The organism is Streptomyces odontomachicola (assembly GCF_039605595.1).
Taxonomy (GTDB): Bacteria; Actinomycetota; Actinomycetes; order Streptomycetales; family Streptomycetaceae; genus Streptomyces.
Window position 1 is genome coordinate 1 of sequence record NZ_JBCFOK010000026.1, and the last position, 93,512, is coordinate 93,512.

Sequence of the window (93,512 nt, forward strand, 5' to 3'; positions counted from 1 at the left end):
GCGGAAGAAACGAACGCAGCGGGGCGCGGGCGGGACCGGGGGAACGTGTCCCGCCCGCGCCATTCGCGCGAACCCTGAGGTACGGGGGGAACCTCGGGTCTCTCGCGCAGCCGATGACCAGTCGGCTCACTTTCAACTGCGTCGCTGTCCCCGAAAGTGTCACACCGTGCGGTGTGTGCTGCGTCACGCGGCGCGGGCCGGTGCCTGGCCGTGCGTCATCCGCGAGGTGGCTGGGGGTGCACTCGCGGGTCAACCGCCCGCGGGGCCACCGGTGTTGGAGCCACCGGAGTCGGAACCGCCTGGGCTGGAGCCGCCCGAGGTGGAACCGCCGGTGTGGGAGCCATCTGCGGTGGGGCCGCCCGTGCTGGAGCCACCTGTGGTGGAGCCGCCGTCCGTCGCGGGGCGGTCCTGGGATCCGGCGTCGGTCTGGCGGTCCGCTCCGCCAGCGGTCCCGCCGCCGGCTCCGCCGGAGTCGCCGGTCCCGCCGTTGCCTGTGCCGCCCGCTGCGCCCGCGTCGCCGCCGCCGTTGCGGTCCGGGCCGCCGTGCTGCGGGCCGCCATGCTGCCGGCCGTCGCCGCCCGGGCGGGAGCCGCGCTCGCCGCCCCCGGAGTGCGCGCCGGAGCCGTCCGGCGGACGGTGTGCTGCGCCGCGCCCGTCCGTGCCGCCGTTGCCGCCTCCGCCGTGACCCGGACCCGGACTCGCGTTGCCGCCGTGGCCGCCGGGCCCTCGCCCGCCGCCGTGATTGCCGTCGTGATGGCCGCCGTGGCCGGGCCCCGGGCCACCGCCGTGGCCTCCCGGGCGCTCAGGCGAATGGTTTCCTCCCGCCCTGCGCCCGCCGTTCCCCTGGCCGTTGCCGTCGCCGCGCTCGCCGCCGCCCGGCTCCGCGCCGGGGCGGTGGCCGCCGCCGTGGTGCGGAGGGGCGCCGCCGCCTCCGCCGTGTCCGGGACCACCGCCGCCACCGTTCCCGTGGCCGCCGCCGTGCCCGTGTCCCCCGCCGTGTCCTCCGCCATGGCCCGGGCCGAGACCCGAACCGCCCCCTGGGCCGCTCCCCCCGTCGCCCGAGCCGCCCGAACTGCCGCCGCCGGAGCCGCCGTTGCCCCCGCCCCGGCCGCCCTGACCGCCGTGGCCCGAGCCGCCGTGGTCCGAACCGCCCTGGCCGCGCGAGTCGGCGCCGCCCACCCCGACGCCCGTGGTGACGGACGGCAGCGAGACGCCGTGGCCGTGCCCGTGTCCGCCGCCGTTGCCGCCGCCGTGCCCCGGTCTGCCGTGCCCGTGCTGGTGCTCGGCGCAGAACTTCGGCACCTCGGAGGGCCCGCCCGCCGCGCGCTCCAGCTTCCTGCGGTCGGCGCCGGAGAGCTCCTCGTCGTCGTACGCGGAGCAGAGCTGGCGCACCAGCGCCGCCTTCTTGCGGTCGCCGCCCCAACCCTTGTGCTTGCCCTTGTCGCGGCCCTTGCCCTTGTCCTTGCCGTGGTCGCCGTACGTGCCGCCGTCGCCCGGCGAGGGGCTCCTGCCCTGGGTGCCCGCGTCGCCGTGCGGGTGGTCGGGCAGCGTGCTCGCGCCGCCCTGCGCCTGCTCCTCGTCGTCGGCGCCGCCCGCGCCGGAGGGGCTGGCAACCGGGGAGGCGCTGCTCGCCGGCGTGCCCCCGCCGCCGAAGGGCGTGGGCAGTACGCCGGTGCTCGCCGCCACCGCGACGCCGCCCAGCGCGCAGCCGGCCACCGCGATCGCGAAGCCCGCCTTGAAGGGCCGCGCCAACTGGCCCGAGCCGCGGCTGCGCCGCCCCGCCTTTCCTGCCTCCGGTGAGCCCGCGCCCCGGGCGCCCGCGGCGCCGAGCCCGACCGAACCGCTGCGCAGCACACCCGCGTAAGCGGAACGGAAGGCGTCGACGGCGGCGTCCTCGCCCGGCAGCGGGCCCTGCCCTGCCGCCAGCGCCGGGGCCTCCGCGAGCTCGCGCAGCGCCGCCTCGAGACCCGCCACGCCGTCATCGCCGGTGCCCGCGCCCGCGCTCGCGGCCGCCCGCACGCTCCCGGCAGCGGATTCGGCGGCGGACTCCGCGGGGGCTTCCTGCTCCGCGCCGCTACGGGCGTTCCCGTTTCCCCGGCCGTCCCCGGGGCCCTCCCCCGGGCCGCCGTTCCCGTTCCCGCCGTCGGTGGCGCCGCCGTGCGCGTCGACCGGCAAGCCGCGCAGCAAGCGCTCCGCAGCGTCTCCGTCAAGCCACTTGTACCGGTCGTCCGCCATCACGTTTCCCTCAGCGTTCGCGTGGCTTTGCGCGTCACACCACGCGCCGTCTCCCCCTGCTGCGGCGGTCCGCCGCCCCTCTGCGGATCCCCGTCCCCGGGCAGCTCCCCGGGGTTCTCCCCCGGGCCCTCCTCCGGGTCAGCGCCCGGCTCCGCGTCCGGGTCGTGTGGAGTCTCCTCCAGCAGCTCCGCCAGCTTGCGCAGTCCGCGGTGCGCGGCGGTGCGCACCGCTCCGGACCGCTTGCCGAGCACCTGGGCCGCGCCCTTCGCGTCGAGGCCGACGACCACCCGCAGCACCACGGCCTCCGCCTGATCCTGGGGCAGTTGCGCTATCAGCCGCATCGCGCGGCCCGTGCCGAGCGCCTCCAGCGCCGACTCCGCGGTGTCCGAGGCGTCCGGCAGCGCGGTGAGTTCGCTCTCGTCGCCGCCGACGGCGGGCCTGCGGCCGCGCATCCGTATGTGGTCCAGCGCGCGGTTGCGCGCGATCCGCGCCGCCCAGCCGCGGAACCTGTCCGCGTCCCCCTTGAACTTCGCCAGGTCGCGGGCTATCTGGAGCCACGCCTCCGAGGCCACGTCCTCCGCGTCCGGGTCGGCCACCAGCGTGCGGACGTAGCCGAGCAGACGCGGATGCACCGCGCGGTACACCTCACGAAAGGCGGACTCGTCGCCCTCCTGAGCCGCGCGCACGGCGGAGGTCAGTTCCGCGTCGTCCCGCTGCACGCCCGTGTCTCTCTCCGCGATCTCGCGATGGCTCTGGTCCCGCGTCCGCCCCACCGGCGCCGACGCGATGCAGAACGCTAAGGCCAAGCCCGCTGGTCCGTCCATGCCGGACCGTCCCGTAACAGTTTGCCGACAAGGGGCGCTGAGGAGAGTACGGGCCGACGCGCCCGTACTCGACGACGGCCGGGGTCTCTCCTGTGGGGGGTGGCGACCCCGGCCGTCTTCGCTTCACCGGCCCGCTTCCGGGCCCGATTTCACTCCGGATTCACTCCAGCCTGTCGGCCAGCTTCTCGAACTCCGGCCAGGACTGCCCGGGCTTCTCCGGATCCCAGAGCTTCTGCGCGGTCGCCGCGAGCGGCATCCTGATGCCCTCGGCCACCTGCTTCTGGCTCTGCGCGTCGGGAATGTCACCCCACACCGCGAACCGCCCGCCCGGCACCTTGTCGGGCCCGGACAGCGACTTCGGCACCGCCTCGCTGCCGCGCAGCACGGCCGGGGTCCACTCCTTGTAGATCCGCTCGCCGGTCGGGTACGTGAAGTCGTTGGGCTGGCCCAGTACGTAGTACAGGTACTCGTCGTTGAGGTTGACGGTCTTCCAGCCCTCCTTCAGGTACTCCTGGGGCTGCCGGGCGCCGATCTCCTTGCCGGTCCAGTACGCGACCTCGCGGCCCTTCTGGGGCTTGGCGCGGCCCTGCCGGTGCATGCCGTCGTTCCACACCTGCGGGGTCTTGCCGAGCTTGCGCACGGTCTCCGCGCGGTCGTTGATCCAGTCCGTCGCCAGGTCCTGCACCTTGCCGCCGCTGCCGTACTTCTTCCTGGCGGCCGCGGTCAGCTCCGGATAGCTGGCCTCGGGGTTCTGCTTGGTCAGCGCCTGGTACTCGTCGCCGCCCAGGTGCCAGTACGTGGCGGGGAAGAGGTCCGCGTACTCCTTGAGCAGATCGTCGACGATCTTCCCGGCCTTCGGCTTGGTGATGTCCACCGCGCCGCGGGTCGGTGCGCCGTTCCTGTCGCGGAGCTGGAGGTCGGGGTGCTGCTTGATCACCGCGCCCAGGTGGCCAGGGGAGTCGAACTCGGGGATCACCGAGATGTGCCGGGACTCCGCGAGCTTCACGATCCGCCGGATCTGCTCCTTGGAGAGGTTCGGCTTCGAGACCACCTCGGGGTGGCTGTCGCTCTGGATGCGGAACGCCTGGTCGTCGGTGAGGTGGAGCTGGAGCTGGTTGAGCTTCCGCTCGCCCATCTCCTTCACCCGGTCCTCGATCCAGTCCGCGCTGAAGTGCTTGCGCGCCACGTCCAGCGAGAAGCCGCGCTGCGGACGGTCCGGCTCGTCCCGCACGGTGCCCTCGGCGATCCGGCCGCGGTCCGCGATGCCCTGCTCGAGGGTGCGTGTGCCGTAGAACACACCCGCGCCGCCGCCCTTGATCGTCACCTCTCCCTTGCGGGTGGTGAGTTCGTACTCCTCGCGGCCGAGGCCCTTGCCCTGGTCCAGCGACACATCGCCGGGCCGCGCCTTCGCCGTGCGCTCGAAGGGGATCTTCAACTCCTTCGCGAGGAGCCGCCCTTCGTCCTCCAGCGACGCCTTTCCGGCGACCACGCGGCTGTGCTCCGAGGGCTTCCAGCCGGTGCCGCGCACCGGCTGCCAGTCCCGCACGGAGGGGATCGCGCGCGGCGCGGGCCCCTTCTCCGCCGGGCCCGCCGGAGGCGGCGCCGGAACGGACTCCTGCTGCCTGTCGTCATTACGGCCGTCGCCCGAGCCCGCGTCCGAGGAGCCGCCTGCGCAGCCGGTCAGCGCGAACGTGCCCGCCGCCACGGCCCCCGCTCCGAGGACCGCGGTCGAAACGACAAGCGGTTTTGGCCAGTTACGTCCCATACGAATACGGTATTGCCCCTTTCCGGCATCTCTCCGTCAGCTATGCGACTACGGAGCGCTCCCATCCGGGTGAAATTCGCGCATTCGTCGGATCGTTGAGCGCATCGGTAGCTACGGTGACGCCAACTTCTCAGCTCGGCTGTAGCCAAGCTCACAAGCTTCCTGAATCTGCACAATCTCCTCCGGCCCGATGCGGCACGGAGCACCCGCACCGGAAAGGACCCGCCCCCGCAGCCATGCCTTCGTCCACCGACCGAACCTGGCCCCGCGGCACCGGCGGCGACGGCGGAGTGACATCGGACACACGGGGCGGCGAATTCGCGGGGATCGAGGGGTTCAACGCCGCACCCCCGGCGCAGGCCGAGGAGGCGCTCGGGCGCTGCTGCGGCAGCCGCCGCTGGGCCGCGCGGCTCACCGCGCACCGCCCCTACCCGGACCTGGACGCGCTGCTGGCAGCGGCCGACGAGGCGAGCTACGACCTGACGGCCGAGGACCTGGGCGAGGCGCTGGCCGAGGAGTCGGCCCAGCATCCGCTCTCCGACCAGCCGGGGCTGCTGGCGGCGCACACCGCGCTGCGGGCCGCGCACGCCGCGTACGAGAGCAGGTTCGGGCACGCCTTCGTCATCTGCCTGGACGGGTGGTCCCGCGACGAGCGGCTCGACCAGGTGCTGGCCGGCATCCGCGGACGGCTGGGCAACGACCCGGAGCGGGAGCGCGAGGCGACGGCCGAGGAGCTGCGCAGGCTGGCGCGCGGACGGCTGACCCGGCTCGTCGGGCCCGACTGAGCCCCCGGGGAGCGGGGTCGTCCGGCCCGCATCGCGCGGGCACACGGGGCCTCACCGCCCTTCGCCGGGCGTGACCCGCGTTGCTCCGGGCACCCGCGCCGGATGCCCCATCCGTGCCTGATTGATCACACCCGTGCACCCGCCAACGGGGTTCCGACACGGCGTCGCTACGATGACCCAGGCCGGTGGACCGTACCCGGCCGGGCCCGACCGACATCGCTGCACTGCCTGTGAGAGGTGAGCGGCTGGCCCCGACATCCGCTCCCGGAGAGGTAATTTCCGTGCCGGCTGGAACGCTGTACCGCGGCCGGGAAGGAATGTGGTCCTGGGTGGCTCACCGAGTCACCGGCGTCCTCATCTTCTTCTTCCTGTTCGTGCACGTCCTCGACACCGCGCTCGTGCGCGTCTCGCCAGAGGCGTACGACGACACCGTCGCTATCTACAAGACGCCACTCGTCAACCTGATGGAGTACGGCCTGGTGGCCGCCATCCTGTTCCACGCGCTGAACGGCCTGCGGGTCATCGCCGTGGACTTCTGGTCGAAGGGCGCGAAGTACCAGAAGCAGATGCTGTGGACGGTGATGGGCGTCTGGATCGTGCTGATGATCGGTGCCTTCTACCCCGTCCTCCAGCACACGCTGCGTTCGCTGTTCGGGAGCTGATGAAAGATGTCGACCGAGACCGCCAAGGACGCCGGCGCGACCGAGCCCGCCGAGGACGCGCGCCTGTACGACGTCGAGAACCCGGCTCCCTACATCGAGCCCCCGCGCAAGCGCACCGCCAAGACCCCGAAGTCGACGCGGACCAACTTCGAGATGTACGGCTGGCTGTTCATGCGCCTGTCCGGCATCGTGCTCGTGGTGCTGGTCCTCGGCCACCTGCTGATCCAGCTCGTGCTGGACGGCGGCGTGAGCAAGATCGGCTTCGCCTTCGTGGCCGGACGCTGGGCCTCGCCGTTCTGGCAGGTCTGGGACCTGCTGATGCTGTGGCTGGCGATGCTGCACGGCGCGAACGGCCTGCGCACGGTCATCAACGACTACGCGGAGCGGGACAACACCCGCTTCTGGCTGAAGATGCTGCTCTACACCGCCACGGTGTTCACCGTCCTGCTGGGCACGCTGGTGATCTTCACCTTCGACCCGAACATCCGCTGACGTACCGGGGCTGAGGGCTGAGGTTTCCCATGAACAACGCGAAGATCCACAAGTACGACACCGTCATCGTCGGCGCGGGCGGCGCCGGCATGCGCGCCGCCATCGAGTCGACGAAGCGCAGCCGCACCGCCGTGCTGACGAAGCTCTACCCCACCCGCTCGCACACGGGCGCTGCGCAGGGCGGCATGGCCGCGGCGCTCGCCAATGTCGAGGAGGACAACTGGGAGTGGCACACCTTCGACACGATCAAGGGCGGCGACTACCTGGTCGACCAGGACGCCGCCGAGATCCTGGCGAAGGAGGCCATCGACTCCGTCCTCGACCTGGAGCGGATGGGTCTGCCGTTCAACCGGACCCCGAACGGCACCATCGACCAGCGCAGGTTCGGCGGTCACAGCCGCAACCACGGTGAGGCCCCCGTCCGCCGCAGCTGCTACGCGGCGGACCGCACGGGCCACATGATCCTTCAGACGCTGTACCAGAACTGCGTGAAGGAGGGCGTGGAGTTCTACAACGAGTTCTACGTCCTGGACCTGCTGCTCAACACCGACGAGGACGGCACCCGCAGGACCGCGGGCGTCGTCGCGTACGAGCTGGCCACCGGCGACATCCACGTCTTCCACGCGAAGTCCGTGGTGTTCGCCTCGGGCGGCAACGGCAAGTTCTTCAAGGTCACGTCGAACGCGCACACCCTGACCGGCGACGGCCAGGCCGCGGCGTTCCGGCGCGGGCTGCCGCTGGAGGACATGGAGTTCTTCCAGTTCCACCCGACGGGCATCTGGAAGATGGGCATCCTGCTCACCGAGGGTGCGCGCGGTGAGGGCGGCATCCTGCGCAACAAGGACGGCGAGCGCTTCATGGAGAAGTACGCGCCCGTCATGAAGGACCTGGCGAGCCGCGACGTCGTCTCCCGCGCGATCTACACCGAGATCCGCGAGGGCCGCGGCTGCGGCGCGGACAAGGACCACGTCTACCTGGACCTGACGCACCTGCCGCCGGAGCAGCTCGACGCCAAGCTGCCGGACATCACCGAGTTCGCGCGCACGTACCTGGGCATCGAGCCCTACACCGACCCGGTGCCGATCCAGCCGACCGCGCACTACGCGATGGGCGGCATGCCGACCAACGTGCAGGGCGAGGTGCTGGCGGACAACACCACCGTCATCCCGGGCCTGTACGCGGCGGGCGAGGTGGCCTGCGTGTCCGTGCACGGCGCCAACCGCCTGGGCACCAACTCGCTGCTGGACATCAACGTGTTCGGCAAGCGCGCCGGTGTGGCGGCCGCCGAGTACGCGTCCACCGCCGACTTCGTCGAGCTGCCGGAGGACCCCACCAAGTTCGTGGACGACGAGGTGGAGAACCTCCGCGACGCGACCGGCAACGAGAAGGTCACCGACATCCGCCGTGCGCTCCAGGAGTGCATGGACAAGAACGTCATGGTCTTCCGTACCGAGCAGACGCTGAAGGAGGCCGTCGAGGAGATCGGCGAGCTCCGCAAGCGCTACCGGAACATCAGCGTCCAGGACAAGGGCAGGCGCTTCAACACCGACCTGCTGGAGGCCCTGGAGCTGGGCAACCTGCTCGACCTCGCCGAGGTCACCGCCACCTCGGCGCTGGCACGCAAGGAGTCGCGCGGCGGCCACTACCGCGAGGACTTCCCGAACCGCGACGACGTCAACTTCATGCGGCACACCATGGCGTACCGCGAGGTGGGCGACGACGGCACCGAGTCGATCCGGCTGGACTACAAGCCGGTCGTGCAGACCCGCTACCAGCCGATGGAGCGTAAGTACTGATGAGCACCGCAGTGATGGACAAGGAAGCAGTCGACGCCGAGCCTTCCGTCCCGCACCTGATCACCGTCACCTTCCGGATCCGCCGCTACAACTCCGAGGTCTCCTCCGAGCCGTGGTGGGAGGACTTCACGCTGGAGATGGACCCGAAGGACCGGGTGCTGGACGCGCTCCACAAGATCAAGTGGGAGCAGGACGGTTCGCTGACCTTCCGGCGCTCCTGCGCGCACGGCATCTGCGGCTCGGACGCGATGCGGATCAACGGCCGCAACCGGCTGGCGTGCAAGACCCTGCTGAAGGACATCGGCCCGGAGAAGCCGATCACCGTCGAGGCCATCAAGGGCCTCACCGTCCTCAAGGACATGGTGGTCGACATGGAGCCGTTCTTCCAGGCGTACCGGGACGTCATGCCGTTCCTGGTCACCTCCGGGAACGAGCCGACCCGCGAGCGGTACCAGTCGGACGAGGACCGCGCCCGCTTCGACGACACCACCAAGTGCATCCTGTGCGCCGCGTGCACGTCCTCGTGCCCGGTGTTCTGGAACGACGGCCAGTACTTCGGCCCGGCGGCGATCGTCAACGCGCACCGCTTCATCTTCGACTCGCGCGACGAGGCCGGTGAGCAGCGCCTGGAGATCCTCAACGACCGTGACGGCGTGTGGCGTTGCCGCACGACCTTCAACTGCACGGACGCCTGCCCGCGCGGCATCGAGGTCACCAAGGCGATCCAGGAGGTCAAGAAGGCGCTGATCACGCGGCGCTTCTGATCCTCGGTCCCGAGGAAGCCTCCGGCGGATGAGCCGGTACGAGGCCCCGTCACCCCTCGTGGGTGGCGGGGCCTCGTCGTTGCCTGGGCGGGGTCACATCTGGTTGCTGACCAGCGTCAGCAGGCACAGGTGCAGGAACATCGCGCCGCCCGCGGCGAGGCGGGTCGTGTTCGCGGCGCGGCTCGGGTGCTCGCGCTTGGGCCACAGGGCGCAGCGCAGGCCCGCCCAGAACCCGTACAGCGAGGCGGCCAGCGGCAGTAGCTGCAGAACGTAGGCGATGGGCCCTCCGATGCCCGAGAGGGCCGCCACCAGCACGACGCCGACCGCGAACATGCCGTACGAGAGGTAGAGGCCGCGCCAGTGCTCGGGAAGCGTCGGCAGCTTCGTCCGCTTCGGCGCGGGCGAGCCCGTCGGGGCGATCCCGGGACCGGCCCCGAAGGCGGCCTGCTGCTGCGGTACGGGCGCGGGCGGCGGCCCCGTCGGCGCCGGGTACTGCCCCGCCGGCGCCCCGGGCTGCCCCGTCGGCGGCACGGGCGAGGCGTACGCCGGATGCGCGGCGGGCGGCGGCGCGGGGGACGACTGCGGCACCGGCGACTGCGGCATGGACGGCTGCGGCCCGGACGGCTGGGACTGCGGTACGGGGGACGAGCGCGGTACCGAGGAGCGCGGCACCTGCTGCATGCGCATCGTGTCGGAGTCCGCGGCCTGCGGCGGCGCGGCGAACGCGCCCTCCCCGCGCTCCCGCAGCCGGTCCACCTCCGCGCGCATCGCCGCGGCGTCGGGGAAGCGCTCGTCGGGGTCCTTCGCCAGCGCGCGGGCGATCAGCGCGTCCAGCGCGGGATGCACCCGGGCTCCGGTCCGGGCCAGCGAGGGCGGGGCCATGGTGACGTGCTTGTAGCCGATCTGGAAGACCGAGTCGCCGTCGAACGGCGGGGCCCCGGTGAGCAGTTCGTAGAGCATCGCGCCGACCGAATACAGGTCGCTGCGGCCGTCCAGCGCGCCGCGCCCCTCGAACTGCTCGGGCGACATGTAGTGCGGGGTGCCCACGGCCTGCCCCGTCTGGGTGAGCCGGTTCTCCGCCGCGGCGTCGTACAGGGCGCGCGCGATCCCGAAGTCGGTGACCTTCACGCCGCTGTTGTCGACCATCACGTTGGCCGGCTTGATGTCCCGGTGCACCATGCCGCGCGCGTGGCTGGCGTGCAGCGCGTCGAGGACCTCGGAGGTGCAGGCCAGCGCGGCCTCGGGGCGCAGCGGACCCTGCCGGAGCCAGTGGTCGAGGGTCTGCCCGTAGAGCCGCTCCATCACGATGTAGGGCACCGGCTCCTCGCCGACGTCGTGCACGGCGACGACGTGCGGGTGCTGGAAGGCCGCCGCTGCCTCGGCCTCGCGGCGGAAGCGGGTGCGGTGCGCGGCGTGCGCGACCAGCTCGGTGCTCATCATCTTGACCGCGACGGTCCGCTTCAGTGCGGTGTCGTACGCCTCGTACACCGCGGCCATGCCGCCCTCGCCGATCAACTCCCCTACGGTGTAGCGGCCCTGGGCAAGATCCATGTTCGAAGTCTAACCACGGAGTCCTCTCCTCCCCATGGCCTCCCGGGCGTCCCGGGCGGACACTCCCGGTGTGGCAGGGGCCCCGGAAGGCGCCGGACGCCGCGGCGAGCTCGATGCGCTGCGGATCCTCGTGGTGGCCGGTCTCGTGCTCTTCCACTCCTCGCTGGTGTTCGACGCCGAGAACGACTTCTACGTCAAGAACGCGGAGACCACCACGGTCACAGGGATCACCGCGGGCTTCGGCGTGGTCTGGGCGATGCCCCTGCTGTTCCTGGTGGGAGGGCTCGGCGCGTGGTACTCGCTGCGCCGGCGCGGCACGGCGGGCTTCGTGCGGGAGCGGCTGCTGCGGCTGGGCGTTCCGCTGGTGTTCGCCACGTGTGTGCTGTGCCCGCTGCCGCAGTGGCTGCGGGAGCGCTCGCACCACTCCTCGTACGACGTGAGCTACTGGCACTTCCTGCCGCGCTTCTTCGACGTGCACTGGGCCTGGGGCGACTTCCCGTTCGTGCTGGACGGGCCGTACTTCGAGACCGGTCATCTGTGGTTCGTGGTCGTGCTGCTGGAGTTGTGCCTGCTGCTGGCGCTGCTCGCGCGGTGGCTGCCGGACGGGCACACGCTGCGCCGGGTGCCGCGCGCCGCGATGGCGCTGCCGATGCTGCCGCTCGCCGCGGTGTGCGCGCTGCTGGGCCTGGACACGGCCTACGGGGGCTGGGACAGGTCGGCGTACGCGCTGTTCTTCGCCGCCGGCTATGTGCTGGCCGGCAGTCCGGCGCTGCGGGCCGCGATGCGGCGGGACCGGTGGCCGGCGCTGGTCCTCGGGCTCTGCATGTTCGGCGCGAGCGCGCCCGGGTTCTCCCTCGCGCACGACCCGCTCACCTCGATGGAGGGGGTCGCGGTGGTGGCACGCGCGCTGTTCGGGGCGACGGGCTGGTGCGCGCTGGTGGCGCTGCTCGGCTTCCTGGACAGGCCGCGGCGCGCGGGTGCGGTGGACGGGGGCACGGCGCGCGAGGACGTCGGCCCGCACGGGAGCCCGCGCGAGGAGCACCCCTGGCGCCGGAGGTTCACCGCGTACACGGGCCCCGCCGTACTGCCGATGTACGTGCTGCACCAGCCGATCGTGGTGGCCGTGGCGTACGGGGTGGTGGGCTGGAGCGCACCGATTCCGGTCAAGTACGCGGTGATCGTGGTCTGTTCGCTCGCGGGCACGTGGGCCGCCTATGACGTGCTGGTGCGCCGGACGCGGATCACCCGCTTCCTGTTCGGCATGCGGCGGGTGCCGCGGGATGCGGGTGCGGCACCGGCTCAATGAGGGTCACGGGTTCACTCAACGAGGCGTCAACTTCTGTTCGGATGCGGTGGTTCCGGGGCACGCTTGCCTCTGCGTACGACGCACCGCTCATCTGCCACCGACCGTTCGCAAGAGCCGCACCGAGCAGAAATCGAGCAGAAGGAGTACCGCGTGAGATCTTCGAACCGCACGGCCCGGCGGGCCGCAGGCGCCGTCATATCCGCCCTTTCCGTCGCCTCGCTGGCCGCCGTCGGCCCGCTCGCCTCGCCCGCCGCTGCCTCCGGCGCGCAGACCGGGGACAGCACGACGCAGAGCAGCCCGAGCGCCGACCAGCGCGGGAACGCGGCGGACTTCTGGACGGCGGAGCGGATGCGCTCGGCGAAGCCCCTGGACCTGGCCGAGCTGGGCAGGAAGGCGGGCGACACGGTACGCAAGGCGGTTCCCGGCGGGGACAGCCTGGAGATCCCGCCGGTGGGCGGCGGCAGCGGCACGAAGTCCTTCCCGCAGAAGGGCGGCCCGTGGACGGGCGGCGGTGAGGTCACCAAGACCACGGGGCGGATCTTCTTCACCTACCAGGGCCGCCAGGCGTCCTGTTCAGGCGACGCCGTGACCAGCGGAAACAAGAGCACCGTCGTCACCGCGGGCCACTGCGTGAAGCTCGAGGGCAAGTGGCACACCAACTGGACGTTCGTGCCCGGGTACCACGACGGCCAGGCCCCGTACGGGAAGTGGAGCGCGAGCAAGACGCTGACCACCCCGCAGTGGGAGAAGAGCGAGGACATCAACTACGACGTCGGCGCGGCCGTCGTCTCGCCGCTGGACGGCAAGAAGCTCACCGACGTCGTCGGCGGCCAGGGCCTCTCCTTCAACTCCGGCTACCGGCAGGACATGTACGCCTTCGGCTACCCGGCGGCCTCCCCGTACGACGGCTCGAAGCTGATCTACTGCTCAGGCCGCACCTTCAAGGACTTCCTCCAGTCCAAGGACCACGGCATGTCCTGCAACATGACCGGCGGCTCCAGCGGCGGCCCCTGGTTCACCAAGTTCGACGAGAAGACCGGCAAGGGTCTGCAGTCCTCGGTGAACAGCTTCGGCTACACCTTCCTGCCCAACGTGATGTTCGGCCCGTACTTCGGCGAGGACGCCAAGGCGCTGTACGAGAAGGCGTCGGCGAGCTGAGGTCCCTCCGGCGCTCCGCCCGGCCGCTCCGTGCGGCCGGGCGGGTGCGCGTAAGGTGCGCCGGGTGAGTGCGAGGAGTGGAAGGCGCGGAGCACACGCGCGCGGAGTACGCAGCGTACGGGCGGGAGCGGCCGGTGCGCTGGCGCTGGCCCTCGCGCTGGGCGCGGCGGGCTGCGGCGCGGAGCAGGCGGGCCAGGGCGGCTCCGGCGGACAGGGCGGCCGGCACGAGAACGGCGCAGCGCTGGAGGCGTCACCGGCGACGGCCCCCGCCGACGCCCCCGTCCGGCTCACCGTGCGGGGCGCCGCCGCGAAGGAGCCGATCACCGTGCGCTCCCGCGCCGAGGACCGCGCGGGCCACTCCTGGGGCGCCGAGCGGCGGTTCACGACCGACGGGGACGGCGGTGTGGAGCTCGGGAACCGCGGCATGCAGCTCCTCTCCGACATGGAGCCGCTGTCCGGGCCCGACACCAGGAAGAAGGGCTCGGGCGACGCCTTCTCCTTCCACACCCGCACGCCGGACGAGCAGCGCTCGTACGAGGTGCGGCTGACGGCGTACGAGGGCGGGAAGCGGGTCGCGCACACCGAGCTGAACCGGCAGTGGCTGCCGAACGGCGCGCGGCACCGGAAGCTGACGATGCGCGCCGACGGCGTGGACGGCGAGCTGTACGCGCCGTACAAGGGCGCGCCGCGCAAGGCCCCGGTGCTGGTGTTCGGCGGTTCGGAGGGCGGGAACGCGGGCGAGTTCGCCGCGGCGGTGCTGGCCTCGCACGGCCATCCGGCGCTCTCCGTCTGCTACTTCCGCTGCGGCAGGGGCTCGGACCGGCCGAACGCGATCGACATGATCGACCTGGACTACTTCACGCGGGCCGCGAAGCTGCTGGGCGAGGACCCGGCGGCCGACCCGCGGCGCATGGCGGTGATGGGCAACTCGCGGGGCAGCGAGGCGGCCCAACTGCTCGGGCAGCGGCGTCCCGGGGTGTTCCGCGACGTGATCGCGTACGCGCCGTCCTCGAAGGTCATCGGCCCCTACCCGACGGGCCGGGCCGCCTGGGCCGACCACGGGAAGCCGGTGCCGACGGGCCCGATCAAGCTGGACAGGGTAACGGGGAAGGTCCTGGCCATCGCCGGCGGCAACGACAAGATGTGGGACTCGGCGGGCTCCGCGAAGGCCATCGAGTCCCAGGGCCAGCGCCAGTTGCTCTTCCCCGGAGCGGGCCACCACGTGAACTGGTTCCCCTACGGCCAGCCCGGAGAGGACGGCGGCGAGAACGGCGACGTACGGGGGACGACGGGCTCGGACCAGTACGCGAGGAAGAACGGCTGGCCCCAGGTGCTGGGGCTGTTGGACCGGTAGATCACCGCTACGCGGTGTGGGCGGTCGGTCCGCCCGAGGGGCGGAACGGGCGGGCACACCGGACCGCACCCGCCCGCCCCACGCAACCACGCACCTACTCAGGCGGCTCCACCCGCAGATCCAGCACCACCGCGTGATCCGCGACCAGCACGCTCGCACTCACCGCCCCCAACGCGGGAGACGTGGCGACAACGAGATACGCCCCACTGCCCGGCGCGGACAGCACATACCCGCCGTCCATCCCGGACCGCGCCTCGGCCAACTGCCGCCCGTCAGCGGAAAGCAGGCTGAGCGAGGCATGCGCGACCGGCGCACCCACGGGATCCCGCACCACACCCCGTACAACGGTCTCCTCATCCGCGGAGCCGTCAGCGGCCCCGGCGCCCGCACCACCCAACGACGCCCCCACGGCGACCATTTCGCGCTCGCGCAGCAACGGCGATGGCTCAGGCTCCGCCTCCGAAGCGTGCTCCGCCTCGTCCGGCGGATCCACCGCGATATGCGGCAGCCGCTTGTCGAGCCACCCGGGCAGCCACCAATTGGCCCGCCCGAGCAGGAACATCAGCGCCGGCACCAGGATCGTGCGCAGGATGAACGCGTCCAGCGCCACCGCCCCGGCCAGCCCGATGCCCGCCATCAGCGCCCCGCGGTCACCGCTCAGCACGAAGGACGAGAACACGCAGATCATGATCAGCGCCGCGCAGGTGATCACCCGGCTCGTCTCGGCGAACCCGGCCCGTACGGCGCGCGCGTTGTCCTTGGTGTGCACCCACTCCTCGTGCATCCGGCTCACCAGGAAGACCTGGTAGTCCATGGACAGGCCGAAGAGCAGCGGCAGCATGATCACCGGCAGGAAGGTGAGGATCGGGCCCTCCTTGCCGAGGCCGAGCAGGTCGACGCCCCAGCCCCACTGGAAGACCGCGACCAGCAGGCCGAAGGAGGCGGCAGCGGCGATCAGGTTCATCACCGCGGCCGTCAGCGGCACCACCAGGCTGCGGAAGGCGACCAGCAGCAACAGCGCGCCCAGGCCCACGATCAGCCCGATGAACGGCGGCAGCCGCTCCCCCACCACGCTGGCGAAGTCCTTCTGGATGGCCGTCGCGCCGCCCACGTCCACGTGCAGCGTGCTGCCCTTCTCGGCCGCCGGAACGGTCTTCTCGCGCAGCGTGTCGATGAGCCGGTCCGTCTGCACCGACTGCGGCGAGGTCGTGGGGATCACCTGGATCAGCCCGGTCCTGGCCGCGGCGGGCGAGGCCGCGGCACCCGGCGGGGCCGCCTTGGCCGGCACCACCTTGGCCACACCGGGCATCCGCGCGATGTCCTGCCCCAGACCCCGCAGCGCCGCCCGGTCCTTCGCGCCGCCCGGCGTGTCGGCGACGAGCAGCAGCGGCCCGTTGAAGCCCGCGCCGAAACCGTCCGCGAGCAGGTCGTACGCCTGCCGCGTGGTCTGCGACTCGGGCTGGTTGCCCTGGTCGTTGGCGCCCAGCCGCAGCGAGAGCGCCGGGATCGCCAGCACCGCCATGACCAGGACCGCGGCGATCGCCAGCGACTTCGGCCTGCGCTCCAGCACGCCGGCCCAGCGCGCGGCGAGCCCCCTCTTGACCGGGGGAGCCGCGCCGGTCTCCGCCTCGTCCGCCATCCGCCGCCGCTCGCGCCGCGAGAGCACCTTCACGCCCAGGAAGCCGAGCATCGCGGGCAGCAGGGTTGCGGCGGCCAGCACGCTCAGCAGCGTGGTGGTCGTGGTCGCGATCGCTATGCCGTTCAGGAAGCGCAGGTCGAGCGTGAACATCGCCAGCAGCGCGATGCACACCGTGCCCCCGGCGAACAGCACCGCGCGCCCCGAGGTGTCCATGGCCCGCACGGCCGCCTCCTGCGGCGGGACCCCCGCGCGTACGGCCTTGCGGTGCCGGGTCACGACGAAGAGCGCGTAGTCGATGCCCACGCCGAGCCCGATCAGCGAGCCGAGCAGCGGTGCCACATCGGGCAGGTTCACCACGTGGCTGAGCAGCATCAGGCCCGAGATGCCGATGCCGACCGCGAACACCGCGTTCAGCAGCGGCAGCACCATCGCGAAGAGCGAGCCGAAGGCCAGGAAGAGGATGACGCCTGCCGCGATCAGCGCGGTGCCCTCCGCGAGACCGCTCGGCGGCTCCTGCGCCTGCTCGATGGCCTGGCCGCCGAGCTCGACCTTGAGACCGCCGGCGCGTGCCTGCTCCGCGCGGTCCACGACCCGCTTGATGTCGCCCTTCTTCAGCTCGAACGCCTGCTTGGTGAAGGTCACTTCGGCGTACGCGGTGGTGCCGTCCTTGCTGATCCGCTCCGCCGCTCCGGGCCCCCTGTACGGGCCCGAGACCGATCCGACCTGCGGCAGCTTCGCCATGTCGGCGAGCGCCGCGTTCATCCGCTGCTGGACCTGCGCGCTGCGTACACTGCCGCCGTCCGTGTGCCAGACCACCGTGTCGGTGTCGCCCGAGAGATCCGGGAAGGCACGTTCCAGCCGGTCGACGGCCCGCGAGGACTCGGTGCCCGGCAGGCTGAACACGTTCGCGTAAGCGCTCCCCGCCACCCCGCTCGCCGTGGCCGTTCCCAGCAGTGCCCCCACCCACAGCAGGAGCACCGTCCACCGGTGCCGCAGGCACCACCGTGCGAGTGCCGCCATCCCCCACTCCTTCGTCCGGAACCGCCCGGCGGCATGCGCCGGGCGGCCTCCCCCGAGGTGTTGCATGACGGGCCCAGCCTCGGGATCGCGGGGAACGGGCGCGGGAGCGCGCGCATGACTCTCAGGAAGCTCTCATCCTGCGCACCGGGAATCCGCAATTCCGCGCCGATACTGGGGAGATGAAGGACCACGGGGTCCCCGGAGAGGCGACGGCCACCGTCCTCGTCGTCGAGGACGAGCCGAGCATCGCCGACGTCCTCGCCATCACGCTGCGCTTCCACGGCTTCGAGGTGGCCACCGCCGACAGCGCGCGCTCGGCGGTCAGCGCCGCCAGGTCCGTACGCCCCGACGCCGTACTGCTCGACATCGCACTGCCGGACGGCGACGGGCGCGCGGTGTGCCGGGTGCTGCGCGCCGAACGCGCCGATGTGGCCGTGGTGTTCCTCACCGCGCGCGACGCGCCGGCCGAGGTGGTGCAGGGCCTGACGCTGGGCGGCGACGACTACATCACCAAGCCGTTCAACGTGGACGAGGTGGTGGCCAGGCTGCGCGCGGTGCTGCGGCGCACCCGGGGAGCGCCCGAGGCGGCCGCGCCGCCCGCGCCGCGCCCGCCGGTGCTGCGCCACGGCGACCTGGAGCTGGACGAGGCCACGTACACGGTGCGGCGGGGCGGGCGGAGCGCGGATCTGACGCCGACCGAGTTCGCGCTGCTGCGGCATCTGGTGCGGCACGCGGACCGGATCGTGCCGAAGGAGCAACTGCTGCGCCAGGTATGGCGGTTCGAGCAGCCCGTGGAGTCCACCGTGGTGGAGACCTACATCAGCTATCTGCGCCGCAAGCTGGCCCCGCTGGGCCCGCCGCTGATCCGCACCCGCAGGGGCGTGGGGTACGGGCTGCGGCCCCCGGCAGGAGAGACGCCGTGAGGTTCTGCGGGCTGCGCCCCGGGTCGCTGCGGGCGAAGATCACGGTGAGCACGCTGGCGGTGCTGGCGCTCGGCCTCGTCGTCGCGACCTGCATCAGCCTGATGGGCGTCAAGCACTACCTGCTGTCGGCCGTGGACGCCGAGCTCCTGCACACCCGGGACAACATCGCCCGGGCCCGGCTCACCGCCCAGGAGATCTCGGCGATCGGCGAGGCCACCAAGGTGCGCGGCTCGCACGGGCTGACCGAGGCCGCCGACAGCCGCAGCGCCTACGCGCTGCTCGACCGGCACGGCACGGTGACCGGGCTGGCGGGCAGCGCTCCGGACGCGCGGCAGCGCGCGCTCGCCGAGGCGGCGGCCGGCGCGGGCACCGCCCGGCTGCGGCACGGCGACACCGCGCACGACCTGACCGTCTCCGGCGCCCCGTACCGCGCCACCGCGCTCCGGCTCGGCGACGGCAGCGTGCTCGTGCTGGCCAGCGAGGCGAGCGGGGTCGGCAAGGTCATGGCCAAGGTCGCCCGGCTCGAACTCCTCGCCGGGGTGATCCTGATGACCGGGCTCGGCACGGCCGCCTTCCTCGGCTCCCGGCGCAGGCTGCGGCCCCTGGAGGACATGGTGGAGACCGCCTCGGCGATCGCCGAGGGCAGCGCGGAGTACCGCACGGACGCGGACGGCTGCACCACCGAGGGCCTCGGCCTCTCGCGGCGGGTCGCCGCACCGCCAGGCCGGCACGCGGTGAGCGAGGTCGAGCAGCTCCGGCTCGCGCTCAACGCGATGCTGCACCAGGTCGAGGCGTCCTTCCTGACCCGCGAGCACGCCGCGGCGCAGCTCCGCCGCTTCGTCGCCGACGCCTCGCACGAGCTGCGCACCCCGCTTGCGGCGATACGCGGCTACCTCCAGCTCTACGAGCGGGGCATGCTCGGCGGCGAGGGCGAGCGTGAACGCGCGCTGACCCGCATGATCGCCGAATCCGAGCGGATGGGCCGCCTGGTGGACGAGCTGCTGGCGCTGGCCCGCCTCGACCAGCGCCCCGAGCTGCGGCCCCGGCCCGTGGACCTGCCCCGGCTGGCGCGCGAGGCACTGGAGGACCTGGTCGCCCAACAGCCGCGCAGGCCCGTGGAGTTCAGCGCCGACGGCGTACGGGTGCTGGCCGACGAGCCGCTGCTGCGCCAGATCGTCGGCAACCTGCTCTCCAACGTGCGGATGCACACCCCGGAGCCCGCGCGGGTCTCGGTCGCGGTGCGCAGGGAGGACGGGCACGGGGTGCTGCGGGTCTCCGACGAGGGCCCCGGCATGCGCCCTGAGGACGCGGAACGCGTCTTCGACCGCTTCTTCCGCGCCGACGGCGGCGCGGGCAGCGGCCTGGGCATGTCCGTCGTACGGGCCGGAGCCGAGGCCCTGGGCGGTACCGTCCGGGTGATCACCGCTCCGGGTGCGGGTCTGAGCGTGCGGGTGTCCCTCCCGGTTGACGCCGGTACGGCCGGCGCGGGTCCCGCTGACGGTGGTCCGGCTCAGGCGTCGGCCGAGTGCAGCTCCACCACGGTCATGTCGGACTCGGCGCCCACCCGCACGGGAGGGCCCCAGGCCCCGGCGCCGCGCGTGACGTAGAGCTGGGTGTCGCCGTAGCGCTCCAGGCCCGCGACGGTGGGGTTGGCCAGCCCCGCGAGGAAGTTGCCGGGCCAGAGCTGGCCGCCGTGCGTGTGCCCGGAGAGCTGGAGGTCCACGCCGTGCCGCACCGCGTCGTGGATCTGTACGGGCTGATGCGCGAGCAGCACCGAGGCGCGGGAGGCGTCCCGGTCCCCCAGCGCCTTCTTGAAGTCCGGCCCCTGCCCGGTCTCCTCGCCCTGTACGTCGTTGACCCCGGCGAGGTCGAAGTACGGCAGCTCGCGGCGGGCGTTCTCCAGCGGGTGCACGTCCAGCGTCCGCAGGTGCTCGATCCAGGAGCGGGCGTCGCCGAAGTACTCGTGGTTGCCGGTCACGAAGAAGGAGCCGTCCCGCGACCTGAGGTCCCGCAGCGGGTCGGCGGCGGGACCGAGATCGTCCACCGTGCCGTCCACGAGGTCGCCGACGATGGCGACCATGTCGGGCTGCGTGCTGTTGATGAGGTCCACGACGCGGCGGGTGTGGGCCCGCCCGAGGATGGGCCCCAGATGCATGTCACTGACGACCGCGATCCGGTATCTGTGCGCCCCGCGCGGCAGCTTCGCCAGCGGCACGGCGACCCGCTTGAGCGTGGGCCCGTTGAGCACCCCGTAGGCCCCGGTCCCGACGGTGGCGGCGGCGACGGCTCCGGCACCGATGGCGATGGTCTTGGAGAGCAGCGCGCGACGAGCGAGGTCCTTCTCGGGGGCACCCGCCGCATCACCCTCTTCCGCCGCAGCCGCATCGCTGCCCACAGAACCCTTTCCCGCCGCGGCGGAAATCTCCCCTGCGGAGCTGTCCGGCGGTGAGTACGCCTCCGCACCGGCGTCCGGCGTTTCCGGGCCCGAAGCGGTGCCGGACGGGGCAGCAGGAGGTGCCCACCTGCGGCGCAAAAGCCACCGCAGCGGCTCGACCACGGCCAGCGTGAGCAGCAGGTAGATCATGAGGGCGAGCCACATGTAGCCCGGCCAGGCCAAGGCGCGCTCCACCGCGAAGGGCGCGTTCGCGCGGCCCGAGACGAACGTGGCCACCGTGCACAGCGGCAGCAGCACCACGAGGGCGGAACCCGCGCGGCGCCACCAGCCACCCCGTACGGAGACATCCCGCACCAGGCGCCGCCACAGATACAGGTGCACGCTCCCGAGCACCGTCACCACGACCAGCACGCCGACCACCGCGAACAGCACCGTCGCCACCGCCCACTCCCCTCCCGCGTGCTACGCGCGCTTCAGCGCGCGGAGCCCCCGCAGCCCGATCACTCCGATCGCCGTCCCCAGAACGAACGACGTGACGGCCAGCGCGAGGTGGATCCAGAAGTAGGCCGTGGGGCTGCCCGCACTGTCGAAGGCGAGGCCGCTCGCGTCCTTCCACAGGTTCTTCACGAAGGTGATCCAGACGAACCACGACCACACCCCGAAGGCGAGCAGGAACCAGGAGACGGGGCGGCTGAGGACGCGGGGGCCCGTGCTGCGCCCCTCTGAGGTGGCTGAGGCCGCTGAGTTTTCGGACGTCTCGTCGGTGGTCTCGTCGGTGGTCTCGGAGGAGTGGCGCATGAGGCCAAGTATGGCCACAAGGTGAAAACGATCCCTCACCAGGGGCCGCCGAACGAACGCGGTATGGCAACACTCATAGGACCATCGGTCCACAACACGCGCCCGGCCCTGTACGTTCATGGTCGTGCCGACTTCATCCCGCTGTGTCGCGGTGGTCGCCGCCACGACCGCCGCACTGACCATTCCCGCGACAGCCGCTCCCGCGTACGCCGAGCCCCAGCCCTCCGATCCGAAGCCACCCGCGCAGATGTCGACCGTCGGGGGCGGTCAACTGGGCCGCCCCGGCACGCAGGTTGACCCCGGGCAGGGCGCACCGAAGCTCCCGAAGGGCCTGACCTCCCGCTCCTGGATCGTCTCCGACGCGGAGACGGGCGAGGTGCTGGCCTCGCACAACGCGCACTGGAAGCTCGCGCCCGCCAGCACCCTCAAGATGCTGTTCGCCGACACCGTGCTGCCGAAGCTCGACAAGAACAAGACCCACCGCGTGACCTCGGCCGACACCGCGGGCGTGGGCCAGGGCAGCAGCCTGGTCGGTGTGAAGGAGGGCGAGACCTACAGCGTGCACGACCTGTGGCGCGGCGTGTTCCTGCGCTCGGGCAACGACGCCGTGCACGTGCTGTCGGCCCTGAACGGCGGCGTCGACGCCACGGTGCGCGAAATGCGCCAGCACGCCCAGCAGTTGAACGCCCGCGACACCCACGTGCTGAGCCCCGACGGGTACGACCACAAGGGCCAGGTGTCCTCCGCGTACGACCTGAGCCTCTTCGCCCGCTCGGGCATGCAGAAGGCGGACTTCAGGGAGTACGCGTCCACCGCGCAGGCGCAGTTCCCCGGCGAGACCAAGAAGGACAAGAAGACGGGGAAGAAGAAGCGCGAGAAGTTCGCGATCCAGAACACCAACAAGCTGCTGACCGGCGTCCCCGGCCTCAAGCCCTACCCGGGCATCGCCGGGGTCAAGAACGGGACGACCACCAACGCGGGCTCCACCTTCACCGGCGTCGCGCAGCACGGCGACCGCGTACTGCTGGTGACCGCCATGCACCCCAAGAAGGGCGACGCGCGGCTGGTCTACCAGGAGACCGCGAAGCTCTTCGACTGGGGCTTCGCCGCCGCTGACAAGGTCAAGCCGGTCGGCTCCCTGGTGGCGCCCGGGCCGCTCGACAAGCCGGGCTCCTCCGACGACGCCAAGGCCCACCACGCGCAGCACGCAGCGCAGGCGAAGCCGACCGGCGGCGCGGGCACCGCGATCGGCGTCACCGCCGGCTGTCTGGCCCTGCTGGCCGCTCTGGGTTACGCGGTGCACCGCCGCTGGCCGCTGACCGGGCGCGGGCAGTCGAAGGGGATGCGCCGCCGCCCGGAGCGGGCCGAGGGCTGAGCCCGCCCTCCGGCTCCCCTGCCGGACCCTTCGTCGCGTCCCCGGACTCCTCGGCCGAGCCCGGGGACGCTTCGTCGTCCCCGGCCCCTTCCTTCGCGCCGGGCTCTCCCTGCGCGCCGGCCCCTTCCTTCGCCCCGGACTCCGCGTCCTTCCCGGACCCCGCGTCCTCCCCGGGCTCCTCCTTCGTCTCGGGTGCCAGCGGCTCCGCATCCCGCACGCTGCGCCGCCCCGTCGCCGTCCAGGCCGCGCAGAACAGCAGCAGCTTGGTCATGAAGCTGATCCACAGCAGCAGCGCGATCGGCACGCCGAACGCGCCGTACATGTTCTTCGCGGCGACCCCCTGCAGATAGCCGCTGAGCAGCGCCTTCAACAGCTCGAAGCCGACCGCGCCCATCAGGCAGGCGACCAGCACCGAGCGGCGCGGCGGCCGCACCCGGGGCAGCACCGTCAGCACGTACCAGAGCAGCAGGAAGTCGGCCGCGACCGCCGCCGCGTACCCGGCGAGGCGCAGCAGCACGGTGCCGATGCCGCCCTCGACCAGGCCGAGCTGCTTGGCGGTCCAGCTCACGGCGCTGACCGCGAAGGCCGAGGCCGCGAAGGAGGCCACCCCGAAGACGCCGAGGCCGATCAGCGCGCCGAGGTCCTTCAGCTTGAGCAGGATGGGGTTGCCCGGGTCCTCCTCCAGGTCCCACAGCGCGCGCAGCGACTCGCGCAGCGTGCCGGCCCAGCCCACCCCGGTGAACAGCAGCAGCGCGCCGGCGATGAACCCGACGGTGCCCGCGTTGTCCACCAGCGACTGGAGGTCGAGCTGGTCGGAGATGCCGGGCACCTGGTCGGCGAGCGTCTTCTGGAGGCTCTGCATCCGGGAGGGCGTGAGGAAGGCCGCGCCGATGGCGGCGCCGACGGCCAGCATCGGGAACAGCGCCAGGAAGCTGGTGAAGGTGATGGCCGCGGCGAGCCGGGACCACTTGCGCTCGGTGAGATGTTCGTAGACCCGCCAGATGCGGGAGGCGAAGAACCACTTCGCCGCGGGGCCGATCACCGGAAGCTTCGTCAGCCAGTCCATGAGCACCGCCCGTCCGCGGTCACGCTGCGTTGTGCCATCACCACGTCAGGGTAGGGGGTACCCCGTACAACTCGGCGCAGCACCGCCGGACTTCACGATCTTCGTGACTGTCCGAAACCGCATCCGAAACCGCACCGGGGGTGCCGAAAAGCGCCGGAGGCCCGGGACGCCTCAGGCCAGCGGGGCGCAGTCGGCCTCGTGGGACTGGCGCGGCACCGCCGTCAGCGCCGCGCCGCCGAGCCCGTTTCCGGCGGAAGGCTGCGGCCCTCCTTTGGGCTGCGGTCCGAAGGCGAACTCCCGCTGGAGACGCCAGACTTGGTCGGCCCCCTGCTCATAGAGCGCGAAGCCGTCGACCGTCCAGGCCGCCTCGAAGCCGGCCAGCTCCGCGTGCGCCTTGTCCATCGCCGCCTCGTCGATGCCGTGCGCGACGGTGACGTGCGGGTGGTACGGGAAGTGCAGCTCGCGCACCAGGGGCCCGTCGGCCGCGCGCACCCGCTCCTGGAGCCGGTGGCAGCACTGGCCGCCCTCGGCGACCCGGACGAAGACCACGGGGGACAGCGGGCGGAAGGTGTCCGTGCCGGACAGCCGCACCGTGAACGGGAGGCCCTCGGCCGCGACCCGCGCCAGATGCGCCTCGATCGCGGGCCGGGACGCCGCGTCCACCTCCGTCGGCGGGAGGAGGGTGATGTGGGTGGGAATGCCGTGCGCCGCGGGATCACCGAAGCCCGCGCGCGCCTCCTGGAGCAGGCTGCCGTACGGCTCCGGCACGGCCAGCGATACGCCGAGTGTCACCGTGCCCGCTGTCCCCACCGCTTCTCCCTCCTTCGCCTTCGTCCGTTCCGTCTTCCGTGATCTGTGATCCGTGACCCGTGTCCGTGCTCCGCGGTGCGCCCCGTGCGCCCCGCGGGGCCGCTCAGAACTTCGCGGGCAGGAAGCCCACCTTGTCGTACACCTGGGCCAGCGTCTCCGCTGCCACCGAGCGCGCCTTCTCCGCGCCCTTGGCCAGGACGCCGTCCAGCGTCTCGGGATCGTCCAGGTAGTGCTGGGTGCGCTCCCGGAACGGACCGGCCCAGTCCGCCACGATCTCGGCCAGATCGGTCTTCAGTGCACCGTAGCCCTTGCCGGCGTAGCGCTGCTCCAGTTCCGCGATTCCGGTGCCGGTGAGGGTCGCGTAGATGGTGAGCAGGTTGGAGATCCCGGGCTTCTCCACCTCGTCGAAGCGGATCTCGGTGCCGGTGTCGGTGACCGCGCTCTTGATCTTCTTCGCCGAGACCTTCGGCTCGTCGAGCAGGTTGATGATGCCCTTCGGCGTGGACGCCGACTTGCTCATCTTGACCGACGGGTCCTGGAGGTCGTAGATCTTCGCGGTCTCCTTGAGGATGTACGCCTCGGGGACCGTCAGTGTCTTGCCGTACCGCCCGTTGAAGCGCTCCGCGAGATTGCGGGTCAGCTCCAGGTGCTGGCGCTGGTCCTCGCCCACCGGGACCTGGTCGGCGAGGTAGAGCAGGATGTCGGAGGCCATCAGCGAGGGGTACGTGAACAGCCCCACCGTGGTGCTGTCCGAGCCCTGCTTCGCCGACTTGTCCTTGAACTGGGTCATCCGGGAGGCCTCGCCGAAGCCGGTCATGCACTCCATGACCCAGTTGAGCTGGGCGTGCTCCGGGACGTGGCTCTGGACGAAGAGGGTGCAGCGCTCCGGGTCGAGGCCGGCCGCCAGCAACTGGGCCGCGCCGAGGCGGGTGTTGGCGCGCAGCTCGGCCGGGTCCTGCGGGATCGTGATCGCGTGGAGGTCCACCACCATGTAGAAGGCGTCGTGGGTCTCCTGCATACCCACCCACTGGCGCACGGCGCCGAGGTAGTTGCCGAGGTGGAACGAGCCCGAGGTGGGCTGGATGCCGGACAGCACGCGGGGACGATCATTGGCCATGTCCCTCATTCTCTCAGGTCCCGGACGCACTCAGGGCCGGATCCCGCGTGAGTTCCGCCCCACCCGCACGGAGCGTGCCCGGGCACCCGCGGAAAGTAGTCGGCCCCGGGGCCGGAGCGGGCCTCACCTCTCGCCGCGGGCCGCGTCCACCGCCTTCGACATCGGGACGTTCCACGCGTCGCCGTGGCCCGGGAGGAGCAACTCGGCGTCCAGCTTGTCGAGTTCGCCCAGCGCCGGGCCGCGCGCCTGATCCTCGTCGTGGTGGAACATCTTCGGCAGGAGCTGCGGCCCCTCGTGCCTGCTCAGCGGGTGCCCGGTGACCAGCGCGTCGCCGGTGAGCACGGCGCCGGGCCCCGGCAGCAGGTACGCGGTGTGCCCCGTGGTGTGCCCGCGGGTGGTCACCGGCAGCGGCTTCCCCGGCAGGTCGAGCGCGCCCTCGTCGGGGTCGAAGGTCTGCGCGTAGGGCAGCGCGATCCTGCGCGTGCCCCCGTGCCGCGCGGCCCGCACCATCCACGGCAGCGCGCCGGGCCGCCAGGCGTTGAGCACGGCGCGTACGGGGGTGAGCTGCTCGCGGTAGTCGCCGTGCGCGTGCGCCACCTCGGCCTCGCCGGTGTAGACGGGGGTGCCGTAGGTGTCGTGGAGCTGCCCGACCGCGCCGATGTGGTCGATGTGCGCGTGGGTGACCAGGATGGCCTTCACGTCCTGGGGGCGGCGGCCGATGTTCTCCAGCGCGTCCATGACGGTCACCGTGTCGGCCGGATAGCCCGCGTCGACCAGCGTGACGTCCTCGCCGTCGCGCAGCAGATAGCAGTTCACATCGCTGGCTCTGACGAGGAAGACGTCCCGTGTGATCTCTTCCACCGCGGGGCGCGTTCCGCTGCCTGCCCGCTGTCCTGGCGCCATCGCCGCCTCCTGCTCGGGACGAGAAGTGGGTCTGCCTACACAACCAAGTGTTCTCGTTCCGGAGGCGGTTGACCCCTCTTCGACGCGAGCGCGTCCCCGTCCCGGCGTACGGGAGGGGGACGCGTCACCGGAGACCGCCCGCGCGGGCCCGGGAAGCCGCACGCGCGGACTACGGCATCCACTTCTCCCAGGTGGCCTTGTTCGCCTTGACCCACTTCTCGCCGGCCTTCTCTGGCGTCATGCCGTCGCCCGCGATCCACCCGGCGACCTGGTTCTGCTGCGCCGTCGACCACTTGAAGTTGCGCAGGAACTTGGCCGCGTCGCCGCCGTTCTCGGAGAACTTCTTGTTGAAGAACTTCTTCAACGGGGTGTTCGGGTAGGCGCAGTCGGTGTTCTGCGCGGGCTTGTCACAGCCCTTCTTGTACGGCGGGAGCTTGACCTCCTTGAGGTTCAGCTCGTCGTTCAGCCACTGCGGCGTCCACCAGTACGTGATGAAGGGCGTCTTGTCCTTCACGTACTTCTTCATCTGGGTGATCTGCGCGGCCTCGCTGCCCGCGTACACCGGCTTGTAGTTCAGCTTCAGGTTCTTGATGATCCACTTGTCGTTGGTGGTGTACGAGGGCGAGCCCTCCAGAAGCTGGCCCTTGCCGCCGCTCTCCGTGGTCTTGAAGTCCTTCGCGTACTTGTCGAGGTTCTTCCAGTCCAGGACGTCGGGGTGCTTCTCGGCGAAGTAGGAGGGCACGTACCAGCCGATGTGCCCGATCACCCCGAGGTCGCCGCCGTCCACGACGGTCTTGTTCTTCTGGATGTACTGCTTCTCCTTGTTGGGAACGCCGCGCCAGTCCTCCAGGATGGCGTCCGCCTTGTTGGAGTTGAGCGCGTCGAACGCCACCGGCTCGTCCATCTGCTGGGACTTGACCTTGTAGTCCATCTCGTTTTCCAGCAGGTACTTGGCGACCGCGACATTCGCCTCGGCACCCACCCAGGACGGCACCAGCAGGGTGAGGTTCTTGTCGCCGCCCCCGCCGGTGTCCGCCTTGCCGCAGCCCGAGGTGGCCACGGCGAGACCGAGCACCGCGGTGCCGGCGACCAGCGAGAGACGTATCCGCCGCGCGGTGCGGGAAGTTGAGGTCGTTGTCATGTGGCATCGCCTTCTTCGTTCTTCAGTTGGCAGTGGCGGGTGGTGCCGCGCGCGGGGCGCGGCCCGTTCACCGGTCCCGCTCCCGTACGGCGCTGGACGGCTGGGTGACCCGGTCCAGCACGAGGCCGAGCAGCACGATGGCCACTCCGGCGGTCAGGCCGATGCCCAGCTCGCTCTTCTGGAGCCCGTAGACGACGTCGTAGCCGAGCGCGCCGCCGCCGACCAGGCCGCCGATGACGACCATGGCGAGCACCAGGACCACGCCCTGGTTCACCGCGAGGAGCAGCGCCGGGCGCGCCAGCGGGAGCTGGACCTGGCGGAGCTCCTGCGCGCTGCTGGCCCCCAGCGAGCGCGCCGCCTCCAGGGCCGAGGGGTCCACGCCCCTGATGCCCTGCGCGGTGATCCGTATGACGGCGGGCAGCGCGTACAGCACGGCCGCGGTGATCGCGGCGGCCCTGCCCACTCCGGCCAGCGCCACCACGGGGATCAGGTAGATGAACTGCGGGAGGGTCTGGAGCACGTCCAGCAGCGGCCTGATGGCGCGCTGGAGCCACGGCGCGCGGGCCGCCCAGACGCCGACGGCGAAGCCCAGCAGCAGGGTCACCACCAGCGCGGCGAGCACCTGCGCGAGGGTGTCGAGCGAGGTGGACCACAGGCCGATCACGCCGACGGCGGCGAGCGCGAGCGTCCCGGTGAGGGAGGTGCGCCAGGTGCCGACCAGCAGCGCGAGCGCGGCCACGATGAGCAGCAGCAGCCACCAGGGGCTGCCCTGGAGCCCGTCGCGCAGCGGGTTGAGGATCCAGACGGTGAACTTGTCCGCCCACACCTGGGTGCCGCCGACCACCGGCACGCCGGAGGCGAGGTTGTCGGTGAACCAGTTGACCGCGGTGTTCGCGGGCTTGGCGACGGTCAGGGTCCAGGACTCGGGCCAGTCCGTCCCGGCGGCCCGCCCCGCGAGCGAGCCCACCAGGACCAGGCCCACGACCGAGAGGATCTGGCCCCACCAGGTGCGCGCGTAGGCGCCCGCGGTCGCCAGCGGTCCGCGGTCGCGGGCCGCCTTGCTGTCGTAGGACTCGGTGGCCGCCTCCTCCAGCCGCTCTCCCGCTGCGGCCGTGGTGCGGTCCAGCCAGACGGCGATCAGCACGATCGCCGCGCCCGCCGCGAGCGCGTCGCCGACGTTCACCTTGGACAGCGCGCTGAACACCTCGTCGCCGAGGCCGCCGGCGCCGATCACGGAGGCGATGGTGACCATCGACAGCGCCATCATGATCGTCTGGTTGAGGCCGAGCAGCATCTCCTTGCGGGCCAGCGGCAGCCGCGCGGTCCACAGCCGCTGCGGTCCCGTGGCGCCCAGCGAGGCGGCGGCCTCCAGCGCGGAGGGTTCGGCGCCGCGCAGCCCGAGCGAGGTGAGCCGGGCCATCGGCGGCGCCGCGTAGATGACCGTGGCGAACAGGGCCGAGGGCACGCCCACGTCGAAGAGCAGCACGAACGGCAGCAGGTAGGCGAACGCGGGCATGACCTGCATGGTGTCCAGCACCGGCCTGAGCACCTTGTCGAAGCCGTCGGAGAGCCCGGCCGCGAGCCCCAGCAGCAGCCCGACCAGCGCGGACGCGGCAACCGCCACCACCATCAGGCCCAGCGTCTCCATGGTCGGCTCCCACACCCCGAGGAGCCCGCACACCGCGAAGGCGCCCAGCGAGGTGGCGGTCACCCGCAGCGCCCGGCGGTCGCGCCGCAGCCCGCAGGCGTACCAGGCGAGCGCGGTGACGGCGACCAGCACGCCGATCCAGCCCATGGACTCCAGCAGCGAGGTCACGCCGTCCACAGAGTTCTGCGCCGCGTTGCTCAGATGCAGCAGGAAGTAGACGAAGACCGGGTTGGTGTCGCGGTTGTCGGCGATCCACTGGTTGGCGTCGTCGAGGGGCTTCTGCACGTTGACGGTCAGCTCGCTCGGCCAGCCGTCGCTGCCCCATAACGCCGCGGCGACCGGCACCGCCACGACGGCGACGGCCAGCAGCGGCAGCATCCTGCGCGCCGTGGGGTGGGTGCGCAGCCCGGCGAGGCGCTGGCCCAACGAGGGCCGCCCGCCGCTCCGTTCGGGGCCCGCCTTGGAGGCGGGGGCCGGGGGAACGGTGCCTGTGGCGCTCATGCCGCCGCCCCCTCCTCCTCGTCCAGGCCCGCGACGATGCCCAGCAGCCGCTGGTGGTCGACGAAGCCCAGCAGCCTGCCGCCCTCCACGACGCGGGCCGGTGCGCCGGTGCGGGCGACCGCCGCGATGGCGTCGGAGACGAGCGTGTCGGGGGCGAGCGCGGCGCCCGAGGCGGCGGCGAGCGCGGCGGCCTCGGCCTCGGCCGAGCCGTCGGCGGGGCGCATCGCGCGGCGGACGGTGACGACCTGTTCCCGCGGCACGTCCCGTACGAAGTCCCGTACGTAGTCGTCGGCGGGGGCGGTGACGATCTCCTCGGGGCTGCCGCACTGGACGATCGCGCCGTCCCGCATCAGCGCGATGCGGTCGCCCAGGCGCAGGGCCTCGGCGAGGTCGTGGGTGATGAAGACCATGGTGCGGCCCTCGGTGCGGTGCAGGCGGATGACCTCCTCCTGCATGTCGCGCCGGATCAGCGGGTCCAGCGCGCTGAACGGCTCGTCGAAGAGCAGCACCTCGGGGTCCACGGCCAGCGCGCGGGCCAGGCCCACACGCTGCTGCTGGCCGCCGGAGAGCTGGCCCGGACGGCGTAACTCCATGCCCTCCAGGCCGACCTTGCCCACCATCTCGGCGGCCCGCGCCCGGCGTTCGGCCTTGCCCTGGCCCTGGATCTCCAGGCCGTAGGCGATGTTGTCGAGGACGCTGCGGTGCGGCAGCAGGCCGAAGTTCTGGAAGACCATCGCGGTGCGGTGCCTGCGCAGGGCGCGCAGCCTGGCGCGGTCCATGGCCCGCACGTCCTCGCCGTCGATCTCGACGCGTCCGGCCGTCGGCTCGATGAGCCGGGTCAGGCAGCGTACGAGGGTGGACTTGCCGGAGCCCGACAGGCCCATCACCACGAAGACCTCGCCCCTGCGCACCTCGAAGGAGACGTTCCGCACGGCGGCGACGGCCCCGGTGCGGGCGCGCAGCTCGGCGGCGGAGAGGCCGGAGAGCTCGGGGTCGGCGGGCACGGTGTCCGGTGCGGGTCCGAAGACCTTCCACAACTCCGCGACGGAGAGCGCGACTTCCCGCGCGTCGGCTTCAGCGGTCATGTGCGACACCTCCGGTGTCCTTCTCATCCGGCCCACACGCCGGGAAGTTAAGAAACATACCCCGTTGTTCGCACAATTCGACCCGTCAACGATGTTGCGAACAGGGAACGTTCGGGCCATGAACGCCGAACGGCCCGCGCAACCAGGGAGGTTGCGCGGGCCGTCCGTGGGGACCGCGTGAGGTCAGGCGCCCGTCACTTGTCGGGCATCCACTTCTTCCACTTGTCCGGGTTCTGCTCGACCCACTTGGCCGCCGCCTCGTCGGTGTCCATCTTGTCGATGGTCATCCACTTCACGACCTGGGTCTGGTCCGCCGTGGACCAGCGGAACTTCTTGAGCATCTCGGCCGCCTTGCCACCGTTCTTCGCGAAGTCCTTGCTGAAGAACTTCGCGAGCTTGGTGTGCGGGTAGGCGCAGTCGACCTTGGCCGCGTCCGCGTCACAGCCCGGCGTCCGCTTGGGCAGCTTCACCTCGACCAGGTCGAGCTTCTCGTTCAGCCACTGCGGGGTCCACCAGTAGGTGATGAAGGGCTTCTTCGCCGCGTACTTCTTCTGCATCTCCTTGGTCTGGGCGGCCTCACTGCCTGCGTAGACAGTCTTCAGGTTCAGACCGAGGTTCTTGATGATGGCGTCGTCGTACGTGGAGAAGGAGGGCGAGCCCTCGAGGAGCTGGCCCTTGTTGCCGCTCTCCAGCGTCTTGAAGTCCTTCCAGTGCTTCTTGAGGCCCTTCCAGGTCTTGATGTCCGGGTGCTTGTCCGCGTAGTACTTCGGCACGAACCAGCCGATGTGGCCGATCACGCCCATGGGGCCCTCGTACGTGACGGTCTTCTTCTGCTCGACGTACTTGTGCTCCTTCTTGGGCACGCCGCGCCAGTCCTCGAGCAGCGCGTCGGCCTTTCCGGAGTTCAGGGCGTCGAAGGAGACCGGCTCGTCCATCTGCGTGGGCTTCACGCGGTAGCCGAGCTTCTTCTCCAGGATCTGCGCGGCCACGGCCACGTTGGCCTCGGCGCCCGCCCAGGAGGCGTACGGGAGGGTCACGGTGTTCTTGGCACCGCTGTAGTACGGGTCCGCCTTGCCGCAGCCGCTGAGGGAGACGGTCAGCGCGAGCGCGCCGACTCCGGCGATCAGTGCGGTGCGGCCCCTGCGGGACCGCAGCGGGCCCTTCTTCAGCTTCTTCTCGTCGGTCTGTGCAGTGTGCATGAGAGGTTCCTTGTCGTCGGGGGTGGCGAAACGGGAGGTTCCGCGCCCCCTAACGGCCGCCCTTCCGTGCGCCCGCGGACTGCGTGAGGCGGTCCAGCAGCAGGCCGAGGCAGACGATGGCGATGCCCGCCGTCAGGCCGACGCCCAGGTCGCTCTTCTGCAGGCCGTAGACCACGTCGTAGCCGAGCGCGCCGCCGCCGACCAGGCCGCCGATGACGACGATGGCCAGCACCAGGACGACGCCCTGGTTCACGGCGAGCAGCAGCTGGCGGCGTGCCAGCGGGAGCTGCACCTGCCGGAGCTGCTGGAAGGAGGTGGCACCCAGCGAACGGGAGGCCTCCATCGACGCGCCGTCCACGGTCGCCAGGCCCTGCGCGGTGATGCGCACCACGGCGGGCAGGGCGTAGATGACCGCGGCGAAGATCGCGGCGGGACGGCCCACGCCGACCAGCGCGACCACCGGCACCAGGTACACGAACTGCGGCATGGTCTGCATGACGTCCAGCACGGGCCGGATGACCCGCATGAAGCGGTTCATCCGGGCGCCGAGGATGCCGATGACGACGCCGACGATCAGCGTGATCACCAGCGAGACCAGCACCTGCGCCAGGGTGTCCATGGACTTGCTCCACAGCCCCATGACGCCGATCACGGCGAGCGAGAGCACGCCGGTGATGCCCGCGCGCAGCGAGCCGACGCAGAACGCGAGGGCCGCCACCACCAGGACCATCGCCCACCACGGGGTGGCCTGGAGGCCGTCACGCAGCGGGTTGAGCACCCAGGCGGTCATGTTCGAGGCCCACACGTCGGTGCCGCCGACCACGGGCACCCCGCTGCCGATCCGGTCGGTGATGGAGGTGATGAACGAGGTGATCGGCGCGGACAGCCGGACGGTCCAGCCGTCGGGCCACTGCCGGCCGCCCAGCGGGCCCGCCGCGTAGGCGAGGGCGCCGAGCACCACGAGCCCGGCCCAGGCCGGCCAGCCGCGCAGCTTGTGCAGGAAGCCGCCCTCGGCGGGCGCCGGGGCCTCGAGCTGCTCGCCGGCCGCCGCGGTGACGCGGTCCAGCCAGATCGCCATCAGCACGATCGCGACACCGGCGATCAGCGACATGCCCACGTTGTCCTTGGACAGGCCCTGGTAGACCTTGTCGCCGAGGCCGCCGGCGCCGATCACCGAGGCGATGGTGACCATCGACAGCGCCAGCATGATCGTCTGGTTGAGGCCCAGCAGCATCTCCTTGCGGGCCAGCGGCAGCCGGGCCGTCGCCAGGCGCTGCCACGGCGTCGCGCCGAGCGAGGCCGAGGCCTCAAGCGCCGCCGGGTTCGCGCCGCGCAGGCCGAGCGAGGTGAGCCGGGCCATGGGCGGCGCCGCGTAGATGACGGTGGCCACCATCGCGGCGGGCGCGCCGATGCCGAACAGCAGCACCAGCGGCAGCAGGTACGCGAAGGCCGGCATGACCTGCATGGTGTCGAACACGGGCCGCATCATGCGGTCGCCGCGGTCGGAGAGCCCGGCGAGCAGGCCGAGCAGCACGCCGACGACGGCGGAGACGAGCACCGAGAGGATCATCAGCGCGAGCGTCTCCAGCATGTAGTCCCACATGCCGAGCAGTCCGGGCACCGCGAAGGCGAGCACGGTGACCCCCGCGACGCGCAGCGAGCGGCGGCGCAGGCCGGCGCCGGAGACGTACCAGGACAGCAGCGTCGCCAGGACGGTGACGCCGAGCCATCCCATGGAGGCGAAGACCATGTAGAGCTGGTCGACGCTGCCCTCGGCCCAGTTGCTGACGTGCAGCAGGACGTAGAGGAAGATCCACGACTTGTCGCGGTTGTCGGTCAGCCAGTTGGCGACCGTGTCCAGCGGCGTCTTGACGTCGGCGACCAGGCTCTCCGGCCAGCTCGCCTGGCTCACCGCGAAGGCGCTGACCACGGCGACGGCCAGCACCAGCAGGAGCACGGGCAGCTTGGCGCGGGAGATCCAGGCGCCGGGGCCGAGCGGTTCGCGTGCCGTGGCGGCGGCGGCAGGGGCCGGGGCGCTCCCGGTGGCCGCGCTCTCCTTGGGCTTCTCAGGGGCGGCGGTGCTCATGCGGGAGTCACCTCTTCCTCCTCCGGCTTGCCGCCCTCGGCGCCGTCCGGCGCCTGGGCGGAGTCCTTCGAGCCCTTGGAGTCCTTCGACTCGCCGGTCTTCGCCTCGCCGGAGTCCTCGCCGGCGCCGTCCAGACCCGCGACCACGCTGAGGAGCTGCTGCTCGTCGACTATGCCGAGGGTGCGGCCCTTCTCGACCACCCGGGCGTGCTCGCCGCTGCGCGCGACGGCCTCCACGGCCTCCACGACCGGGGTGCCCGGAGCGAGCTCGACGCCGCTCTTCGCCTCGTCACCGGTGGCGGGGCGCATCGCGCGCCCCACGGATATGACCTGCTCGCGCGGCACGTCCCGGACGAAGTCGCGTACGTAGTCGTCGGCCGGGGAGGCGACGATCTCCTCCGGGGTGCCGCACTGCACGACCTCGCCGGCGCGCATCAGGGCGATGCGGTCACCGAGGCGCAGGGCCTCCTGGAGGTCGTGGGTAATGAAGATCATGGTCCGGCCCTCCTCCTGGTGGAGCCGGATGACCTCCTCCTGCATGTCGCGGCGGATCAGCGGGTCCAGCGCGCTGAAGGGCTCGTCGAAGAGCAGCACCTCGGGGTCCACGGCCAGCGCGCGGGCCAGGCCCACACGCTGCTGCTGACCACCGGAGAGCTGGCCAGGGCGGCGGTTCTCCATGCCCTTGAGGCCGACCTTCTCGACCATCTCCAGGGCCTTCGCGCGGCGCTCGGCGCGGCCCAGGCCCTGGATCTCCAGACCGTAGGCGACGTTGTCCAGCACGCTGCGGTGCGGCAGCAGGCCGAAGTTCTGGAACACCATGGCGGCCCGGCGGCGGCGCAGCTCGCGCAGCCGCTTGCGGTCCATGCCGATGACGTCCTCGCCGTCGATCTCCAGCGAGCCCGAGGTCGGCTCGATGAGCCGGGTCAGGCAGCGTACGAGGGTGGACTTGCCGGATCCTGAGAGCCCCATCACCACGAACACTTCGCCCTTGCGCACGTCGAAGGAGACGTCGCGCACGGCGGCGGTGCAGCCGGTCTTCTGCGTCAGTTCGGCGCCGGAGAGGCCCTTCAGATCACCGTTGCCGGGGATCTTGTGAGCCTTGGGTCCGAAGACCTTCCACAGGTTGCGGACGGAGAACACCGGGGTGCTCTCGGCCGCGGTCTGCTCGGCCTGCTTCTCCTGCGCCTCGGTCTGCTGGGCGGTCTGCTGGTTCTCGGACATCACGCAACACCTCCCGGTGCCGTAGTGGACTCTTCTCGGATGAGATCGACCGCCTTCTCGCCGACCATCAGCACGCCGATCATCGGGTTGACCGCGGGCATCGTCGGGAAGACGGAGGCGTCGGCGATGCGGATGCCCTTCATGCCGCGGATCTTCAACTCGGGGTCCACGACCGCGAGTTCGTCGTCTGCGGCGCCCATCCGGCAGGTGCCCGCCGGGTGGTACACGGTGTGCGCGGCCTTGCGGACCAGCTCGCTGATCTCCTCGTCGGAGGTGACCTCCGGGCCGGGGAAGACCTCGCGCTTGAGCCACTTGGCGAAGGGCTCGGACTTGGCGATCTTCCGGGCGATCTTCACGCCGTCGACCAGGGTCTGGCCGTCGTAGTCGCCCTCGTCCTCGAAGTACTTGAAGTCGAGCGCGGGCTTCACCTCGGGGTCCGCCGAGGTCAGGTACAGGCGGCCGCGCGCACGGGACTTGGGGATGTTCGGGGTCATCGAGACGCCGTGCGGCACGGTCTCGTAGCCCAGCCGCTCCGGGTTGTCCGTGAACGGGATTTGGTAGAAGTGGAACATCAGGTCAGGACCCTTGTGGTCCTTGTCCCGCTTCACGAAGAGACCGGCGTCCGAGTCCATCGCCGAGTTGTCCGGCAGCGGTCCGTTGGTCTCCCACACGATCACCGACTCGGGGTGGTCGATGAGGTTCTCACCGATGCCCGGCAGGTCCTTGACCACCGGCATGCCCAGCGCCTCCAGGTCCTTCTTCGGACCGATGCCGGAGTGCATGAGCAGCCGCGGGGTGTCCACGGCGCCGGCGCAGACCAGCACCTCGCGGTTGGCGGTGAGCAGCTTCTCCTCGCCGTCCTTGGTGCGGATGTGCACGCCCTGCGCGGTGAGGCCGTCCTCGCCGCCCAGCTCCAGCTTGTACGCCCAGGTCTCCAGCAGGATGTCGAGGTTCGGGCGGTCCCCGGCCTCGATGTGCTCGTGCAGGTACGCGACCGAGGCGGAGGAGCGCTTGTTGTTCTCCGGGTGGTAGGAGAGGTCGAAGAAGCCGACGCCCTCCTCGAAGGGCTGGTCGTTGAAGCCGACGACCTCGGGCACGCCGATGGCGTCCTTGGTGGCCTCGATCCAGTCCGTGGCGATCTGGTTCTGGTCCTTCTTCGCCACCCGTACGACGTTGTTGCGCAGCTTGCCGAAGTACGGGTCCATCGCCGCGGCGCCCCACCCCGCGGCGCCGTTCGCCTCCCACTCGTCCCAGTCGGAGGGCAGCGGCTTGAAGGAGATCAGGGTGTTGTGCGAAGAGCAGCCGCCCAGGACCTTGGCGCGGCTGTGCAGGATGTGGCTGTTGCCGCGCGGCTGCTCCGTCGTCGTGTACTCGTAGTCGAGCTCGCCGCCGAGCAGGCCGAGCCAGCGGCGCAGGGTCAGCACCTCGGGCCGGTCGATGTCGGAGGGACCGCCTTCGATCAGGGCGACCGAGACGGCCGGGTCTTCGGCAAGACGCGAGGCGATCACCGACCCCGCCGTTCCGCCACCGACGATGACGTAGTCGTAGCTGGACATAGGTGTGATTGCTCCTTGAGGGGAATCAAGCGTTCCGCGTGGGAATTCGGTCCGCATCCGGACCGTCGGGGTTCACGCGGTGCCGTCCGCCGGTGCCCGGCCGGCTGGGGTACCGGCCGGGCGTCCTGCTGACGGCGATTTTGGGGTGGGGGTTTTCGGGGTGCTGCTGTTGTCAGCCCGCGAACCAGCGGACGGCCGCCGGGCGCAGGTTCTCGTAGACGTGCTTGGTCTCGCGGTACTCCTCGAGACCGGCGGGACCGAGCTCGCGGCCGACGCCGGACTTGCCGAATCCGCCCCACTCCGCCTGCGGCAGGTAGGGGTGGAAGTCGTTGATCCAGATCGTGCCGTGCCGCAGCCGCGCCGCCACCCGGCGCGCCCGCGCCGTGTCGGTGGAGAACACGGCGCCGGCCAGCCCGTACTCGGTGTCGTTGGCCAGCGCGACGGCCTCGTCCTCGGTCGTGAAGGTCTCCACGGTGAGGATGGGGCCGAAGGTCTCCTCGCGGATGACCCTCATGTCGCGGTGGCAGTCGTCCAGCACGGTCGGCTCGTAGAAGTAGCCGGATGCCGGGCGGACGTCCGAGGGCTCGGGGCGCTTGCCGCCGCAGCGGAGCGTGGCGCCCTCCTCCAGGGCCGAGGCGACGTACGCCTCGGTCTTGGCGAGCTGCGGGGCGGAGACGAGCGGGCCGCACTCCACGTCCTTCTCGGTGCCGCGACCGAGCCGGATCTTCTGGGCACGCCGCGTGAGCTCCTCGATGAACCGGTCCTTGACCGACTCCTCGATGATCAGCCGGGCGCCGGCCGAGCAGACCTGGCCGCTGTGGATGAACGCCGCGTTCAGCGCCTGGTCCACGGCGTGGTCGAAGCGCTCCTCGGTGGCGCAGGCGTCGGCGAACACCACGTTGGGGTTCTTGCCGCCCAGCTCCAGGGCGACCTTCTTGGCGTTCGCCACCGCGGCCTGGCCGACCTTGGTGCCGGAGACCAGGCCGCCGGTGAAGGAGACCAGGTCCACGTCCGGGTGGGTGCCGAAGCGGGCGCCCACCGGGTCGCCGGCGCCGGTGACGATGTTCGCGACGCCGGCGGGGGCGCCGGCCTCGATCACCAGCTTGATCATGTGCACCGTGGACAGCGGGGTGACCTCGCTGGGCTTGATCACGAAGGTGTTGCCGGCGGCGAGCGCCGGGGCGACCTTCCAGCTTGCCTGGAGCAGCGGATAGTTCCAGGGCGTGATCATGGCGCAGACGCCGACCGGCTCGTGCACGATCACGCTGTGCACGTCCGCGTCGCCGGCGTCCACGACGCGCCCGCCGGACTCGTTCATCACGAGGTCGGCGAAGTACCGGAAGGCGTTGGTGACGTCGTCGACGTCCACCCTGCCCTCTTCCAGCGTCTTACCGGTGTCCTTCGACTCGATGAGCGCGATCTCCTCGCGGTCCCGCTGCAGCAGGTCGGCGACCTTGCGCAGCAGGGCGGCCCGCTCGGCCGTCGGGGTGTGCGGCCAGGGCCCCTCGTCGAAGGCGCGCCGCGCGGCCGCGATGGCCGCGTCGGTGTCCGACGTGTCACCCTCGGCGACAACGGCGAGCGTGCTGGCGTCGGCCGGGTCCAGGATCTCCCGGGTGCCGCCTGCCGCGGCGGCCCGCCAGACGCCGTCTACGTGAATGCTCTCCATAACGGACACCTTGGGTACTGCCTTCCATTACCGAAATGTTCCTCGCCATGCGTCGGGGCGCATGGCCAAACGCGAACCCTGCCCGGGTCCCGCGATCCCATGCACATCAAGCCCGAATAAGTGACGCTGATCACTCGGAGCGTAGCGCAATGCAGCACTGTGTCCCGTTTTCTCGCATTCCCGTCTCTGAATGCCGGTGACTTTTCCGTGACCTGGGCGTGTGCGGTCCGCAACTGGAGGCGTGCGCCCGGTTCCGGGGCGTTGCGGGACGCTCCGGAGCGCGCGTTGCATTTCCGGAACGTACGGTGAGTGTGCGCACACCCGATTTCGGGCGGTGATACCCATGCGCTTGTCCACCAGGCACGGCGCCATGGCGGCCGTCGGCTGCGCGGCGCTGGTGGCGACACTCACCGCGGCCTCCCCGCCGCAACCGCGGCAGCCCGGCGGGGAAATGGCCGGGGCGGCACGCGCGCAACTCGATTCGGTCCCCTCGGTGCGGCTGCACATGACGTCGGGTGACTTCTCGTTGCGGCTCGCACTGGACGAACACGGCAACTGCGCGGGCGACGTGGATATGGCGGACCAGGGCAGGGTGAAACTCGTGAAACGGGGCGGCACGGTGTGGCTCGCACCCGATGCCGCTTTCTGGCGCGCCCAAGTCGGGGGCCAGGAGGGGGAATTGCTCGCACAGGGCGTCAAGGGCCGCTATATGAAAGGCGCCTCGGAGTCCCCCGACAAAGGGGAGCTGACGGCGATCCTCGACACGCCGCCCACCGAGCAGGCGTAAGGCGCGAGCAGCGTCGGCAGTCCCTCAACCGCCCGCGCAGTCCGCGCCCTTCGGGCAGAAGGAGGCCACCCCGGAGGACACCAGCCGCGCCTCAGCGCCGGACGCGCCGGACGCGCCGCCCTCCCCGGTGTCGGGACCGGTCGCCGCGACCGCGTACAGCTTTCCGTCGGCCGCCTCGAAGCGCTCGTCCACGGTGTGCCGCCGCTCCCCCGTCTCCTGCTCTTCGTAGGCGTACTCCAGCACGGCGGGGGCGCGGGTCCCCTCGCCCGCGCCGGGGAGCCTGTCGAGGCGGATGAGGGAGTACGCGGTGGCCTGGTCCTCCAGGAAGTCGTCGGCGAGCTTCGCCGACGCGTACGGGGTGGGGTCCTCGACCCAGAAGACCTGGAGGCGCCGGTCGCCGCCCGGGCTCTCGTAGTTGACGACGGTCGCGTAGCCGGGGCGCTTCTGCTCCGTGCGCTTCCAGCCCTCGGGCACGTCGACCGTCCAGCCCTGCGGGTCCTCGCGGCGCTCGTGCCCCGAGGCCGGCGCGGCTCCGGCTGAGGCGCCGGGCGAGGGCGCCGCCGCTTCCTCGGTGCCGGAGTCCCCCGTACCGCCGGGCGAGGGCGAAGCGGAGTCGCGGGCCTCGCGGGACGCCCGGGCGCTCGCGGACGCCTCGGCCCGCGCCCACGCCTTCTCCTGCCGGTCGCGCTCCAGGGCGTTGTCCACCGCCCGCCACACGCCGAAGCCCAGCGAGGAGACCAGCAGCACGGCGGCTGCCGACAGGGCCGCGAGCCGCTGCGTCCTGCGCGCGGCCGCGCGCTCGGCCGCCCCGTCGCGCCCGTCCTCGGTCCAGCTCTGCCGCTGTGCGTCGTACCGCTTCGCCATCCGCTCTCCGCCTCCCCCGGCCGCGGCCCTCGGGCCCCGGCGCACGCTCCCGTGACCGCACGGCCGCACAGGCGACCGTCGGCGACCGCCTGCGGCCCCCGCGGTCGCGCGTCAGCCCAGCAGCTGGGCCGCCGCCTGCGCCACCGTCGCCGCCGACGCCAGCGCGCCCACCGCCGTCACGCCGGGCGCCGTCAGCTCGCGAAGCCGCCGCAGCCGTCCGGGCGCCGCCCGGCCCGTGCCGTCGATCTCCCGCTCGGCCGCGCTCAGTTCGCGCTCGGCCTCCTCGGTGGCGGCGCTGCGGGCGAGCACGGCGAGTTCGCCGCGGAGCGCGCGCACCGCCTCCAGCAGCGCGCGGGTGTCCTCGTCGGGCCCCGGCCCCGCCGCCTCGTTGACGACCGCGCTGCTCCCGGGGCCGAGCGCGACCGCGCCGCCGGAGATGTTCCCCACCGCGTACTTGTCGCCGGTGACCTGCTGCCGCTGCTCGTCCGCAGGCTCCTCGCGCCCGCCGTGCCCTGCCCTCATGTCCCGCTCCCGCCCGTAGTAGCCCTGCTGTGCTCACCCATGGCCACGGCACCGCCGGAGACCTGCCCGGTGGCGTACCCGCCGCTCATCCCGCCGATGAACAGCCCGCCGTCGCTCACGTTCACCACGTACTGCTCGAAGCGGTCCGTCCGGAAGCCGCTCAGCTCCAGCGCGTCCCGCACGCCGCTCGCGATGCGGTCCTGCACCGTCTTCACGTACCGGCTGACGTCCATCTCCTGGAAGAGCGAGAAGCCCTCCGCGCTCCCCAACTCCCGTACGGAGACGAGCGGAGCGCCCGGTGCCCCGCGCTCCGGCGCCTCCCAGGCCGTACGCGGCACCGCGACGGCCGTGCGTGCCCCGCCCCACAGCAGCGTGAGCAGCTCGGTGGGCGCGGCGGCCAGCGCGCGCACAGCGCCGCGCGCCACGTCGGCGGGGCCCGGCGCCGGTGCGAGCGCGTCGGCCGCGCGGAACTCCTCGCGCACCGGCCCGAGCACATGCGGCAGAACCTCCAGCACGAGCATCCGGCCCTGGGTGTGGACCCGCACGAAGACGGTCACCACGATCTGCTCGTCCCAGGCGCCGATCCGGATGCGCAGGAAGTGCCTGCGGCCCTCGCCGCCCTCCCCCGCCGCCGCCGCGATGTGCCCGGCGACGGACTCGGGCGTGTGGAAGCCCTCCTCGCGCCCGGGGCCGGCGGGCAGATACACGAACTCGTCCAGCTCCAGGTCCCGCAGCCGGTCCACGCTGCCCTCGGCCGCGGCCTTGCGCAGCGCCTCCAGCGGGCCCCTGACCAGGTCGATCACGCGCCGCGCCGTCAGCTCGGGCGGCGCGCCCTGCGCGGGCACCTCGGTGTCCCCCAGCCGCTTCCCGGTCAACGTCCCGTTCGGCTTCTCGCGCTTCAGCTCCAGCGCGAACGACCAGGGCTGGTGCGGGCTTCCCGCGCCCACGAAGGGGAGGTACGGGTCGTAGAGCGCGCCCTTCGCGTGCTGCTCCCGCGCGGCGGCCTCGCGCACCCGGCGCAGCCGCGGCGTGTCCGGCAGCGGCGTAGGGCGCGCGCCGGCGAAGGAGTCGCGGCCCAACTCCTCGCGCAGCAGGGTCTCCTGGGTCATCCGGTGCACCCACACGACCAGCGCCAGCGCGAGGGGGAAGATCAGCGGGAAGGGGTCGTCCGCGACGCCGTCCACGGCGACGGCCCAGTACACCAGCATCCCGAGGCGCCCGGCGAAGGTGAGCAGCGAGCCCACGGAGCGGCGCAGCCAGCCGCCGGGCGGGAGCGAGCGGAACGGGGACGGCGGTTCGGAGACCCCGGGGCGCGGGGCCGGCTTGCCCAGCACGAGGCGCGCGAGCAGCAGCACGAGGCACAGGCCCGCATAGATGTACGGAGCCGCACCGCTCACGCTCAAGGAACCGAGGTCGATGCCGAACACCGTGATTCCGGACGTCTCCGGTACGGGCGCGGCCTCCCGCTCGGGCATCCTCGTCTCGACCGCGACGAACAGCGCCCAGATCAGGAGCAGCGCGAGCGCCGCGTACAGCTCCCGTCTGCGGGCGCGCAGCGCGTGCGCGAGGACGGTGAGGACGTCGAGCCCGAGCGAGGGCGCGACGGGGCGCTCCGCGTGGCCGACGAGCTCGTCCACGACCCGCCGGCGGAAGTCCGCCGAGAGATGGGCCCCGGCCGACAGCAGCCGCGTCGCCTCGCTGTGCGCATGGCGCGGCACGTCACCGCTCACAGCACCCCCATGACCCCCGTAGTGCCCAACTGGCCCCTTTTGCAGGGGAGTTCAGACGATAGCGAGCGCGTGTGCGAGCGGCAACGCGTATCCGTGTACGACTCGTGAGGGGCCCGCGCCTTCCGTACGGATGCCCCGGGCGCCCGGAAACGCCGCGGGGCCCGTACGGAATGTTCCGTACGGGCCCCGCGGGCGAAGGAAGTGGGATCTCAGAGGAGGCCCAGGCCGCGCACGGCCTCGCGCTCCTCGGAGAGCTCCTGCACGGAGGCGTCGATGCGGGTGCGGGAGAACTCGTTGATCTCCAGGCCCTGCACGATCTCGTACTTGCCGTCCTTCGTGGTGACAGGGAAGGAGGAGATGATGCCCTCCGGCACGCCGTAGGAGCCGTCCGAGGGGATGCCCATGGAGGTCCAGTCGCCCTCGGCGGTGCCGTTGACCCAGGTGTGCACGTGGTCGATGGCGGCGTTCGCGGCCGAGGCGGCCGAGGAGGCGCCGCGGGCCTCGATGATCGCCGCGCCGCGCTTGGCGACGGTCGGGATGAACTCGTCGGACAGCCACGCCTCGTCGTTCACGACCTCGGCGGCGTTCTTGCCGGCGATCTCCGCGTGGAAGATGTCCGGGTACTGGGTGGCCGAGTGGTTGCCCCAGATCGTCAGCTTCTTGATGTCGTTGACCGTGCTGCCGGTCTTCTTGGCGAGCTGGGTCAGCGCGCGGTTGTGGTCGAGGCGGGTCATCGCGGTGAACCGCTCGTTCGGCACGTCCGGCGCCGCGGCCTGGGCGATCAGCGCGTTGGTGTTCGCCGGGTTGCCGACGACCAGGACCTTCACGTCGTCCGCCGCGTGGTCGTTGATGGCCTGACCCTGCGGCTTGAAGATGCCGCCGTTGGCCTCCAGCAGGTCGCCGCGCTCCATGCCCTTGGTACGCGGGCGGGCGCCGACGAGCAGGCCGACGTTGGTGCCGTCGAAGGCGACGTTCGGGTCGTCGGTGATGTCGATGCCGCGCAGCAGCGGGAAGGCGCAGTCATCCAGCTCCATCGCCGTGCCCTCGGCGGCCTTCAGGGCCGGGGTGATCTCCAGCAGACGCAGCTTCACCGGCACGTCGGGGCCGAGCAGCTGCCCGGAGGCGATGCGGAAGAGCAGCGCGTAGCCGATCTGGCCTGCTGCTCCGGTGACGGTGACGTTGACGGGTGTGCGGGTCATGACGATCTCCGATACCTGACGTGGGCGACGCGATCTCTCTACATCAAGAGACCTGCGGTCAGGCTATCCGACACCGCTCCGCCCGAGGCAGCCGCCCGCTCCAGGAGGGGGAGCGCGGGCGGCCGCCGGGGCGGACGGCCACACCCGTGGGGGGTCGTGGCAGACCGCCTGCCCGGAATCAGCCCGGACATGCGTATGTCCCCGTACTTCGTTGTACGGGGACATACGCGCCGCCTTGTGCGTGCTTGCCCTGCGGGGCGCTCGTGTGTGCGTGCGCTGCGGGTTGCTGCCGGTGGTCCTCCCCCTACTGCCCCGAGGGCGAGGTCGTGCCGGGCGTGGTGCAGCCGCGCGTGCCGCCCGAGCCGGTGACGCAGGCGCGCACCGCGGCCTCGGACTTGGCCGGAACCATCGCGGTGTACGCGTCGTTGCCGGTGCCCACGGCGCCGGTCTCGCTGCGCTTCCCCGCGGTGACCTTCACGCTGTCGCCCTGGCCGGCGCCGGTGACCCGCGCCCAGCCCGCCCGGCACACCTTGCTGTACCTGACCTCGACGAAACTGCCGCCCACGTACGAGGAGCTGGAGGTCTTGGCGTGCTCGCCGCCGCAGCCCATGTTCTCCGGATCCTTGCCTGCGCAGCTCGCCCCCTGGCACTTCACGCCCTTGGGCAGCTTCTTGGCCACGGTGGGCTGGGGCTTGGGCTTGTCGCCGTCACCGCCGGCGACGTTGAAGAGCAGCACCGCAGCCGCGGCCAGCACCAGGGCCCCCACGACGCCCGCGAGGAACATCGTGACCCTCCGCCGGCCCGCGTCCCCTCCGCCGGGTCCGCCCTTTCCGCCGCCCGGGCCGCGGCCCGCGCCCTGGCCCGCGCTCTGCCCCGCACCGCCGCCGGCTGCCGCTCTTCGGGCCTGGCCGGTGGTGGTGCTGTTGCCCGTGGCGGGGCCGGTTCCCGTGCCGGTCCCCGTGCCTGGGCCGGAGCCGGAGGGTGCGGCGTGTGCGGCGCGCGCGGCGTGTGTCCCGCGCGCCGCCTGGGCGCCCTGTGCTCCCTTGCCCCCCTTGGCCTCCTTCTTGGCCGGGCCCACCGCGCCCACGACGCCGGTCACGTCGTCCTGGGGAGCGCGGCGGGTGGCCGCCTCCTTGCCGCCCGCGCCCCACGAGGCGAGGTCGACGCGCTGCGGACCGTGCCCCGCCGCCTCGTCGGTGCCCGTACGGGGCTGCGCGACGGGCCACGAAGCGGCGTTCCTGGGCGGCCGTTGGGCGGGCTGCTCCTCCTCGTGCCGCGCGGGTTCGGGCCACACCGGCGCGCTCCCCGGGTCAGCCCCTGAGCCCGCGGCCGTCCCCGTACGCCCCTGCCCCGCCTGCTTGCGCAGCGCAGCGGGGCGCAGCACGGCGGTCTCCTCCGCCTGCGCCTCGGGGAGCGCGCGGGTCGCGGGTACGTCGGCCGGATCCGGTGCCTCCGGTGTCTCCCGCGGCCCCGGTGTCTCCGCTGCCTCCGGGAGGGGGCGCGTGGCCGGTGCGTCGGCGTCCGCCGAACTCCCGGGCGAGTCCCCCTCCTTGGACAGCCGCGCGGGCCCGGCCGGTTTCGCCGGACCGGCATCCCGTACGACCCGGTCCTGCTTCTCCTGCCGGTCCCGCTTCTCTCGCGGCTCCGGCTGGTCCGGCTGCTCGGTCCGGCCCGCCCGCTCCCCGTCGAGCGGCTCCGACGGCGCGGCAGGCGCGGGCCGTTCGGCCGCACGCGCCCACGCCGGGCCCCCGGACTGCTGCCCCGCCTCGGCGTCCTGCGCCCGGTTCGGCTTCTCGCGGCGCAGTCCGCGCTTCTTCGCCTTGAGGCCCTTGGCTCCCTTGCCGTCCCTGGTCGCCGGGTCGCCCTCCTGCCCGAACTCCCCCAGCGCGGCGCGCGCCTGGGCGACCCGTATCGCCTCCATGGTCACGTCGTGCCGCATCTCGGACCGGCTCCAGGCGCGCTCGGCCAGCTCCCACATGGTGCCGAGGTGCCGTACATCGGTCTCGGTCACCTCGGCGAGCGCCTGGGTGGCGCCGCGCGGCGGCAGCAGCCGGCCGTTCAGGTAGCGCTCCCAGGACGACTTGCTGTATCCGGTGCGGTCCGCTATCGCCGCGATGCTCAGCCCGCTGCGGTCCACGAGCCGCCGGAGCTGGCTCGCGAACTCGTGTATCTGCGGATCCAGTTCCTCCGGTAGCGGCCTCCAACGAGGCATTGCCTCCCCCTCATCCCCCCGCGAAAGTGCTGACGTCCCCCCGTACCGACCGCCGTGGCGCCCACCGGACCACGCGCCGGCCACCCGGGAGGATGCAGAGAGCCGGAGCCGCAGTTCCGGCGCGGGCGCGAAGAGCACGCGGGTGCCAACACCCGCGCATGTCCGCGCCCTTGCCGTTCACATATCACTCACACGAACGACAGTGTGCCACTACGACTTCTTCCCGCAGCACGTCCGTTCACGGCTTCAGGCCAGGGTTCGGCAGCGCCGCAGGGCATCGGGGGCGCGCGTACACCGGCTGACCCGGCACGTACGCCTCGTACACGGGGCGCCCGGAGGGGGCGGACATGCGAAGGCCCGTCCTCCCCGGGGGAGAGGACGGGCCCATGTGCCCGCGCACGCCTCGGCTCAGCGCACCGAGAAGTGCACGATGTCGTCCAGGAACGGGATGGTGAGCAGCGGCTTCGGCTGCGCCATGAGCGCGAGCAGCACGATCACCACGCCCAGCAGCGCGTAGATCAGCATGTCCGTGAAGCGCGAGCGCACCGCGAGCATCCCCACCGAGGGGAGCATCCGCCGCAGCACCGCGCCGCCGATCATCGAGAGCCCGATGATGATCGTGCCCACCCGGAACTGCAGCACCGTCACCAGCAGCCCGATCAGCACCCCGCCGCACACCGCGAGCAGCGGCCACTGCCGGTACGGGGCCGAGTGGTCCCCGCCCAGGCGCCCGCCGCCCTCGGGCCGCGCCGTGTCCGTGGTCACCGACGGATAGCGGCGCCCCGTACGGCCCTTGTCGCCGCCCGCGCCGGGCAGCTTGTCCGCGACCATGGCCGCCAGCCGGCCCGCGCGCTCGCCGCGCCGCGCCGCTCCGTCCGTCTCAGCTCCGTTCGCCTCAGCCGACACGGCGCTCCGCCGCCTCCACCACGTTGACCAGGAGCTGGGCGCGGGTCATCGGGCCGACGCCGCCCGGGTTCGGGGAGATCCAGCCGGCCACGTCGCGCACGCCGGGGTGCACATCGCCGACGATCTTGCCGTTCTCGTCCCGGGACACCCCGACGTCCAGCACGGCCGCGCCCGGCTTCACGTCCTCGGGCTTGACCAGGTGCGGGACGCCGGCGGCCGCCACCACGATGTCCGCCTGCTTCAGGAGCGAGGGCAGGTCGCGGGTGCCGGTGTGGCACTGGGTCACGGTCGCGTTCTCGCTGCGCCGGGTCAGCAGCAGCGGGATGGAGCGGCCGACGGTGATGCCGCGCCCGACGACCACCACGTGGGCGCCGTCGATCGCGACCTCGTGCCGCCGCAGGAGCTGGATGATGCCCTGCGGGGTGCACGGCAGCGGGCCCGGCTCGTTCAGCACCAGCCGCCCCAGGCTCGTGGGGTGCAGGCCGTCGGCGTCCTTCTCGGGGTCCATCAGGCCGAGCACGCGGTTGGTGTCGATGCCCTTGGGGAGCGGGAGCTGGACGATGTAGCCGGTGCAGGCCGGGTTCTCGTTGAGCTCCCGCACGACCGCCTCGATCTCCTCCTGGGAGGCGCTGGCGGGCAGTTCGCGCTGGATCGAGTTGATGCCGATCTGCTCGCTGTCGCGGTGCTTGCCCGCCACGTACTTCTGGCTGCCGACGTCGTCCCCGACGAGCAGGGTGCCCAGGCCGGGCGTGACGCCCTCGGCCCTCAGCGCCTCCACGCGCACGGTGAGGTCGGATTTGATCGCTGCTGCGGTGGCCTTGCCATCGAGAATCTGGGCGGTCATGGCCCCATCCTCGCGGATGCGCGCCCGCTGTCTCCAATCCGTGCGCACACGAATCCGCGCGCGTACGGGTACGCGCCGCGTACGGGCCCTGGCACCGCTCCCCTACGGGTTCCCAGGGCGATCCCGTACGGGGTCCGGCGCGGCACGCGGGCCGCGCGGGCATACCCCCAAGGGGCGCTCTATCACGCCCGTGCGCCGCATCCGCATGCGGTGCACGGCCCGTTGCGGTCCGGCCACGATCACGTCTTTACGCTGGACATCACGGATCATGGGCCCCGAACATCGACGGATGGCGCCATACCCGTGCCGGGAGGGCCGACGGTACGGCGCCCGTCAGGGGGGAAGGGGACGTGCACGGCGCTGTCTTCCGGCGCCCGGCCGCCGTCCGGCGGCGGGTGACGCCACCCCCCGAGCCATTCGGCCCGCACCGCACGGACACCGCTCGGAGGAGAGACCGCTCGTGAGCTACCCCCCGCCCCCCGGCCAGAACCCGCAGAACCCGTACGGGCAGAACCCGTACGGAGGGCAGCAGCAGCCCGGTTACGGCTATCCCCAACAGGGCGGCGCCGGGTACGGGTACCCGCAGCAGGGCATGCAGCCCGGCGGCCACTACCCGGGCGCGCCGGGCCCGGTGGCGGCCCGCATGCCGGGGCAGGTGCTCACCGCGCGCATCCTGCTGTTCGTCGCGGGCGGCATATGGGCCTTCCTGACGGTCATCGCGCTCTTCGGCCTGTTCGGCGCGGCCGCGCTGATGCGCGAGGTCAACGGCGACGGCGCCGGGGTCTCGGAGGGCGCGGCCATGGGCTTCGTGGTCGTCTTCCTGATCCTGTTCGGCGGCATGAGCGCGCTGCACATCATCCCGGCCGCCAAGTTCGGCAACGGCGCGGGCGGCACCCGGGTCATGGCGATCATCGCCGCGGGCATCAACACCCTGTTCGCGCTGCTCGGCCTGCTCGGCAGCTTCGCGCAGATGAGCCAGCCCGACGGCAACGCGGCCTCGCCCTTCGCCGGAGTCCTGTGGCTGGTCGTCTCCGTCCTGACCCTGGTGTTCTGCTCGATGCGCCCGGCGAGCGAGTGGTTCAACCGGCCGCGGTACTGAGCTCGCGGGAGCGAGGACCGGCCCTCTGAGCGGGACGCCAAACCTCGGGGAGACGAGGGAGCGGGGCGCGAGGGTGCGGGCGACAGAGCGCCAACTACCGCCCCGCTTCCCCCGGATAAGGACAAACGCGCACAGTACCGCGGAAGCACGGCGCGGCCCGCCTCGATTCCGCCACATCGCCAGAACTTGGCTGGACATCGTCACCACCGGGCCACCAGCATGGCGTACGGCGTCGCGCTCATCCACAGGCAGGGCCGAGAGACGGCGCCGAATCGGGGGAGCACGACGTTGTGCGCGCCGCGCGGCGCAGGCAGTTCTGCTGCGGTGTCCGTGTCCGCTGAGCGGACCGGTGAATCCCCGGACCCCATCGGCCCGTCACGTCCCCGTACACCGCTCGGAGGAAAACCGCTCATGAGCTACCCACCGCCGCCAGGCCAGGGCCAGAACCCGTACGGCCAGAACCCCTACGGGCAGCAGCCGCAGCAGCCCCAGCAGCAGCCGGGCTACGGCTACCCGCAGCAGGGTCAGAACCCCTACGGGCAGCCCCAGCAGGGGGCCAACCCCTACGGGCAGGGGGCGCCCCAGCAGGGCCAGCAGCCCTACGGCTATCCGCAGCAGGGGTACCCGCAGCAGGGCTTCCCCCAGCAGCAGGGCATGCCGGGCGCCGGTTACGCGCCGGGCATGGGCGGTCAGCCCGAACTCGCCCACTGGGGCCTGCGGGCGGGTGCCGCGCTGGTCGACGGCCTGATCATCTTCGTGCCCGTCGCCATCCTGTACGGCGTCGGCATCGGCATCGGCATCCAGAAGCCCGCCGGCGTCATCTTCATGCTCCTGGGCTGGCTCGCGGGGCTCGCCATGGGCCTGGTGTTCATCCACAAGGAGGGCACCACGGGCCAGACCCCGGGCAAGAAGGCCCTCGGGATCAAGCTGCTGCGCCAGGACTCCGGGCAGGTGCTCGGCTTCGGCATGGCCTTCCTGCGCCGCCTCGCGCACATCCTGGACACCGCGCCCTGCTACATCGGCCTGCTGTGGCCGCTGTGGGACGAGAAGAAGCAGACCTTCGCCGACAAGGTGTGCAACACCCTGGTCATCAAGTCCCAGTGACGGGCGGGCCGCAGTGACGGTCCCGCCGATCGACCGGGACGGCAGCCGAAGGCCGCGCCGCGAGCTCCCCGCTCACGGCGCGGCCTTCGGCTTGTCGCGGTACGCCTCAGACGCACACCGTGCGTGCGTAGTTGACCTGCTGCATGATCTGGCCGACGGCCATCGGGCTGTTCACCGGGAGCATGACCGAGTGGAAGCGGCCGCCGCTGCTCACCGTCACCTGCACGTGCCCGACGGTGTTGCGCTCCTTCATCAGCAGGAAGAGCAGTCCCAGGAAACAGAAGAAGAAGAACACCACGGCCAGCACCACCGCGTGGGTGGGAATCCGCTCCTCGGTCCTGGACATGTCGGTGACCGTCCACACCGCGCCCTTGAGCGGCATCTCCCCGGCCGGGGTGACGATGCGCTCCGGTGTCACCGTGATGTCCCCGATGGTGACCAGCGGCTGCGCGAAACCGCCCTGCGGCCCGGGGCCTCCGGCGGAGGCGGGCGGCGGGTTCGAGGCGTCGTGCGGGTAGCCGTAGGACTGGCCGCCCTGCGGGGGATAGCCGTACGCCGGCCGGCCGCCCTGCGGGTAGCCGTATCCGGGCGGCCCGTCGGGCCGCTGCGGTTCCTGCGGCGGCCCGAAGCCGCCCTCCCCCGGCGTCGCTCCATAGCTCATGGGAGCCGAGTATGTCGCACGTGAACGCCCGCGTCAGCGCCGTCCATCGACACAGGAGAGATCAGCGATGAGCCACCCGCCAGGCACCCCCTACGGGCAGAACCCCTACGGGCAGAGCCCTTACGGGCAGGGGCAGGCGGCGAACCCGTACGGGCAGCAGCCGCAGCCCGGTTACGGTTATCCGCAGCAGGGCCAGAACCCCTACGGGCAACCCCAGCAGGGGGCCAACCCCTACGGGCAGCCCGCCTACGGATACCCGCAGGCCCCGTACGGCCAGGGCCAGGCCCCGTACGGGATCCCGCACGCCGCCGCCTACGCGCAACCGCCGGGCGCCCCCGGCGCACTGCCAGGACCGGTCAAGAACGCGCGGACCATGACCATCGTGCTCGCGGTGTTCAGCTTCCTCGCCGCCCTGGTGCTGTTCGCGGTCTCCGGCCTCATGGACCGTACCGTCCAGGACTCCGAGCTCGCCGAGAGCTCCGTCTTCGCGAACTTCTCCACCGGCATCTTCATCACCTTCGGCGCGATCGCGCTGGTGGTGGGCGTGCTGGGCCTCTACCTCGGCGCCCAGTTCACCGAGGGCGGCAACAAGGTCCGCGTCTGCGGCATCGTCTACGCCTCGTTCACCGGCTTCATGGGGCTGGTCAACGTCTTCTCCGTGGTCGGCCTGCCGCCGCTGGTGCTCGGCATCCTGGCCATCGTGATGCTGAGCAAGCCCGAGTCGGCGCAGTGGTTCAACCGCCCGCGCCACTGAGGCGGTCGGGCACACGACACGGCTCGGCACACGGCAGGGGCCGCCGCGCACCCGCGCGACGGCCCCTGAAACGTACGGCGTCCCGGCGGGACTCAGTGGAAGAAGTGCCGGGTCCCGGTGAAGTACATCGTGACGCCCGCGGCCTTCGCCGCCTCCACGACCTGCTCGTCGCGCACCGAACCGCCGGGCTGCACCACGGCCTTGACGCCCGCCGACGTCAGCACCTCCAGCCCGTCGGGGAACGGGAAGAAGGCGTCGGACGCCGCGTACGCGCCGCGCGCCCGCTCCTCGCCCGCGCGCTCCACGGCCAGCTTCGCCGAGTCGACCCGGTTGACCTGGCCCATGCCGACGCCGACCGTGGCGCGGTCCTTGGACAGCAGGATCGCGTTGGACTTCACCGCGCGCACCGCGCGCCAGGCGAAGGCCAGCTCGGCCAGCTCCTCGGCGGACAGCGGATCGCCGGTCGCCAGCGTCCAGTTGGCGGGCTCGTCGCCCTCCGCCTGGTACGCGTCCTTGACCTGGGCGAGCCCGCCGCCGTCGATCGGGCGGAACTCGGCCGGGGTCTCCGGCGCCTCGGGGCAGCGCAGCACCCGGATGTTCTTCTTCTTGGCGAGCGCCTCGACGGCGCCCTCCTCGTAGTCCGGGGCGATGATGACCTCGGTGAAGATCTCCGCGACCTGCTCGGCCATCGCCTTGGACACCGGGCGGTTCACCGCGATCACGCCGCCGAACGCGGACAGCGGGTCGCACTCGTGCGCCTTGCGGTGCGCCTCGGCGACGTCCGAACCGACCGCGATCCCGCACGGGTTGGCGTGCTTGATGATCGCCACACACGGGTCGGCGTGCTCGTACGCCGCACGCCGCGCGGCCTCGGTGTCGGTGTAGTTGTTGTACGACATCTCCTTGCCGTGCAGCTGCTCGGCCTCGGCCAGGCCGCCGCAGCCGCCGGTGTAGAGAGCCGCGGGCTGGTGCGGGTTCTCCCCGTACCGCAGCACCTGCTTGCGCTGGTAGGTGACGCCCAGGAAGTCCGGGAACGCCGCGTCGTCCACCGGCGCGTACTCACCGGCGAACCAGCTCGCCACGGCCGCGTCGTACGAGGCGGTGTGCTGGAACGCCTCGGCCGCCAGCCGCTTCCGCGTACCCAGGTCGAAGCCGCCGTCCTGGGCGGCCTTGAGTACGTCCGTGTACCGGTCGGGGTTCACGACGACGGCGACCGAGGGGTGGTTCTTGGCCGCGGCGCGCACCATCGAGGGGCCGCCGATGTCGATCTTCTCGACGCAGTCGTCGTGCCCCGCGCCCGAGGCCACGGTCTGCTCGAACGGATAGAGGTTGACGATCACCAACTCGAAGGGCTCGACGCCCAGTTCGCCGAGCTGGCTCCGGTGGTCCTCCAGGCGCTGGTCGGCCAGGATCCCGGCGTGCACGCGGGGGTGCAGCGTCTTGACCCGCCCGTCCAGGCACTCGGGGAAGCCGGTCAGCTCCTCGACCTTGGTGACCGGGACCCCGGCCTCCGCGATCTTCGCAGCGGTGGAGCCGGTCGACACGAGCTGCACGCCCGCCTCGTGCAGGCCCCGGGCGAGCTCTTCCAGACCGGTCTTGTCGTAGACGCTGACCAGCGCGCGGCGGATCGGCCGCTTGTCTCCTGCGGCCACGGCTGCCTCGTTATTCACCGACTAGTACCTTTCGTCCCTCGATGCGATACCCGTCGCGGGCGAGCCGTCCCACGACCTCGACGAGCAGGCGTCGCTCGACTTCCTTGATGCGCTCGTGCAGCGCGGATTCGTCGTCCTCATCCCGCACCTCGACCACCTCCTGGGCGATCACCGGGCCGGTGTCGACGCCGTCGTCGACGAAGTGGACGGTGCACCCGGTGACCTTGGCTCCGTACGCGAGCGCGTCGCGCACGCCGTGGGCACCGGGAAAGCTGGGCAGCAGGGCGGGATGGGTGTTCACGGTCCGCCCGCCGAACAGGGCGAGGAACTCCTTGCCCAGGATCTTCATGAAGCCGGCCGAGACCACGAGATCCGGCTCGTACGCGGCCACCGCGCCGGCGAGGGCGCGGTCCCACTCCTCGCGGCCCGGCTGGTCCTGCACCCGGCACACGAAGGTCGGCACCCCGGCGCGCTCGGCGCGCTCCAGGCCCGCGATGCCGTCGCGGTCGGCGCCGACCGCGACGATCTCGGCCCCGTACCCCTCGGCGCCGTGCTCCTCGACGGCGTCCAGCAGCGCCTGGAGGTTGCTGCCTGAACCGGAGACCAGGACGACGAGACGGGCGGGGCGGCGGGAGGCGTGCTGCGCGGTCACGAGGAGTCTCTCTCGCTGAGAAGGCGGCTTGTGCGGTCGTACGAGCAGTTCGGGTGGAGGATTCCGGGGAACTCTACGAAGCGTCCGACCGTCGGCAACGATACCGGCACTCCGCGGCGCCCCCACGGGACGGGGGCACACGCGCCAGGTAGCGTCAGGGGCGGGTATATCCGTACGCGCCCGGGATCGCGGAACGACAAGGGGAAGACGCACACCACATGACCGACCGAGCCCGCCGCCGCGCGGCCGCATCCGACACCGCCTCCCGGGAGGACCGCGAGGACAATCCCTTCGCGCCGCCGCCCGAGGGGAAGCCGGACCAGCCGTGGCAGCCGCGCAGGGCAGCGGCACACGAAGGCTCGGGCCCCGAGGGGTCCGGCGCGCAGGGCTCCGGCTCCCAGGGGACCGACGCTCAGGGCTCGGCCCCTCAGGGATCTCAGGGTTCCGGTTCTCAGGGTTCCGGCTCGCACGGCTCCGGCTCTCAGGGTTCCGGCGGCCAGGACTCAGGGTCGCGGGGCGGGTCCCCCGACGGGTCGTCGCAGGACGGCGAGCAGCAGCCGTGGAGCAGCCGGTGGAGCAGCAGGCAGCCGGGGCGGCAGAGCGGCGGCTTCGGCGGCCAGGGCGGCCAGGACGGCGCCGGCGGTGAGGGGCCGGGCGGCGCCCCGCGCGGCATGCGCTGGGACCCGACCGACCCGCTCCAGCGCCGGGCGCGCTATGCGCTGCACGCCGGGATCTGGGGCCTGTTCTTCGCGCTGTTCAGCCTGCCGCCCGTGGCCCTGCTGCTCGGCGCGCTCTCGCTGTACTGGGGCATCAGCGCGCTCCGCGGCACCTCGGCCACCCGGCGCGGGGAGCGCCCCGCGGGCCAGGGGCACGGCAAGGCGACGGCCGAGGACATCGCGGGCAGCGCCCGTGCGCCCGAGGAGCGCGGCGCCCCGCTGGGAGGTGCGCAGGGCGGTCAGGGCCAGCAGCCGCAGGTGTCGGTGACCCCGGCGCAGGCCGCCAAGTCGCAGGCGTCGGCGGCGATCGGCGGCCTGGTCACGGCCATGCTGACGCTGGCCGTGGTGGCCGGCACCTTCGCCTTCCAGATGGCGTACAAGGACTACTTCACGTGCCAGCAGGACGCGTTGACCCAGTCCTCGCGCCAGTCCTGCGACAAGATGCTCCCGGACAACCTCCGCCCCTTCCTGGAGAACCGCGGCGGCAACGCCACCCAGTGACGCGCCCCGTTCCGCGGCCGACCCCCTAGGGCTTCCCCAGGGGGTCGTCCTCTGCCGGGCCCCGCTCTTCCTCTTCCTCGTCCTCGCGGGGCGCGGGCCGCACCGCGGGGACGGAGTTCTCTGCTGAGGCGGCGTAGCCGGTGAAGTCCCCGTCGTCCTCTTCGCCGAAGCCGTCGTACGCGCCCACGGGCTCGGTGGACACCGGACGACCGTCGGCCTCCGCGGGCTGTGCCGAACTCCCGCCCTCGTCGGGCGCCTTGCCCCGCGCCGCCTTCCCGGCGCGCGCCGCCTTCCGCTCCGCGCGCCCGAGCTTGCGCACCTTCGGCTTCCGCAGCCGCTTCCCGGCGCCCTTCCCCTTCTGCTCCTTCTTCGGCTCCCCCTCGGCCCTCTCCTCCGGCCCCCGCTCCGGCTTCGTGCCGCGCAGCCGCACCGCCCGCACCACCAGGGCCACCGGCGCCCCCGGCACCGCGGTCCACACCGCGGCCGCCGCGCCGGTCAGCAGCGCGTGCGGGCCGAACTCCGCGAGCTCGGCCGAGCCCAGCGCGCCTCCCGCGTACCCGGCCAGGATCCCCGTCGCGAGCCCGCAGAAGAGCCCCGCGAGCCCGGCGTTCAGCACGGTTCCGCGCCACCCCGTGGACCCCGACCTGCTGCCCCGTACGGGTGCCGCGTGCCGGCCCGCGTACCAGCCGCACAGCACCCCAGCCGTCAGCGGCAGCGCGCCCAGCACCGCCCAGGGCGCCCACCCCGTCGGCGCCCCAGGACCCGGCAGCGCGGCGAACAGCGGGAACGGCGGCAGATGCGCCGCGCCGCCGGGCGCCAGCGCGGTCATCGGCCCCGCGACACCGCCGGCGCCGACCGAGAAGCCGGGGCCCATCGCGTACGCGGCGCCCCACAGCGCGGCGTTGGGCAGCAGCGACACCGCGAGCAGCAGCAGCGCGACGTGCCCGGTCCAGGAGCCGGAGAGCTGCGGGAAGTCGTAGCGCGCACCCGGCGCGTCCCACACCAGCGCGGCCGCTGCCAGCAGACCGCCGCCGCCGAACAGCGCCGCGAGTCCGGCGCCCGCCGCGTACGAGGCGCCCACCAGGCGCGGCCAGTTGAGGACCCGGCGCAGCCCGGCGGTGCGTTCCGTGCGCAGCCGCGCGGGCAGCCGCAGTACGGGGCGGTCGCAGCCGGTCCAGGTGGCGAGGCCGACCGCGGCCAGCGTGAACAGCGGGAGCTGGAAGACCGCGCTGAGCATGTCCACCCGCACCTGGCCGGCCGCCGCGAAGATCATCGCGGCGACGCCGGTGAGCAGGTAGCCGCCCGCGTACCACCCGGCGACCCGCAGCGGCCGCGGCACCCCGGGCTGCATCCGCACAGCGGTGAGCACCGAGCGCATGCCCCGGTACAGCAGCCACGCGGGCAGCGCGGTGAGCAGCAGCGGCACCATCTCCACCGGCGCGGGGTGCCCGGAGAGGGTGTTCTCGCGCACGAGCTGCGTGCCGTGTGCGAGCAGCCAGACGTCGGCGGCGACCCGGAGCGCGTCCCCGGGGCCGCTGTCCGGGTAGGGCGAGGTGACCCACAGCACCATGACCAGGACGGCACAGGCGCCGAGCCCGAGCACGGCCGCCGCGGCGCCGCCGACCAGCCACCCGCTCGCGGTCGCCATCGTCCGGGGCGTGCCGCGGCCGTGCGCGGACAACGACGGGCTGCGATAGCTCACTTCATGCACAGCGTCATGCTGCCAACGACACCCGTTCTGATCCGGTATCAGGGAAATTGCCGTGGTGTCGCCCAGTATGTCCTTATGCACCTTTTCACACGAACTGCCGGTGTGACTCGATGACCGCGGAACCCGAAGGACCTCCCCGCGCCGGGCCGGGGGACACCGCGACGGCGACGGGGCCGCGTACGGCCGCCGATGCCTTCGACCTGCTCTACGAGCGGCACGCGCGCGGCCTCGCCCGCCAGGCCGTGCTGCTCTGCGGCCACCGCCGGGTGGCCGAACGCGCCGTCACCCACGCGTTCCACCGCGCCTGGCAGCGCTGGCCCGAGGTCGCCGTCGACCGGGACCCGGCGGGGTGGGCGCGCATCGAGGTGTACGGCTACGCGCTCTCCCCCTGGCACCAGCTCCGCCCCGACCACCGCCACCCCGAGGCGCATCCGGGCCCGCCGGCCGACCGCGCGCTGCTGGACGCGCTGTTGAGCCTGCCGCCCTCGTACCGCGCGACCCTCCTGCTGCACGACGGCGTCGGCCTGAACCTGCCCGACACCGCCGCCGAGACCGAGTCCAGCACCCCCGCTGCCGCCGGGCGGCTGACCCACGCGCGCGAGGACCTGACGCGGCGGCTGCCCTGGCTGGCCGAGGCCCCCGAGGAGCGTCGGTCCGGACTGCTGGCCGACTGGCTGCGCGAGCTGGCGGCTGCCCAGCCCGTACGGGTTCCGCCCGCGCGCACCGTACGGGCGGGGAGCGAGGGCATCACGCGCCGCTGGACCCGCGCCGCGCTCGGGCTGACCGGGCTCGTCCTCGCGGTGACCGGGCTGACCACGGCGACCTGGCACAGCGCGCATCCGCCCGTACGGCACCCCGAGGCCGCCCTGACGACGGCCGCCTCGGACGACCGGCCCGGCGGGCGGCCCGGCGGGGCGGGGCGGCCGGGGCCCGACGGCACGGACCGGGAGGCGCAGCAACGGCCGGGGCGCTCCGCTCCGTTGGCCTCGCCGAGCGGGGGCGGGCTGCTGGACGCGACCGGCACCCCGTACCTGCCGGAGCTCCGGTCCACCAACATGCGCATGGACGAGGACGCGCTGGACCGCACGGGCCGGCTCAAGAAGGGCTGGACGCCGGACCAGGAGGAGACCGGGGAAGCCCTGGGCTGAGCCCTGGGCCGAGTGCGAAAACGGGTCCGCCCCCCGCGCGTGCTGCGCGAGGGGCGGACCCGTGTGCTGCCGCGGTACGCGGCGCGTACCGCGGCGGCGTGAACCGGAAGGCGTCAGCCGCCGAGGATGCCGCGCGCCAGGCGGGCGGTCTCCGACGGGGTCTTGCCGACCTTCACGCCGGCGGCCTCCAGGGCCTCCTTCTTCGCCTGGGCGGTGCCCGACGAACCGGAGACGATGGCGCCCGCGTGGCCCATGGTCTTGCCCTCGGGGGCGGTGAAGCCCGCGACGTAGCCGACCACCGGCTTGGAGACGTTCTCCTTGATGAAGTCGGCGGCACGCTCCTCGGCGTCGCCGCCGATCTCGCCGATCATCACGATGAGGTCGGTCTCCGGGTCCGCCTCGAACGCCTTGAGGGCGTCGATGTGCGTGGTGCCGATGACCGGGTCACCGCCGATGCCGACCGCGGTGGAGAAGCCGATGTCCCGCAGCTCGTACATCATCTGGTACGTCAACGTGCCCGACTTCGAGACCAGGCCGATGCGGCCCGGCTTGGTGATGTCGGCCGGGATGATGCCGGCGTTGGACTGGCCCGGGGTGATGAGGCCGGGGCAGTTCGGGCCGACGATGCGCGTCTTGTTGCCCTTCTGGGAGGCGTAGTCCCAGAAGTACGCGGTGTCGTGGACGGCGATGCCCTCGGTGATCACGACGGCCAGGCCGATGCCCGCGTCCACCGCCTCGACGACGGCGTCCTTGGAGAACTTCGGCGGGACGAAGATGACGGTGACGTCGGCACCGGTCTGCTCCATCGCGTCCTTGACGCTGCCGAAGACGGGCACCTCGGTGCCGTCGAAGTCGACGTTCGTGCCCGCCTTGCGCGGGTTGACGCCGCCGACGATGTTCGTGCCGGAGGCCAGCATGCGCTTGGTGTGCTTCTGGCCCTCCGAGCCGGTCATCCCCTGGACGATGACCTTGCTTTCCTTGTTCAGGAAGATAGCCATGGTGTGTCGATATCCTCGTTCGGTCTCGTCCGGGCTTACTTGGCGGCCAGCTCGGCGGCGCGGTCGGCCGCGCCGTCCATGGTGTCCACCTGCTGCACCAGCGGGTGGGCCGCGTCGGTCAGGATCTTGCGACCCAGCTCGGCGTTGTTGCCGTCGAGGCGCACGACCAGCGGCTTGTTGACGTCCTCGCCCTTGGACTTGAGGAGCTCCAGCGCCTGGACGATGCCGTTCGCGACGGCGTCGCAGGCGGTGATGCCGCCGAAGACGTTGACGAACACGGACTTCACGTCCGGGTCGCCGAGGATGATCTCCAGGCCGTTGGCCATGACCTCGGCCGAGGCGCCGCCGCCGATGTCCAGGAAGTTGGCGGGCTTCACGTTGCTGTGCGCCTCACCGGCGTACGCGACGACGTCGAGGGTCGACATGACCAGGCCCGCGCCGTTGCCGATGATGCCGACCTGGCCGTCATCGAGCTTCACGTAGTTGAGGCCCTTGGCCTTGGCAGCCGCCTCGAGCGGGTTGGCGGCGGCCTTGTCCTCGAGCGCCTCGTGGTCGGGCTGCCGGAAGTCGGCGTTGGCGTCCAGCGACACCTTGCCGTCCAGCGCGATGACCTTGCCCTCGGCGGTCTTGACCAGCGGGTTGACCTCGACCAGCACGGCGTCTTCCTTGACGAAGACGTCCCAGAGCTTGACCAGCACGTTGGCGACCTGGTCGACCAGCTCGGCCGGGAACTTCGCGGCCTCGGCGATCTCGCGGGCCTTGGCCTCGGTCACGCCCTCGATGGCGTCCACCGGGATCTTGGCGAGGGCGTCGGGGTTGTTGGCCGCGACCTCCTCGATCTCCACGCCGCCCTCGACGGAGGCCATGGCGAGGAAGGTGCGGTTGGTGCGGTCCAGCAGGAACGAGACGTAGTACTCGTCCACGATGTCCGCGGTCTGGGCCAGCATCACCTTGTGGACCGTGTGGCCCTTGATGTCCATGCCCAGAATGGCGTCGGCCTTCTCGACGGCCTCGGCGGGGTCGGAGGCCAGCTTCACGCCGCCGGCCTTGCCGCGGCCGCCGGTCTTCACCTGCGCCTTGACGACCGCGCGACCGCCGAGTCGCTCGGTCACCTCGCGCGCCGCCTCGGGCGTCTCGATGACTTCACCGGCCAGCACCGGTACGTCATGCTTGGCGAAGATGTCCCTCGCCTGGTACTCGAACAGGTCCACGCGCGTCCGTCCCCTTTTTCAAATGGATTAGCGGTCGTTGTCAGCGTGGGCGTGCCGCGTGGCCGCGGCGTCCCCGGTGGCGCGCGGCATGTCCGCCTTGCAGGTTAGCTCTGCGCGTCAGTGCTTGATAAATCGCAGATCACACCTGCGCGGTGACAACGGTCACAGATCGCCGCGCGCTCTTCCCGCTCCTTCCCCGCGACCCCCTCCGCATTCCCCGTGCGGACCGGCCCCGGATTCCGCACCGACCGCCGCGCCTCGCCTCGTACGGCCGGACAGCGTACGCCGCCGAAGCCCAGGTCAAGTCCCGTACGAAATCCGCGAATTGGCGACCGGAGGGGCCCTGGAACTCCGCACCGGAAAAGGGCGGGAACGGAAGCGGGAACGGAAAAGGGGCACGCCCGTGGTGCCGCCGCACCACGCACGTACCCCTACGGTCCGCTGTCGCCCCGGGACCAGGTGTGATCTGGATCCGTGATCGGGACCTGCGTTCCGGATCCGCGGCCTAGACCCTGGGCATCGGGATCACCTTCGAGTCCGGCGGAATCGGGCCCACGCCGGGGATTCCCGGAAGGGAGAGGGGCACGATGCCGATGCTCGGCACGCCGGGCACCACCTTCGGCACCCCGATGGACGGCGGCTCACCGGCGGTGGCCGCCGAGGCGCCCGGGGCGCCCAGCGCCAGCAGCCCGCCGGCGACGGCCGCGACGGCCAGTCCGCGACGAATGCTCTTCCGCATAGCTGTCTCGATTCCGTAGGAGTCGTTCGGTCTCCGGCCCCTGCCGGTCCGTTGGCACACCAGACCGGCGGGCCGGGAAGAGGCGGGGCGACTCACCCCCACAGAGAGCCGCCCCGCCGGTCAGCGGGTGAGGGCCGTTGCCCTCAGACCGCCGGGACGGCCGGCAGGGAGCCGGCGCCCGGCAGGTTCGAAAGGCCCGGCAGCGCCGGGATGTTGGCCGGGTCGGTCAGCGCGGCCGAACCGGGCAGGACGGCCGCCTTCTGGGTGCCCGCCGCCGCGTCGGTCGCCAGCTTCTGCGCGTCGCCCGCGACGCCGGTGCCCAGCTCGGTGGCGAAGGGCTGGGTCTGCGCCGCGACGCCCTGGCCGTACGCGGTCGCCTCGCCGGTCGCGCCCTTGCCGAGGTCGGAGGCGTTCTGGGCGACGCCCTGGCCGAAGTTGCCGGTCTGCGCCGCGAGGGTGCGGGTGAAGGGCAGGGTGCGCGCGGTCGCGCCGTCGGCGGTGGTCGCGGTGTCGGCCACGGCGCCCTCGGCGACCGGGGAGACCTTGCCGACGGTGGTGTTCAGGGCCGGGGGCAGCGCGGCGCCGCTCGCCTTGTCGAGCACGGGCTGCGCGGCGGCCAGGGGCGCCTGGGTCTGCGCGAGCACCTGCTGCGCGGCACCGTCCTGGACGACGCCGGTCAGGCTCTGCGCGGCGTCGGCGGCGTCAGCGACCTTGCCGACGGGGAGCTGGTCGGTGGGGAGCTGGTCGGTGGCCGGGAGCTTGTCGGTGGGCAGGTTGCCGGTGGGGAGCTGGTCGGCGGCCGGCAGCTTGTCGGTCGGGAGCTGGTCGGCGGCCGGCAGCTTGTCGGTCGGGAGCTGGTCGGCGCCCGGCAGCTTGTCGGTCGGGAGCTGGCCGGTGCTCGGCAGCTTGCCGGTGGGCAGCTCGCCCGTGGGCAGCTTGTCGGCGGGGAGCTGGGCGCCGGCCGGGAGCTGGCCGGTGGGCAGGGCGCCGGTCGGGAGCTGGGCGGGCAGCGGGAGCGCGGGCAGCGTGTGCACGTCGCCCGGCAGACCCGGCAGCGCGGGCAGGCCCGGCAGCTGGGCCTGGCCGGCCGCGTCGTCGGCAGCGCCGCGGACCCGGTCGCCCGCGCCCTGCGCCTTGCCGGCGACCTTCTCGGCCTTGCCCTTGAGGAGCTGCTTCACCTCGCCGAACTTGCCCGCCTTCGCCAGCTCGCGCGCCTCGTCCAGCTTGCCGAGCCGCTGGAGCTTCTTGATCTGGCCCTTGTTGAGCTTGCCCTTGAGCGCGCCCAGGTCGGCGGTCTTGCCGGTCACGTCGCCGGCCTTCGGCAGACCCTGCGTCGCGCCCTGAACCTTGCCGGTCACGGGGTTGTCCTGCACCTTGCCGGTCACGTCGCCGGCGCTCGGGGCCTCGGGCGCGACGGGCAGCTTGCCGGTGACCTCCTTCGCGGGGGTCTCGTCGACCTTGTCCCGTACGCCGTCGGCCGTCTTGCCCACGGTGTCGGTGGCACCGTCGACCGCGCCGGTCACGGCGCCGGTGTCGGGCGAGACGGGCAGGTCGGCGGCGGAGGCGCTGGCGGCGCCCAGGGCCCAGATACCGGAGGCGGCGGCTGCGACGGCTACGGAACGGCGGATGCTCTTGCGCATGATGGGGGAACGTCCTTCGAATTCAGGGAAACTCAGGGTTTTGTGCGTTGGGCAGACCTGTCCACCCCCGCGTGGCAGGTAGATCTCCTCTGCTCGCCCCGCCGCCTGCGGGCGGTGGGCGGTGGGCGGGTGGAAGGTCTGCCCTAGCCGGGGAATTCGAGGATGTCGCCCGCTCGTTCGCGGGTCGGGCCGTCCTGCGCGGAGTGCACCGCGCCGGGCAGCAGCGTGCCGAACCGCTCCATGTCCGAGACATAGGCGGCCAGTTGGTCGGGCCCCCCGCGCGAACCGCTGCCGTCACCGGCGTGAGCGGACGCGGTGGAACCCGCCGGAGCCGACGGCAGCGGCTTGTGCGGGAACCCGGGTCCGTGCCCCTTGCCCGCGCCGTCGCCGAGAGCGTCGTAGCCCGCCGTCGCGTGCTGGGTCGCCGCGCCGTCGGGGAGGGTGCCGTGCAGGTCGTCGCACGAAACGGGCCGCTGCCCCTCCGTGCCGTCCTGCCGGGCGGCCTCGTCCGCGCTGTCGCCGGACGTGCCGTCCTGGTGTGCCGCGGCGCGGTCGGCGCCGTGCCCTGTGCCGTGCCGGTCGCCGGGAAGCCCCGGTGCCGGCCGGCCGGTGAACTCACCGAGCCCGGTGCTCCCCGCGAGGTCCCGCACCGTGTCACCCACGGCGCGTGCGCTCCCCTGGGTCTGCTCGGCGCCGTCCCGTACGGGGCGCGTCACCTCGGTGGTGAGCTCGCCCGTCGCCTCGCGGGCCTGCTTGCGCTGGTCCTCGAGCCGGGTACGGGTCTCGGCCGCCGAACGCTCCGCGCTCTCCGCCTCCGAGGACGCCGCGTCCGAGGACGACGCCGCCTCCGAACTCCCGCTCTCCAGCGCGCCCTTGGAACGCTCGGACTGCTCCCGTACGCCGTTGCGCACATCGGCGGTCCGCGCGTCCTGGCCGCGCAGGTCACGTACGTCCTTGCTCCGGACGCCCTCGCTCTTGAGGTCCGTGCCGCCGGACTCGAGAGCGGAGGCGGACGCCGCGCCGCTCCGGTCCGTGAGGCTCGGAGCGGAGGAGGCGTGCGCGCTGCCGGAGAAGAAGAAGGCGAGCGCGAACAGCCCGCCCAGGAGGGCCGCCGTCAGCAGGGCGCGCCTGCCGGCTGCCGGGCGCGGCATGCGCACGGCTGCGGGCACAGCGTTCTCTGCGAACAAGGGAGAGCCTTCCCGGGGTGGGTGTCGGAAGGTGGCGGGGAAGCGGGCCGCGCGGCTGCGCGAGGCGCGGGGAAGCGCCCTGAGCCCTGCGTTCCGGGCAACGGAGAGATCCTTGCATGGCTCCCTGGCCCGCACGCAACTCCCGTCACAAACTGTTCACTTCTTCATACGTTTCGCCTTCTCTCCCTCTCACGCCTCCGGCACGGGCAGCTCGCGCTTTTCCAGCGCCGCCGCCATGACCTCGGGAAACAGGTCCGGCGTGCAGGCGAACGCGGGCGCCCCCAACGCCGCGAGCGCGCCCGCGTGCTCCCTGTCATAGGCAGGCGCCCCCTCGTCGGACAGCGCGAGCAGGGTCACGAACTGAACCCCCGCCGCCTTCATCGCCGCCACCCGCTTCAACATCTCCTCGCGTATGCCTCCCTCATAGAGGTCGCTGATGAGCACGACGACGGTCTCGGCGGGGCGGCTGATCTTCGACTGGCAGTACGCGAGGGCCCTGTTGATGTCGGTGCCGCCGCCGAGCCTGGTGCCGAACAGGACGTCCACCGGGTCGTCCAGCTCGTCGGTCAGGTCGACGACATTGGTGTCGAAGACGACCAGCCGGGTGTCGAGCGCGCGCATGGAGGCGAGCACCGCGCCGAACACCGACGCGTACACCACCGAGGAGGCCATCGACCCCGACTGGTCTATGCAGAGCACCACGTCCTTCTTCACCGCGCGGGAGGCGCGCGCGTAGCCGACGAGCCGCTCGGGGACGACGGTGCCGTGCTCGGGCAGGTAGTTCTTGAGGTTGGCGCGGATGGTGCGGTCCCAGTCGATGTCCCGGTGGCGCGGGCGGCCGACCCGCGCGGAACGGTCCAGCGCACCGGTCAGCGCGGACCGCGTACGGGCGGCGAACCTGCGCTCCAGGTCCTCCACCACCTTGCGCACCACCGCGCGCGCCGTCTCCCTGCTGGACTCGGGCAGGGCGCGGTTGAGCGAGAGCAGGGTGCCCACGAGGTGGACGTCCGCCTCGACCGCCTCCAGCATCTCCGGCTCGGTCAACAGGGCCGTGATCCCCAGCCGTTCGATGGCGTCCCGCTGCATCACCCGCACCACGGAACTCGGGAAATACCGCCGTACGTCCCCGAGCCACCGCGCCACCTGCGGCGCCGAACCGCCCAGCCCCGCGCCCTTCGCCCCGCTCGCCCCGTCCGTTCCCCCGGGCCGCCCGGCCTGGCCGCCCGAACCGTAGAGCGCCGCCAGGGTCCGGTCCATCGCGGCATCGGCCCCCTCCAGCGACCGCCCCGTACCGTCGCCGCCGTCCGCGTCCCCGAGCACCAGCCGCCAGCGGCGCAGCCGTTCGTCGCCGGCGGCGGACGCGTCCCCGGTGGCGGTGGTGCCTCCGGCCTCACCGCGTGGTGCCATGCGCCTCTTCCCTTCCGTGTGCGGCCTGCTCCCCTGTTTCCGCCGCTTCCGCTGCTTCCGCTGCTTCCGCGTACGCCCTCCCCGTCGTCCTCTCCTGCTCGTCGCCCTCTCCACCGTGTCCCCGGCCGCGGCCCAGCAGCAGGCGCAGCACCGGCAGGACGGCCTCCGCCCGCTCCTCGTCCCAGCCCTCGCCGAAGCCGGGTGCGGGCGGTGCCGCGCTCCCGGGGGCCGCGCCGTCCGCGCCTCCCCCTACGCCCTCGCCACCCGTGCCGCGCCGCACCAGCTCCCCCAGCGTCCGGCGCACCCCCGGCTCGTACTCCGCGAACGTCCGCCGCAGCAACGGGAGTACGTCGGTGAACGCCTCCTCCGTCACCCCGGTGAGCCAGCGGTCCACCAGGGCGAGCAGCCTCTCGTCGTGCACCAGCAGCATTCCGCCGCCCGCGAGGAAGCCCTCGATCCACGCGGCGGCCTCGGCGGGACCGGTGCCGGGCGACAGCGCGAGCCCCATCAGCCACGCCGCCTCGCCCTCCCCCAACGCGCCCTCGTCCAGCAGCAGTCGGGCGCAGCGGCCGCGTATCAGCCCCGGTATCCGGTCGCGGGCCGCCAGGGTGTGCACGGTGCCGCGCCAGCGCTCGGAGAGGCCGGTGTCCCGCAGCAGGGCCACCGCGCGGTGCGCCGCGTCGAGGTGGCCGCGCATCTGCCGGGCGCCGTCCGCGTCCAGCCCCGAACAGGCCGGCGGCAGCCCGACCCTGACCCGCTCCGCGAGGCCCTGCGCGACCTCGGTGAGCGCCGCCGCGTCGGTGCCCCGCACATCCCCGTACCGCACCGAGCGCACCAACGCGGGCAGCGCCTGCGCGAGATGGCCGACGTCGGTGTCCAGCGCGGCCCGGTCGGTGAGCGCGCGCATCACCACGGGCAGGGCGTCGGGGAGCCCGGCCAGCAGACACCGCTCGGCGAGCGCGGTGACCTCCGCCAGCGGACCCGTCTCGATCGCCCGGCTCTGCGCGGCCGCGGTGGCCGCGGCGTACACCGTGGTGCCCCATATGCCCGCCTCGGCCACCCGCACCGAGAGCTCGGGCTCCCAGCGCAGCCGCCAGCTCTCCCGGAAGGTGCCGGTGCTGCCGGTGCGCGGGGCCGCCGGCTCTCCCCAGCCGATGCCGAGCAGCCGCAGCCGGTGCAGGAGGCGGCTGCGCGCGGCGTCGGTCTCCTTGCGCAGGTCGAGCTCCAACTCCCGCACCTGCGCCTCCGGTCTGAGCCGCAGACTCCGCTGCTGCCGGGACAGGTCGCGCTGGAGCGGAACGGCCGGCGCCCCCTCCGGAACCTCGCCGAGCACCTCCCCCACGGTGAGCCTGTCGTGCACCAGGGCCAGCGGAACGTCCGAGCCCTCGCACATCACCGCCCGTATCGCGTCGGTGGTCTCGGTCAGCCCGGCCAGCGGGCGGCCCCGCATGGCGGCGAGGGTGTCCGCGAGCCGCACCGCCTCGATCACGTGCGCCGCGGAGACGCCGTAGTCCTCCTCTCTGAGCAGCCCGGCGGCCTTGGTCATCCAGCGCTCCAGCGGGCGGTCCGGCGCCGAGAACAGATGCGCGTACCAGCCGGGCGAATCGATGCCCGCGCCGTAGCCGCTGCGTCTGCCCAGCCGCCGGTGCGTCCAGGGCACCCAGGTCAGCTCGGCCTTGACCTTCGGCAACCCCTTGAGCAGCGAACGGTCGGCGGTCACCGTCGACTTGGCGCTCAGCGCCGGTACGTGCCAGGCGCCGCACACCACGGCGACGGAACCCGCGCCGTATGCGCGCACCGCATCCCGGAGCCTGAGCCGCATATGGGCCTCGCGCACCGGGTCCCTGCGGTGCCCGCCGTCGCCGTGCAGCTCGCGGAGGGCGGCCATGGCTTCGCCGAGTGCTTGGAAGGGGGCGTACGGGTCGGGGTGGGTGGTGGGGCCTTCGTAAGTGTCCGACGCCGGGTCGGGGCCCGGGTGCGGGGCTGATTCCGGATTCGGTGCCAGTTCCGGATGCGGGGCCGGGCCGCGGTGTTCGACCACGTCGTCCCACCAGCGCTCGGGGTCGTCGTAGCCCGCGGTCTCCGCCAGGACCGCCAAGGGGTCTATGCGTACGGGGTCTTCGTGCTGGTCCTGGGCCTCCTCTGTGTCCGTGTCGTGCGCCTTGTCGTCGCCGCTCTCCCCTGTGTGCTGCTCCGCTTCCTCCTCCGGATCCCGCATGGCCAGGGCGTGGGCCGCCGGGAGGTCGATGAAGCGGACCGGGACGTCGCGCTCCAGGGCCCAGCGGATGGCCACCCACTCCGGGGAGAACTCCGCGAGCGGCCAGAACGCCGCCCTGCCCGGCTCGTCCCGCGCATGCGCGAGCAGGGCGACCGGTGGCCGCATCCCCTCCTCGCCCGCGAGCGAGACGATGCCGTCCGCCTCCGGCGGTCCCTCGACGAGCAGCACCTCGGGCGCGTACTCGGCCAGCACCGCCCGTACGGCGCGGGCCGAACCGGGGCCGTGATGCCGCACCCCCAGCAGCAGCGGGCCCTCGGGCGGGGCGCCGTCAGCCGGGGCACCGTCCGGGTGCCGTCCCGGCGCTCGCGGCCGCGCGCCGGGGCTCATCAGGACACCTCCCTGCAGGCGCGATAGAAGTCCTTCCATCCGTCGCGCTCGCGGACCACGGCCTCCAGATACTCCTGCCAGACGGTGCGGTCCGACGCCGGATCGCGCACCACCGCGCCGAGGATCCCGGAGGCCATGTCGCCGGGGCGCAGCACGCCGTCGCCGAAGTGCGCCGCCAGCGCCAGCCCGCCGGTGACCACGGAGATCGCCTCGGCCGTCGAGAGCGTCCCGGAGGGCGACTTGACCTTCGTACGCCCGTCGGCCGTGACCCCGTCCCGCAGCTCCCGGAAGACCGTGACCACCCGGCGGATCTCCGCGGCCCCGTCGGGAACCGGCGGCAGCCCGAGCGAACGCCCTATCTGGCCGACCCGGCGGGACACGATGTCCACCTCGGCCTCGGCGGTCTCCGGCAGCGGCAGCACCACGGTGTTGAAGCGGCGGCGCAGGGCGCTGGACAGCTCGTTCACCCCGCGGTCGCGGTCGTTGGCCGTGGCGATCAGGTTGAAACCGCGCACCGCCTGCACCTCTTCGCCCAACTCCGGCACCGGCAGGGTCTTTTCGGAGAGGACCGTGATCAACGTGTCCTGCACGTCGGCCGGGATGCGGGTGAGCTCCTCGACGCGGGCGGTCAGGCCCTGCTGCATCGCGCGCATCACGGGGCTGGGGACCAGGGCTCTCCTGCTGGGGCCCTCGGCGAGCAGCCGCGCGTAGTTCCACCCATAGCGGATGGCCTCCTCGGCCGTGCCCGCCGTGCCCTGCACCAGGAGCGTGGAGTCCCTGCTGACGGCGGCGGCCAGATGTTCGGAAACCCAGGTCTTCGCGGTGCCGGGGACACCGAGCAGCAGCAGGGCGCGGTCGGTGGCCAGGGTGCTGACGGCGACCTCGACGATGCGGCGCGGGCCCACGTACTTCGGCGTGATCACCGTGCCGTCCGGCAGCTCGCCGCCGAGCAGATACGTCGCGACCGCCCACGGGGAGAGCCGCCAGCGCTCGGGGCGCGGGCGGTCGTCGGCCGCGGCCAGCGCGGCCAGCTCGTCGGCGAAGGCGTTCTCCGCGTGCGGCCGCAGCGCCTCCGCCCCAGACCGCGTCCCTGCCTCTGACTCCGCCCCTGCCTCTGTCTCTGTCCCCGTCTGCCTCTGCGTCGCGGCCTGCTCCCCCGCCGGCGACACGGCATGCATATCGGTCACGAAATCCCCCTCCGCGATGAGCGGTTCGACGTACAGCCAACGATGCACCCCGGCACTGACAATCGGGTCCGCGGCGGCTCCCGGCCAGTCGACCTCCAGCGCCCGAATGTGCTCTGACCTGCACCAACTCCCGTACGTGCGGCGGCTGTCCGGCCATTGTCAGTGGCGGCTTCTACCGTCGTAGACATGATTGGACAGGGGGTCCGCTGGACGGCGGAACAGGTGCTGGCGCTCGCGCCCGACGACGCCTCCCGGCGCGCGGGAAGCAGGCTGTCGCGGCCCGGCCCGTGGAGGGAGGCGGGCGCGGGGGAGAGCGCCGTGTGGGGGCTGTGCGAGGGCAGCGGCAGTACGCCGTACAGGACGGCCGTCGACCTGCGAGGAGGCGGCGCGGGCTCCGGCGCACCGGGTTACCGGTGCAGTTGCCCCAGCCGGAAATTTCCGTGCAAACACGCACTCGGCCTGCTGCTGCTCTGGGCGGGAGAGCGGCAGGCGGACCGGCAGCAGTCGCAGCAGCCGGGTCCGACGGTGCGGGACGAGGCGGAGCCGCCGGAGTGGGTGCTCCAGTGGCTCGCCGGCCGCCGCGAGCGCGCCGATCGCGCCGCGGCGAGCGCGGCAAGCGAAGCCGAGGACGAGGAGGGGACACCACGAACGGGAGCCCGGCACGACACGGGGGATCAGGAATCGGGCCGGCGGGAGACGGACCGACGAGGCCCAGGTCAACAGGACGCGGCTCAACAGGACACCGACCAGCAGGACATGAGCCGTCGAGGCACGGACCCCGCGCGGCGGCGGGCCGCGCGCCGGGCGCACCGCATGGCCGCGGGCGCCTCGGAGCTGGAGGAGCGGCTGGCCGACCTGCTGCGGCACGGCCTGGCCGGCGCGGACCAGGCGGGGTACGCCGCGTGGGACGAGATGGCGGCGCGGATGGTGGACGCCCAGGCGCCCGGAATCGCCGCGCGCATACGGGAGTTGGGCGCGACGGCGTCCTCGGGGAGCGGCTGGCCGGAGCGGCTGCTGTCCGAGTGCGCCCTGCTGCACCTCCTCGACCAGGGGTTTCTGGCCCTGGAGGGAGACGCCCTGCGGGAGGAAGCTCAGGAGAACGAAGAGGAAGAGAGGGGCGCGGGGAGGGAGCGGCCGCCGCTGCCGGAGCCGCTCGCCGCCACCGTCCGCGCGCGGGTGGGCCTGACCGTGGACACGGCGGAGCTGCTGGCCGACGACCGGGCGCGCATACGCGACCACTGGCTGGTGCTGGCCCAGCGGGACGGCGAGGAGGGCCGGCTCACGGTGCGCCGCATATGGCTGCGGGGACGGTCCACGGGCAGGACCGCGCTGCTGCTCTCCTTCGGCGCCGCGGGCCGGGCTCCCGAAACGGCCCTGCCCGTCGGCTCGTTGGTGGACGCCTCGCTGGCCTTCTATCCGGGTTCCGCTCCGCTGCGCGCCGCGCTCGGCGAGCAGTACGGCGTCCCGGAAGCCGCCCCTGCCAGTTCTCCGCCGCCCGGGGTGACGCCCCGCGAGGCGCTGGAGTCCTACGGCGCCGAGCTCGGCCTGGACCCCTGGCTGGAGGGGACGCCCGTGGTGCTGCGGGACGTGGTCCCCGTGCCCGGCGCGGGCGCGGGTTCAGCGGCGAAGTGGCAGGTGGCATGGGTGCCGGCGCAGGGCGGCGAGGGCGATGCGGCGGAGGCGCTGCCGATAGCGCGGGGGACTCCGGAGAGCGCGCTGTGGAAGCTGACGGCGATCTCGGGCGGCGGCCCGCTCACCGTGTTCGGGGAGTGCGGTCACCGGGGCTTCGCCCCGTACACGGCCTGGGACGAGGGGAGGGCGGTTCCGCTCTGAGCGGTGTGACCGAACCGGTACGTACGACTGGATGCCGGACCATCTGGAGGGGGCACAATGAGCGGCACGGCATTCGTGAATGGCGCACTCGTGAACAGCGCATTCATGAACAGCGGGGGGACCAGCGGGGGATCCATGGGCGGCACGGCGCCGGCCGATGGCCGGGAGCGCGCGTACTGGGGCGAGTTGGTGACCGCGGCACTTCTGGGTGCCGAGCGGCGCACTCCGCCGGGGGGAAGCATCACGGCACTGCTGGACGAGGCTGCCGTACAGACCGTGCAGCGCCGCGCGGCGCTGCGGCCCGCATCCGCGCAGCCGCGGGATTTTCCGGAGGCGGCCCCGGACGACCCGCGCGCCCCACTACCCGAGGCGGCGGCGCGCAGGCTGGCGCTGCTGCTGGCGGACCGCGGCGCCGGGAGCGGCACGGGCAGCACGGGCGGACGCCGCAGCACCAGGCCCGACCTCGCGGAACTGCTGCCGCAATGGCTGTCGGCAGCCTGCGCGCGGGGCTACCGGCCTCCCGCCGCACAGCTTCCGGCGCTGCTGGACGCGGCGCGTGCGCGCACCGATCTGCGGCCCGGCACGCTGGAGTTCGCGGGTCCGCGCGGCCTGTGGCTGGCCCGGCTCAACCCGGACTGGAAGTTCGCGCTGCGCAGTGCGGCCCGGCAGCACGCGGTGGCGACGACCGCCACCAAACCTGACGACGAGCAGGGCACCGGCGCGGAGGCGGCCCCGGCAGGCGCCGTCTCCGGCGCCGTCTCCAGCGCGGCGGGGCAGCTGTGGGAGGAAGGCCTGTTCGCCGAGCGGGTCTCCGTACTGACCGCGCTGCGCCGCCACGATCCGGCCGCCGGCCGCGCGCTGCTGGTCTCCACCTGGGCCACTGAACGGGCCGAGGACAGGCTGATGTTCCTGGACACACTGCGCGAGGGGCTGGGCCCCGAGGACGAGCCCTTCCTGGAGGGCGCGCTCGCCGACCGCAGCTGCACCGTGCGCTCCACCGCGGCCGAGCTGCTCTCGGGGCTGCCGGACTCCGCGCTCGCCGCCCGCATGGCCGCCCGCTCCCGCGCGTGCGTGACCCTCGACGCAGCGGGCGCCGGCGGCGTCACGCCCGACGGCTCCCTGCCCGAGGACGCCGCGCCCATCCGCTCCCTGCCCGAGGACACCGTGTCCGAGGGCACCGCACCCAACGGCTCCCTGCCCGCCGACGCCGTGCCCGACGGCTCCGCGGGCGACCCGTGCATAGCGGTCGCGGCACCCGCCTCCTGCGACGCGGCCATGCAGCGCGACGGTGTGGTGCCCAAGCCGCCGTCGGGCCGGGGCGAACGCGCCTGGTGGCTGGGCCAGTTGGTGGAGGCCACCCCGCTGTCCGTCTGGAAGGAGCAGTTCGGCGGTCGCGGCGCGGCCGAGGTCGTCGCGCTGCCGGTGCGGGACGGCTGGCAGCGCGAGCTGCACGCCGCCTGGTGCCGTGCCGCCGTGCGGCAGCGGGACGCGGAGTGGGCGCGCGCCCTGATCGGCCCGCCCACCGACCCGCTGACCGAGGGCCCGGGCGACCCGGCGAAGCTGCTCACGGTGCTGCCCGAGGGTGAACGCGCCGCGTGGGCCGCACGGTTCATCGCGGCGCACGGGCTCTCCGAGGCGTTCCGGATACTCGGCGTGTGCGCGGTGCCATGGGCCGGTGAGCTGGGCAGGTCCGTCATCGACGCGCTGGAGATCGCCCGGGACGCGGGCAGCTATCCGTGGAGCTTCAGCGGGGTGATGGGCCTGGCGGAGCGCTGTCTCGACCCGGCCGACGCCGAACGGCTCACGCCGCTGGCCGCGATACCGGACGAGCCGGAGGGCGGCTCACCGGGAGCGGGCGCCTACTGGGCCGAGGCCTTCCAGCGCCTGGTCGGCACGCTGCGGCTGCGCGCCACGATGCTCGCCGAGCTCGACGGCCCGGCGGAGATCACCGAAGGGCCGCCCGGTCCTGAGGGGCCGGGCGGCCAGGAGAGGCCGGATGCACATGGCTGACCACACGACTGACGCGGAGCGGTCAGGCCGCCAGCTCACCCACGTTGGCGCGGATCCACTCCACGACCTCGTTGGTCGTGGCGCCGGGGGTGAAGATCTCGGCGACGCCCTGGTCCTTCAGCGGCACGATGTCGTCGTCCGGGATGATGCCGCCGCCGAACACCTTGATGTCCGCCGCGTCCCGCTCCTTCAGCAGCTCCAGCACCTTCGCGAAGAGGGTGTTGTGGGCGCCCGAGAGGATCGAGAGGCCGATCGCGTCCGCGTCCTCCTGGATCGCGGTGTCCACGATCTGCTCGGGAGTCTGGTGCAGCCCGGTGTAGATGACCTCCATACCGGCGTCCCGCAGCGCCCGCGCGATGACCTTGGCTCCACGGTCGTGGCCGTCGAGCCCCGGCTTCGCGACCACTACACGGATCGGACCCGACACACCCATCACTGCCTCCATCTGCCCGTCGCCGTCCCTGCGTCAGTGAACGCACGTTATCCCCAGCATCCCGCAGCAAGCCGTTTCGCGCTCAGAAGGGAGGGGGAAATCACACGTGGGACAACACGTACGCCACGCGTCGTACGCACCAGCCGCGTCGGCGTGTCAGGGGAGCCGCAGGAGCCGCAGCGACGTTCCCGCACCACCACCGGCCGGCCGTGAGCCGCACGGCACGGGGGTAAGGGCCGGACCGTCCTCTTCGCGCACCGCGCCGTCCTCTCGTGTGCCTTCCGGGAGGTGGTCGAACTTGCGCGCACTGCCCGCGCTCCCCACGGCGCCCTTTCTCCGCGCCACTGCCATGGAACTCCTCGTACTGACAGGACACCTGCTGCTGTATCCCACAGGTGTGCGCGCGGAGCGTCCCGCTCCGCACCTGGCGGCCGACCCCGGCATGGAGGCCGAGGACGCGCCGCCGCTCCTCCCCACGGAGGGGCGGGCGCACCCGCCGGTGCTGCTGCTGCACGGCTTCATCGACAACCGCTCGGTGTTCGTGCTGCTCCGCCGCGCCCTGCTGCGCGGCGGCTGGCGGCACGTCTACGCCCTCAACCACTCCCTGCTGACCACCGACGTCCGCACGGCGGCCGAGCAACTCGCCGTTCAGGTCGAGGAGATCTGCGCACAGACCGGGCACAGCACCGTCGACATCGTCGGGCACAGCCTGGGCGGCCTGACCGGGCGCTATTACGTACAGCGGCTCGGCGGCGAGGAGCGGGTGCGCACGCTCGTCACGCTCGGCACCCCGCACTCCGGGACCCGCGCCGCTCCCCCGCTCTCGCCGCATCCGCTGCTGCGGCAGATCCGTCCCGGCTCCGCGCTGCTCGAGGAGCTCGCGCGGCCCGAACCGAACGGCTGCGAGACGCGGTTCGTCAGCGTCTGGAGTGATCTGGACGTCTTCATGGTTCCGCAGGAGACGGCCCGGCTCGACCATCCCGATCTTCGTGTACGGAATATCCGCGCGCACGGAGTGGGGCATCTGTCGCTTCCGGTGGACTGCGCCGTTTCCGCCCGGATACGCCGGGAGTTGAACGGCGAAGCCCTGGAGGAAACGGGCGAGGAAACCGTCGAAGCCGCCGAAGCGGACGAGATATGGGAAGGGGCCGACGCGGCCGAGGTGACCTCGATGAATGCCGCCGGAGGAGGCGCCGGGGTGGCCTGAGCGCCCCGGTCAACGGCCCTTTCGCGGCCCCGCCGAACCGGCCCCCGCAGGGGCTACACCCCATGTGGGGGCCGGAGTTCGTGCATTTTTCCGGACACCCGTCGAACACGCCTCGAACGACGCACCGACTACCGGTCCGTAGTCCGCCGAAAGGCGGCCGAATGCCCGTTTCCCTGCTGCCCGAAACCTGCCGAAGATTGTCGCGCTCGCATACCGCCGGGTACAGTCACCAAACTGTTCCGCCCCTGTTGTCGAGGCGAAAGAGAAGCTGGTGGTGAACCAACGTCACCCGTCGGGCGATCCCGGCCCGGCCGATACCGCTTCTGAGTTCTCGTACGCGGCCTTCACCACGAGCCACGAGCAGCCTGCGTACGGCGACTACGACGGACAGGGCGCTCCACCAGGCCACGCAAACGGCTTCGATGCGTACGACGGCTACGCCACCGGCACCTTCGACAACCTCGGCTTCTCGTACGGCCAGGCCGACACCGCGTACGGCACCGCCCAGAACGCCCCCGGCGGATACGCCGCCGGCCAGTGGGACACCGGGCAGTACGACGCGAACGGCCTGTGGGGCGACGGCACCTATACGGGCATTCCCGCCCAACAGGGCTTGGACCAGGCCGAGTACGGCTATACCGCCGCCCAGTGGGACGCCGCCGCGTACGCCGCGAACGGCTACGACACGGGCGCGTACGACACCGGCGCCTTCGCTCCCGGAGCCTTCAACGGGAACGCCTTCGACACCGGGACCTATGACACCGGTGCCTTCGACACGAGCTCCTTCGACGCCGGAGCCCCGCAGCCCGGCGCGTACGACACGGGCGCCTTCGACACCGGCGCGTTCCAGGCGGGCGGCTACGACGCGAGCGCCGCCGACCCCAACGCCACCGGCGCGCACGCCTTCGACACCGGCGCCTTCGATACTGGCGCCTTCGCGACCGGCTCGTACGGCACAGGCCCCGCCGATACCGGCACTTTCGATACCGGGACCTTCGACACAGGCGCCTTCGACACTGGAGCCTTCGACACCGGTGCGTTCCAGACCGGCGCCTACGACACCGCCGCCTTCCCCAACGGTGTGCCGGACAGCGCCGGTTACGCGACCGGTCAGTGGGACAGCGGCGCGTGGGACACGAACGGCCACAGCACTGCGTACGAGGGCTACGAAGGCCACGAGACCTACGGGCAGTTCACCGGGTACGGCCACACCGACGGCTACGGCGACGCGGGCGCGCAGGAACAGCCCCCGCACACCGGCCAGTTCGAGACCATGGCCGTGCCCGGTGCCGGTTTCGGCGCGGGTGAGGCCACGGAGCAGTTCGCGCCCATCGACGCGACCAGCGAGTTCCCCGCGTACGACATCCCCTCGTACGACGGCGTGGAGCACTCGGCCGCCGATGCCCGCCCCGAGCCCTCGGCGATCGTGCCGCCGCAGCCGCGGAGCGGGGGCCGGCGCCGCCCCAAGGCGCGCCGCTCGGCCCTGATGACCGTGGCCGTGCCCTCCGTCGCGGTGCTCGGCGTCGCGGGTGCGGCGGCGGCCTCCGTCGCCAGTTCCGGCACCGACGCCGAAGAGGAGAGCACGACCACCACCCAGGCCGAGGGCGCCACGGGCGGCGGAGGAGGCGGCGCGCCCGTCAAGCCCTCCAAGGCGAACAGCAAGCTGGACTCCCAGTTCGCGAAGCTGTCGGAGGCCGATGACTTCGCCGACCGGGCCAGCCGTACCCAGGAGCGCATCGACCTCAAGAAGCGCCAGGCCGAGGAGCGGAAGCGCAAGGCCGAGGAGGCGGCGCGCAAGGAGGCGATGCGCCCCAAGTTCTCGCTCCCCGTGGACCAGAAGGGGCTGAGCGCCACCTTCGGTTCGGCCGGCGTGAACTGGATGTCGCTGCATTCCGGCATCGACTTCCCCGTCAGCGAGGGCACCCCGGTGAAGGCCGCGACCGACGGCACCGTCACCACCCAATTCGACGTGTCCTTCGGCAACATGGCGAAGGTGACCAGCAAGGACGGTACGGAGACCTGGTACTGCCACCTCAGCAGCACCAAGATCCGATCCGGTGAGGTGAAGGCCGGAGACGTGATCGGCTACTCCGGCACCACCGGCAACTCCACGGGCCCGCACCTCCACTTCGAGGTCCACCCCGGCGGCGGCGACGCCGTCGACCCGCTCCCCTGGCTCCGCGACAAGGGCCTCAACCCGGAGTGATCACCGCTCTCCTCCGCTGACCCGGACCCCCGGGGCAGCGCGCAAGGGCCCGGCGGTCACCGACCAACCGGGCCCTCACGTACAGCCACGTACGACCACGTACGACGGCAACGCGGCGAACCGCCGGAGGCTAGAGCTTCTCCACCGGCGCATACCGCAGCAGCAGCCGCTTCGGCTTCTCGCCGCCGAAGTCGATCGTCGCCTCCGCCTTGTCGCCGATGCCCTTGACCGCGACGACCGTGCCCAGGCCGAAGGTGTCGTGGCTGACCCGGTCGCCCGTCGCCAGCGAGATCGTGGGCTTCTCCCTGCCGCCGCGCCGCGTCGCGAATCCGCTGGGCCCGCCGCCCCCGCCACTCCGGGTGGAGGAGAGCGAGGCGCCGATGCCGCCGCTCGAACTCACCGCCGCGCCCGCGCCCTTGCCCGTGCGCTTCCACTCCACGTACGTCTCCGGGATCTCCTCCAGGAAGCGGGACGGCGGGTTGTACTGCGGCTGGCCCCAGGCGCTGCGCATGCCGGAGCGGGTGACATACAGCCGCTCGCGTGCGCGGGTGATGCCGACGTACGCCAGGCGCCGCTCCTCCTCCAGCTCCTTGGTGTTGCCCAGCGCGCGCATGTGCGGGAAGACGCCGTCCTCCATGCCGGTCAGGAACACCACGGGGAACTCCAGGCCCTTGGCGGTGTGCAGGGTCATCAGCGTGACGACCCCCTGGTCCTCGTCCTCTTCGCCCTCGTCCGGGATCTGGTCGGAGTCGGCGACCAGCGCGACCTGCTCCAGGAAGTCGGCCAGCGTGCCCGGCTCGTCCTCGCCGCGCTCCTGCTCGAACTCCAGGGCCACGGCGGCGAGTTCCTGCAGGTTCTCGATGCGGGTCTCGTCCTGCGGATCGGTCGAGGCCTGCAGCTCGGCGAGATAGCCGGTCTGCTCCAGCACCGCCTCCAGCACGGTCGCGGGTCCCGCGCCGGACTCGACGATCGTACGGAGCTCGTCCATCAGCGCGTTGAAGCGCCGGACGGCGTTCGCGGAGCGCGCGGCCATGCCGTACGCCTCGTCCACCCGGGGCAGCGCCTGCGGGAAGGTGATCTTCTCGCGGGAGGCCAGCGCCTCGATCATGGCCTCGGCGCGGTCGCCGATGCCGCGCTTGGGCACATTGAGGATCCGGCGCATCGAGACCGAGTCCTCGGGGTTGGCGAGCACCCGCAGATAGGCCAGGACGTCGCGGACCTCGCGCCGCTCGTAGAAGCGGACGCCGCCGACCACCTTGTACGGCAGGCCGACGCGGATCAGCACCTCTTCGAAGACGCGGGACTGGGCGTTCGTACGGTAGAAGATCGCGACGTCGGAGGGCTTGGCCTCCCCCGCGTCGGTGAGGCGGTCGATCTCGTCCGCGATGAACTGCGCCTCGTCGTGCTCGGTGTCCGCCACATAGCCGGTGATCGCGCGGCCCGAACCGGCCTGGGTCCACAGGTTCTTGGGGCGGCGGTTCTCATTGCGCTCGATGACGGCGTTGGCGGCGCTGAGGATGGTCTGCGTGGAGCGGTAGTTCTGCTCCAGGAGGATCGTGGTCGCGTCCGGGTAGTCCTCCTCGAACTGGAGGATGTTGCGGATGGTCGCGCCGCGGAACGCGTAGATCGACTGGTCCGCGTCGCCGACCACGCACAGCTCGGCCGGATCGTCCCCGCCGCCGACCAGCTCTCTGACCAGGGCGTACTGGGCGTGGTTGGTGTCCTGGTACTCATCGACGAGCACATGCCGGAAGCGGCGCCTGTAGTGCTCGGCCACGTCAGGGAAGGCGCGCAGCAGATTCACCGTGGTCATGATGATGTCGTCGAAGTCCAGGGCGTTGGCCTCGCGCAGCCGTGCCTGGTACATCGCGTAGGCCTCGGCGAGGGTCTTCTCGAAGCCGTCGGCGGCCTGCGCGGCGAAGTCCTCCTCGTCGACCAGCTCGTTCTTGAGGTTGGAGACCTTGGCGCTGAAGGACTTCGGCGGGAAGCGCTTCGGGTCGAGGTCGAGATCGCGGCAGACCAGGGCCATCAGCCGCTTCGAGTCGGCCGCGTCGTAGATCGAGAAGGACGAGGTGAAGCCCAGCTTCTTCGACTCGCGGCGCAGGATGCGCACGCACGCGCTGTGGAACGTGGACACCCACATCGCCTGCCCGCGCGGGCCGACAAGCTCCTCGACCCGCTCCTTCATCTCGCCCGCGGCCTTGTTGGTGAAGGTGATCGCGAGGATCTGCCCCGGGTGCACGCCCCTGGCGCCGAGCAGATACGCGATGCGGTGGGTCAGCACACGGGTCTTGCCCGAGCCCGCGCCCGCGACGATGAGCAGCGGCGATCCTGTGTGCAGCACGGCGTCGCGCTGCGGCTCGTTCATCCCCTCCAACAGCGCCGCGGTGTCCACGACGGTGCGCGGGGCGCCGTCGCGATACCACGGGTCGCGGGCACCGCCGTCCAAGGCGCCCGCGAAGAGATCGTCGGGTGCCTGCTCGGGGCCCTCGGGATCCGGAGGAGGCGGCGGCTCCTCCTCGGCCGGGGGCTCGAGGTGCGCGAGATAGCTGTCGTCGAAGAGGCTGCTCATCGTCGTCCGAGTCTAGGCGCCACCGCTGACAGGCTGACGCCGTACGCCGGAACCGGCCTGGAAACAGCGGCCCCCGATTCGTTCCCGGCCCGCCCCGGGCGCATTTCCGGGCCGCTCGACGAGGGCGCGGTGAACTCCCCGTACGACCCCTGTGACCTCCCCGTGTGCACTCGGCAACGAAAAGATAACGGACGTATCGCACATCGCCCTTCACATCAGCCACACGCCTTCGCTACCGTGCGTGCGGGCAGTCCGCACCGCTTCGCCGGCGAAAGCGCCGGCACGGGCCGCCCCCGCCGAGTCCGGCCGCACGCGCCGGAGCCGGGGACCCACCGCGTACGCACGTACCGCAGGGGTGAATCGGAGCGCTGACGCGCACCGTAGGGCCGCCTTCCGACGCCCGAACCCGACAGCTAACCCGGTAGGCGGAGCACGGAAGGAGCCGCCGGCCTTGGCGTCCCATCGCAAGCCGCGCACCCGCATACTTCAGTCCGCCAGCACGAAGCGCGGGGCCATAGGCGTCACCACCGCCGCCTTCGCCTCCGTCACCCTCCTCTCCCAGGGCGCCTCGGCCGCACCCTCCGACGACGGGGCGGGCAGCGGCGGCCACACCGGCAGAGCCCCTGTCGAGGATGTGCAGAGGCAGGTGGACCGGCTCTACCACCAGGCCGAGTCCGCCACCCAGAAGTACAACGAGGCCAAGGAGCGCACCCGTTCCCAGCGTTCGAAGCTGGAGGGCGCGCTCAACCAGGTCGCGCAGCGCACCGAGAAGCTCAACGACGCGCGGCGCACGCTCGGCACCTACGCGGCCGCGCAGTACCGCACCGGCGGCATCTCGGAGACCGCCACGCTGCTGCTCACCCAGGATCCGCAGGGCTTCTTCAAGCAGAAGCACATGATGGACAGGATGACCGGCCGCCAGAAGGAGGCCGTCGCCGAGTACGAGAAGCAGCAGCGCGCGGCCGCTTCGCAGCGCTCCGAGGCGACGCAGCGGCTCTCCTCGCTGGCCTCGACGCAGCGCAAGCTCAAGGACAGCAAGCAGGAGGTCCAGGGCAAGCTGGCGGACGCGCGGAAGCTGCTGTCCCGCCTGACCGCGCAGGAGAAGGCCCGGCTCGACGCGCTGGAGCGCAAGAAGGAGGCCGAGGCGCGGCGCAAGGCCGCCGAGGCGGAGAAGCGGGAGCAGGAGCGCCGCGAGCACCAGGGCGGTTCCGATTCCGGCTCCGGTTCTGGTTCCGGTTCCGACGCGGGCTCGGGCTCGGGGGCCGGTTCGCAGGAGGGTTCCGGCGGGGGTTCCTCGGCGTCCTCGAAGGCGGAGAAGGTCATCGCCTTCGCCAAGCAGCAGCTCGGCAAGCCCTACGTCTGGGGCGCCACGGGCCCGTCCTCGTACGACTGCTCCGGGCTCACCCAGGACGCCTGGAAGTCGGCCGGCATATCGCTGCCGCGCACCACCTGGGACCAGGTGAAGATCGGCACGAAGGTCTCCAAGTCCCAGCTCCAGCCCGGTGACTTGGTCTTCTTCTACGACGACATCAGCCATGTGGGCATCTACGCGGGCGGCGGCCAGATGATCCACGCGCCCAAGCCGGGGGCCAACGTGCGCTACGAGTCGATCAACTACATGCCGTTCCACTCGGCGGTGCGGCCGGGCTGACGGCGGGCCGCGGCGCACCGCCGCCCGGGCCTCCGCGCCGGCCGGAAGATCCGGTACGGGCCCGCCCCGCCGCACCCCGGCGGGCGGACCCGTACCGCACTCCTCCGGCCTCCGCTTCTGCTTCCGCTACGCCGGACTCAAGCCCCGCTCAGGTCCACAGGACGGCGATGAAGATGTTCGCCGTGGTCAGCGCGCCGATCGTGCCGAGCACGGAGGACGGCACCTTCTCCTCGTCGCGTTTCACGTAGACCAGGATCAGGACCACCACCAGCAGCGCCAGCTTGATCCCTATCTTGATGTTGTTCACGGGGTTGCTCTCGGCCTGGTTGAGGCCGACCAGCACCGCGCCCGTGACCAGCATGGTCAGCGCGCCGTGCAGCATGCCGGGGGAGATCCGCGCCTCGCCCGTGCGCAGCGACTTCATCTGCGCGAAGAAGCCGCCGAGCAGGGCGGCGATACCGACGATGTGCAGGGCGACGAAGATGTTGATGAGCACGTTCATGGCTCCGGAGGGTATCCGGGGCCATAACACGACCTGTCGGTCAGGGTGGGCGTATGTCCCGCATCGGTCGCGGCCCAACCGGAACGCGTCGCTCCACGGCCCGCGCCGTGAGCCCGCCTCTCCCGCGTGAACGAATGCGGTCAGTCGCGGTCAACGCCGCACGACGGCTCGGGCCGCGCGGCTAGCGTCCTCGCCAGGTGGCCGGCCCCGCCCCTCGGGACCGCCGGCCGCCCCCGCCGAGAACCGGCGGCGGCCGCATTCCCCCTGTGGCGGCCGCCGCCGGTTCCCCTCGCGGGCCGTACGACGCCCGGCGCCGCACCGGCGCCGCACCGGCGCCGCTCAGCACTCAAGGGAGTGACGGCCGCACATGGCCTCCCACCGAAAGACCTCTCCCCGCTCTTTCTCCCCTCGCTCCTCTTCTCCCTCCGCTCTCCCCTCGGCTCCCCGGCACCGCTTCGAACCCCACCCGACACAGGGCTCACGCCCGCACCCTCACCGCAGGCCGCGGGCCCCGTTCTCCGTACCGCTCCCCGCTCCCCTCCCCCGCTCCCTCTCGCTGCCGCTTCCCGCAGGCGCCGCACGCGCGCTGTCCGGGAACGCGGCCCGCGCCGTCCTCACGCTCGCGATCGCCGGCACGGCCACCGCCACCGCGTACGAGGGCTCAGGGCACGCCGCGCCCCGCCCGTCGGCCGAGCAGATCAAGTCCCGCTCCGACGCGCTGCACCGCGAGGCCGAACGGGCAGCCGAACGCTCCAACGGCGCCCAGGAACGCGCCGACCAGGCCAGACACCATCTGGAAGACCTGCGCGACGAGTCGGCGCGACGGCAGTCCCGGCTCAACTCGGCCCGCGACGAACTGGGTTCCTTCGCCACCGCGCAGTACCGGAACGGCGGCCTCGACCCCGCACTGCAACTCGTCCTCTCCTCCTCCCCCTCGGACTACCTCGACCGCGCCGCCGTCACCGAACGCGCCGGCGTCCGCCAGTCGGACGCCGTACGCCAGATCACCGAACAGGCCAGGTCAGCGCGCCAGGTACGCGAGGAGGCCGCGGAGACGGAACGTTCACTCCGGCACGCCTCGGCCGCCGCGCGCGCCCACAAGCGCACGGCCCGCAACAAGGCCGAGGCCGCCGACCGGCTCCTCGACCGCCTCCCTCCGGACGAACGGGCCCGCGTACTCGGCGATCCCCTCCCCCGCTCCGGCGACGACTCCGCCGGCACCCACGCCTCCCACACCAGCCGGGCCCCGGGCGGCGCCGCGGGCCGCGAGGCGCTGGGCAAGGCGTCCGGACGCGCCGCGCAGGCCCTGGCGTTCGCCCGCGCCGCCCTGGGCAAGCCGTACGTCTGGGGCGCGACGGGTCCCGACTCCTACGACTGCTCCGGGCTCACCCAGGCCGCCTGGCGGGCCGCCGGAGTGTCGCTGCCGCGCACCACCTACGCCCAGATCGACGCGGGCACCCGAGTCCCGCGCTCCCAACTCGCCCCAGGCGACCTGGTGTTCTTCTACGACAGCGTCAGCCACGTGGGCATCTACACCGGGAACGGCACGATGATCCACGCCCCGCGCCCCGGCACCGCCGTCCGGTCAGCACCGGTGGACGAGATGCCGTTCGCGGGGGCCGTGCGCCCCGCGTGAGCACGGCGAAGACAGGGTCCGGGTGAGTTCGCGGAGTTCACGGGCCCCACAACTCTGGTCAGTTCACGTACGTACAGGTAGCTTCCGCATCCGTACCGCGTGCGCGATCAAGAGGAGCAGGCCCATGTCGTACCCCGCCGACCCCACGGAACAGGCCGGCGCCGGCACCCACCGCCCGCAGCCGATATCTCCGGAACAGCTCCACTTCGCCCTGCCGCCCGAGCACCTGACCGTCCCGGAGGAACGGCAGCACCGCAAAGAGCGTCTGGCGGCAGCGCTGCGGGTGTTCGCGAAGTTCGGCTACGACGAGGGCGTCGCAGGCCACATCACCGCCCGCGACCCGGAATTCACCGACTGCTTCTGGGTGAACCCCTTCGGCGTCCCCTTCGCCCACGTGACCGTCAGCGATCTCCTCCTCGTCGATGAGCAGGGACATGTCCTGGAGGGCCGCCGGCACGTCAACCAGGCGGCCTTCGTCGTTCACTCACAGGTGCACCAGGCCCGTCCGGACGTCGTCGCCGTCGCCCACAGCCACTCCACCCACGGCCGCGCCCTCTCCTCCCTGGGCGAGCTGCTGGACCCGATCACCCAGGACGTGTGCGCCTTCTACGAGGACCACGCGCTCCTCAACGACTACACCGGCGTCACCGTCGACGAGTCCGAGGGGCGCCGCATCGCCTCGGCGCTCGGCCCGCACAAGGGCCTCATCCTGCGCAATCACGGTCTGCTCACGGTCGGGGACACGGTGGACGCCGCGGCCTGGTGGTTCCACCAGATGGAGCGGGCCTCCGAGATCCAGCTCGCCGCCCGCGCCGCGGGCAAGCCGGTGCTCATCGACCACCGCAACGCCGTCACCACCCGCGAACAGCTCGGCAGCGACCTCGTCGCCTGGATCAACTACCAGCCCCTCTACTCGGCGGTCACCCGCGAAGAACCGGACCTGCTGAGCTGACGCCACTCCCGATAGGGCACAATCCCCCTTCAGCGCTTGGTAGTTGAGAGGCGGGGTTGCACAGTGGCCGTGGACGCGGCACGGGACGGCACGCAGGGTCCGGACGGCAGGGCCGCGGGCGCGGACGATACGGGCCACGCCCCGGACCCCGGTGCGGCCACGGACGCGGCGCACGCGGCGCCGCGCTCCCGTACGGGCAGCCCCGCAGGAACCGAGGACGCGCGCACCACCGACGGCACCGAGGACACGGACCCCCTCGGCAACACCGGCGACGACAGCACAGGCGACGACACCGCCAAGAGCCCTCGCCCCAGCCTCACCGCGCGGGCCAGGGCACTGCTCACCCGGTGGACCCCGCGCCCCTCCTTTCCCCTGCGGCGGCGCCCGGACGACCCGTCCGACCCCCGCTCGGCACGCCGGCAGGCCCTCGCCGACTTCGACCGCCGCCGCGACGAACTCGCCGCGGGAAACGGCGTCCCCGGAGCCCTCACCCACTCCCCCAGCGCCTCCCGCCAGTGGATCTCCGACGAACTGGCCGAAGCCGCCGGAACCCTGGCCGACCGCGCCCGCGAGGAGGGCGCCGCCTGGCTGAACTGCGTGTGGCGGCACACCCTGACCGCCGTCGGCTCCTCGGTCCTGCTCCTGTTCCTCGCTCAACTCCTCTCCTCCCTCCTCACCGCGGGCTGGACCTCCGCCCACACCGCCGGACTGCTCGCCGCGCTCCTCACCGCCGCGCCCCTGACTGCTGCGGCCTACCGTCACCGGTCCAGCGGGGGAGTCCTGGCCCCGCTCACCGGGGAGGACAACCGCCTCTCCACGTCCCGCGCCGTGGCGGCTGCGTGGGTCCTGCTCGTCGTCTACGCCGTTCTCTTCCTCGCCCTCCAACTCGCCTTCGCCGGCGGCACCGCCCGACGCGATGCCCTGCTGTCCGGCCTGGACCTCCCGCGCAGCGGCGGCCTGCTGACCGTTCTGGCACTCGGCTGCGGAGTGGCCGTCTTCCTCCGCCGCACGGTGACCGTCCGCGTGCAGACGCAGCGCCTGCAGAAGGTGCGCGCCGCCCACCCGCGCGCCGCCGACCTGCTCACCGACGACGCGGGCCGCGGTTCCTTTTCCGATGTGCAATACGTGCTGGTGAACGCCGCCGCCCTGCTGTTCGCCGCCGTCCGTCTCGCCCGCCAGCCGGAACAACTCCCCGATCTCCCCTGGGGCCTGGCCCTCCTCGTGGTCGTGTCCATCGCCGCCTACCTGGCCGGCAAGTACGCGGAGGGCGGCCGCCCCGTGGTGCTCTCCGTCGTACGGGCCCGCGAACCCGGCGACCTCCACGCCCCCATCCGCACCGGCGACGACATCGAGATCCGTGGCGCCGGCTTCGTGCCGCCCGGGGCCCACACCCCCGACCGCCTGGCCCGCACGGTGGTCCGTGTGGGCGCGGTGCACGTCAACGTGCCCCTGATCCCGGTTGCCGGCGGTTTCACCAACCCCGCGGACACCACCCTCACGGTCCCGGTCCCCGTGGAGGTCGAACCCGGTCGCGTGGAGATCCAGGTCATCACCGCCGCGGGCGTCGAAACCAACCGCTACACCGTCGACATCGCCGACTGACCCCTCGGGCCGCTCCGTCCTTCACCGCCCCGTTCGCCGTCGTGGGCCCCACCTCCTGCTCTCCGCCGATCCCACCTCCCGGAACTGAGTTCTCCGACCCTCCACTCCGTATCTGCCATCGAAGGGGGCCGCGCGGGAAGAATCACTTCCGCACCCCCGAACCTCCGTGGCCGCCCGGCCACCCGGCGCCACGGCGACTCGCACTCCGACACCCGGCTCTCTCCGGAAGGCGGTACGCGGATGTCACTCGCGGATCGGATGGACAACGGCGACAGGCCGAAGTCGATCAGCAACTTCGACGGCCCCGTGACCGGCGGGTCCGTAGGCCTGCGGGCCACCGCGGCGCGCTACGCGCTGCTCCCCTTGCGGGCCTTCCTCGGCATCACCTTCATCTATGCGGGACTCGACAAGCTCACCGACCCTGCCTTCTTCGGCAATGGACCCCAGTCACTCGCGGCACAACTGGGGGCCGCGCACAGCACCGCCGGTGTGCCCGCCCTGATAGACCTGGCACAGCACAGTCCGAAGGGTTTCGGCATCGCCATCGCCCTGGGGGAACTGCTCGTCGGCATCGGCACCCTGATCGGCCTCTGGGCCCGCCTCGCTGCTCTGGGCGGCGCCTGCCTCTCACTGACCTTCCTGCTGACCATGAGCTGGTCCACCACCCCCTACTACTACGGCAACGACCTTCCCTATCTGATGGCCTGGACCGCGCTGGTCTGCGCGGGCGCCCCGATGTACTCCCTGGACTCCCTGCTGCGGAACCACCGGCGACGAAGGGGCCAGCGCATCTTCGGCTAGGGCCGCCACCCCCGGTTCTGCTCCCGGTGGGTCGCTCGGCGGGTCATTCGGTCAGGGAGCCGTCGCTCCCTCGCCGATGGCCGCTACGCCTCCGGTCCCTCCGTGCGATGCGGAGCATCCGCCGGTATCGGGTCGGCCCCGCTCCCGGAACCGTTCGCGGCGGCTCCGACTCCCGCATCGCCGGCCCCGCTTGATCCCCGGGAGAGGCGCCGCCTGACTATGTACGTCGTCACCGCGGTCGCCGCGGCGGCCACCAGAGCGACCGGCACGAGTATCAGCAGCAGCCACGCCGGCACCTGCCACTCGCCGAGCGCGTCCATCACGTAGGCGAGGGCGGCGCCCAGCAATATGACGCCGAGCAGCAGCCGTGCGGGCTCGAAGCGGTGCCGGATCATCGCAGGGCCTCCTCACGGAAGGTGACGGGCTCAGCGGGGTGGGCTTCCGCCCCGCCGCCCCGTGCCTCGCCAAGCGGATCTTGGCTCGGGTCATTCGCGGTGGCCCGTGGAGCCGCCGCCATGGATCGTGCGGTGCCGGGAGCCTTCTGGTCCGAACGACCGTCGGGTGTCTCCCTGACGACCTCGCCCTGGCCCACACCGACCCTCAGCTTCAGGGCGATGGTCCCCTTCGGCTTGGTCGAAGAGTCCAGCGGCTTGAGCGTGGTGGTCAGGCTGCGGTCCAGTCCGCCGGAGGACTCGTGCAGCGGCCGGCCTTCGGTGGTGGCCCCGCGCGGGACCCGGATCTCGCCCGCGTCCACATGTCCGTCGAGCCGCACGGTGACGTCCTCCGGGACCAGCACCGTGAGCTGTCCCGCGCCCGTCCTCGCCTCGGTCCGCACCGTCTGGCCGCGCTTCAAGTCGAGCCTGCGCAGGTCGAGTTCGCCCCTGCCTCCGTCCATGCGGTATGTGGGCTGCAGTGCCTCGGCTGTGGTGGGCTCCCATCGCCGGTTGTCCCAGTGCGTACCGATGTCCTTGGGCAGCGCGGCGGCTCCGGCCAGCAGCAGCGCGGTCAGGATGACCGCGACCACGGTGCCCCCTCCGAGCCGCCCGGCGAAGGAGCTGACCACCAGGCCCACGCCGAACACCGCGAGCGCACAGGCCAGTCCGACGGTGAGGCTCGTGCCGAGCGGGCGGATGTCCCAGAGCGCCGCGGTCCCGATTCCCGCCGCGGCGACGGCGGCCACGAACACCAGGCCCCCTATGGACCGCTGCCGGGTCCTCTCCGGAGGCCTCCAGCCGGTGGGCCGCATCCCGGCTCCGCCGCCGGGCCCCGGTCCGGCCCACGTGGACCCGTCCTTGGCCAGCTTCTCCGGGCCCCAGAGATATCCGGTGCCAGTGCCAGCGCCGACTTCAGCGCCATGAGTGCCTTCGTACGTCACGTACCAGCCGCTCTTCTTCAGCGGGTCCTGCCACCACTGGGGCACCTCGCTCATGGGCGGGGCCTGCGCCTCCGGTGGCGCCTCGGCGACCGCGTGGGCGGTGGCGGGATCGACCGGCGCACCCCCGTCGGCCTCGGCCGCCTCGCTCTGGCGACGGTGCCGGGACCAATAGGCCGCACCCGCCACGGCGGCCACGAGCATCACGGAGAAGGGCGTGATGTCGTTGCCGAGGGAGGCGAGGAAGAGGCCGCAGCCCGCCAGGGCGCAGAGGAAGGCGGCCAGCGAACCGCCCTCCAGCCGCCCGGAGAGCAGCTTCCGCAGCTCGTTCTCCTTCTCCCCCAACGCCGGGATGAGCAGCCACGCGCAGCCGTAGAAGATGAGCCCCAGGCCGCCGATGACCGACAGCACGGCGAGCGGCACGCGGAAGACGACCGGGTCCACGTCGAAATACCGGCCGAGCCCGGCGCAGACCCCGCCCGCCACTTTGTGCTTGCGGCTGCGCCGAATCCGGCGCGTGCCCTCTCCGCCGTCGCTCCCCGTCCCGGCGCCCGGCCCCGCGCCGGGGCCGACGTCACCGAGCTCGCCGTAAAGGCGTCGCGCCGCTTCCTCGGCCGGCGTCTCACCGCCCCCGCCCACACCCGCGGCGGCCTCAGGAGGCGGGCCTCCCGTGCCGTGCGTGTGCGCGCCGCGCTCCGGTGGCGGCTGCTGCTCATCCGTCATACGCACATCGTCGCCTCCCCTCCCCCTCCCCCACATCCGGGACCATCCCCGAAAGAACCCTGAGATCTGCGGCCCTCCAGGCCCGGATCCGGGCCTGAAACCTCAGGGATCGGTCAGGGATGGACCCTGATGCCGCGGCGGCCCCGCCCGTGTGACTATCGGTGCATGACCGCCGCATCCACGTTCGGCGCCGCACCGGGACCCGCGGCAGCCGCCCTCGACGAGCCGCCTCCGCGCAAGCTCTACCGGAGCGCGGAGGGCCGCATGCTCGGCGGTGTCGCGCGCGGTCTCGCGGGTCACCTGGGCCTGCCGGTCTCGTGGGTGCGCATCGTGATCCTCGCGCTCTGCGCGGCGAACGGGCTGGGGGTGCTGCTCTATGCGGCGTTCTGGTTCGTCGTCCCGCTCGGCGCCGGGGGCGTCAGCTCCCCGCCGCGCGCGAAGACCTCCGCGGCGGCAGGGCCGGACGCGACGGACGCCGACGGCAGACGCCGCAGAGCCGTACGCAAGCCCGACAAGGGCCAGCTCCTCGCCCTCCTCGCGCTGATCGTCACGGGCATCGTGCTGGCCGAGCGGCTCCAGATCGGCCGGGCCAACACCTATCTGTGGCCGGTGCTGCTGATCGGCCTCGGCGTGGTGGTGGTCTGGCGCCAGGCCGACAACGCGCGGCGCGCACGGTGGGCCGAAGTGAGCCGCCGCACCCGGCTGTTGCCCCTCGCGCGCATAACGGCCGGAGTGCTGCTGGTCGCCGTCGGGGTCAGCGGCATAGTGGTGGTCCAGGGTTCGGTCCGTCATCTGGGGGCCGCGCTCCAGGCCGCGCTCGCCATCCTCGCCGGGGTCGTCCTCCTGGCGATCCCCTTCCTGCGGCGGACGTTCCAGGACCTCTCCGACGAGCGACGGCTGCGCATCCGCATTCAGGAGCGCGCAGAAATCGCCGCGCACGTCCACGACTCGGTGCTGCACACCCTGACGTTGATCCAGCGCAATGCCGAGCAGCCCCGCGAAGTCGCACGGCTGGCCCGCTCCCAGGAGCGCGAGCTGCGCAAATGGCTCTACACCCGGGGCGCGCGGGACGAGGAGCCCGAGACTCCTCAGACCCTCGCCGCTGCGGTCAAGGAGACGGCGGGCGAGGTGGAGGACGACCACGGTGTGCCGGTCGAGGTCGTCAATGTCGGCGACTGCCCTCTCGACGAGCGGCTGGGCGCACAGATACAGGCGGCGCGCGAAGCGATGGTCAATGCCGCCAAGTACGGTGGCGAAGGCGGCGCGGTGCAGGTGTTCGCCGAGGTCGAGGGAGGCACCGTCTTCATCTCCGTGCGGGACCGCGGACCCGGCTTCGACCTGGACACGGTGCCGGCCGACCGGATGGGCGTCCGCGAATCCATCATCGGCCGCATGGAGCGCAACGGGGGAACGGCGCGGGTGCGCTCGGCTCCGGGCGAGGGGACAGAGGTGGAGCTGAAGATGGAGAGGGCGACGGAATCGTGAACGACGAAGCAATGGGCGGCCAGACGCCGGACGACGCGGCGCGGGCCGGCACGGCGCCGGATGGGACACCGTCGGGCGAGGCCCCACTGGACGGGGCGTCCACGGACGAGGCCGCGCAGGGCGGCGCGGCGGAGAGCGGCGCGAAGCGGCAGGTGCGGGTCGTGCTCGTCGACGACCACCGGATGTTCCGCGCGGGTGTCGAGGCCGAGATCGGTGTCACGGACGTGACCCATGTCGATGTGGTCGGCGAGGCGGGGGACGTCGACCAGGCGGTCTCCGTCATCGCCACGTCCCGCCCCGATGTGGTCCTGCTGGATGTGCACCTGCCGGGCGGCGGAGGCGTCGAAGTCCTGCGCCGCTGCGCCGACTTGGCCGCTGATACGGACGCGCCGGTGCGGTTCCTCGCGCTGTCGGTTTCGGATGCGGCCGAGGACGTCATCGGCGTGATCCGGGGCGGTGCGCGCGGCTATGTCACCAAGACCATCACGGGCCAGGACCTGGTGGCCGCGATCTTCCGGGTGGCCGAGGGGGACGCGGTGTTCTCGCCGCGGCTGGCCGGGTTCGTGCTCGACGCCTTCGCCTCCACCGATGCTCCGCCCGTGGACGAGGACCTCGACCGGCTGACGCAGCGCGAGCGCGAGGTTCTGCGCCTGATCGCCCGCGGCTATGCGTACAAGGAGGTGTCCAGGGAGCTCCACATCTCCATCAAGACGGTGGAGTCCCATGTGTCCGCGGTTCTCCGCAAGCTCCAGCTCAGCAACCGCAATGAGCTCACCCGCTGGGCGACGGCCCGACGCCTGGTCTGAGAGGCGGCTCCAGTCGCTCCAGGCGCTCCAGCCGCCGGGCGGACCGCTCGGCGGCGAGTGACCCACGGGTGCCGTCGTAGCGACGACTGCTGCCAAAACAGCAGTGCCGCCGCTCCGAGGGCGGAGCGGCGGCACCGAGTACGGCCCGGAGGGGCCTCAGCGGGAGGTCACTCCCACTCGATGGTCCCCGGGGGCTTGCTGGTGACGTCGAGGGTCACGCGGTTGACCTCGGAGACCTCGTTGGTGATCCGTGTCGAGATGCGGGACAGCACGTCGTAGGGCAGGCGCGACCAGTCGGCGGTCATCGCGTCCTCGGAGGACACGGGCCGCAGCACGATGGGGTGACCGTAGGTGCGGCCGTCGCCCTGCACACCGACCGAACGCACGTCGGCGAGCAGCACCACGGGGCACTGCCAGATCTCGCGGTCGAGACCGGCGTTGGTCAGTTCCTCGCGGGCGATGGCGTCGGCCTCGCGCAGGATGTCCAGCCGCTCGCGGTTCACGGCGCCGACGATGCGGATGCCGAGGCCGGGACCCGGGAAGGGCTGGCGCTGGACGATCTCGTCGGGCAGGCCGAGCTCCTTGCCGACCATCCGGACCTCGTCCTTGAACAGCTTCCGCAGCGGCTCGACCAGCTGGAACTCGATGTCCTCGGGGAGCCCGCCCACGTTGTGGTGGGACTTGATGTTCGCGGTGCCGGTGCCGCCGCCGGACTCGACCACGTCCGGGTAGAGGGTGCCCTGCACCAGGAAGGCGACGTCCTCACCGGCCGCGCCCGCCTCGGCGACCAGCTCGGCCTGCGCCTGCTCGAAGACGCGGATGAACTCGCGCCCGATGATCTTCCGCTTCTCCTCCGGGTCGGAGACGCCGGACAGCGCGTCCAGGAAGCGCTCGGAGGCGTCGACGACCTTGAGCTGGGCGCCCGTCGCCGCGACGAAGTCCTTCTCGACCTGCTCCGACTCGCCCTTGCGCATGAGGCCGTGGTCGACGTACACGCAGGTCAGCTGGGTGCCGATGGCCTTGTTGACCAGCGCTGCCGCGACCGCCGAGTCGACGCCGCCGGACAGCCCGCAGATGGCGCGCTTGCTGCCGACCCGCTCGCGGATCTCCTCGACCTGCTCGTCGACGATGCTCGTGGTGGTCCAGGAGGGGGTGAGCCCCGCGCCCCGGTAGAGGAAGTGCTCCAGCACCTGCTGCCCGTAGGTGGAGTGCATGACCTCCGGGTGGTGCTGCACGCCGTACAGCTTCCGCTCATCGTTCTCGAAGGCGGCGACCGGGACCATGTCGGTGGACGCGGTGACCGAGAAGCCCTCCGGCGCGGCGGAGCAGGCGTCGCCGTGCGACATCCACACCTGCTGCTCGGCGGGCGTGCCCTCGAAGAGGGTCGAGTCGGGCTTGCTCACGGACAGGTCCGTGCGGCCGTACTCGCGGCTGCCGGTGTTGTCGACGGTGCCGCCGAGCGCCTGCGCCATCAGCTGGAAGCCGTAGCACATGCCGAAGACCGGCACCCCGGCCTCGAAGAGCTCCCGCTCCAGGGAGGGGGCGTCCTCCGCGTACACCGAGGAGGGGCCGCCGGAGAGGATGATCGCCGCGGGGTTCTTCGCGAGGATCTCGGACACCGGCATGGTGGACGGCACGATCTCGCTGTAGACCCGGGCCTCGCGCACACGGCGGGCGATGAGCTGGGCGTACTGCGCGCCGAAGTCGACGACCAGGACGGTGTCGACGGGTGTGTCTGACGGGCGGCGGGTAGGAGCCACGGAGCTGCCTTTCGGCGGTCGAGCTGGGGGTGGACTTTCGATTCTAACGGGGTGCGTGAGCGGTCCGGTCTGCCCGTAGTGGCCCGCCCCTGGGTGACGCCCCCGTACGGGACTCCCCCGGGCCCTCGCCGAGGTCGCCGCCGAGCCCGCCCAGCCCCTAGGGGAACCCTGCCCCTAAGGGGATGCCCCTGCCCTGAGCCACCCCCTAGGGGTCAGGGTTGGTACGGGGCGTGAGGCGGTGCATACTGGCGGACATGTTCAAGCACACGACCAGCTTCTGGTTTACCTATGGCACCGGCCCGTCCGGCTGCCGAGGTCGTGCTGCTTGATCTACTGACAAGCCACTCACCAGGCGCCCCGGGCCACTCAAGGCCCGGGGCGCCTGGCGTTTCCGCTCCCCGGGCCCTGAGCGGCCGGGCGCCGGCACCGACCGGAGGAGCAGGAACATGAGCGTCAGCACAGAGGGCACCGAGGACACCACGGCGGCGAACGAGATCACCGGGGCGCGCGGCCGGATCGACGCGCTCGACCACAAGATCATCGCGCTGGTCCAGGAGCGGATGGCGGTCTCCGAACGTATTCAGCGCGCCCGGATGAGTACCGGAGGACGGCGCGTCCACCTGGCCAGGGAGATGGAGATCCTCGACCACTACAGGCGCGAACTGGGCCGCCCCGGAACGCAGTTGGCGATGACCCTGCTGGGTCTGTGCCGCGGAGGCCTGTAGTTCCCCCTAGGGGGCGACCCCCTGGACCTCGGGGCGGGCCGGTCACCCGTACGGCGCGTGACCGGCCCGCAGGGGGCTTCGTTGGACGAGGTGTCCCCGATGCCAGCTGGGCGCCCGGCGGCAAGGGGCGGCACCACCGGAGCGATGTGACGCCCGTGCTCACCCGCGCGGCGGGGACGGCAGCGTCGTGGGACCTTCGCCCCGGTGCCCGTGACCGGACAGCAGGGGACAGCAGCCCGGTCACCCATCCCCGCCGGCGGCGGGGGCAGCGGCCGGGGCCCGGGGGCGCCCCCGGGCCCCCCGCCCCCCGGCCACAGTGGGGCCCCCGCCCCCCCCCCCCCCCCGCGGGGGGCGCAACCG

General features: G+C 72.4%; 72 protein-coding genes, 1 pseudogene and 1 riboswitch. Of the genes and pseudogenes, 29 read left to right on the forward strand and 44 right to left on the reverse strand.

Going from position 1 to position 93,512, the window contains the following annotated elements; translation table 11 throughout:
• Positions 1–249 precede the first annotated feature (249 nt).
• The 3 genes from ABEE00_RS33185 to ABEE00_RS33195 all read right to left on the reverse strand — a co-directional run bounded on the left by ABEE00_RS33185 (position 250) and on the right by ABEE00_RS33195 (position 4,824).
• On the reverse strand, positions 250–2,235 hold the full coding sequence (locus tag ABEE00_RS33185; protein ID WP_345749501.1) for a hypothetical protein: 1,986 nt from the start codon (positions 2,233–2,235) through the stop codon (positions 250–252).
• Positions 2,235–2,954: an RNA polymerase sigma factor gene (locus tag ABEE00_RS33190; protein WP_345749502.1), complete on the reverse strand. Its 720-nt coding sequence runs from the start codon at positions 2,952–2,954 to the stop codon at positions 2,235–2,237. Before ABEE00_RS33190 ends, ABEE00_RS33185 begins: the two co-directional genes overlap by 1 nt.
• A 265-nt stretch (positions 2,955–3,219) precedes the next feature.
• Complete coding sequence (locus tag ABEE00_RS33195; protein WP_345749503.1) at positions 3,220–4,824, reverse strand: beta-N-acetylhexosaminidase; 1,605 nt, start codon at positions 4,822–4,824, stop codon at positions 3,220–3,222.
• A gap of 236 nt (positions 4,825–5,060) precedes the next feature.
• Between ABEE00_RS33195 and ABEE00_RS33200 the strand changes: the two genes are divergently transcribed.
• The 5 genes from ABEE00_RS33200 (at position 5,061) to ABEE00_RS33220 (ending at position 9,323) form a co-directional block, all read left to right on the forward strand.
• Complete coding sequence (locus ABEE00_RS33200) at positions 5,061–5,609, forward strand: 2-oxo-4-hydroxy-4-carboxy-5-ureidoimidazoline decarboxylase (RefSeq protein WP_345749504.1); 549 nt, start codon at positions 5,061–5,063, stop codon at positions 5,607–5,609.
• Positions 5,610–5,890: 281 nt separating this feature from the next.
• A complete protein-coding gene (sdhC, locus tag ABEE00_RS33205) occupies positions 5,891–6,271 on the forward strand; it encodes a succinate dehydrogenase, cytochrome b556 subunit (protein ID WP_345749505.1) in 381 nt (126 codons plus the stop codon).
• Between the two features lie 6 nt (positions 6,272–6,277).
• On the forward strand, positions 6,278–6,763 hold the full coding sequence (locus ABEE00_RS33210) for a succinate dehydrogenase hydrophobic membrane anchor subunit (protein ID WP_345749506.1): 486 nt from the start codon (positions 6,278–6,280) through the stop codon (positions 6,761–6,763).
• Positions 6,764–6,792: 29 nt separating this feature from the next.
• Positions 6,793–8,559, forward strand: a complete 1,767-nt coding sequence (sdhA, locus tag ABEE00_RS33215; protein WP_345749507.1) for a succinate dehydrogenase flavoprotein subunit — start codon at positions 6,793–6,795, stop codon at positions 8,557–8,559.
• Entirely contained in the window at positions 8,559–9,323 is a 765-nt protein-coding gene (locus ABEE00_RS33220) for a succinate dehydrogenase iron-sulfur subunit (RefSeq protein ID WP_345749508.1), read from the forward strand. The genes sdhA and ABEE00_RS33220 overlap by 1 nt, the downstream gene beginning before the upstream one ends.
• 93 nt (positions 9,324–9,416) lie before the next feature.
• On the opposite strand, the gene ABEE00_RS33225 is transcribed toward ABEE00_RS33220, so the two are convergent.
• A complete protein-coding gene (locus ABEE00_RS33225) occupies positions 9,417–10,874 on the reverse strand; it encodes a protein kinase domain-containing protein (protein WP_345749509.1) in 1,458 nt (485 codons plus the stop codon).
• 70 nt (positions 10,875–10,944) lie between these two features.
• Here ABEE00_RS33225 and ABEE00_RS33230 point away from each other — a divergent pair, with 70 nt between their 5' ends.
• The 3 genes from ABEE00_RS33230 (at position 10,945) to ABEE00_RS33240 (ending at position 14,692) form a co-directional block, all read left to right on the forward strand.
• Entirely contained in the window at positions 10,945–12,180 is a 1,236-nt protein-coding gene (locus tag ABEE00_RS33230; RefSeq protein WP_345749510.1) for an acyltransferase family protein, read from the forward strand.
• A gap of 150 nt (positions 12,181–12,330) precedes the next feature.
• The gene (locus ABEE00_RS33235) at positions 12,331–13,338 is read left to right on the forward strand and encodes a trypsin-like serine peptidase (protein WP_345749511.1); all 1,008 of its coding nucleotides are present in this window, start codon (positions 12,331–12,333) and stop codon (positions 13,336–13,338) included.
• A gap of 64 nt (positions 13,339–13,402) precedes the next feature.
• Positions 13,403–14,692, forward strand: coding sequence for an alpha/beta hydrolase family protein (locus tag ABEE00_RS33240; RefSeq protein WP_345749512.1), 1,290 nt, complete (start codon positions 13,403–13,405; stop codon positions 14,690–14,692).
• 94 nt (positions 14,693–14,786) lie between these two features.
• Here ABEE00_RS33240 and ABEE00_RS33245 read toward each other — a convergent pair whose 3' ends face one another.
• On the reverse strand, positions 14,787–17,351 hold the full coding sequence (locus ABEE00_RS33245) for an MMPL family transporter (protein ID WP_345749513.1): 2,565 nt from the start codon (positions 17,349–17,351) through the stop codon (positions 14,787–14,789).
• Positions 17,352–17,530: 179 nt separating this feature from the next.
• On the opposite strand from ABEE00_RS33245, the gene ABEE00_RS33250 reads away from it, so the two are divergent.
• Both ABEE00_RS33250 and ABEE00_RS33255 read left to right on the forward strand, forming a co-directional pair.
• Entirely contained in the window at positions 17,531–18,274 is a 744-nt protein-coding gene (locus tag ABEE00_RS33250) for a response regulator transcription factor (RefSeq protein WP_345749514.1), read from the forward strand.
• Positions 18,271–19,881, forward strand: coding sequence for a sensor histidine kinase (locus ABEE00_RS33255; RefSeq protein WP_345749515.1), 1,611 nt, complete (start codon positions 18,271–18,273; stop codon positions 19,879–19,881). The genes ABEE00_RS33250 and ABEE00_RS33255 overlap by 4 nt, the downstream gene beginning before the upstream one ends.
• Here ABEE00_RS33255 and ABEE00_RS33260 read toward each other — a convergent pair.
• Positions 19,785–21,110: a metallophosphoesterase gene (locus ABEE00_RS33260; RefSeq protein WP_451918726.1), complete on the reverse strand. Its 1,326-nt coding sequence runs from the start codon at positions 21,108–21,110 to the stop codon at positions 19,785–19,787. The two genes, ABEE00_RS33255 and ABEE00_RS33260, sit on opposite strands and share 97 nt — an antisense overlap.
• 21 nt (positions 21,111–21,131) lie before the next feature.
• Positions 21,132–21,341: an SCO4848 family membrane protein gene (locus ABEE00_RS33265; protein WP_345749567.1), complete on the reverse strand. Its 210-nt coding sequence runs from the start codon at positions 21,339–21,341 to the stop codon at positions 21,132–21,134.
• A gap of 244 nt (positions 21,342–21,585) precedes the next feature.
• Between ABEE00_RS33265 and ABEE00_RS33270 the strand changes: the two genes are divergently transcribed.
• Positions 21,586–22,842: a D-alanyl-D-alanine carboxypeptidase family protein gene (locus ABEE00_RS33270; protein ID WP_451918727.1), complete on the forward strand. Its 1,257-nt coding sequence runs from the start codon at positions 21,586–21,588 to the stop codon at positions 22,840–22,842.
• A 241-nt stretch (positions 22,843–23,083) separates the two neighbouring features.
• Here the strand turns inward: ABEE00_RS33270 and ABEE00_RS33275 are convergent.
• The 12 genes and pseudogenes from ABEE00_RS33275 to ABEE00_RS33330 form a co-directional block, all read right to left on the reverse strand.
• Positions 23,084–23,908 (reverse strand): annotated as a pseudogene (locus ABEE00_RS33275) (YihY/virulence factor BrkB family protein); the annotation flags it as partial.
• 171 nt (positions 23,909–24,079) lie between these two features.
• A complete protein-coding gene (locus ABEE00_RS33280) occupies positions 24,080–24,718 on the reverse strand; it encodes a 2'-5' RNA ligase family protein (RefSeq protein ID WP_345749517.1) in 639 nt (212 codons plus the stop codon).
• A gap of 103 nt (positions 24,719–24,821) precedes the next feature.
• The gene (gene trpS / locus ABEE00_RS33285) at positions 24,822–25,835 is read right to left on the reverse strand and encodes a tryptophan--tRNA ligase (protein WP_345749518.1); all 1,014 of its coding nucleotides are present in this window, start codon (positions 25,833–25,835) and stop codon (positions 24,822–24,824) included.
• Positions 25,836–25,958: 123 nt separating this feature from the next.
• Positions 25,959–26,696: an MBL fold metallo-hydrolase gene (locus ABEE00_RS33290; RefSeq protein WP_345749519.1), complete on the reverse strand. Its 738-nt coding sequence runs from the start codon at positions 26,694–26,696 to the stop codon at positions 25,959–25,961.
• A gap of 211 nt (positions 26,697–26,907) precedes the next feature.
• Positions 26,908–27,879 carry an ABC transporter substrate-binding protein gene (locus ABEE00_RS33295; RefSeq protein ID WP_345749520.1) on the reverse strand — a complete coding sequence of 324 codons (972 nt, stop codon included), beginning with the start codon at positions 27,877–27,879 and terminating at the stop codon, positions 26,908–26,910.
• A gap of 67 nt (positions 27,880–27,946) precedes the next feature.
• Positions 27,947–30,028: an ABC transporter permease gene (locus ABEE00_RS33300; protein ID WP_345749521.1), complete on the reverse strand. Its 2,082-nt coding sequence runs from the start codon at positions 30,026–30,028 to the stop codon at positions 27,947–27,949.
• Positions 30,025–31,113 (reverse strand): quaternary amine ABC transporter ATP-binding protein, encoded by a 1,089-nt coding sequence (locus tag ABEE00_RS33305; RefSeq protein WP_345749522.1) that lies wholly within the window; start codon positions 31,111–31,113, stop codon positions 30,025–30,027. Before ABEE00_RS33305 ends, ABEE00_RS33300 begins: the two co-directional genes overlap by 4 nt.
• 194 nt (positions 31,114–31,307) lie before the next feature.
• A complete protein-coding gene (locus tag ABEE00_RS33310; protein WP_345749523.1) occupies positions 31,308–32,312 on the reverse strand; it encodes an ABC transporter substrate-binding protein in 1,005 nt (334 codons plus the stop codon).
• Positions 32,313–32,361: 49 nt separating this feature from the next.
• Positions 32,362–34,398: an ABC transporter permease gene (locus ABEE00_RS33315; protein ID WP_345749524.1), complete on the reverse strand. Its 2,037-nt coding sequence runs from the start codon at positions 34,396–34,398 to the stop codon at positions 32,362–32,364.
• Complete coding sequence (locus ABEE00_RS33320; RefSeq protein ID WP_345749525.1) at positions 34,395–35,618, reverse strand: quaternary amine ABC transporter ATP-binding protein; 1,224 nt, start codon at positions 35,616–35,618, stop codon at positions 34,395–34,397. The genes ABEE00_RS33315 and ABEE00_RS33320 overlap by 4 nt, the downstream gene beginning before the upstream one ends.
• The gene (locus tag ABEE00_RS33325) at positions 35,618–37,174 is read right to left on the reverse strand and encodes a GMC family oxidoreductase (protein ID WP_345749526.1); all 1,557 of its coding nucleotides are present in this window, start codon (positions 37,172–37,174) and stop codon (positions 35,618–35,620) included. The genes ABEE00_RS33320 and ABEE00_RS33325 overlap by 1 nt, the downstream gene beginning before the upstream one ends.
• A 172-nt stretch (positions 37,175–37,346) precedes the next feature.
• Positions 37,347–38,840: an aldehyde dehydrogenase family protein gene (locus ABEE00_RS33330; RefSeq protein WP_451918728.1), complete on the reverse strand. Its 1,494-nt coding sequence runs from the start codon at positions 38,838–38,840 to the stop codon at positions 37,347–37,349.
• Positions 38,841–39,183: 343 nt separating this feature from the next.
• Here ABEE00_RS33330 and ABEE00_RS33335 point away from each other — a divergent pair, with 343 nt between their 5' ends.
• A complete protein-coding gene (locus tag ABEE00_RS33335) occupies positions 39,184–39,627 on the forward strand; it encodes a hypothetical protein (RefSeq protein WP_345749528.1) in 444 nt (147 codons plus the stop codon).
• A gap of 24 nt (positions 39,628–39,651) precedes the next feature.
• Here the strand turns inward: ABEE00_RS33335 and ABEE00_RS33340 are convergent, their stop codons facing one another.
• From ABEE00_RS33340 to ABEE00_RS33375, 7 genes are all read right to left on the reverse strand, one after another.
• Positions 39,652–40,491: a hypothetical protein gene (locus ABEE00_RS33340; RefSeq protein ID WP_345749529.1), complete on the reverse strand. Its 840-nt coding sequence runs from the start codon at positions 40,489–40,491 to the stop codon at positions 39,652–39,654.
• A gap of 111 nt (positions 40,492–40,602) precedes the next feature.
• Positions 40,603–41,013, reverse strand: coding sequence for a hypothetical protein (locus ABEE00_RS33345; RefSeq protein ID WP_345749530.1), 411 nt, complete (start codon positions 41,011–41,013; stop codon positions 40,603–40,605).
• Positions 41,010–42,743 (reverse strand): hypothetical protein, encoded by a 1,734-nt coding sequence (locus tag ABEE00_RS33350; RefSeq protein ID WP_345749531.1) that lies wholly within the window; start codon positions 42,741–42,743, stop codon positions 41,010–41,012. Before ABEE00_RS33350 ends, ABEE00_RS33345 begins: the two co-directional genes overlap by 4 nt.
• 209 nt (positions 42,744–42,952) lie before the next feature.
• Entirely contained in the window at positions 42,953–43,942 is a 990-nt protein-coding gene (locus tag ABEE00_RS33355) for a malate dehydrogenase (RefSeq protein WP_345749532.1), read from the reverse strand.
• Between the two features lie 304 nt (positions 43,943–44,246).
• Positions 44,247–46,154 (reverse strand): helix-turn-helix domain-containing protein, encoded by a 1,908-nt coding sequence (locus ABEE00_RS35905; protein WP_451918729.1) that lies wholly within the window; start codon positions 46,152–46,154, stop codon positions 44,247–44,249.
• Positions 46,155–46,562: 408 nt separating this feature from the next.
• Positions 46,563–46,985: a DUF3017 domain-containing protein gene (locus tag ABEE00_RS33370; protein WP_345749569.1), complete on the reverse strand. Its 423-nt coding sequence runs from the start codon at positions 46,983–46,985 to the stop codon at positions 46,563–46,565.
• A 64-nt stretch (positions 46,986–47,049) separates the two neighbouring features.
• Complete coding sequence (locus tag ABEE00_RS33375; protein ID WP_345749533.1) at positions 47,050–47,904, reverse strand: bifunctional methylenetetrahydrofolate dehydrogenase/methenyltetrahydrofolate cyclohydrolase; 855 nt, start codon at positions 47,902–47,904, stop codon at positions 47,050–47,052.
• 460 nt (positions 47,905–48,364) lie between these two features.
• Here ABEE00_RS33375 and ABEE00_RS33380 point away from each other — a divergent pair, with 460 nt between their 5' ends.
• Together ABEE00_RS33380 and ABEE00_RS33385 are read left to right on the forward strand one after the other, a co-directional pair.
• Complete coding sequence (locus tag ABEE00_RS33380) at positions 48,365–49,003, forward strand: hypothetical protein (protein WP_345749534.1); 639 nt, start codon at positions 48,365–48,367, stop codon at positions 49,001–49,003.
• Positions 49,004–49,414: 411 nt separating this feature from the next.
• The gene (locus tag ABEE00_RS33385; RefSeq protein WP_345749535.1) at positions 49,415–50,107 is read left to right on the forward strand and encodes an RDD family protein; all 693 of its coding nucleotides are present in this window, start codon (positions 49,415–49,417) and stop codon (positions 50,105–50,107) included.
• A gap of 106 nt (positions 50,108–50,213) precedes the next feature.
• Here the strand turns inward: ABEE00_RS33385 and ABEE00_RS33390 are convergent, their stop codons facing one another.
• On the reverse strand, positions 50,214–50,768 hold the full coding sequence (locus ABEE00_RS33390; RefSeq protein ID WP_345749536.1) for a hypothetical protein: 555 nt from the start codon (positions 50,766–50,768) through the stop codon (positions 50,214–50,216).
• A 67-nt stretch (positions 50,769–50,835) separates the two neighbouring features.
• Here ABEE00_RS33390 and ABEE00_RS33395 point away from each other — a divergent pair, with 67 nt between their 5' ends.
• Positions 50,836–51,522, forward strand: coding sequence for a hypothetical protein (locus ABEE00_RS33395; RefSeq protein ID WP_345749537.1), 687 nt, complete (start codon positions 50,836–50,838; stop codon positions 51,520–51,522).
• A gap of 92 nt (positions 51,523–51,614) precedes the next feature.
• On the opposite strand, the gene purH is transcribed toward ABEE00_RS33395, so the two are convergent.
• Complete coding sequence (purH, locus tag ABEE00_RS33400; protein WP_345749538.1) at positions 51,615–53,174, reverse strand: bifunctional phosphoribosylaminoimidazolecarboxamide formyltransferase/IMP cyclohydrolase; 1,560 nt, start codon at positions 53,172–53,174, stop codon at positions 51,615–51,617.
• Between the two features lie 10 nt (positions 53,175–53,184).
• Complete coding sequence (gene purN, locus ABEE00_RS33405) at positions 53,185–53,826, reverse strand: phosphoribosylglycinamide formyltransferase (protein ID WP_345749539.1); 642 nt, start codon at positions 53,824–53,826, stop codon at positions 53,185–53,187.
• A 218-nt stretch (positions 53,827–54,044) separates the two neighbouring features.
• Between purN and ABEE00_RS33410 the strand changes: the two genes are divergently transcribed.
• Positions 54,045–55,043, forward strand: coding sequence for a hypothetical protein (locus tag ABEE00_RS33410; RefSeq protein WP_345749540.1), 999 nt, complete (start codon positions 54,045–54,047; stop codon positions 55,041–55,043).
• 25 nt (positions 55,044–55,068) lie between these two features.
• On the opposite strand, the gene ABEE00_RS33415 is transcribed toward ABEE00_RS33410, so the two are convergent.
• Complete coding sequence (locus tag ABEE00_RS33415; RefSeq protein ID WP_345749541.1) at positions 55,069–56,691, reverse strand: cell division protein PerM; 1,623 nt, start codon at positions 56,689–56,691, stop codon at positions 55,069–55,071.
• 173 nt (positions 56,692–56,864) lie between these two features.
• On the opposite strand from ABEE00_RS33415, the gene ABEE00_RS33420 reads away from it, so the two are divergent.
• Positions 56,865–57,902 (forward strand): SigE family RNA polymerase sigma factor, encoded by a 1,038-nt coding sequence (locus ABEE00_RS33420; protein WP_345749542.1) that lies wholly within the window; start codon positions 56,865–56,867, stop codon positions 57,900–57,902.
• A 113-nt stretch (positions 57,903–58,015) separates the two neighbouring features.
• Here ABEE00_RS33420 and sucD read toward each other — a convergent pair whose 3' ends face one another.
• From sucD to ABEE00_RS33460, 8 genes are all read right to left on the reverse strand, one after another.
• On the reverse strand, positions 58,016–58,900 hold the full coding sequence (gene sucD, locus ABEE00_RS33425) for a succinate--CoA ligase subunit alpha (protein WP_345749543.1): 885 nt from the start codon (positions 58,898–58,900) through the stop codon (positions 58,016–58,018).
• Positions 58,901–58,935: 35 nt separating this feature from the next.
• A complete protein-coding gene (gene sucC / locus ABEE00_RS33430) occupies positions 58,936–60,111 on the reverse strand; it encodes an ADP-forming succinate--CoA ligase subunit beta (RefSeq protein WP_345749544.1) in 1,176 nt (391 codons plus the stop codon).
• A gap of 505 nt (positions 60,112–60,616) precedes the next feature.
• Positions 60,617–60,850 (reverse strand): hypothetical protein, encoded by a 234-nt coding sequence (locus ABEE00_RS33435; protein WP_345749545.1) that lies wholly within the window; start codon positions 60,848–60,850, stop codon positions 60,617–60,619.
• A 143-nt stretch (positions 60,851–60,993) separates the two neighbouring features.
• Positions 60,994–62,490 carry a hypothetical protein gene (locus ABEE00_RS33440; RefSeq protein ID WP_345749546.1) on the reverse strand — a complete coding sequence of 499 codons (1,497 nt, stop codon included), beginning with the start codon at positions 62,488–62,490 and terminating at the stop codon, positions 60,994–60,996.
• A 143-nt stretch (positions 62,491–62,633) separates the two neighbouring features.
• Positions 62,634–63,677, reverse strand: a complete 1,044-nt coding sequence (locus ABEE00_RS33445; RefSeq protein WP_345749547.1) for a hypothetical protein — start codon at positions 63,675–63,677, stop codon at positions 62,634–62,636.
• Positions 63,678–63,866: 189 nt separating this feature from the next.
• Positions 63,867–65,084, reverse strand: coding sequence for a VWA domain-containing protein (locus ABEE00_RS33450; protein ID WP_345749548.1), 1,218 nt, complete (start codon positions 65,082–65,084; stop codon positions 63,867–63,869).
• A complete protein-coding gene (locus ABEE00_RS33455; RefSeq protein ID WP_345749549.1) occupies positions 65,068–67,689 on the reverse strand; it encodes a DUF5682 family protein in 2,622 nt (873 codons plus the stop codon). The genes ABEE00_RS33450 and ABEE00_RS33455 overlap by 17 nt, the downstream gene beginning before the upstream one ends.
• Positions 67,689–68,867, reverse strand: coding sequence for an ATP-binding protein (locus ABEE00_RS33460; RefSeq protein ID WP_451918731.1), 1,179 nt, complete (start codon positions 68,865–68,867; stop codon positions 67,689–67,691). Before ABEE00_RS33460 ends, ABEE00_RS33455 begins: the two co-directional genes overlap by 1 nt.
• 195 nt (positions 68,868–69,062) lie before the next feature.
• Here ABEE00_RS33460 and ABEE00_RS33465 point away from each other — a divergent pair, with 195 nt between their 5' ends.
• Entirely contained in the window at positions 69,063–70,709 is a 1,647-nt protein-coding gene (locus ABEE00_RS33465; RefSeq protein WP_345749551.1) for an SWIM zinc finger family protein, read from the forward strand.
• A 135-nt stretch (positions 70,710–70,844) separates the two neighbouring features.
• The gene (locus ABEE00_RS33470; RefSeq protein ID WP_345749570.1) at positions 70,845–72,719 is read left to right on the forward strand and encodes a DUF5691 domain-containing protein; all 1,875 of its coding nucleotides are present in this window, start codon (positions 70,845–70,847) and stop codon (positions 72,717–72,719) included.
• A gap of 22 nt (positions 72,720–72,741) precedes the next feature.
• Here ABEE00_RS33470 and ABEE00_RS33475 read toward each other — a convergent pair whose 3' ends face one another.
• A complete protein-coding gene (locus tag ABEE00_RS33475; protein WP_345749552.1) occupies positions 72,742–73,152 on the reverse strand; it encodes a coenzyme B12-dependent isobutyryl CoA mutase small subunit in 411 nt (136 codons plus the stop codon).
• Positions 73,153–73,450: 298 nt separating this feature from the next.
• Between ABEE00_RS33475 and ABEE00_RS33480 the strand changes: the two genes are divergently transcribed.
• Together ABEE00_RS33480 and ABEE00_RS33485 are read left to right on the forward strand one after the other, a co-directional pair.
• Complete coding sequence (locus ABEE00_RS33480) at positions 73,451–74,359, forward strand: esterase/lipase family protein (RefSeq protein WP_451918730.1); 909 nt, start codon at positions 73,451–73,453, stop codon at positions 74,357–74,359.
• Between the two features lie 271 nt (positions 74,360–74,630).
• Positions 74,631–76,565: a M23 family metallopeptidase gene (locus ABEE00_RS33485; protein WP_345749553.1), complete on the forward strand. Its 1,935-nt coding sequence runs from the start codon at positions 74,631–74,633 to the stop codon at positions 76,563–76,565.
• A gap of 130 nt (positions 76,566–76,695) precedes the next feature.
• Here the strand turns inward: ABEE00_RS33485 and pcrA are convergent, their stop codons facing one another.
• Complete coding sequence (pcrA, locus tag ABEE00_RS33490; RefSeq protein WP_345749554.1) at positions 76,696–79,137, reverse strand: DNA helicase PcrA; 2,442 nt, start codon at positions 79,135–79,137, stop codon at positions 76,696–76,698.
• A 294-nt stretch (positions 79,138–79,431) separates the two neighbouring features.
• A riboswitch (cyclic di-AMP (ydaO/yuaA leader) is annotated at positions 79,432–79,565 on the forward strand.
• 23 nt (positions 79,566–79,588) lie between these two features.
• Between pcrA and ABEE00_RS33495 the strand changes: the two genes are divergently transcribed.
• Positions 79,589–80,788, forward strand: coding sequence for a C40 family peptidase (locus tag ABEE00_RS33495; protein ID WP_345749555.1), 1,200 nt, complete (start codon positions 79,589–79,591; stop codon positions 80,786–80,788).
• Positions 80,789–80,936: 148 nt separating this feature from the next.
• Here the strand turns inward: ABEE00_RS33495 and ABEE00_RS33500 are convergent, their stop codons facing one another.
• A complete protein-coding gene (locus ABEE00_RS33500) occupies positions 80,937–81,290 on the reverse strand; it encodes a hypothetical protein (RefSeq protein ID WP_345749556.1) in 354 nt (117 codons plus the stop codon).
• Positions 81,291–81,657: 367 nt separating this feature from the next.
• Between ABEE00_RS33500 and ABEE00_RS33505 the strand changes: the two genes are divergently transcribed.
• From ABEE00_RS33505 to ABEE00_RS33520, 4 genes are all read left to right on the forward strand, one after another.
• Positions 81,658–82,926 (forward strand): C40 family peptidase, encoded by a 1,269-nt coding sequence (locus ABEE00_RS33505; RefSeq protein WP_345749557.1) that lies wholly within the window; start codon positions 81,658–81,660, stop codon positions 82,924–82,926.
• 124 nt (positions 82,927–83,050) lie between these two features.
• The gene (locus ABEE00_RS33510) at positions 83,051–83,878 is read left to right on the forward strand and encodes a class II aldolase/adducin family protein (RefSeq protein ID WP_345749558.1); all 828 of its coding nucleotides are present in this window, start codon (positions 83,051–83,053) and stop codon (positions 83,876–83,878) included.
• 336 nt (positions 83,879–84,214) lie between these two features.
• Complete coding sequence (locus ABEE00_RS33515) at positions 84,215–85,480, forward strand: hypothetical protein (protein WP_451918732.1); 1,266 nt, start codon at positions 84,215–84,217, stop codon at positions 85,478–85,480.
• Positions 85,481–85,720: 240 nt separating this feature from the next.
• The gene (locus ABEE00_RS33520) at positions 85,721–86,281 is read left to right on the forward strand and encodes a DoxX family protein (RefSeq protein ID WP_345749559.1); all 561 of its coding nucleotides are present in this window, start codon (positions 85,721–85,723) and stop codon (positions 86,279–86,281) included.
• Between the two features lie 83 nt (positions 86,282–86,364).
• Here the strand turns inward: ABEE00_RS33520 and ABEE00_RS33525 are convergent, their stop codons facing one another.
• Together ABEE00_RS33525 and ABEE00_RS33530 are read right to left on the reverse strand one after the other, a co-directional pair.
• Entirely contained in the window at positions 86,365–86,676 is a 312-nt protein-coding gene (locus ABEE00_RS33525; protein WP_345749560.1) for a hypothetical protein, read from the reverse strand.
• A complete protein-coding gene (locus ABEE00_RS33530) occupies positions 86,673–88,376 on the reverse strand; it encodes a PspC domain-containing protein (protein ID WP_345749561.1) in 1,704 nt (567 codons plus the stop codon). The genes ABEE00_RS33525 and ABEE00_RS33530 overlap by 4 nt, the downstream gene beginning before the upstream one ends.
• Before the next feature lie 165 nt (positions 88,377–88,541).
• Between ABEE00_RS33530 and ABEE00_RS33535 the strand changes: the two genes are divergently transcribed.
• Together ABEE00_RS33535 and ABEE00_RS33540 are read left to right on the forward strand one after the other, a co-directional pair.
• Complete coding sequence (locus ABEE00_RS33535; protein WP_345749562.1) at positions 88,542–89,861, forward strand: PspC domain-containing protein; 1,320 nt, start codon at positions 88,542–88,544, stop codon at positions 89,859–89,861.
• Positions 89,858–90,667 carry a response regulator transcription factor gene (locus ABEE00_RS33540; protein WP_345749563.1) on the forward strand — a complete coding sequence of 270 codons (810 nt, stop codon included), beginning with the start codon at positions 89,858–89,860 and terminating at the stop codon, positions 90,665–90,667. Before ABEE00_RS33535 ends, ABEE00_RS33540 begins: the two co-directional genes overlap by 4 nt.
• Before the next feature lie 167 nt (positions 90,668–90,834).
• Here the strand turns inward: ABEE00_RS33540 and guaA are convergent, their stop codons facing one another.
• Complete coding sequence (guaA, locus tag ABEE00_RS33545; protein ID WP_345749564.1) at positions 90,835–92,427, reverse strand: glutamine-hydrolyzing GMP synthase; 1,593 nt, start codon at positions 92,425–92,427, stop codon at positions 90,835–90,837.
• A gap of 446 nt (positions 92,428–92,873) precedes the next feature.
• Between guaA and ABEE00_RS33550 the strand changes: the two genes are divergently transcribed.
• Positions 92,874–93,152: a chorismate mutase gene (locus ABEE00_RS33550; protein ID WP_345749565.1), complete on the forward strand. Its 279-nt coding sequence runs from the start codon at positions 92,874–92,876 to the stop codon at positions 93,150–93,152.
• Positions 93,153–93,512: the final 360 nt, after the last annotated feature.

Excerpts from the sequence above, each read along its gene's own strand:
- ABEE00_RS33185 (WP_345749501.1), bottom strand. The coding sequence starts at position 2,235 with ATGGCGGACGACCGGTACAAGTGGCTTGACGGAGACGCTGCGGAGCGC.
- ABEE00_RS33195 (WP_345749503.1), bottom strand. The coding sequence starts at position 4,824 with ATGGGACGTAACTGGCCAAAACCGCTTGTCGTTTCGACCGCGGTCCTC.
- ABEE00_RS33200 (WP_345749504.1), top strand. The coding sequence starts at position 5,061 with ATGCCTTCGTCCACCGACCGAACCTGGCCCCGCGGCACCGGCGGCGAC.
- ABEE00_RS33210 (WP_345749506.1), top strand. The coding sequence starts at position 6,278 with ATGTCGACCGAGACCGCCAAGGACGCCGGCGCGACCGAGCCCGCCGAG.
- sdhA (WP_345749507.1), top strand. The coding sequence starts at position 6,793 with ATGAACAACGCGAAGATCCACAAGTACGACACCGTCATCGTCGGCGCG.
- ABEE00_RS33220 (WP_345749508.1), top strand. The coding sequence starts at position 8,559 with ATGAGCACCGCAGTGATGGACAAGGAAGCAGTCGACGCCGAGCCTTCC.
- ABEE00_RS33225 (WP_345749509.1), bottom strand. The coding sequence starts at position 10,874 with ATGGATCTTGCCCAGGGCCGCTACACCGTAGGGGAGTTGATCGGCGAG.
- ABEE00_RS33245 (WP_345749513.1), bottom strand. The coding sequence starts at position 17,351 with ATGGCGGCACTCGCACGGTGGTGCCTGCGGCACCGGTGGACGGTGCTC.
- ABEE00_RS33250 (WP_345749514.1), top strand. The coding sequence starts at position 17,531 with ATGAAGGACCACGGGGTCCCCGGAGAGGCGACGGCCACCGTCCTCGTC.
- ABEE00_RS33270 (WP_451918727.1), top strand. The coding sequence starts at position 21,586 with ATGGTCGTGCCGACTTCATCCCGCTGTGTCGCGGTGGTCGCCGCCACG.
- trpS (WP_345749518.1), bottom strand. The coding sequence starts at position 25,835 with ATGGCCAATGATCGTCCCCGCGTGCTGTCCGGCATCCAGCCCACCTCG.
- ABEE00_RS33295 (WP_345749520.1), bottom strand. The coding sequence starts at position 27,879 with ATGACAACGACCTCAACTTCCCGCACCGCGCGGCGGATACGTCTCTCG.
- ABEE00_RS33300 (WP_345749521.1), bottom strand. The coding sequence starts at position 30,028 with ATGAGCGCCACAGGCACCGTTCCCCCGGCCCCCGCCTCCAAGGCGGGC.
- ABEE00_RS33305 (WP_345749522.1), bottom strand. The coding sequence starts at position 31,113 with ATGACCGCTGAAGCCGACGCGCGGGAAGTCGCGCTCTCCGTCGCGGAG.
- ABEE00_RS33310 (WP_345749523.1), bottom strand. The coding sequence starts at position 32,312 with ATGCACACTGCACAGACCGACGAGAAGAAGCTGAAGAAGGGCCCGCTG.
- ABEE00_RS33315 (WP_345749524.1), bottom strand. The coding sequence starts at position 34,398 with ATGAGCACCGCCGCCCCTGAGAAGCCCAAGGAGAGCGCGGCCACCGGG.
- ABEE00_RS33320 (WP_345749525.1), bottom strand. The coding sequence starts at position 35,618 with ATGTCCGAGAACCAGCAGACCGCCCAGCAGACCGAGGCGCAGGAGAAG.
- ABEE00_RS33325 (WP_345749526.1), bottom strand. The coding sequence starts at position 37,174 with ATGTCCAGCTACGACTACGTCATCGTCGGTGGCGGAACGGCGGGGTCG.
- ABEE00_RS33330 (WP_451918728.1), bottom strand. The coding sequence starts at position 38,840 with ATGGAGAGCATTCACGTAGACGGCGTCTGGCGGGCCGCCGCGGCAGGC.
- ABEE00_RS33335 (WP_345749528.1), top strand. The coding sequence starts at position 39,184 with ATGCGCTTGTCCACCAGGCACGGCGCCATGGCGGCCGTCGGCTGCGCG.
- ABEE00_RS33340 (WP_345749529.1), bottom strand. The coding sequence starts at position 40,491 with ATGGCGAAGCGGTACGACGCACAGCGGCAGAGCTGGACCGAGGACGGG.
- ABEE00_RS33345 (WP_345749530.1), bottom strand. The coding sequence starts at position 41,013 with ATGAGGGCAGGGCACGGCGGGCGCGAGGAGCCTGCGGACGAGCAGCGG.
- ABEE00_RS33355 (WP_345749532.1), bottom strand. The coding sequence starts at position 43,942 with ATGACCCGCACACCCGTCAACGTCACCGTCACCGGAGCAGCAGGCCAG.
- ABEE00_RS35905 (WP_451918729.1), bottom strand. The coding sequence starts at position 46,154 with ATGCCTCGTTGGAGGCCGCTACCGGAGGAACTGGATCCGCAGATACAC.
- ABEE00_RS33370 (WP_345749569.1), bottom strand. The coding sequence starts at position 46,985 with ATGGTCGCGGACAAGCTGCCCGGCGCGGGCGGCGACAAGGGCCGTACG.
- ABEE00_RS33375 (WP_345749533.1), bottom strand. The coding sequence starts at position 47,904 with ATGACCGCCCAGATTCTCGATGGCAAGGCCACCGCAGCAGCGATCAAA.
- ABEE00_RS33385 (WP_345749535.1), top strand. The coding sequence starts at position 49,415 with ATGAGCTACCCACCGCCGCCAGGCCAGGGCCAGAACCCGTACGGCCAG.
- ABEE00_RS33390 (WP_345749536.1), bottom strand. The coding sequence starts at position 50,768 with ATGAGCTATGGAGCGACGCCGGGGGAGGGCGGCTTCGGGCCGCCGCAG.
- ABEE00_RS33395 (WP_345749537.1), top strand. The coding sequence starts at position 50,836 with ATGAGCCACCCGCCAGGCACCCCCTACGGGCAGAACCCCTACGGGCAG.
- ABEE00_RS33410 (WP_345749540.1), top strand. The coding sequence starts at position 54,045 with ATGACCGACCGAGCCCGCCGCCGCGCGGCCGCATCCGACACCGCCTCC.
- ABEE00_RS33415 (WP_345749541.1), bottom strand. The coding sequence starts at position 56,691 with ATGGCGACCGCGAGCGGGTGGCTGGTCGGCGGCGCCGCGGCGGCCGTG.
- ABEE00_RS33420 (WP_345749542.1), top strand. The coding sequence starts at position 56,865 with ATGACCGCGGAACCCGAAGGACCTCCCCGCGCCGGGCCGGGGGACACC.
- sucD (WP_345749543.1), bottom strand. The coding sequence starts at position 58,900 with ATGGCTATCTTCCTGAACAAGGAAAGCAAGGTCATCGTCCAGGGGATG.
- ABEE00_RS33435 (WP_345749545.1), bottom strand. The coding sequence starts at position 60,850 with ATGCGGAAGAGCATTCGTCGCGGACTGGCCGTCGCGGCCGTCGCCGGC.
- ABEE00_RS33440 (WP_345749546.1), bottom strand. The coding sequence starts at position 62,490 with ATGCGCAAGAGCATCCGCCGTTCCGTAGCCGTCGCAGCCGCCGCCTCC.
- ABEE00_RS33450 (WP_345749548.1), bottom strand. The coding sequence starts at position 65,084 with ATGGCACCACGCGGTGAGGCCGGAGGCACCACCGCCACCGGGGACGCG.
- ABEE00_RS33455 (WP_345749549.1), bottom strand. The coding sequence starts at position 67,689 with ATGAGCCCCGGCGCGCGGCCGCGAGCGCCGGGACGGCACCCGGACGGT.
- ABEE00_RS33460 (WP_451918731.1), bottom strand. The coding sequence starts at position 68,867 with ATGCATGCCGTGTCGCCGGCGGGGGAGCAGGCCGCGACGCAGAGGCAG.
- ABEE00_RS33465 (WP_345749551.1), top strand. The coding sequence starts at position 69,063 with ATGATTGGACAGGGGGTCCGCTGGACGGCGGAACAGGTGCTGGCGCTC.
- ABEE00_RS33470 (WP_345749570.1), top strand. The coding sequence starts at position 70,845 with ATGGGCGGCACGGCGCCGGCCGATGGCCGGGAGCGCGCGTACTGGGGC.
- ABEE00_RS33475 (WP_345749552.1), bottom strand. The coding sequence starts at position 73,152 with ATGGGTGTGTCGGGTCCGATCCGTGTAGTGGTCGCGAAGCCGGGGCTC.
- pcrA (WP_345749554.1), bottom strand. The coding sequence starts at position 79,137 with ATGAGCAGCCTCTTCGACGACAGCTATCTCGCGCACCTCGAGCCCCCG.
- ABEE00_RS33500 (WP_345749556.1), bottom strand. The coding sequence starts at position 81,290 with ATGAACGTGCTCATCAACATCTTCGTCGCCCTGCACATCGTCGGTATC.
- ABEE00_RS33505 (WP_345749557.1), top strand. The coding sequence starts at position 81,658 with ATGGCCTCCCACCGAAAGACCTCTCCCCGCTCTTTCTCCCCTCGCTCC.
- ABEE00_RS33510 (WP_345749558.1), top strand. The coding sequence starts at position 83,051 with ATGTCGTACCCCGCCGACCCCACGGAACAGGCCGGCGCCGGCACCCAC.
- ABEE00_RS33520 (WP_345749559.1), top strand. The coding sequence starts at position 85,721 with ATGTCACTCGCGGATCGGATGGACAACGGCGACAGGCCGAAGTCGATC.
- ABEE00_RS33525 (WP_345749560.1), bottom strand. The coding sequence starts at position 86,676 with ATGATCCGGCACCGCTTCGAGCCCGCACGGCTGCTGCTCGGCGTCATA.
- ABEE00_RS33530 (WP_345749561.1), bottom strand. The coding sequence starts at position 88,376 with ATGACGGATGAGCAGCAGCCGCCACCGGAGCGCGGCGCGCACACGCAC.
- ABEE00_RS33535 (WP_345749562.1), top strand. The coding sequence starts at position 88,542 with ATGACCGCCGCATCCACGTTCGGCGCCGCACCGGGACCCGCGGCAGCC.
- ABEE00_RS33550 (WP_345749565.1), top strand. The coding sequence starts at position 92,874 with ATGAGCGTCAGCACAGAGGGCACCGAGGACACCACGGCGGCGAACGAG.